102 protein-coding genes and 2 riboswitches (2 of these 104 running past the window's edge) are annotated in these 115,343 nt (G+C 61.2%); of the genes, 45 read left to right on the top strand and 57 right to left on the bottom strand.

Translation table 11 applies throughout. The annotated features are described in order from the left end of the window. Window positions 1-129 carry the beginning of a dimethylsulfone monooxygenase SfnG gene (gene sfnG / locus PSH59_RS11930; protein ID WP_305395145.1) on the bottom strand. Its footprint begins 957 nt before the window's first position, so the window shows 129 of its 1,086 coding nt (coding positions 1-129); the start codon lies at window positions 127-129; its stop codon lies beyond the left edge, outside the window. Window positions 130-395: 266 nt separating this feature from the next. On the opposite strand from sfnG, the gene PSH59_RS11925 reads away from it, so the two are divergent. Then, window positions 396-1,634 carry an acyl-CoA dehydrogenase family protein gene (locus PSH59_RS11925; protein ID WP_305395144.1) on the top strand — a complete coding sequence of 413 codons (1,239 nt, stop codon included), beginning with the start codon at window positions 396-398 and terminating at the stop codon, window positions 1,632-1,634. On the opposite strand, the gene PSH59_RS11920 is transcribed toward PSH59_RS11925, so the two are convergent. After that, window positions 1,631-2,416 carry a sulfite exporter TauE/SafE family protein gene (locus PSH59_RS11920; protein WP_248083761.1) on the bottom strand — a complete coding sequence of 262 codons (786 nt, stop codon included), beginning with the start codon at window positions 2,414-2,416 and terminating at the stop codon, window positions 1,631-1,633. The two genes, PSH59_RS11925 and PSH59_RS11920, sit on opposite strands and share 4 nt — an antisense overlap. Before the next feature lie 196 nt (window positions 2,417-2,612). Between PSH59_RS11920 and PSH59_RS11915 the strand changes: the two genes are divergently transcribed. The 3 genes from PSH59_RS11915 (at window position 2,613) to PSH59_RS11905 (ending at window position 4,414) form a co-directional block, all read left to right on the top strand. Beyond that, window positions 2,613-3,134 (top strand): DUF3455 domain-containing protein, encoded by a 522-nt coding sequence (locus tag PSH59_RS11915; protein WP_305395143.1) that lies wholly within the window; start codon window positions 2,613-2,615, stop codon window positions 3,132-3,134. A 90-nt stretch (window positions 3,135-3,224) separates the two neighbouring features. Then, a complete protein-coding gene (locus PSH59_RS11910) occupies window positions 3,225-3,743 on the top strand; it encodes a sigma-70 family RNA polymerase sigma factor (protein ID WP_370694421.1) in 519 nt (172 codons plus the stop codon). Then, window positions 3,740-4,414, top strand: coding sequence for an anti-sigma factor domain-containing protein (locus PSH59_RS11905; protein ID WP_248083758.1), 675 nt, complete (start codon window positions 3,740-3,742; stop codon window positions 4,412-4,414). Before PSH59_RS11910 ends, PSH59_RS11905 begins: the two co-directional genes overlap by 4 nt. Here PSH59_RS11905 and PSH59_RS11900 read toward each other — a convergent pair whose 3' ends face one another. Both PSH59_RS11900 and PSH59_RS11895 read right to left on the bottom strand, forming a co-directional pair. Next, window positions 4,415-5,716, bottom strand: a complete 1,302-nt coding sequence (locus tag PSH59_RS11900; protein ID WP_248083757.1) for an ATP-binding protein — start codon at window positions 5,714-5,716, stop codon at window positions 4,415-4,417. 3 nt (window positions 5,717-5,719) lie between these two features. Continuing rightward, window positions 5,720-6,421, bottom strand: a complete 702-nt coding sequence (locus PSH59_RS11895; protein WP_305395141.1) for a response regulator transcription factor — start codon at window positions 6,419-6,421, stop codon at window positions 5,720-5,722. 165 nt (window positions 6,422-6,586) lie between these two features. Here PSH59_RS11895 and PSH59_RS11890 point away from each other — a divergent pair, with 165 nt between their 5' ends. From PSH59_RS11890 to PSH59_RS11875, 4 genes are all read left to right on the top strand, one after another. Beyond that, window positions 6,587-7,741: an efflux RND transporter periplasmic adaptor subunit gene (locus tag PSH59_RS11890; RefSeq protein WP_305395140.1), complete on the top strand. Its 1,155-nt coding sequence runs from the start codon at window positions 6,587-6,589 to the stop codon at window positions 7,739-7,741. A gap of 6 nt (window positions 7,742-7,747) precedes the next feature. After that, window positions 7,748-10,837 (top strand): efflux RND transporter permease subunit, encoded by a 3,090-nt coding sequence (locus PSH59_RS11885; RefSeq protein ID WP_305395139.1) that lies wholly within the window; start codon window positions 7,748-7,750, stop codon window positions 10,835-10,837. Window positions 10,838-10,881: 44 nt separating this feature from the next. Next, entirely contained in the window at window positions 10,882-11,523 is a 642-nt protein-coding gene (locus tag PSH59_RS11880) for a DUF1345 domain-containing protein (RefSeq protein WP_305395138.1), read from the top strand. 291 nt (window positions 11,524-11,814) lie between these two features. Beyond that, a complete protein-coding gene (locus tag PSH59_RS11875; protein ID WP_305395137.1) occupies window positions 11,815-12,246 on the top strand; it encodes a hypothetical protein in 432 nt (143 codons plus the stop codon). A 69-nt stretch (window positions 12,247-12,315) separates the two neighbouring features. On the opposite strand, the gene PSH59_RS11870 is transcribed toward PSH59_RS11875, so the two are convergent. The 3 genes from PSH59_RS11870 to PSH59_RS11860 form a co-directional block, all read right to left on the bottom strand. Further along, window positions 12,316-14,580, bottom strand: coding sequence for an autotransporter outer membrane beta-barrel domain-containing protein (locus PSH59_RS11870; RefSeq protein ID WP_248083751.1), 2,265 nt, complete (start codon window positions 14,578-14,580; stop codon window positions 12,316-12,318). Window positions 14,581-14,812: 232 nt separating this feature from the next. After that, window positions 14,813-16,819, bottom strand: a complete 2,007-nt coding sequence (locus PSH59_RS11865) for a hypothetical protein (protein ID WP_305395136.1) — start codon at window positions 16,817-16,819, stop codon at window positions 14,813-14,815. Between the two features lie 118 nt (window positions 16,820-16,937). After that, window positions 16,938-18,920 (bottom strand): hypothetical protein, encoded by a 1,983-nt coding sequence (locus tag PSH59_RS11860; RefSeq protein ID WP_305395135.1) that lies wholly within the window; start codon window positions 18,918-18,920, stop codon window positions 16,938-16,940. A 234-nt stretch (window positions 18,921-19,154) separates the two neighbouring features. On the opposite strand from PSH59_RS11860, the gene PSH59_RS11855 reads away from it, so the two are divergent. The 5 genes from PSH59_RS11855 to PSH59_RS11835 are packed head-to-tail and all read left to right on the top strand — an operon-like array spanning window position 19,155 to window position 24,245. Continuing rightward, the gene (locus PSH59_RS11855; protein WP_305395134.1) at window positions 19,155-20,168 is read left to right on the top strand and encodes a LacI family DNA-binding transcriptional regulator; all 1,014 of its coding nucleotides are present in this window, start codon (window positions 19,155-19,157) and stop codon (window positions 20,166-20,168) included. Between the two features lie 42 nt (window positions 20,169-20,210). Next, entirely contained in the window at window positions 20,211-20,993 is a 783-nt protein-coding gene (locus PSH59_RS11850) for a sugar phosphate isomerase/epimerase (RefSeq protein WP_305395133.1), read from the top strand. Then, entirely contained in the window at window positions 20,986-21,927 is a 942-nt protein-coding gene (locus PSH59_RS11845) for a sugar kinase (RefSeq protein ID WP_305395132.1), read from the top strand. The genes PSH59_RS11850 and PSH59_RS11845 overlap by 8 nt, the downstream gene beginning before the upstream one ends. Before the next feature lie 45 nt (window positions 21,928-21,972). Next, on the top strand, window positions 21,973-23,271 hold the full coding sequence (locus PSH59_RS11840; protein WP_248083746.1) for an MFS transporter: 1,299 nt from the start codon (window positions 21,973-21,975) through the stop codon (window positions 23,269-23,271). Continuing rightward, window positions 23,268-24,245 carry an NAD(P)-dependent oxidoreductase gene (locus PSH59_RS11835; RefSeq protein ID WP_305395131.1) on the top strand — a complete coding sequence of 326 codons (978 nt, stop codon included), beginning with the start codon at window positions 23,268-23,270 and terminating at the stop codon, window positions 24,243-24,245. The genes PSH59_RS11840 and PSH59_RS11835 overlap by 4 nt, the downstream gene beginning before the upstream one ends. A 64-nt stretch (window positions 24,246-24,309) precedes the next feature. Here the strand turns inward: PSH59_RS11835 and PSH59_RS11830 are convergent, their stop codons facing one another. Beyond that, window positions 24,310-25,935, bottom strand: a complete 1,626-nt coding sequence (locus tag PSH59_RS11830) for a methyl-accepting chemotaxis protein (protein WP_305395130.1) — start codon at window positions 25,933-25,935, stop codon at window positions 24,310-24,312. Between the two features lie 233 nt (window positions 25,936-26,168). Between PSH59_RS11830 and PSH59_RS11825 the strand changes: the two genes are divergently transcribed. Beyond that, on the top strand, window positions 26,169-27,596 hold the full coding sequence (locus PSH59_RS11825) for a nucleobase:cation symporter-2 family protein (RefSeq protein ID WP_305395129.1): 1,428 nt from the start codon (window positions 26,169-26,171) through the stop codon (window positions 27,594-27,596). 12 nt (window positions 27,597-27,608) lie between these two features. Further along, a complete protein-coding gene (locus PSH59_RS11820; RefSeq protein WP_305395128.1) occupies window positions 27,609-28,070 on the top strand; it encodes an LEA type 2 family protein in 462 nt (153 codons plus the stop codon). A gap of 9 nt (window positions 28,071-28,079) precedes the next feature. Here PSH59_RS11820 and PSH59_RS11815 read toward each other — a convergent pair whose 3' ends face one another. Continuing rightward, window positions 28,080-29,006 carry a carbon-nitrogen hydrolase family protein gene (locus PSH59_RS11815; RefSeq protein ID WP_305395127.1) on the bottom strand — a complete coding sequence of 309 codons (927 nt, stop codon included), beginning with the start codon at window positions 29,004-29,006 and terminating at the stop codon, window positions 28,080-28,082. A gap of 91 nt (window positions 29,007-29,097) precedes the next feature. Here PSH59_RS11815 and PSH59_RS11810 point away from each other — a divergent pair, with 91 nt between their 5' ends. After that, window positions 29,098-30,018, top strand: a complete 921-nt coding sequence (locus PSH59_RS11810; protein ID WP_305395126.1) for a LysR family transcriptional regulator — start codon at window positions 29,098-29,100, stop codon at window positions 30,016-30,018. Here PSH59_RS11810 and PSH59_RS11805 read toward each other — a convergent pair. After that, window positions 29,990-30,244 (bottom strand): hypothetical protein, encoded by a 255-nt coding sequence (locus PSH59_RS11805; protein ID WP_003190904.1) that lies wholly within the window; start codon window positions 30,242-30,244, stop codon window positions 29,990-29,992. The genes PSH59_RS11810 and PSH59_RS11805 overlap by 29 nt on opposite strands. Window positions 30,245-30,408: 164 nt before the next feature. Here PSH59_RS11805 and PSH59_RS11800 point away from each other — a divergent pair, with 164 nt between their 5' ends. Then, window positions 30,409-30,729 (top strand): YqjD family protein, encoded by a 321-nt coding sequence (locus PSH59_RS11800; RefSeq protein ID WP_248083739.1) that lies wholly within the window; start codon window positions 30,409-30,411, stop codon window positions 30,727-30,729. A gap of 41 nt (window positions 30,730-30,770) precedes the next feature. Here PSH59_RS11800 and PSH59_RS11795 read toward each other — a convergent pair whose 3' ends face one another. Continuing rightward, entirely contained in the window at window positions 30,771-31,808 is a 1,038-nt protein-coding gene (locus PSH59_RS11795) for an Ldh family oxidoreductase (protein ID WP_305395125.1), read from the bottom strand. Between the two features lie 178 nt (window positions 31,809-31,986). Here PSH59_RS11795 and PSH59_RS11790 point away from each other — a divergent pair, with 178 nt between their 5' ends. Beyond that, window positions 31,987-37,131 carry a dermonecrotic toxin domain-containing protein gene (locus tag PSH59_RS11790; RefSeq protein ID WP_305395124.1) on the top strand — a complete coding sequence of 1,715 codons (5,145 nt, stop codon included), beginning with the start codon at window positions 31,987-31,989 and terminating at the stop codon, window positions 37,129-37,131. A gap of 21 nt (window positions 37,132-37,152) precedes the next feature. Here the strand turns inward: PSH59_RS11790 and PSH59_RS11785 are convergent, their stop codons facing one another. Beyond that, window positions 37,153-37,422, bottom strand: a complete 270-nt coding sequence (locus PSH59_RS11785; protein WP_248083736.1) for a PepSY domain-containing protein — start codon at window positions 37,420-37,422, stop codon at window positions 37,153-37,155. 154 nt (window positions 37,423-37,576) lie between these two features. On the opposite strand from PSH59_RS11785, the gene PSH59_RS11780 reads away from it, so the two are divergent. The 7 genes from PSH59_RS11780 to PSH59_RS11750 all read left to right on the top strand — a co-directional run bounded on the left by PSH59_RS11780 (window position 37,577) and on the right by PSH59_RS11750 (window position 43,623). After that, a complete protein-coding gene (locus PSH59_RS11780; protein ID WP_305395123.1) occupies window positions 37,577-38,572 on the top strand; it encodes a FecR family protein in 996 nt (331 codons plus the stop codon). 328 nt (window positions 38,573-38,900) lie between these two features. Then, complete coding sequence (locus PSH59_RS11775) at window positions 38,901-39,359, top strand: hypothetical protein (RefSeq protein ID WP_248083734.1); 459 nt, start codon at window positions 38,901-38,903, stop codon at window positions 39,357-39,359. Continuing rightward, window positions 39,356-39,904: an adhesin gene (locus PSH59_RS11770; protein WP_305395122.1), complete on the top strand. Its 549-nt coding sequence runs from the start codon at window positions 39,356-39,358 to the stop codon at window positions 39,902-39,904. Before PSH59_RS11775 ends, PSH59_RS11770 begins: the two co-directional genes overlap by 4 nt. A gap of 67 nt (window positions 39,905-39,971) precedes the next feature. Beyond that, the gene (locus tag PSH59_RS11765) at window positions 39,972-40,715 is read left to right on the top strand and encodes a hypothetical protein (protein WP_248083732.1); all 744 of its coding nucleotides are present in this window, start codon (window positions 39,972-39,974) and stop codon (window positions 40,713-40,715) included. Window positions 40,716-40,776: 61 nt separating this feature from the next. Next, complete coding sequence (locus PSH59_RS11760; protein WP_248083731.1) at window positions 40,777-41,457, top strand: C39 family peptidase; 681 nt, start codon at window positions 40,777-40,779, stop codon at window positions 41,455-41,457. Between the two features lie 38 nt (window positions 41,458-41,495). Then, entirely contained in the window at window positions 41,496-42,239 is a 744-nt protein-coding gene (locus tag PSH59_RS11755) for a hypothetical protein (protein WP_248083730.1), read from the top strand. Between the two features lie 49 nt (window positions 42,240-42,288). Next, the gene (locus PSH59_RS11750) at window positions 42,289-43,623 is read left to right on the top strand and encodes a hypothetical protein (RefSeq protein ID WP_305395121.1); all 1,335 of its coding nucleotides are present in this window, start codon (window positions 42,289-42,291) and stop codon (window positions 43,621-43,623) included. Between the two features lie 64 nt (window positions 43,624-43,687). Here PSH59_RS11750 and PSH59_RS11745 read toward each other — a convergent pair whose 3' ends face one another. After that, window positions 43,688-45,010, bottom strand: coding sequence for a sigma-54 dependent transcriptional regulator (locus PSH59_RS11745; RefSeq protein WP_248083728.1), 1,323 nt, complete (start codon window positions 45,008-45,010; stop codon window positions 43,688-43,690). A 344-nt stretch (window positions 45,011-45,354) separates the two neighbouring features. Between PSH59_RS11745 and PSH59_RS11740 the strand changes: the two genes are divergently transcribed. Continuing rightward, the gene (locus PSH59_RS11740; protein ID WP_248083727.1) at window positions 45,355-45,615 is read left to right on the top strand and encodes a hypothetical protein; all 261 of its coding nucleotides are present in this window, start codon (window positions 45,355-45,357) and stop codon (window positions 45,613-45,615) included. A gap of 56 nt (window positions 45,616-45,671) precedes the next feature. Here the strand turns inward: PSH59_RS11740 and PSH59_RS11735 are convergent, their stop codons facing one another. From PSH59_RS11735 to gnd, 3 genes are read right to left on the bottom strand one after another with little or no spacing between them, the layout of a single operon-like run. Next, window positions 45,672-46,505 (bottom strand): HAD family hydrolase, encoded by an 834-nt coding sequence (locus tag PSH59_RS11735; RefSeq protein WP_305395120.1) that lies wholly within the window; start codon window positions 46,503-46,505, stop codon window positions 45,672-45,674. Continuing rightward, on the bottom strand, window positions 46,502-48,025 hold the full coding sequence (gene zwf, locus PSH59_RS11730) for a glucose-6-phosphate dehydrogenase (protein WP_248083725.1): 1,524 nt from the start codon (window positions 48,023-48,025) through the stop codon (window positions 46,502-46,504). Before zwf ends, PSH59_RS11735 begins: the two co-directional genes overlap by 4 nt. Continuing rightward, window positions 48,022-49,005 (bottom strand): phosphogluconate dehydrogenase (NAD(+)-dependent, decarboxylating), encoded by a 984-nt coding sequence (gene gnd / locus PSH59_RS11725; protein ID WP_305395119.1) that lies wholly within the window; start codon window positions 49,003-49,005, stop codon window positions 48,022-48,024. The genes zwf and gnd overlap by 4 nt, the downstream gene beginning before the upstream one ends. Before the next feature lie 286 nt (window positions 49,006-49,291). Between gnd and PSH59_RS11720 the strand changes: the two genes are divergently transcribed. The 3 genes from PSH59_RS11720 to PSH59_RS11710 all read left to right on the top strand — a co-directional run bounded on the left by PSH59_RS11720 (window position 49,292) and on the right by PSH59_RS11710 (window position 51,790). Beyond that, the gene (locus PSH59_RS11720; protein ID WP_305395294.1) at window positions 49,292-49,456 is read left to right on the top strand and encodes a DUF6026 family protein; all 165 of its coding nucleotides are present in this window, start codon (window positions 49,292-49,294) and stop codon (window positions 49,454-49,456) included. Window positions 49,457-49,616: 160 nt separating this feature from the next. Further along, window positions 49,617-51,374 (top strand): phosphoethanolamine transferase CptA, encoded by a 1,758-nt coding sequence (locus PSH59_RS11715; RefSeq protein ID WP_248083723.1) that lies wholly within the window; start codon window positions 49,617-49,619, stop codon window positions 51,372-51,374. 206 nt (window positions 51,375-51,580) lie between these two features. Beyond that, window positions 51,581-51,790, top strand: coding sequence for a hypothetical protein (locus PSH59_RS11710; RefSeq protein WP_248083722.1), 210 nt, complete (start codon window positions 51,581-51,583; stop codon window positions 51,788-51,790). Between the two features lie 100 nt (window positions 51,791-51,890). On the opposite strand, the gene PSH59_RS11705 is transcribed toward PSH59_RS11710, so the two are convergent. The 12 genes from PSH59_RS11705 to PSH59_RS11650 all read right to left on the bottom strand — a co-directional run bounded on the left by PSH59_RS11705 (window position 51,891) and on the right by PSH59_RS11650 (window position 63,395). Continuing rightward, window positions 51,891-52,382, bottom strand: coding sequence for a GNAT family N-acetyltransferase (locus PSH59_RS11705; RefSeq protein ID WP_305395118.1), 492 nt, complete (start codon window positions 52,380-52,382; stop codon window positions 51,891-51,893). A 173-nt stretch (window positions 52,383-52,555) separates the two neighbouring features. Continuing rightward, entirely contained in the window at window positions 52,556-53,659 is a 1,104-nt protein-coding gene (zapE, locus tag PSH59_RS11700; protein ID WP_305395117.1) for a cell division protein ZapE, read from the bottom strand. A gap of 15 nt (window positions 53,660-53,674) precedes the next feature. After that, window positions 53,675-54,010, bottom strand: coding sequence for a nuclear transport factor 2 family protein (locus PSH59_RS11695; RefSeq protein ID WP_248083719.1), 336 nt, complete (start codon window positions 54,008-54,010; stop codon window positions 53,675-53,677). Window positions 54,011-54,060: 50 nt separating this feature from the next. Further along, window positions 54,061-54,777, bottom strand: coding sequence for a YafY family protein (locus PSH59_RS11690; RefSeq protein WP_248083718.1), 717 nt, complete (start codon window positions 54,775-54,777; stop codon window positions 54,061-54,063). Window positions 54,778-54,916: 139 nt separating this feature from the next. Further along, window positions 54,917-57,574, bottom strand: a complete 2,658-nt coding sequence (pepN, locus tag PSH59_RS11685; protein WP_305395116.1) for an aminopeptidase N — start codon at window positions 57,572-57,574, stop codon at window positions 54,917-54,919. Window positions 57,575-57,587: 13 nt separating this feature from the next. After that, window positions 57,588-58,418 carry a DUF2797 domain-containing protein gene (locus PSH59_RS11680; protein WP_248083716.1) on the bottom strand — a complete coding sequence of 277 codons (831 nt, stop codon included), beginning with the start codon at window positions 58,416-58,418 and terminating at the stop codon, window positions 57,588-57,590. Beyond that, a complete protein-coding gene (locus tag PSH59_RS11675) occupies window positions 58,415-58,675 on the bottom strand; it encodes a YeaC family protein (protein ID WP_017528545.1) in 261 nt (86 codons plus the stop codon). Before PSH59_RS11675 ends, PSH59_RS11680 begins: the two co-directional genes overlap by 4 nt. Before the next feature lie 62 nt (window positions 58,676-58,737). After that, window positions 58,738-59,661 carry a lipopolysaccharide assembly protein LapB gene (locus PSH59_RS11670; RefSeq protein ID WP_248083715.1) on the bottom strand — a complete coding sequence of 308 codons (924 nt, stop codon included), beginning with the start codon at window positions 59,659-59,661 and terminating at the stop codon, window positions 58,738-58,740. Continuing rightward, complete coding sequence (locus PSH59_RS11665) at window positions 59,661-60,146, bottom strand: hypothetical protein (RefSeq protein WP_248083714.1); 486 nt, start codon at window positions 60,144-60,146, stop codon at window positions 59,661-59,663. Before PSH59_RS11665 ends, PSH59_RS11670 begins: the two co-directional genes overlap by 1 nt. Further along, on the bottom strand, window positions 60,146-61,495 hold the full coding sequence (locus PSH59_RS11660; RefSeq protein WP_305395115.1) for an AAA family ATPase: 1,350 nt from the start codon (window positions 61,493-61,495) through the stop codon (window positions 60,146-60,148). The genes PSH59_RS11665 and PSH59_RS11660 overlap by 1 nt, the downstream gene beginning before the upstream one ends. Before the next feature lie 38 nt (window positions 61,496-61,533). After that, window positions 61,534-62,508: a metallophosphoesterase gene (locus PSH59_RS11655; RefSeq protein WP_305395293.1), complete on the bottom strand. Its 975-nt coding sequence runs from the start codon at window positions 62,506-62,508 to the stop codon at window positions 61,534-61,536. Continuing rightward, entirely contained in the window at window positions 62,505-63,395 is an 891-nt protein-coding gene (locus PSH59_RS11650; protein WP_200648892.1) for an NAD(+) kinase, read from the bottom strand. The genes PSH59_RS11655 and PSH59_RS11650 overlap by 4 nt, the downstream gene beginning before the upstream one ends. Window positions 63,396-63,541: 146 nt before the next feature. Between PSH59_RS11650 and PSH59_RS11645 the strand changes: the two genes are divergently transcribed. After that, window positions 63,542-64,489 (top strand): DUF1853 family protein, encoded by a 948-nt coding sequence (locus PSH59_RS11645; RefSeq protein WP_305395114.1) that lies wholly within the window; start codon window positions 63,542-63,544, stop codon window positions 64,487-64,489. Here the strand turns inward: PSH59_RS11645 and PSH59_RS11640 are convergent. The 18 genes from PSH59_RS11640 to cobW form a co-directional block, all read right to left on the bottom strand. Then, window positions 64,408-67,722, bottom strand: a complete 3,315-nt coding sequence (locus tag PSH59_RS11640; protein WP_305395113.1) for an ImcF-related family protein — start codon at window positions 67,720-67,722, stop codon at window positions 64,408-64,410. The two genes, PSH59_RS11645 and PSH59_RS11640, sit on opposite strands and share 82 nt — an antisense overlap. A gap of 94 nt (window positions 67,723-67,816) precedes the next feature. After that, window positions 67,817-68,950 (bottom strand): hypothetical protein, encoded by a 1,134-nt coding sequence (locus PSH59_RS11635; RefSeq protein WP_305395112.1) that lies wholly within the window; start codon window positions 68,948-68,950, stop codon window positions 67,817-67,819. Continuing rightward, window positions 68,947-69,204, bottom strand: a complete 258-nt coding sequence (locus PSH59_RS11630; RefSeq protein WP_305395111.1) for a PAAR domain-containing protein — start codon at window positions 69,202-69,204, stop codon at window positions 68,947-68,949. The genes PSH59_RS11635 and PSH59_RS11630 overlap by 4 nt, the downstream gene beginning before the upstream one ends. A 28-nt stretch (window positions 69,205-69,232) precedes the next feature. Beyond that, window positions 69,233-69,706: a DUF3304 domain-containing protein gene (locus tag PSH59_RS11625; protein ID WP_305395110.1), complete on the bottom strand. Its 474-nt coding sequence runs from the start codon at window positions 69,704-69,706 to the stop codon at window positions 69,233-69,235. A gap of 138 nt (window positions 69,707-69,844) precedes the next feature. Then, a complete protein-coding gene (locus PSH59_RS11620; RefSeq protein ID WP_305395109.1) occupies window positions 69,845-70,366 on the bottom strand; it encodes a DUF3304 domain-containing protein in 522 nt (173 codons plus the stop codon). A gap of 98 nt (window positions 70,367-70,464) precedes the next feature. Further along, the gene (locus PSH59_RS11615) at window positions 70,465-70,986 is read right to left on the bottom strand and encodes a DUF3304 domain-containing protein (RefSeq protein WP_370694420.1); all 522 of its coding nucleotides are present in this window, start codon (window positions 70,984-70,986) and stop codon (window positions 70,465-70,467) included. Window positions 70,987-71,076: 90 nt separating this feature from the next. Next, on the bottom strand, window positions 71,077-71,598 hold the full coding sequence (locus PSH59_RS11610; RefSeq protein ID WP_305395107.1) for a DUF3304 domain-containing protein: 522 nt from the start codon (window positions 71,596-71,598) through the stop codon (window positions 71,077-71,079). Between the two features lie 90 nt (window positions 71,599-71,688). Further along, window positions 71,689-72,210 carry a DUF3304 domain-containing protein gene (locus PSH59_RS11605; protein ID WP_305395106.1) on the bottom strand — a complete coding sequence of 174 codons (522 nt, stop codon included), beginning with the start codon at window positions 72,208-72,210 and terminating at the stop codon, window positions 71,689-71,691. 90 nt (window positions 72,211-72,300) lie between these two features. After that, entirely contained in the window at window positions 72,301-72,822 is a 522-nt protein-coding gene (locus tag PSH59_RS11600) for a DUF3304 domain-containing protein (RefSeq protein WP_305395105.1), read from the bottom strand. A 90-nt stretch (window positions 72,823-72,912) separates the two neighbouring features. Continuing rightward, window positions 72,913-73,434: a DUF3304 domain-containing protein gene (locus PSH59_RS11595; protein ID WP_305395104.1), complete on the bottom strand. Its 522-nt coding sequence runs from the start codon at window positions 73,432-73,434 to the stop codon at window positions 72,913-72,915. Window positions 73,435-73,471: 37 nt separating this feature from the next. Continuing rightward, complete coding sequence (locus PSH59_RS11590) at window positions 73,472-75,778, bottom strand: DUF2235 domain-containing protein (protein ID WP_305395103.1); 2,307 nt, start codon at window positions 75,776-75,778, stop codon at window positions 73,472-73,474. Further along, complete coding sequence (locus PSH59_RS11585) at window positions 75,766-76,296, bottom strand: DUF3304 domain-containing protein (protein WP_370694402.1); 531 nt, start codon at window positions 76,294-76,296, stop codon at window positions 75,766-75,768. Before PSH59_RS11585 ends, PSH59_RS11590 begins: the two co-directional genes overlap by 13 nt. Further along, the gene (locus PSH59_RS11580) at window positions 76,293-77,093 is read right to left on the bottom strand and encodes a DUF4123 domain-containing protein (protein ID WP_305395102.1); all 801 of its coding nucleotides are present in this window, start codon (window positions 77,091-77,093) and stop codon (window positions 76,293-76,295) included. The genes PSH59_RS11585 and PSH59_RS11580 overlap by 4 nt, the downstream gene beginning before the upstream one ends. Beyond that, the gene (locus tag PSH59_RS11575) at window positions 77,090-79,492 is read right to left on the bottom strand and encodes a type VI secretion system Vgr family protein (RefSeq protein WP_305395101.1); all 2,403 of its coding nucleotides are present in this window, start codon (window positions 79,490-79,492) and stop codon (window positions 77,090-77,092) included. The genes PSH59_RS11580 and PSH59_RS11575 overlap by 4 nt, the downstream gene beginning before the upstream one ends. A 77-nt stretch (window positions 79,493-79,569) precedes the next feature. Beyond that, window positions 79,570-80,205 carry a VWA domain-containing protein gene (locus tag PSH59_RS11570; RefSeq protein ID WP_305395100.1) on the bottom strand — a complete coding sequence of 212 codons (636 nt, stop codon included), beginning with the start codon at window positions 80,203-80,205 and terminating at the stop codon, window positions 79,570-79,572. A 53-nt stretch (window positions 80,206-80,258) separates the two neighbouring features. Next, a complete protein-coding gene (locus PSH59_RS11565; protein ID WP_305395099.1) occupies window positions 80,259-81,263 on the bottom strand; it encodes an ATP-binding protein in 1,005 nt (334 codons plus the stop codon). Between the two features lie 140 nt (window positions 81,264-81,403). After that, a complete protein-coding gene (gene cobN / locus PSH59_RS11560) occupies window positions 81,404-85,165 on the bottom strand; it encodes a cobaltochelatase subunit CobN (protein WP_305395098.1) in 3,762 nt (1,253 codons plus the stop codon). 3 nt (window positions 85,166-85,168) lie between these two features. Next, window positions 85,169-86,230: a cobalamin biosynthesis protein CobW gene (gene cobW / locus PSH59_RS11555; protein WP_305395097.1), complete on the bottom strand. Its 1,062-nt coding sequence runs from the start codon at window positions 86,228-86,230 to the stop codon at window positions 85,169-85,171. A 92-nt stretch (window positions 86,231-86,322) separates the two neighbouring features. After that, a riboswitch (cobalamin riboswitch) is annotated at window positions 86,323-86,523 on the bottom strand. Window positions 86,524-86,564: 41 nt separating this feature from the next. Further along, a riboswitch (cobalamin riboswitch) is annotated at window positions 86,565-86,782 on the top strand. A 96-nt stretch (window positions 86,783-86,878) separates the two neighbouring features. On the opposite strand from cobW, the gene PSH59_RS11550 reads away from it, so the two are divergent. From PSH59_RS11550 to cobM, 4 genes are all read left to right on the top strand, one after another. Further along, window positions 86,879-87,067 (top strand): CbtB-domain containing protein, encoded by a 189-nt coding sequence (locus PSH59_RS11550; RefSeq protein ID WP_248082527.1) that lies wholly within the window; start codon window positions 86,879-86,881, stop codon window positions 87,065-87,067. A gap of 11 nt (window positions 87,068-87,078) precedes the next feature. After that, a complete protein-coding gene (locus PSH59_RS11545) occupies window positions 87,079-87,783 on the top strand; it encodes a CbtA family protein (protein ID WP_305395096.1) in 705 nt (234 codons plus the stop codon). Continuing rightward, window positions 87,780-88,172: a cobalamin biosynthesis protein gene (locus PSH59_RS11540; protein ID WP_305395095.1), complete on the top strand. Its 393-nt coding sequence runs from the start codon at window positions 87,780-87,782 to the stop codon at window positions 88,170-88,172. Before PSH59_RS11545 ends, PSH59_RS11540 begins: the two co-directional genes overlap by 4 nt. Before the next feature lie 70 nt (window positions 88,173-88,242). Further along, window positions 88,243-88,989 carry a precorrin-4 C(11)-methyltransferase gene (gene cobM / locus PSH59_RS11535; RefSeq protein ID WP_248082533.1) on the top strand — a complete coding sequence of 249 codons (747 nt, stop codon included), beginning with the start codon at window positions 88,243-88,245 and terminating at the stop codon, window positions 88,987-88,989. A gap of 187 nt (window positions 88,990-89,176) precedes the next feature. Here cobM and nfuA read toward each other — a convergent pair whose 3' ends face one another. Beyond that, on the bottom strand, window positions 89,177-89,761 hold the full coding sequence (gene nfuA, locus PSH59_RS11530; protein ID WP_248082535.1) for a Fe-S biogenesis protein NfuA: 585 nt from the start codon (window positions 89,759-89,761) through the stop codon (window positions 89,177-89,179). A gap of 94 nt (window positions 89,762-89,855) precedes the next feature. Beyond that, window positions 89,856-92,147: a fatty acid cis/trans isomerase gene (locus PSH59_RS11525; protein ID WP_305395094.1), complete on the bottom strand. Its 2,292-nt coding sequence runs from the start codon at window positions 92,145-92,147 to the stop codon at window positions 89,856-89,858. Between the two features lie 166 nt (window positions 92,148-92,313). Here PSH59_RS11525 and metH point away from each other — a divergent pair, with 166 nt between their 5' ends. After that, window positions 92,314-96,024, top strand: coding sequence for a methionine synthase (gene metH, locus PSH59_RS11520; RefSeq protein ID WP_305395093.1), 3,711 nt, complete (start codon window positions 92,314-92,316; stop codon window positions 96,022-96,024). A gap of 52 nt (window positions 96,025-96,076) precedes the next feature. Further along, window positions 96,077-96,295 (top strand): DUF2970 domain-containing protein, encoded by a 219-nt coding sequence (locus PSH59_RS11515; protein WP_248082542.1) that lies wholly within the window; start codon window positions 96,077-96,079, stop codon window positions 96,293-96,295. Here the strand turns inward: PSH59_RS11515 and PSH59_RS11510 are convergent. After that, complete coding sequence (locus PSH59_RS11510; protein WP_305395092.1) at window positions 96,292-97,359, bottom strand: ABC transporter substrate-binding protein; 1,068 nt, start codon at window positions 97,357-97,359, stop codon at window positions 96,292-96,294. The two genes, PSH59_RS11515 and PSH59_RS11510, sit on opposite strands and share 4 nt — an antisense overlap. A 422-nt stretch (window positions 97,360-97,781) precedes the next feature. On the opposite strand from PSH59_RS11510, the gene PSH59_RS11505 reads away from it, so the two are divergent. Together PSH59_RS11505 and PSH59_RS11500 are read left to right on the top strand one after the other, a co-directional pair. Beyond that, window positions 97,782-99,440, top strand: coding sequence for a nitrite/sulfite reductase (locus tag PSH59_RS11505; RefSeq protein WP_248082545.1), 1,659 nt, complete (start codon window positions 97,782-97,784; stop codon window positions 99,438-99,440). After that, complete coding sequence (locus tag PSH59_RS11500; protein WP_248082547.1) at window positions 99,424-99,918, top strand: DUF934 domain-containing protein; 495 nt, start codon at window positions 99,424-99,426, stop codon at window positions 99,916-99,918. Before PSH59_RS11505 ends, PSH59_RS11500 begins: the two co-directional genes overlap by 17 nt. Before the next feature lie 40 nt (window positions 99,919-99,958). Here the strand turns inward: PSH59_RS11500 and PSH59_RS11495 are convergent, their stop codons facing one another. Next, entirely contained in the window at window positions 99,959-100,363 is a 405-nt protein-coding gene (locus PSH59_RS11495; RefSeq protein ID WP_305395091.1) for a MerR family transcriptional regulator, read from the bottom strand. Between the two features lie 71 nt (window positions 100,364-100,434). On the opposite strand from PSH59_RS11495, the gene PSH59_RS11490 reads away from it, so the two are divergent. Both PSH59_RS11490 and poxB read left to right on the top strand, forming a co-directional pair. Then, complete coding sequence (locus tag PSH59_RS11490) at window positions 100,435-101,667, top strand: NADH:flavin oxidoreductase/NADH oxidase family protein (protein WP_305395090.1); 1,233 nt, start codon at window positions 100,435-100,437, stop codon at window positions 101,665-101,667. Window positions 101,668-101,744: 77 nt separating this feature from the next. Continuing rightward, the gene (poxB, locus tag PSH59_RS11485; protein WP_305395089.1) at window positions 101,745-103,469 is read left to right on the top strand and encodes a ubiquinone-dependent pyruvate dehydrogenase; all 1,725 of its coding nucleotides are present in this window, start codon (window positions 101,745-101,747) and stop codon (window positions 103,467-103,469) included. A 52-nt stretch (window positions 103,470-103,521) separates the two neighbouring features. On the opposite strand, the gene PSH59_RS11480 is transcribed toward poxB, so the two are convergent. Further along, window positions 103,522-104,079 carry an NADPH-dependent FMN reductase gene (locus PSH59_RS11480; protein WP_248082554.1) on the bottom strand — a complete coding sequence of 186 codons (558 nt, stop codon included), beginning with the start codon at window positions 104,077-104,079 and terminating at the stop codon, window positions 103,522-103,524. A 228-nt stretch (window positions 104,080-104,307) separates the two neighbouring features. On the opposite strand from PSH59_RS11480, the gene PSH59_RS11475 reads away from it, so the two are divergent. Further along, window positions 104,308-104,544: a hypothetical protein gene (locus PSH59_RS11475; protein WP_016979714.1), complete on the top strand. Its 237-nt coding sequence runs from the start codon at window positions 104,308-104,310 to the stop codon at window positions 104,542-104,544. Window positions 104,545-104,605: 61 nt separating this feature from the next. Here PSH59_RS11475 and PSH59_RS11470 read toward each other — a convergent pair whose 3' ends face one another. After that, window positions 104,606-104,944, bottom strand: coding sequence for a hypothetical protein (locus PSH59_RS11470; RefSeq protein ID WP_248082556.1), 339 nt, complete (start codon window positions 104,942-104,944; stop codon window positions 104,606-104,608). Window positions 104,945-105,124: 180 nt separating this feature from the next. On the opposite strand from PSH59_RS11470, the gene PSH59_RS11465 reads away from it, so the two are divergent. Further along, window positions 105,125-106,018: a LysR substrate-binding domain-containing protein gene (locus tag PSH59_RS11465; RefSeq protein WP_305395088.1), complete on the top strand. Its 894-nt coding sequence runs from the start codon at window positions 105,125-105,127 to the stop codon at window positions 106,016-106,018. Here PSH59_RS11465 and PSH59_RS11460 read toward each other — a convergent pair. From PSH59_RS11460 to PSH59_RS11440, 5 genes are all read right to left on the bottom strand, one after another. Beyond that, a complete protein-coding gene (locus tag PSH59_RS11460; RefSeq protein ID WP_305395087.1) occupies window positions 106,015-106,596 on the bottom strand; it encodes a GNAT family N-acetyltransferase in 582 nt (193 codons plus the stop codon). The genes PSH59_RS11465 and PSH59_RS11460 overlap by 4 nt on opposite strands. Before the next feature lie 8 nt (window positions 106,597-106,604). Then, entirely contained in the window at window positions 106,605-108,860 is a 2,256-nt protein-coding gene (locus PSH59_RS11455) for an Orn/Lys/Arg decarboxylase N-terminal domain-containing protein (RefSeq protein ID WP_305395086.1), read from the bottom strand. A gap of 86 nt (window positions 108,861-108,946) precedes the next feature. Next, the gene (gene dnaQ, locus PSH59_RS11450) at window positions 108,947-109,687 is read right to left on the bottom strand and encodes a DNA polymerase III subunit epsilon (protein ID WP_248082832.1); all 741 of its coding nucleotides are present in this window, start codon (window positions 109,685-109,687) and stop codon (window positions 108,947-108,949) included. A gap of 82 nt (window positions 109,688-109,769) precedes the next feature. After that, the gene (gene rnhA / locus PSH59_RS11445) at window positions 109,770-110,222 is read right to left on the bottom strand and encodes a ribonuclease HI (protein ID WP_003173571.1); all 453 of its coding nucleotides are present in this window, start codon (window positions 110,220-110,222) and stop codon (window positions 109,770-109,772) included. 46 nt (window positions 110,223-110,268) lie between these two features. After that, window positions 110,269-111,027 carry a class I SAM-dependent methyltransferase gene (locus PSH59_RS11440; protein WP_305395085.1) on the bottom strand — a complete coding sequence of 253 codons (759 nt, stop codon included), beginning with the start codon at window positions 111,025-111,027 and terminating at the stop codon, window positions 110,269-110,271. Between the two features lie 65 nt (window positions 111,028-111,092). Here PSH59_RS11440 and gloB point away from each other — a divergent pair, with 65 nt between their 5' ends. The 3 genes from gloB to PSH59_RS11425 form a co-directional block, all read left to right on the top strand. Then, window positions 111,093-111,860, top strand: a complete 768-nt coding sequence (gloB, locus tag PSH59_RS11435) for a hydroxyacylglutathione hydrolase (protein WP_248082566.1) — start codon at window positions 111,093-111,095, stop codon at window positions 111,858-111,860. A 98-nt stretch (window positions 111,861-111,958) separates the two neighbouring features. Then, window positions 111,959-113,365, top strand: a complete 1,407-nt coding sequence (locus tag PSH59_RS11430; protein WP_248082575.1) for a lytic transglycosylase domain-containing protein — start codon at window positions 111,959-111,961, stop codon at window positions 113,363-113,365. Window positions 113,366-113,566: 201 nt separating this feature from the next. Beyond that, window positions 113,567-115,343 carry the 5' portion of an extracellular solute-binding protein gene (locus tag PSH59_RS11425; protein WP_248082577.1) on the top strand. The gene runs 53 nt beyond the window's last position, so 1,777 of the gene's 1,830 nt are visible here — the first part of the coding sequence; the start codon lies at window positions 113,567-113,569; its stop codon lies beyond the right edge, outside the window.

Raw genomic sequence — 115,343 nt, 5'->3', positions numbered from 1 at the left:
TTCGGCCAGTTGCGCCAGTTTGCGGTTGTAGTCGATGCCCCAGTGGGTGCGTTGCTCGATCTTGCTGACCACCAACCCACCGCTGACGTTGGGCACCCAATAGGCAAATTTCACGGCTTGCTGACTCATCGAACGCTACCTCATTCACAGGGATGTGAAACAGGCTTGAGCAGCAAGCGTGCCAGCCCCTGGCAAAGGCCCGTGCCACGGGGGTTGCGCCGCCGAAACCGACCGCGCCCGCGGTAATTGCAGCTGTCCTGGATCGCACCGGTTTGTTGGTTTGCTGTTGCCAGGGCAACAGTAAACGCGGTCGAAACCCCGTAAACATTGGCCGTCGCGCCCGGCACGGACTGTGCAATGCCCCTGATATTGACCACTGCCCAGGAACCTTGCCCATGACCGAACACCACGTCATCAACCCGCTGTCCCTCGGCGTCGATTACGCCACCTTGGCCGCACGTTTTCGGCCGATCTTCCAGCGCATCGCCGACGGCGCGGTGCAGCGCGAACACAGCCGCACCCTGCCCCACGAGCCGATCCAGTGGCTGAAGGAAGCGGGTTTCGGCGCCGTGCGCGTGCCGGTGGAGTACGGCGGCGGCGGCGCGTCCCTGCCGCAACTGTTTGAGCTGCTGATCGAACTGGCCGAAGCCGACTCCAACGTGCCACAGGCGCTGCGCGGGCATTTTGCGTTCGCCGAGGACCGCCTGAATGCACCGCCGAGCGCCGGCCGCGACCTGTGGTTCAAGCGCTTCGTCGAGGGCGATCTCGTTGGCTGTGCCTGGACCGAAATCGGCAATGTGGCCATCGGCGACGTGGTCACCCGGGTCACCCGCGACGGCGATCACTGGCGGCTCAACGGTGAAAAGTTCTACAGCACCGGCAGCATCTTTGCCGACTGGATCGACGTGTACGCCCAGCGCAGCGACACCGGCGGCGACGTGATCGCCGCCACCCGCGCGCGCCAGCCCGGCGTGGAGCACAGCGACGACTGGGACGGCTTTGGCCAGCGCACCACCGGCAGCGGCACCTCGCGCTTTACCGAGGCACGGGTGGAGGCGGACAACGTGATCGACTTTGCCAACCGTTTCAAATACCAGACCGCGTTCTACCAACTGGTGCTGCTGGCCAGCCTGGCCGGTATTGGCCGCGCAGCGTTGCGCGATGTGGCCCATCAGGTGCGCAACCGCCGGCGCATCTACAGCCACGGCAATGCGCCCCATGTGAGCCAGGATGCACAGGTGCAACAGGTGGTGGGCGAAGTCGCGGCGCTGGTATATGCCGCAGAGGCCAGCGCCTTGCGCGCGACGCTGCCGGCGCAGCGGGCCTACGTGGCGAGGTTTGGCGGGGACGCCGCCGTGGAGCGCGAGGCCAATGTGGCGGCCGAGATTGAATCGGCGACGGCGCAGGTGGTGGTGTCGGACTTGATCCAGCGCGCCACCAGCCAACTGTTCAATGCCCTGGGCGCCTCGGATGTGCGCCAGGGGAAGGCACTGGACAGGCACTGGCGTAACGCGCGTACCGTGTCCTCGCACAACCCCGTGATCTACAAGGCACGCATCGTCGGTGATTGGGTGATCAACGCGGCCGAGCCGCCCTTTGTGTGGCAGATCGGCAATGGTCCGGCCAAGGCCTAGAATGCCAGCTTGTAGCCGACGGCCATCAACATGATCGCCAGGCACGGACGCAACACGCCGTCCGGGATCTTGCCGGTCATGTGGCTGCCAACATAGATGCCCGGCAGTGAGCCGATCAGCAAAAAGCCCAAGAGGTGCCAGTCCATGTTGCCCATGCCGGCGTGTCCGAGACCCGCCACCAGGGTCAGGGGCACGGCATGGGCGATTTCGGTGCCCACCAACCGGCGCGTGGCCAGGAACGGATACAGGATAAACAACGCCACCGTGCCGAGGGCGCCGGCGCCGATGGAGGTCAGGGCGACCATGGTGCCGAGGATGGCGCCAGTGAGCACGGTCAGCGCATTGAGGTTGCGCGGGTTCATGTGGTAGCTGTCGCCGGCGTGGCGCTGGGCGAACGCCAACAGGGTTTTCTTGAACAGAATCGCCAGGGCGGTGAGCAGCAATACCACGCCCAGGGCCTGCTTGATCACCGCGTTCATGGCGCTGGGGTCGGTGTGCAGGCTGGCGAGGAACCACAGGGTCAGCAGCACCGCCGGTACGCTGCCCAGGGTCAGCCAGCCGGTGATGGTCCAGTCGATGTTCTTGTTCTTGCTGTGCACCAGCACGCCACCGGATTTGGTGATGGCCGCATACAACAAGTCAGTGCCCACGGCGGTCGCCGGGTTGATGCCGAACCACAGCAGGATCGGGGTCATCAACGAGCCCCCGCCCACACCGGTCATGCCCACGATAAATCCCACGATCAGGCCGGCAATTACGAAACCAACATTCCCCACATCCATTACAGCTACCCGCGGCCTTATAAATTTTCTGGCGGCAGGATAGCGATTTTTCTTATAACGACTTATACCAATATGATCTGACTTTAGATCTTTTTTGTTTGGGTCATCTTTTTTTTCCCCGCGCTGCATCCAATCGCGATCCTCCTGGGTAGTTCTTGCAGTCACCCTGCTGTTCTACTTGATGGAGAAGCACCTCATGAACGCTAAAGCCCTGCTCTGCCTGACTGCCCTGCTCGCCGCCGTCCCCACCGCTTTCGCCCAGGCCGATTTGCCCGACAGCATCAAAGTGCCGGACGGCCACAAGATCGCGCTGCAAACCACCGGTGTCGGTGAAATCACCTACGAGTGCCGCGACAAAGCCAACGCAGCAGGTCAGACCGAGTGGGCCTTCGTCGGCCCTAAGGCCGTGCTCAATGATCGCAGCGGCAAACAAGTCGGCACCTACTTCGGCCCGCCCGCCACCTGGCAAGCCACGGACGGTTCGACAATCACCGGCACCCAATTGGCCGTGGCGCCGTCGGGGGCGGGTAACCTGCCGTACCAGCTGGTCAAGGCCAACCCGGCCGAAGGCAAAGGCGCGATGAGCGGTGTGACTTATATCCAGCGCGTCGCGCTTAAAGGCGGTGTGGCGCCCGGCACGCAATGCAGCACCGCCAACAAGGGCCAGCAGGCAATGGTGAAGTACCAGGCCGACTACATTTTCTGGGCAGCCAACTGAGCGAAATCAGCTACGCTGCTGCGGTAGCGCCCCGGCCTTCGGGTCGGGGCATTGTTCTTGGACTGGCGGCGGAAAAACGTGCCTGACACCCTGTTTGATTACGAAGCCTGCCTGCTGGCCTGCGCCCGCGGCGAGCCACGCGCCCTGCGCCGCTTATATGAGCAGGACAGCAGCCACTTGCTCGGCGTGGCCATGCGTATTCTGCGAGACAAGGCTCAGGCCGAAGACGTGGTGCATGACGCGTTTATCAAGATCTGGCGCGGCGCCGGCAGCTTCGACCCGAGCCGAGGGTCGGCACGCGGTTGGGTGTTCAGCGTGACACGGCATCTGGCCTTGAATGTCGTACGCAACCACTCCCGCGAAGTGCCGCTGGGCGATGAACATGAGCAGGGTGTCGAGCCCACCGACAGTTTTGAGTTCACCGCACGCTCCGGGCAGATTCACACGTGCCTGGAGCAGCTCGACCCGACCCGTCGCACGTGCATCCTGCATGCCTATGTCGACGGCTATTCCCATAGCGAAATCGCTGCACGCCTGGGCACCCCGCTGGGGACCGTCAAGGCCTGGATCAAGCGTAGCCTCGCCGCGCTGCGGGAGTGCATGGCATGAGCAACCCACTGGACGAACTGGCCAGCGAATATGTGTTGGGCACATTGCCCGCGGAACAACGCGCCGAGATCGAACGACGCCTCAAGCACGACGTCGAGTTGCGTGCAGCGGTGGACGCCTGGGAACAGCGTCTGTTACCACTGACCGCCCTGGCCGAACCGGTGCCGCCGTCGGCCCATCTGTGGCAGCGCATCGAACGCCATCTAGGCACGGCCGACAGCGAGGTGCCTTGGTGGAACCTGCTGGCGCTGTGGCGCGGCCTGGCCGGCGCTGGCCTGCTGACCACGCTGGTGCTGGCGGCGCTGCTGCTGACCCGCCCGCCCAGTGCCGACCCGGCGTTTTTGGTGGTGCTGGTGGCCCCGCAGAGCCAGGCACCGGGCTGGGTGATCCAGGCCAGCAACGATCAACAGATTCAGTTGATTCCACTGGGTGTGATGGACGTGCCGGCCGACAAGGCCCTGCAATTCTGGACCAAGGGCGATGGCTGGCAAGGGCCGGTGTCCCTGGGGCTGGTCAAGCCTGGGCAACGCCTGTCGGTGCCACTGGACAAGTTGCCGCCGCTGGCGCCTGACCAACTGTTCGAACTGACTCTGGAAGACCCGCGCGGCTCGCCGACCGGCAAACCCACCGGGCCGATCCAAGCCATCGGTCGCGCGGTCAAGGTGCTCTGATCAGCCGACGTGCGGCAGCCACAGCCGAAAACGCGCGCCGCCCAAGGGCGATGCCTGGGCCGTCAACGTGCCGCCCTGGGCTTCCAGGGCGCGGCGGCTGATGGCCAAGCCCAGGCCAAACCCGCCGGTACTGCGGTCACGGCTGCGGTCAAGGCGGTAGAACGGTTCAAAGATGCGCTCGCGCTGGTCGGGCGGAATGCCGATGCCATCGTCATCCACCCAGATCTCACAGCCCTTGGGGCACACCTTGACCCCCACCTGGATGCGCGTGTCGCAATACCGCGTGGCATTGCGCAGCAGGTTCTGCAGGGCACGGGCGGTGAGGCGCGGGTCGAGGCTGAAGCGCTCCACGGCGCAGTCGAGCACTACGTCGATGACGATCTCGGGGTTTTCCAGCTCATCGTCGACGCTGCCCAGGACGCTGTCGATAAATTCGTCGAGCACCACCTCGACCCGCTCCGGCAACTGCGCCGGGTTTTGCAGGCGGCTGTAAGACAACAGCTCCAACACCAACTCATCCAACTCGCGGATATGCGCCACCAGGCTGTGCAGGCGCTCACGGCTGGCGGCGGGCAAGTCTTCGGACAGGGCCAGGGCCAGGCCGAAATCCAGGCGTGTCAGCGGCGTGCGCAATTCGTGGGAGACGGCATTGAGCAGGTCGCGCTGCTGGTTGAGCAAATGCTCGACGTCATCGGCCATGGTGTCGAACACCGCGGCCAGGCTACCGATATTGGAACTGGGTGGAATGTGCGTGCGCTCGGCCAGGTTGCCTTTGCCCAACTGCGCGGCGGTGCATTTCAGGCGCTCCAGGTCACGCCAGTGCGGGCGCAGCCAGAACAGCAGGCAGGCAAGCAACGCCGCGCCGACCAGCACGTTCATCGACCAGTACAGCAGGTTCATGTCCAACGGGTCCGGCGGAATGGTCAACTTGACCACGAACTGGTCGTTGATCGGCGAACTGACTTCCTCCATCCACCCCCACTCGCCCAGGCGAATCACCGGTTTGCCCTGGGCCAGCAGGCTGGCTTCTTCAGGGGTATAGCTGGCGTCCTGGCGCAGCAGCAATTGCACCTTGAGCGGCGCGAAATCGTGGCCCAGTTGCTCGGTGACCTGAGACCAGCGCTCCACCGGCGCGCGCAGGTACTGCTTGACGATCAGCTTCTGCTGGCCGCGGGATTGCTCGACGTTGTAGTCCAGGTAGCGGTGTTCGAACACCAGGATCACCAGCTTGGGAATCAGGTAGATCGCCGCGCTGTAGGTGACGATGGTGATCAGGTAGAGACGCAGCAGGACACGAAACATGGCTCAGCATTCCCACTCGGAACGGCTGAACAGGTAGCCCTTGCCCCATACGGTTTTGATCTTGCGCGCCTCGCCGGCATGGTCGTCGAACTTGCGGCGCAGCTTGGAGATGGCCACGTCCACCGAGCGGTCGGTGCCGTTGAACTCAATACCGCGCAGGCGTTGCAGGATCTGATCGCGACTGAGCACTTCACCGGCATGCCGGGCCAGTACCACCAGCAGGTTGTATTCGCCGCTGGACAGCTCCACCGACTGGTCGCGCCAGGTCACGGTGCGCTCCGACAGGTCAATGCACAGGTTGCCCATCAGGATCTGGTCGCTGGCCACCTGCGGTTCGGACAAACTGCTGCGGCGCAGCAAGGTGCGCACACGGGCGAGCAGCACACGGGGCTCGCAGGGTTTGGTCACGTAGTCGTCGGCGCCCATCTCCAGGCCCAACACCTGGTCGTGGCTGTCGTCACGGGCCGTCAACATCAGGATCGGCAGGCCCGCCGAATCGGCGCGCAGCAGGCGGCACACTTGCAGGCCGTCGAGGCCCGGCAGCATCAAGTCGAGGATCACCAGGTCCGGCGGGTTCAGACGCGCACGTTCCCGCACATGGTCGCCACGGCAGAGCACGCTGACGTGGTAGCCATTGCGCTCCAGGTAGCTGGCAATCAGCTCGGAGAGTGCGGCGTCGTCTTCCACCAGGAGAATGTTGGGCATTAAGGTGTTTCCAAATAGTACGGTTTCGCAGGATCGTGCAAGGATATACGCCCCCCGGCCAAGCGTGGGCCGCACCTTACACTTCTTCACACACCACCTACACAGCTTCACAGCACCACGGCGCAGGTGACCTTAGGATGCGCCAGTCACTATTGGGATAAGAGCATGTCGAAGAATCTGTTTGCGCCGTTTTGCCTGTTGGCCCTCACCCTGGCGCTGAGTGCGTGTGACAACTCAACGGCCCAGGCGCCGCAAATGCCACCGGCCAAGGTGCGCATCGAAACCCTGCAGGCCAAACCGTTGGCGATCACCAGCGAACTGAGCGGGCGCATCGCCGCCCCGCGTATCGCCGAAGTGCGCGCACGGGTGGCCGGCGTCGTGATGCAACGGGTATTCAAGGAAGGCCACGACGTGAAACAGGGCGACGTGCTGTTTCGCATCGACCCGGCGCCATTCAAGGCCGACCTGGACAGCGCCCAGGCCAACCTGAGCAAGGCCCAGGCCAATGCGTTTCAGGCACGCCTGCAGGAGCAGCGCTACAGCCAGTTGGTGGAAGGCAACGCCATCAGCGGCCAGGACTACGACAACGCGCGCGCCAACCTGCGTCAGACCAACGCCGAGGTCGCCGCCAATAAAGCCGCGGTCGAGCGCGCCAAATTGAACCTGGGCTACGCCACCGTCACCGCGCCGATTTCCGGGCGTATCGGCCGGGCGCTGGTGACCGAAGGTGCCCTGGTGGGCCAGAACGAGGCGACGCCGCTGGCGGTGATCCAGCAACTGGACCCGATTCACGCCGACCTGACCCAGTCAACCCGCGAGCTGAACGACCTGCGCCGCGCCTTCCGCGCCGGCAGCTTGAAGCAAGTCGGTCAGGACCAGGCCAAGGCCACCTTGATCCAGGACGATGGCAGCCTGTACCCGTTGCCGGGCAAATTGCTCTTCGCCGAGATCAGCGTCGACCCCGGCACCGGGCAAATCATTCTGCGCAGCGAATTCCCCAACCCGGACCTCGACCTGTTGCCCGGCAGCTTTGTACGGGTACGCCTGGAGCAAGCGGTGGACAAGCAAGGCATCAGCGTGCCGCAACGCGCGATCACCCGTGACAGCGCCGGCATCCCCATGGTGCTGCTGCTGGACGCCGAGCAGACCGTCAGCCTGCAACCGGTGGAGTTGGGTGCGGTGATCGACGATCGCTGGGTGGTCAGCCACGGCCTCAAGGCCGGCGATCGCATCGTCGTCGAAGGCCTGCAACATGCGCGCCCCGGTGAAAAAGTAGAAGTGGACGACAGCCCCGCCTCCGGCCAGCCAGTCAAGGAATAACCCGCCATGCCGCAGTTCTTTATTGACCGCCCGGTCTTCGCCTGGGTGGTCGCCCTGTTTATCCTGCTGGCCGGCGCACTGGCCATCCCGCAGTTGCCGGTGGCCCAGTACCCCAACGTGGCACCGCCGAAAGTGGAAATCTACGCGGTGTACCCTGGCGCGTCGGCCCAGACTTTGGACGAAAGCGTGGTCAGCCTGATCGAGCAGGAGCTTAACGGCGCCGATCACCTGCTGTATTTCGAATCCCAGAGCAGCCTCGGCTCGGCGACGATCACGGCGACCTTCCAGCCCGGCACCAACCCGGAAATGGCCCAGGTCGATGTGCAGAACCGGCTTAAGGCCGTGGAGCCACGCCTGCCCCAGGCGGTGACGCAGCAGGGCTTGCAGGTGGAGAAAGTCTCTGCCGGTTTCCTGCTGCTGGTGACGCTGACATCCAACGACGGCAAGCTCGATGACGTGGCGCTCAGCGATTACCTGGCGCGCAACGTGATGAACGAACTCAAGCGCCTGGACGGTGTGGGCAAGGCGCAGTTGTACGGCGCCGAACGCGCCATGCGCATCTGGATCGACCCGCAAAAACTGATCGGTTTCAACCTGACCCCGGCCGACGTCAACGCCGCGATCAGTGCACAAAACGCGCAGGTGTCGGCGGGCAGCATCGGTGATCTGCCGGGGACCAAGACCCAGGAGATCACCGCCGCAATCCTGGTCAAGGGGCAACTGTCGACCCCGGCGGAATTCGCTGACATCGTGCTCAAGGCCAACCCGGACGGCTCGACCGTGCGCATCGGCGACGTGGCGCGGGTGGAAATCGGCAGCCAGGAATACCAGTTCTCTACGCGCCTGAACGGCAAACCGTCCACCGCCGTCAGCGTGCAACTGGCGCCGGGCGCCAACGCGCTGAACACCGCGACACTGGTGCGGGCGAAGATGGACGAACTGTCGCGCTACTTCCCGGCCAATGTGGAATACAAGATCCCGTACGACACCTCGCCGTTCGTTAAGGTCTCGATCACCAAGGTGGTCTACACCTTGCTGGAGGCCATGGCACTGGTGTTTGCGGTGATGTTCCTGTTCCTGCAAAACGTGCGTTATACGTTGATCCCCACCCTGGTGGTGCCGATTGCGCTGATGGGCACCTTCGCCACCATGCTGGTGCTGGGTTTCTCGATCAACGTGCTGACCATGTTCGGCATGGTGCTGGCGATCGGCATCCTGGTGGACGATGCGATCGTCGTGGTGGAGAACGTCGAGCGGATCATGGCCACCGAGGGCCTTTCGCCCAAGGACGCGACCAAGAAAGCCATGGGCCAGATCACCGGCGCCATCGTTGGTATCACCCTGGTGCTGGTCGCGGTGTTCCTGCCGATGGCGTTCATGGCGGGCTCGGTGGGAGTGATTTACCAACAGTTCTCGCTGTCGATGGCCACCTCGATCCTGTTCTCGGCGTTCCTCGCCCTGACCTTGACCCCGGCCCTCTGCGCCACCTTGCTCAAGCCGATTACCGAGGGCGAGCACCATGCCAAGGGCGGCTTCTTTGGTTGGTTCAATAAACGCTTTGAGCAACTCACCGACCGCTACGAAGGTTGGGTGGCCTATGCGCTCAAGCGCAGCGGCCGGTATCTGCTGATCTACCTGGTGCTGTTGGTGGGCCTGGGGCTGATGTTCATGCGCCTGCCCGCCTCGTTCCTGCCGGTGGAAGACCAGGGCTACACCATCACCGATATTCAGTTGCCACCGGGCGCGAGCAAAAACCGCACGGTGCAGGTGGCCGAACAGATCGAGGCGCATAACGCCACTGAGCCGGGGGTGGGCGATACCACCATGATCATGGGGTTCAGCTTTTCCGGTTCCGGACAGAACGCGGCGCTGGCGTTCACCACGCTCAAGGATTGGTCGCAGCGCGGCAGCGACGATTCCGCCGCATCGATTGCCGACCGTGCCAACGCGGCGTTCAGTGAGTTGAAGGATGCGGTTGCCTATGCGGTGCTGCCACCGCCGGTGGATGGCCTGGGCACCTCCAGTGGCTTCGAGTTCCGCTTGCAGGACCGCGGTGGTGTCGGCCACGCCGCGTTGATGGCGGCGCGTACCGAATTGCTGGCGGCGGCCGAAAAAAGTCCGATCCTGGCCAATGTGCGCGAAAGCGCCCTGGCCGAAGCGCCGCAGGTGCAGCTTGAGGTGGACCGCAAGCAAGCCAACGCCCTCGGCGTGTCGTTCGCCGATGTGGGCAATGTGCTGTCTTCGGCGATTGGCTCGGCTTATGTCAACGACTTCCCCAATCAGGGCCGCATGCAGCGCGTGGTGGTGCAGGCCGAGGGCGACCAGCGCAGCCAGGTGGCGGATTTGATGAAGATCAACGTGCGCAACAACGCCGGCAAAATGGTGCCGCTGTCGGCCTTCGTCGAAGCCAAATGGACCCAGGGTCCGGCGCAGTTGACGCGCTATAACGGCTACCCGGCCATTGCCATCAGTGGTGAAGCGGCGCCGGGGCACAGTACCGGTGAGGCGATGCAAGAGATCCAACGCCTGGTCAGCCAGTTGCCGGCAGGCCTGGGCCAGGAATGGACCGGGCTGTCGCTGCAGGAACGCTTGTCCGGTGCTCAGGCCCCCGTGCTGCTGGGGCTGTCGCTGCTGATCGTGTTCCTGTGCCTGGCGGCGCTGTATGAAAGCTGGTCGATCCCAACGTCCGTGCTGCTGGTGGTGCCACTGGGCGTGCTCGGCGCGGTGCTGGCGGTGACCCTGCGCGGCATGCCCAACGATGTGTTCTTCAAGGTAGGCTTGATCACCATCATTGGTCTGTCGGCGAAGAACGCGATTCTGATCATCGAGTTCGCCAAGGACCTGTATGACCAGGGCGAAGACTTGGTCAGCGCCACCCTGAAAGCAGCGCGCCTGCGCCTGCGACCGATCATCATGACCTCGCTGGCGTTTATCCTTGGCGTGGTGCCGTTGGCGATTGCCACGGGCGCCAGCTCGGCGAGCCAGCAGGCGATCGGCACCGGCGTGATCGGCGGGATGATTACCGCAACCCTGGCGGTGGTGTTCGTGCCGGTGTTCTTTGTGGTGGTCATGAAGCTGGTGCGCAAGCGCCGGTAAAAAATGCGCTATGGTGCTCACCACATCCCCTGTCGTGAGCACCTATGGCCTTCCTCGCCCGCACCCACCCTCGCCTTTCGTGCGCCGCCATACTGGGCCTTGCCGTGGGTATTCTGGCGCCGGCCGATACGCTCATCAGCAAGGTCCTGATCGGCTGGAACGCCGGGGTCTGGACCTACCTGGCGCTGATGCTGTGGCTGACCAGCCACGCCCACGCCGATGATGTAAAGCGCATCGCCGACATCGAGGATGAGAACGCAGGCCTGGTGTTGTTCATGGTGTGCATCGCGGCGATTGCCAGCCTGGCGACCATTACCCTCAACCTGGCAGGCAGCAAAGACCTGGACAGCACCGCGCGTCTGCTGCATTACGGGTTTACTGTATTGACGGTGATCGGCTCATGGCTGCTGATCGGGGTGATTTTCAGCGTGCACTACGCCCGCCTGTTCTACACGTGGCAAGGCGACGAGCCTGCGCTGCGCTTCGCCGAAGGGTTACGCACCCCCAATTATTGGGACTTCCTGTACTTCTCGTTCACCATCGGTGTAGCGGTGCAAACGGCCGATGTCGGGGTGGCCACGCGCAGTTTGCGCAAGGTGGTGTTGGGGCAGTCATTGATCGGATTTCTGTTCAACACGGCGATCCTGGGTTTCTCGATTAATATCGCTGCGGGTCTGTTTAGCTGAGCGATCAAACGCAGACTCGGTAAAGCGTTATTAAAATTTCTTTTTTTGGGACTGTCACATTTAACGCCCAATGCCGAAGGGGGGCGTTGAGTGGCGTCGCGCCTTCACAATAGCTTTACGACGGCGATGATGCGTTACCCCGCAACCGATGCAAGACAAGACCATAAACCCACTTTTGTAAACTGTGACTTTTGACAGTTACATAAAAATTATTTTTGCGGCTTGATACCCGAAGGCAGAAGCAATCGCGCTTCTGGGCTTCGCATAAACATCATTGATGGAGAGGCGATCATGTCGGCACAAAGTACCCCGCAACGCAAAATCCCCAGTTCATATCCCGCCACAACAGGTGTGGTCGAAGGATCGGTAGGTGAACACACCTTTAAAACATCCGAAATCAATGTCATCCAGGACAACGGTGTTGTCATGGTTACCGCCATTCACCGGGACGATGACGGTAGTTCGGAAGAGATTTATATTCAGTTCCCGGATAACGTCAAACTCGACGAAGAACTGCGTCTTGAAAAATTTAAAAAGACAGTCATCGTCTGGGTTTCATTCAAGGGCATCAAGACACCGCGCGTCTTACCGTACGAGGTAGGTGCTCTGGTCGTGCAAAAAATCTCTTCTCACCCGCTGCAAATTAAGGGCTATGTCGTGACGGGCGATACCATCGTGGAAAAAGACCATGCGTTGAATATCAAATTTGATTTCAGTCTTTAGATACCGAGAACAGCACGCAATAAAAAGCCCTGGTCTTTCGACCAGGGCTTTTTATTGTGCCTTGTTTATTTAAAACGCATAACGCAGGCCCACGTTCACAGCCGCTTTCTGTTTGATTTTGTCGCTGGTGCTGGTCTCAACGTCGGCATGCATTTGCAGATCCTCGGTAAACTTCACCGCCACGCCTGCACCATACTTGCTGCGCGAGCCCGACAAGTCGTTGTTAAAGGCCTGATTGTTAATCAGAACCTTATTATTGTCGGCAAATTCGTGGACCATTGCCGCACGCAGGTAGGGCTTAATGAGCGTGCCATCGTCGAGCTGGAACTCATGCCCAATGGTCGCGCCGGCCTCGGCCGTCCTTGAGCGGGTACGCTCACCGTCCACTTGCAAGCCATTTTTCAGGCTGTACGTTCCACCCTGGACCACAATGGTCGACACACGACCGTACGGTTCAATATAGGAGCTCTCACCGATGTTGATATGACGGCCGAACTCAGCCGACAGACCACCGCCCACATTGCTGTAGTTGCCCTTGGTGGAGGTGTTATCGCTGAGCGTGGCCTTGACCTCATTGTGGAAACGGTTGGCTTTGGCGACCGCATCAAAGTAGAAACCGCTTTCGTCGTCCATCCAGGTTGCATAAGTGCCCAGGAAGTAACTCTTGACCGTACCGGACGAGCCGCGAACGGGGTTCACGTCGGAATTGCTGTGACCACCGAATACACCCACCTTCCACTGGCTATCGCCCAACGGCATGTCAGCACCGATCGAGAAACCTTGCAGGTTCTGCGTGTAGCCAGTCCCTGAACTCTGGGATACATCATATTTGCTGCCGAAACCACGGATCCACAGGCCTGTGCTCTTCGGGGAGTAGCGCAATTCGCCCATACGTGCGCGCAACGAACCCTCTTCAGCTGTCATGACCGTCACCGGGGTGTTGAACAGTGCTGTCACTACGCGAGCACTTCTGCTTATCACGCGGTTTTCGGTGTCCAGGAACCAGTCATTACCTTCCTTTTTCAGGCCATAGGCATAGGCCCCCGCGTCAACCGGACCGCCCTCAAGGGAAAAGACCGCATCACCGCCACCGGTGTGCACAACCTTGGTCTTGACCAATTCGGCACCGCTGGCCGACAACGCCAGGCTATGGCTACCCGTGGCTTCGCCGGTCACATTGATATAATCGGTCTTGCCATCGTTTGGGTGGAAATAAGTGTCCATGACAAAGGTGCCGTTGCCGGACAGCGTCGCGAGGTTCAACTGATAAAACTCATTTGGCGCGCCCATGGTCACGGTGCCGCCAGCCATGTTCAGCGCCCCCACCGAGCTGTCGCCGGTCATGTTCCAGTTGGACGCGTCGCCCACGTTCAAGCTGGAGACATTCTCCAATTTGCCCGACAGCTCGGCATTGTTCCGCAGGGTCAAATGAATCGTGCTCGTGGCGTCGGCAACCACATTACCCAGCAGATTTCGGCTGTTATCAACCGTCATCGTCGCCGAACCACCGCCGGAAACATTTAAAAGATTGCCGTCGCCGCCCTTCAACGTGGAGCCGTTAAGCACGTCTATCGATACCACAGGCGCACGCGCGCCCGCCCCCCTGACCACGATAGCCGAGCCGGCAGTGCCTTCAACCACCGATTGGTCCAACACCAACTTGCCATCTGTGGTGTCGCGGGGATCCCGGATGAACACCACCCCATTACCAGCACCGGTGATTGTACTTTGGCTGGCCGTCGCCGTGCCGCCTTGCAGACTTAGGCCGCTGGCGCCCGCCCCAGTCCCCGATACTTGCGTATTTTGTTTGAAGTTCAACTGGCTGCCGCTGGAAGCTTGCGCGCCGCCTCGAACACCACTAATGGTACTTGCCGTTACATCTACGGAAGAGCCGCGGGGGTCACCTGCAATACCAAGAGCCTGCAAACCTACGCTGCCAGTACTGGTGATCGTACTGTTATTAATTGAAGCCGAACTATTTTCCAAACGCACCGCAGCAAACGTGGTGTTGGTGGAAGATACGCTCGACGAGTTTATATTGACAATTGAACCTGCAACAGCACGGATATCATTCGTCGAACTGCCGGGGTTCATATTCAGCGTAGAGTCTGAAAGGTCTATCACTGTGGCCGATGCGCCATTCATGTCCAGCGTGGACAGACTGGAAAGTTGCCAGTCGGTTACGGGTGTAGTGGAATCGATAGCTCTTTGCTCACCCACTAACGGGACTGCCTGTGCTTGCCCTTGAACCGCAACAAACATGCAGAATGTAATGGTGGGAACCTTCATAATCGCACTCAATGGTTTGAGTTCGAACATATTCAGTGCCGACATGGGCAGTCACTCTCTCTAGCGCTTTGGAAAACGGTTCGGTTCGCGCCATATTTAACAAGGGCGGGCCCAACCTCAGGAGGTGCACAGAGTACGGAGCAACACTCCACTACTCTGTAGGATTAATCCTCTTTGTCCCGTATAAAAAACTTTGAACCGCGTATGAATTAAAAAACAATCATCAGCCCCTCCCCCTTACTACCGCCGGGGAAGGAACTGCTGATCGTTTGGTTTTTTATGGCCCTTCAGGTACCGGCGTCAGGTCACAGTAAGATTGCGACAACACTGAACGCGCATTGACGGTCACAGTGCCGCGTCCTATGACACCTCCGGCAAACATCGTGGAAACGGTAGCCACTGCCACGCCGAGTCGGGCAGTGATGATCAACGGACGGAACGGGATCGTGAAGGTGAAGCCAGTGAGCCTGATAGCCTCCGTTATCATCTGAGGGAACACATCCTGGTTTTCCTCCACCACGGGCCCCACGCGCGGCCGATATACCCTGACGGTCAAATTGAGCATTTGCCCCACTACCATCCGTGGGTCGCCGGCCACGAAGACCTGCGCAAAGTAATCCGGAGGCGTCGACTGTGGAAGTGGGCCCAGTGAGCTGCAGGTCAGCTGACCGGATTGGAGTCGCCGAAAAACCGGAGGCGGCAGTGCCTGCGTCACAGCGTTGATAACAGTGACCGCGGTAGAAGGCCCAAGATTCGGGTTGCTGGTTGTCAATGACTCCACGATGTAGCGGAAGTTCTGAACGGTGTTACCACCGGGCTCAATATCACTCCATGGGATGGTGAAGGTGAGATCTTCACCCGGAAGTTGGGTGCCGATCGTCTGAGGAGGCAAGATGGAGGTGCCATCAGGCCTCACAACAGTGACGGTTTGTCCGGGCATCGGTGGTGGGACTGTCCACAGCGGGATGATCACGGTGACAGGAAGACCGGCGTCAGACTCATTCAATGTATTCAGAACAGGCGTCGGCCCACCGCCCGTGAACTGCGCAGGTTTCAAATTGGGGTTGACGGTTCCTGGCTCTCCGGGGTTAACCGGCCCCGGCACACTCAAATCTACCTTGACAATTTTGGGGAGCGATTCGAAGGTTTGAGTGCCTTGAACGATTCGGTATAGCACCGTGGTCGGCTGCGGCCCTTCTTTAGTTCCGTATTCGGCCTTAATCAAATCGTTCAGGCCGCTTTTGAAGATCAGGGGGAATGTAGTAAAGGGTGCAGACAGCAAGCTGTAGGGCTGGGAACCCCATTTGATCTCAATTCGATCAATTGGCAGGTGGTTCAGATACGTTCTGACATGCGCTTCGATGCCGGCCACATAGTCTGCAATATTGAGCAAATCGTCGGTGCTGGGGCCAGGCCCAGGCACGGGCTCCGGCGCTGGCGCCAAGGGAAAGAAAATATCTTTTTGCTCTGGTGGGTCCGACAGCACCACTTGGCGAGTTTCGGAAAAGGAAGGGAGGCTGGGGTTGCCCGCTTTGTCGGTAATGACGTGGAACAGATTCATCACGCCACCCGTGGTGTACGCCGATGAGGGCAGTGAATACGGCGTACCCGGAGCGGCCTGCATTGGAACCGGATCGCCGATCTTGTACATGTCCTGCGGAAACAAATTGGGGCTCAGGTAAAATTGAATCATGTCGCCTGGCTGGTACTGACCGCTGGCGATCGTATAGCTGTTGGGGGGAACGATGACCTCGATCGTCGGGTTGGCGTCGAGAAAAGCCTTAGTAATGGGTGTCGGTACAGTCGCCGGGTAGGGTGCGACAGGCGGCTGCACGCTATTACCCAGGCCAGCGGCACGGTATGGACCAATTCTGTCCACGATAAACGGCGTGGCGATGGAGAATTCATCCAGGTCGCCCGCCACACCATCAAAGTCCAGATAGAGCGCATACCTGAGTTCAAAGCGACCGTGCACAAAACCGGCGGTATCGACAGGGGCGGGAATAGGTACCGCCAGCACAGTGTCCTCAGGAACGCCAGTTTGAAAGGGGGCTATCAGCACGCTCCAACCCGTGCTCGGCTGATTGAGGTCCCTTTGCTGAATTTCAATCCAGGTCAGTTCGTCTGAAAATCTGCCCGTGCGACACTCAAGGGTTATACCGATATCGGCGGTGGCGGATGAAATAATGCCCGTCTCATCCAAACGCTCTCTGATATCTGGCTTTGGCAGCGTGGGCACGCTGGCAAGCATAACGGCTGCTACTTTGTCTGAAATCTTGAGCATTTCATATTCTCCTTCGTCACTTGGTATGAACACAGCGCGCAACGGCCTGCCTGTGCAATGCACTACACGTCCTTTAGCTAAACTAATACTTCATAGAAAACTTAAGAATGGCTGAACTTTATTTCTCGCCTGGCCCAATACCGTTAGGCCCACAGTAATTACCCGTGGCGTGCTTACGATCGATAGGCACATAAGCGACCCTTGAAGCCCCGAGCAGGATGTTATTTCGGAACACACTGTAGCGTGCCGATCCTCCTGCATAGTCACTCAACGGTCTGATCAGCGTCTCATAGGGCTGCACCGTAAACTCATGAGTCGTCTGGTTTTCCGCCCATGTATACTCAAATGTTTCATTCGTTGCCGGCAACGGATTACGATCCGGGTAGTTGAGAAAACCCTGCCATGTCAAAATGACCACATCGCCCGGCATTAACACATTCGGAGCGGGGGCAACCAATACGCTTATACCAAGCCAAATGGGTGGCTGTGTGTAACATGTAAGGTACTTATTGGGGTGTTGTAATGACTGAGGAAAACTAGGCGCTGCATACTTGATCGGCGGTACAAGATTGATAAAAACGGTCTGATCGGGTGACAGCTGTTGGTTTACACCATTGTCCGTCCGATAATGAACTAGGGTACTGGCGCTGCTGTTACCGTCCTTGATGACCTGCCAATCGATGAGATTATCAAAGTCGACAACTTTGCCACCGACATCCCCGGCTTTGACGAGATAAGTCGCTACCGGATCCGTCCGGCTTGGCCAATAAAGTAATGCCCGTTCACCGGGCACGGGGTTGTCGAACAAGGTAAACGAGGCCCTCACAGGCTTGTCGGCATCGCGGCTATCCAAACGGTTTGGAATCGGGGAAACCGCGCCATGAATATTGACCAGCGCTAATAGACGATTTAACAGGATGGGTGCCTGAGGGTTCTCCTGGCCCGCAACGGTCATGTCCACAGTGACCTGTTTCAGCGGGGAGCGTACGCCGGGACCTACCGTATCCCCGGCCCGTAGAATGTAATAACGCACCGGTACATTAGTGATGCGACGCAGATTCGCGCCATTGGCGATCAATACACTCCACGGCACCGGCACTGAGAACGGCAGCGTGTCGACCGCCACCGCAGGGAGCTTGATCCCGTCCCACTCGACGACACATTGATCACCCGGCAGTCGGTGGGTGTAGCTACGCACCCTGACCGAGACAATAGTGCGCGCATCCTCGCGATTAACCAGCAGGTCGGCATTATAGGCAGGCACTTCAGGAATAGACAGATTGGCTGGCGCGGGATTGATGAGCAGTGTGGCACTGGCGACCAACGAGTACTGAGCAGACGTATTCCCTGCGCGATCACGTACCCGATAAAACAAATAAAGCACCGGGTTACCGGCAAACTTACGGATCTCCGACACTGGCACCTGCATAAGCATTGTGCCGGTGATGGCGTTAAACACTTGCTCGTGGTTGGCCGGGCGTGTCGGCAGGGTGTCACTGCCACTCAAATAAGTCACTACGGCATCAGCGGTTTTTCGATCCAGATAATCGCCAGGAACTTCGACCGCGAGTGTCGTATTACTCGTTAAATCAAACTCAGTAATCGGATCAATCAGAAATCTTGCGGCATTAAACAGCTGCCCTCCGCCGGGCGCCGTTCGATCAATAGTAATGGTGGTGATCCAAGACGTTTCGAACGCCTCACTGTCCTGCTCAAGATTGTTGATTCGATAAGAAAGATCAACCACCGCGTTATTTTGAAAGTACGACTGGGGAATATTTACCGTCAGGGGGAATTGATCGGCGGTAATAGGTCCACGCAACTCAATGGGCTCAAGTTCAAACGGCACACTTCCTTGAACATCCCAAATAAAGGTCACCCAGTCGCTCTCGCCTTCCCCCGGCAAAAACCTCCACGGGTCTTTTAACCGTACGGGCAAATCCTCAAATAGATAACGGGTCGGGATCAACCCATCGGGCAATGCGTTAACCAGCTCCGGTGCATCTAAGGTGGGGGTGGCAAACGCCTCGATAGACGCAACCTCGATCAAACTGTCGGCCTGGCTATTTATAGGAGTGGTATCCGCTGGAGTTGTGTCCATGTCGTTGTACACCGCGTCGGTAAGGGGTTATAGCAATTGATGTAAGACAGAGTGAATACCCAATAGCGCTCCACCGATACTGTCAAAGTTGACAGGTAACGCTGCCGTTCGTCGGGCGCACCCACCGAGCATTTCCACGTTTGCGCACAAAGGCACTTGACGTTTTTGGGTTGTTGCGGTTTCCTGAAACCGGTTTCACCGCTATACAACATCCAATAAGAAAGGCCTGCCACCGTGACTACTTTTTCCGCCGCCCAGCGCAGCCGCGTCACCATGCTCGATGTGGCCGAGCGCGCCGGCGTGTCCAAGGCCAGTGTGTCGCGCTTTATTGGCGATGACCGTGCCCTGCTCTCCGATGCCACGGCGCTGCGCATCGAGCAAGCCATCGAGGAACTCGGCTACCGCCCCAACCAGATGGCCCGCGGCCTCAAGCGTGGGCGCACCCGCCTGATCGGCATGCTGGTGGCCGATATCCGCAACCCCTATTCCATTGCCGTGATGCACGGCGTCGAAACCGCCTGCCGCCAGCATGGCTACAGCCTGGTGGTGTGCAATACCGACCGCGATGACGAGCAGGAACGCCAACACCTGGCGGCGCTGCGTTCGTACAACATCGAAGGGCTGATCGTGAACACCCTCGGCCATCACCTCGACAGGTTGCTGGAATTACAGCGCGAGATGCCCCTGGTGCTGGTGGACCGCAAAGTCGAGCCGCTGCACAGCGACCTGGTGGGGTTGGACAACCCTGCCGCCGTGCGCATGGCCGTGGAACACCTGGAACAGCAAGGCTACCGCGAGGTGTTGCTGGTGAGCGAAGCCACCGACGGCACCAGCTCACGCCTGGAGCGCCTGGCGAGCTTCAAGGCCGAAATTGCCGCGCGCCCCGGCTTGAGCGGCGCGGTGCTGGAACTGGACGACGCGCTGCACATTCACCTGCAAGCCTTTCTCGCAAAACCCGGCGCCAAGGCGTTGTTCTGCGCCAACGGCGTCGCTGCCCTGACCTGCACTCGCGCACTCAAGGCGTTGGGCGTTGACCTGTTTGCCGACGTCGGCCTGATCGCCCTGGATGACCTGGACTGGTATCCGCTGGTGGGTTCCGGCATCACCGCCCTCGCCCAGCCCACCGAAGCGATTGGCGCCAGCGCGTTCGACTGCCTGCTCAAGCGCCTGCGCGGCGACACTGCGCCGACGCGCACCCTGGATTTCCTGCCGGAGCTGATTGTTCGCGGCTCGACACAACCCACTTAAATTTTTTGCACAAAAATGAAACCGGTTTCAGAGGTAACAACAATGCATAAATACCCCGTCTCCATCAGCCTCTCCAGCTACGGCGCCGACCTGGTCCGCCGGCAGGGCCAATTGAGTTTCGTTGAGTTACTGGCCGCCGCCGGGGCGCAACGCATTGAATGGCGTGAAGAGTTGCTTACCGTCGAGAGGCCCACCGAGCTGTCAGCCGCCGCGGCCGCTCACGGCCTTGAAGCCGTGTTCTCATCGCCGCTGGAGCTGTGGGTCGCCGGCCGCGCTCAGCCGAATGCCGAGCTGGCTGCCACCCTGGATCGCGCCCACACCTTCGGTGCTCGTTGGCTGAAAGTCTCCCTGGGTTACTTCACCGATACCAATGACCTGGACAGCCTGCACGCCCTGCTCAACCGGCACCCGGTCGCGCTGCTGGTGGAAAACGACCAGACCCTGCACGGCGGACGTATCGAGCCGATGCAGCGCTTCTTCAGCGCAGTCGAACGCTTGGGCCTGCCGGTGAAGATGACCTTCGACATCGGCAACTGGCAGTGGCAGGACCAGTCCGCCCTCACCGCTGCACGCCTGCTGGGCCGGCACGTGGACTATCTGCATTGCAAAGCCGTGGCGCGCCGCGCGGACGGCAAACTGGTGGCGCTGCCGCCCGGCGCCACTGACCTGCAACTGTGGGAACAACTGCTCAAGCACATGACTCAAGGCATTACACGGGCCGTGGAATTTCCGCTGCAAGGCGATGACCTGACCGAGGTCACCGCGCAACAGGTCGCCAGCCTCGCCCTGCTTGGCCAACCCCGTGAGGAGAACGCCCATGTCTGATATCGATATCCTGTCGTTCGGCGAAACCATGGCGATGTTTGTCGCCGAGCAGGCCGGTGATCTGGCCCAGGTCACGCAGTTTCACAAACGCATCGCCGGGGCCGACAGCAATGTTGCCATCGGCCTGTCACGCCTGGGCTTCAACGTGGCATGGTTGAGCCGCGTCGGTGACGATTCCCTCGGGCGCTTTGTGGTCGACACCTTGCAGAAGGAAGGCTTGGATTGCCGGCATGTGGCGGTCGATCCCTTGCACCCCACCGGCTTTCAGTTCAAGTCCCGCGAAGACACCGGCGCCGATCCCCAGGTGGAGTACTTCCGCAAAGGCTCCGCCGCCAGCCACTTGTCCATCGCGGCCATCAGCCCGGCGCTGCTGCAGGCGCGCCATTTGCACGCCACGGGCATTCCGCCGGCGCTGTCCGAAGCCACCGGCGAACTGTCCCGCGAGCTGATGACGCAGATGCGCAAAGCCGGGCACAGCGTGTCGTTCGACCCCAATCTGCGCCCCTCGCTATGGGCCAGCCAGACGCAGATGGTCCGCGAGATCAACGCCCTCGCCGGCCTGGCCGACTGGGTACTGCCGGGCCTGGGCGAAGGCCGTTTGCTCACCGGTTTCGACGACCCGGCGGATATCGCCGCGTTTTACCTCGACCGGGGCGCCGAGGCGGTGGCCATCAAGCTCGGTCCCGACGGCGCTTACTTTCGCACCCACATGGACCAAGGCTTTGTCGACGCCGTACGCGTGGAACAGGTGGTGGACACCGTCGGTGCCGGCGACGGCTTTGCCGTGGGCATGATCAGCGCCCTGCTCGAAAATTCAGGCTTTCGCGAGGCCGTACAACGCGGCAATTGGATCGGCAGCCGCGCCGTGCAAAGCCGCGGCGATATGGAAGGCCTGCCGACTCGCGCCGAATTACCCGCCCGATCCGTTGCGTGACCCACACCCTGTTGCCACAACTACAACAAGCTCAGGAGCAAGCCCATGGACACCGTGAAATTCGCCACCCGCCGCTGGTGGTACATCATGCCCATCGTTTTTATCACTTACAGCCTGGCCTACCTGGACCGCGCCAACTACGGCTTCGCCGCCGCCTCCGGGATGGCCGAAGACTTGATGATCACCCCCGGCATGTCGTCATTGCTGGGGGCGCTGTTCTTCCTCGGTTACTTCTTCTTTCAAGTGCCGGGGGCGATCTATGCGCAAAAGCGCAGCGTCAAAAAACTGATTTTCGTCAGCCTTATCCTGTGGGGCAGCCTGGCCACCCTCACCGGCGTAGTCTCCAACGCCTACATGCTGATCGTCATTCGCTTCATGCTCGGCGTGGTCGAGGCCGCAGTGATGCCAGCGATGCTGGTGTACCTGTGCCACTGGTTCACCCGTGCCGAACGCTCACGGGCCAACACCTTTCTGATCCTCGGCAACCCGGTGACCATGCTGTGGATGTCGGTGGTCTCGGGCTATCTGGTGCAGCATTTCAGCTGGCGCTGGATGTTCATCATTGAAGGCTTGCCGGCGGTCTTGTGGGCGTTTATCTGGTGGCGCCTGGCCGATGAGCGTCCCAAGGACGCCAAATGGCTGAGCGACAGCGAAAAAAATGCCCTGGAAAGTGCCCTCGCCGCCGAACAGGTGGGCATCAAGGCAGTGAAGAACTACGGCGAAGCCTTCCGCTCGCCCAAGGTGATCATCCTGGCGTTGCAGTTTTTCTGCTGGAGCATCGGCGTGTACGGCTTTGTGCTGTGGCTGCCGTCGATCCTCAAGGCCGGTTTGCAAATGGACATGGTCGAAGCCGGCTGGCTGTCGGCGCTGCCTTACCTGGCGGCGGTGATCGGCATGCTGGCGGTGAGCTGGGGCTCGGACAAGCTGCAAAAGCGTAAACGCTTCGTGTGGCCGCCGCTGCTGATCGCCTCGATTGCGTTCTACGCCTCCTACGTCCTCGGCGCCGAACACTTCTGGTGGTCCTACACCCTGCTGGTAATTGCCGGCGCGTGCATGTATGCGCCTTATGGGCCGTTCTTTGCCATCGTCCCGGAAATCCTGCCGGCCAACGTCGCCGGTGGCGCCATGGCGCTGATCAACAGCATGGGCGCGCTCGGCTCGTTCGGCGGCTCGTACCTGGTGGGTTACCTCAATAGCAGCACCGGCTCGCCCGGCGCTTCGTACCTGTTGATGAGCGGTGCGTTGATGCTGTCGGTGGTGCTGACGATTTTCCTCAAGCCCGGCGCCAGTGACCGTGAACGCGCGCCCCTGGCGCCCCTTGAACTGAAGGTGAAAGCCCAATGAAAAAGTCTGTGATTTTATACAAAAAGCTCTCCGCGCCGCTGATGGCCCGGCTGCACGAACAGGCCGACGTCACCCTGATCGACGCGTTGGACGACAGCGGTCTGGCCGCGCTGCGCGACGCCCTGCCCACGGCCCATGGCCTGCTGGGCGCCAGTCTGCGCCTGGATGCCGAACTGCTCGACCTCGCCCCGCACCTGAAAGCCGTGGCCAGCGTGTCGGTGGGGGTCGACAACTACGATATTGATTACCTGACCCGGCGCGGCATCCTGCTGAGCAACACCCCCGACGTGCTCACTGAAACCACCGCCGACACTGGCTTTGCGTTGATCCTGGCCACCGCCCGACGCGTGGTCGAGCTGGCGGATATGGTGCGTGCCGGCCAGTGGAACAAGAACATCGGCCCGGCGCACTTCGGCAGCGATGTGCATGGCAAGACCCTGGGCATCATCGGCATGGGCCGTATCGGCGAAGCCCTGGCCCAGCGGGGGCATTTTGGCTTCGGTATGCCGGTGATCTACCACAGCCAGTCCCCCAAGCCCGCCGTGGAGCAGCGTTTTGGTGCGCAGTACCGCAGCTTGCCGGCGTTGCTCCAAGAGGCTGATTTTGTGTGCCTGACGTTGCCGCTCACGGCGCAAACCGAGCGACTGATCGGTGCTGAGCAGTTTGCACAGATGGGCGCCGAGACGATATTTATCAATATCTCGCGGGGCAAGGTGGTGGACGAAGCGGCGCTGATCGAGGCGTTGCAGCAGCGCACCATTCGTGCGGCAGGGTTGGATGTGTTCGAGCGCGAGCCGCTGCGTCATGACTCGCCGTTACTGCGTTTGAAAAACGTGGTGGCGACGCCGCATATCGGTTCGGCGACCCATGAAACGCGCGAAGCGATGGCCACGTGTGCGGTGGATAATCTGCTGGCCGCGCTGGCAGGCGAAAAACCCAAAAACCTGGTCAATCCATCCGCGTGGAAACCCTGAGCCCCTGTGGCAAGCGGGCTCGCCACAACAGGCCCGTTCGCCGCAGAGTGCGCGGTGCCCGTGGTTAAATCACGAAGCGCGCCACCATCCCATTCAGGTCCACCGCCAGGCGCGACAGTTCATGGCTGGCCGCGCTGGTCTGGTTGGCCCCCGCCGCCGACTGGGTGGCCAGGTCACGGATGTTGACGAGATTGCGGTCCACTTCCCGCGACACCTGAGCCTGCTCTTGCGACGCACTGGCGATCACCAGGTTGCGCTCGTTGATCAAGCTGATCGACTGGGTGATCTGCTCCAGCGCCACCCCGGCGGCGCGGGCCATTTCCAGCGTGTTTTGCGTACGCTGATTACTCTGCTGCATGGATTGCACGGCTTCACCGGTGCCGTTCTGGATGCCGGCGACCATTTTTTCGATCTCCTGAGTCGACTGCGCCGTGCGATGAGCCAGGGCCCGCACTTCGTCAGCCACCACCGCAAAACCGCGCCCGGCTTCGCCGGCACGGGCCGCTTCGATGGCGGCATTGAGCGCCAGCAAGTTGGTCTGCTCGGCAATCGCGCGGATCACGTCGAGCACCTTGCCGATGTCGCGGCCTTGGGTGGCCAGGCCTTCGATCATCACGGCGGTGTTTTGCACGTCAAGGGTCATGGTCTGGATCGCGCCGACGGTTTCCATCACCCGGTCGCGGCCCTCGCGCGCGGCACTGCTGGACTGCCCGGACGCTTCGGAAGTGGACACCGCGTTGCGGGCGACTTCTTCCACTGCTGCCGTCATCTCATTGACCGCGGTCGCGGCCTGATCGATTTCATTGTTCTGCTGCTGCAAGCCTTTGGAGGCTTCCTCGGTGACGGCGCTCAGCTCTTCAGCGGCAGACGCCAGTTGCGTGGCCGAGCCGGCGATGTGCTGGATGGTCTGGCGCAGGTTGGCTTGCATGGTGGCCAAGGCACCGAGCAGGCGCGCGGGCTCGTCTCTGCCTTCGTCTTCGATGGTTTTGCTGAGGTCGCCGGCGGCAATGGTCTCGGCTACGCCCAGCGCTTTGCGCAACGGCGTGACGATGCTGCGGGTCAGCAGCCAGGCCAGCATTACAGTGAGCAGCGCGGCGGCGAGCGACACCCCAATCACACCGGCGATAGCGCTGTCGTAACCCTGCCCGGCGTCAGCGTCCGCCGCCTTGGCGTCGGCTGCGTTGATCGCAATCAGCTTGTTCAACTGCTCTCCCATCTTGTCGGTGCCTTCCTTGACGCGGCTGTTGATAAGCGCACGCATCTCTTCAACCTTGCCTTGCCTGGAAAGGACGAGCATGTCGGCCTGGGCCTTCAAATAGTTTTCAAGCGTGGCACTGAAGGTATTGAACAGCGCCGACTCCTCCGGACCGAAGGGCAATGCCGCGTAAGCAGCCTGGGCGGTTTTGACCTTATCGGTCAGTACGCCGATGCGCGCTTCAGCTTCCTGCAGGGCGGCCGGCTCACGGTTGACCAGTACCCGAAATGACAGAATGCGCATGCGCAGCACGTTTTCGGTCATGGTCGCCAGATGCGTCACACTCGGCAACTGGTTGGCACTCATAGCCACCGACGCCTCGCGAATCAGCGTCATGCGGTTGACCGCAAACACTCCCAATACAACGACTAGAAACGCAATAAGCGCGAAACCCAGAGAGGCTCGAGGGGCGATATTCAGCTGGCGAAGGGACATAGACAGATTCTCGGAAGTAGTGTTTGCGCACATCCATGCGGCGAAACGATCGGCGTACGTCAACGCGCAGCGCAGACCCTGGCCACCCCTGTTGTTATTGATCGGTGGGCCTGTAACCGTTATCGGCTGGGTACCGGGTTTTACACAGGACATTCATAAATATTTTTTCACACTTCTGACCACTGGCCGTTTCTGGCATCCTGCGCCTCCATTTTCTGACCCGAGCCCATATTTTGTCTGACGCTCAAGCCCCCCGCCCGCGCTATAAATCCGACCTGATCTATGGCCTTGACGACCGCCCGCATTTCACCGCGGCGCTATTTGCCGCGCTGCAACATGTGCTGGCCAGTTTTGTCGGCATCATCACCCCCACCCTGATCGTTGGCGGCGTGCTTGGCCTGGAAAGCGAGGTGCCGTACCTGGTGAGCATGGCGCTGTTCGTGTCGGGGCTTGGCACCTTTGTGCAGGCGCGTAAGTTCGGTCCGATCGGTTCGGGCTTGCTGTGCCTGCAGGGCACCAGCTTTTCGTTTATCAGCGTGATCCTCAGCGCAGGCTTTATGGTCAAGGCCCGCGGCGGCGGCACCGATGAGATCCTCTCGACGATCTTTGGCATCTGTTTTTTCGCCGCTTTTATCGAGGTGGTGCTCAGCCAGTTCATCGGTAAGCTGCGCAAACTGATCACCCCCGTGGTGACCGGCACCATCATCACGCTGATGGGTTTGTCGCTGATCAAAGTGGCGGTCACCGACATGGCCGGTGGCTTTGGTGCCAGCGACCTCGGCGCGGCCGGTAATATGGGCCTGGCCGCGCTGGTGCTGCTGACCATTGTGGTGCTTAACCGATTCAACAACCCGTTCCTGCGCCTGGGCTCGATTGTGATCGGCCTGACCCTGGGCTTTGTGGTGGCCTGGTGGCTGGGCCGCGTGGACATGGCGGCCTTGCCCCAGGTGCCGTTGATCAGCGTGCCGGTGCCGTTCAAATATGGCTTCTCGTTCGACTGGGTGGCGTTTATTCCAGTGGCGGTGATCTTCCTGATTTCGCCCTTGGAAGCCGCCGGAGACCTGACCGCCAACTCGATGATTTCCCAGCAGCCGGTCAAGGGCCCGCTGTATATCAAGCGCATCAAGGCTGGCCTGCTGGCCGACGGCCTCAACTCGGCGATGGCGGCGACCTTCAACAGCCTGCCGATGGTGACGTTTGCCCAGAACAACGGCGTGATCCAGTTGACCGGCGTGGCCAGCCGCTACGTGGCGTACTTTATTGCCGGCCTGCTGGTGCTGCTGGGCCTGTTCCCGATGATCGGCGCGGTGCTGCAACTGATGCCCAAGCCGGTGCTGGGCGGTGCGACCCTGATTATGTTCGGCACCGTGGCGGTGGCCGGTATCAAGATCCTCGCCGAAGCCGGGCTGCATCGACGCAATGTGCTGATCGTGGCGATCTCCCTGGGCATGGGCCTGGGCGTCGCCGCCGTGCCGCAAGTGCTGCGCGAATTGCCTCAGGCGCTGCATAACATCTTCGAGTCGCCGATTACCGTGGGCGCGTTTTGTGCCATCGTGCTGAACATTTTCCTGCCCGAGGAGTTCATAGAGCTGGAGGAAGATGAATTTGATCCGGAGTCTTCTACCCTCAAAGTCATGCAGGACCCGGACGTCACGAAATAGGAGCACCTGTTAATGCGCAAGCTCATGGTTCTATCACTGTTGTTGCTGACCTTGAGCGCCTGCGCGCTGTTCCCCAACCGCGACCCGGTCACGGTCAACGTGGTGGGCATCGAGCCGCTGCAAAGCCAGGAGCTGGAAGTGCGCTTCGCGGTAAAACTGCGGGTGCAGAACCCCAACGAAACTGCGATCGATTACAACGGCGTGGCCCTGGACCTGGAGGTCAATGGCCGGCCGTTGGCGTCGGGGGTGAGCGACCAGGCCGGGAGCATTCCACGCTTTTCGGAGCGGGTGCTGATAGTGCCGGTAAGCGTTTCGGCATTCTCGGTGTTGCGCCAGACCCTGGGCCTGAGCCAGACCCAGAGCTTGAACAACTTGCCCTACGTGCTGCGCGGCAAGCTGGCGGGAGGTGTGTTCGGCACCCTGCGGTTTGTGGACCGCGGCACCCTGGATATGCCGAACGCTGCAACCTGGTAGTCACACTGCTCAGTCAGCGATAAACCGCACCCCGGGCTTTTCGCGTTCGTCCACCGTCAACTCAAACACATCCGGCCGGGCGTAATGCCCCACCACGTCATAGTCATACCGTGCGCGCACCAGGTCATCGGTATTGATCCGTGCGGTCAGCAGCCCTGCTTTACCCAGCAGCGGACCGGCAAGAATGTCGCCCATCGGACCGACGATCACACTGCCGCCGGCGATCAGTGGGCGGTCTGACGGCCAGTTGGCAATCTCCAGCCCCAACGCCTCAGGCGAGGCCTGCACCTGGCAGGCACTCACCACAAAGCAGCGCCCCTCATGGGCCACGTGGCGCATGCTCACCTGCCACATGTCGCGCTCATCCACCGTGGGCGCACACCACACCTCGACCCCTTTGGCGTACATCGCCGTGCGCAACAGCGGCATCATGTTTTCCCAGCACACGGCGCCGCCGATGCGCCCTACCGCCGCGTCGATCACCGGCAAGGTCGAGCCGTCGCCCTTGCCCCAAATCAGCCGTTCGGTGCCGGTGGGCATCAGCTTGCGGTGCTTGGCCACCAGGCCCCCGGTCGGTTCGATATACAACATGGTGCAGTACAAGGTGCTGCCGCTGCGCTCGATCACCCCCAGCACCAGGCTCGCGCCGGTGCGCGCCGACAGGCCGACGAGCGCCTCGGTCTCGGCACCCGGCACATCAATGGCATTGGCAAAGTAGCGGGCAAAGGCTTCGCGACCCTCGGGCAAGCGGTAGCCCAGTTGCGTGCCGAACCCTTCACCCTTGGGGTAGCCGCCGAGCAACGCCTCGGGCATGACCACCAGTTGCGCGCCACTGCGTTTGATCTCGTCCTCATAGCTCAGGATTTGTTCGAGGGTTTCAGCCTTGCCACTTGGCAGGGAGCCGATTTGCAAAGCAGCCACGGTAGACACAGGCATCAAGATCACTCCAAAAAGGGCGGGTTGCGCATTCTGCTGCCAGCCAGGATCATGAATAAAGCCCACCTCAGCACTGAATGATATGAGCCAAATGAATATCGCCCAGGTCGATCTGAACCTGCTCAAAACCTTCGAAGCCCTGCATGACGAGTCCAGCGCCTCCCGCGCTGCATTGCGCCTGGGCGTGACCCAATCGGCCATCAGCGCTGGCCTGCGGCGTTTGCGCCAGGTGTATGGCGACCCGTTATTCGTACGCACCGGCCGCGGCCTGGCGCCGACGCTGCGGGCCAATCAGTTGAAGCCGGTGATCAGTGAGGCGTTGGACCGCTGCCGCCAGAGCCTGGCGATGGTCAATCCGGAACACCCGCACTATCAGGGGCGCTCGGTGGTGGTGGGGCTGTCCGACGATTTTGAAATCGCCTACGGCCGTCGGTTGATGTGGGAGATCGCGCAACGTTTGCCGAAACTGCGCGTGATTTTCCGCCAGACCCACAGCCAGATCGTCGCAAGCGCCCTGCTCGAGCGCACGCTGGACCTGGCAATTACGGCCGGTGGCTTTGCCCAGAACCGCTTGAGTCGCCAGGTGTTGGCAGAAGGCGATTACCGCTGCCTGGTGGACCCGGCCACGCTTGCGCCTGAGCAGCACGGCATCAGCCTCGACGAATTTGTCGCCCGCGAGCACGTATTGGTGTCGTCCGGCGGTTTTATCGGGATTACCGATGAGGGGTTGGCGGCGCTGGGCCTGAGCCGCCAGGTATGCGCCTCGACCAGCCACTTTGCCGCGCTGCCGTTTCTGCTCAAGGGCAGCCAGGCGGTGGCGACCATTCCTGGGCATGCGGCGCAGGCCATCGCGGAGATGACGGGCCTGCGTGTACTGCCCTGCCCCCTGGCGCTGCCGCGCTACCCGGTGGAACTGGGTTGGCGCACCCAGGTGCAATTGGACCCGATGTTGCTCAAGGTACGCGAGGCGATCGTGGCGAGTTTTACTTCGCCGCTGCCATCAGCTTGTTGACTTCACTGCGCACCATATTGGAAAACTCCGGCGGCGACATGCCGTCGAGCTCGGCGCGGACCCATTCGGCCCATTTGCCCTTGCGCTTGGCACGCTCACCGAACAATCGCGCGGCTTCGCCCTTGGCTTTGCCCAGGTTGGTTTGCCACAGGTCGTACAGGCGGGACTTTTCATCTTCCAGCTCGGCGCGTTCGGCGAGGGTTTTGTTGGCGAGATTGAAGCTCATGTTGAATTACCTGCTGCACAAATAGGTGACATCTTACACGGTAGGTCGAAACTTCCAGATTCGGATTTAGCTCAAGACCACGCGCGCCTCAAAAAAAACGCAACTTTTGGCACGGCGCGATACTCCATTGTTCACTGTCACATTCACCCGCAAGGAGTCACACAATGGCCCGCAAAACCGCTGCTCAAGCTGCCGAAGACCAAATCAAGGATCAAGCCTTCAGCGAACTCACGGCGCTGATCGAAGAGTCGGACAAGCTGCTCAAGAGCAGCGCCTCACTGGTCGGCGAAGAAGGTGAAACCCTGCGCGAACAAGTGGCGATCAAGCTCAAGCAAGCCCTGGACTCGGTGTCCAACGTGCGCGAGCGCAGCAAGCCGGTGGTGGATGCCACCGAGACCTACATCGGTGGCCACCCGTGGCAGACCGTGGCCATCTCTGCAGGCTTCGGCCTGGTGGTTGGCCTGTTGCTGGGTCGCCGCAACTGACTGGCCGGGCTGCGCCGTTGGCGCAGCCCGTTTTCAATCGTTCAATCCGCCAGCAGCGCCTGCAATTGCGCCAAGTCGCGCGCCTCCAGTTCGATCCCCGCTTCCAACGATTTCGCCCGTGTGCGATGACGTCGATCCCCCGGCAAACGCCGTAACCCCGCCGCATGCATCTGCCGCACCAGTTCCTGGCTGCGCTCGGCGAAGTTTTGCCCGGCGGTTTTGCTCGGGTCAATCACGATTACCAACTGCCCGGTCCAGGGCGTGCGTGCGCCGGGATGATCGGCCCAGTTGAACTCGAAGGAGAAGTTGCCACCGGTCAACGCCGCCGCCAGCAACTCGACCATCATCGACAAGGCCGAGCCCTTGTGCCCGCCAAACGGCAGCAACGCGCCGCCTTCCAGCACGGCCTTAGGGTCCTGGGTGGGCTGCCCGAGGCTGTCAACACCCATGCCCGGCGGCAAACGCTCGCCTTTGCGCGCGGCAATTTGCACATCGCCGTGGGCAATGGCGCTGGTGGCCAGGTCGAACACAATCGGCGCGCCGTCGGCACGTGGCGCGGCGAAAGCGATGGGATTGGTGCCGAACAGCGGACGGTCGGCGCCATGGGGCACCACGCAGGTCATGCTGTTAACCACGCTCAGCGCCACCAGGCCTTCTTCGGCGAAGGGTTCGACATCGGGCCAGAGGGCGGCGAAATGGTGGGAATTGTGAATAGCCAGCAACGCAATACCGGCACTGCGAGTCTTATCGATCAGCAGCGAGCGCGCCGCCGCCAGCGCCGGCTGGGCGAAGCCGTTGGCGGCATCGACCCGCACGAAACCTGAGGCCACATCGGTGACCACCGGCACGGCCTTGCCGTCCACCCAGCCGCTGGCCAGGGTGCTGAGGTAGCCGGGGATGCGAAAGATGCCGTGGCTATGAGCGCCGTCGCGCTCGGCGCTGGCGCAGTTGTGCGCCAGAATCGCCGCCACCTCAGGCGAGGTGCCGTGCTTCACAAAGATGGCGTGGAGCAACCCTGTCAGGTCGCTGAAACCAATGAACGCTGTCGCACTGTCGACGATCGGGGACTGGGCAGACATCTGTAGCTCCGATTTTATAATTGGAAGAGACAACAACAATCCAGACCGCCGATTAAACAACGCCTGCGGTGCTTGCTGTCAACGACCGTTGTGAGTCTGGCCCAGTTATCTACCGCCAGCCGCCCAACGATGCCTCCTACCTTGGTGCCTCTACCCCGCCACCTCAATGGAGCGCGCCATGGCGAGCATCACCCCACCGTATTTTTTCGATGAGTTCCTGCACCCGCTCAAACGCAAGGAGCCCACCCCAAGAGAGCGCGCACTGGGGCTCACGCTCAAGGATCTCGAATGGCTGCACACCTTGTACTATGCCACCGACAGCGCCCGTCAGGACCGGGCCCTGCACGGGTACCCCATGCGGGTAGAACGCTTACTGGTCAACCCTGAGGGCAAACCCGCCGTGCCGCTGGCCGGCGCTTTCATGATGAGCCCAACGCCTGACGGCCAAAAGGCGGTGCTCTACACACCCGATGGCGGCCTGGAACTGTTCGACAGTCACGCCGCGCTGCTCAACGACGTGACGGAACGCCTGAAACAACCGGCCAAACGCAGCGACCTGCTGCACTGGGTGTCGATCATCGAGCGCGATGCGCTGTCCACAGCCGCGCCGCTGAGAGTCTCCACCGCCGCCATCCCCGGCGCGGTGATGGCGGACCAGGCGCAACTCATCGGCGCCGGCCAGCAGAAAAACGTGGCGGCGATGCTCAATGAGTTACGCAAGCTCCCCAGCCTGAACGGGATGCTTGACACCTTGCTGGCCATCATGGCCCGTTCCGACTTTCCAGGCCTGGACCCTCGCGACACGCAGGTGAATTACTTCACCGGTGCGCAGGTCGGCGATACCAGGCGCTGGGTGGCTTGCGAACCCTTGCGCGACGCGCTGCTCAGCTTCTATGTCAAGCATGCCTGGCCGGCAGGCCAAACCCACACGTTCACCAACCCGGCCTACGACACCGCGGGTCTGACCCAGGCGCAACGCGAACAAAACCTGCAACGCTGGAACAGCGTGGTTGAACAGACCAGCGGCATTCTGTCGAAACTGCTCAGTAGCCTGGTGCAGACCTACTGGAACGAAGACATGCAAAGCGGCCAGTCGCGCCTGCAATTTTTTGCCCAGGCCATGCGCGACAAGTTTCGCGCCGATCTGCTGTTCAAGCATCAGGACCGGGTCGTGACAGGCGATGAAAGCCAAAGCCTGCGAGCCGTGTTCCTGCCGGACCAGAACTCACGCAGCGCGTTGGCCGGCGCCCTGAGCGTCGAAAAAGTACGCGTCCAGGCACCGTTCCAGCACTACGTCGACCTGGCCAGTACCTTGATGATCGGCAATAGCCACGCCTACCTCTACACCCAATCCCGGGGTTTGCAGGTGCTCGAGGACTTTAAGGACCTCAACGATACCCTCCTGGCGATGCTCAAAACCGCCGGGCACGAAGACGAACTGCTCAACTGCCTCTCGCTGGAGGAGCGCGATGTATTGATAGGCATGGACGCGATACAGGTGACGGGGCAGCCGCTAAGCGGCGATATCTTCCAGGAAATGCTCGACGACATTGTCGCCAAGCAATTGGCCAACCTGGAACATGCGCTGGGGTTGTATCGGCGCAGCTCGGCCGGCATCGACCTGGCGGCGCTGCTCGACAGCGCCCTGGACGTGCGCGCGATGCTCGACAGTCGCCTGCTGGAGCACGAGACCGGCGGACGCTGGACCGTGCACCCAATAGCCAGCGGCGTCGGGCACCCCGCCACGGTGCAGGCGGAAAAAGCCAAGCTGCACGTGCAACGACTGCACACGGTGGAAGCGGCCCTCGCGCTGGAGCGCGGCACACACCCGCGCCTGCGTGGGCTGGTGGCGCATGCGCTGGATGCCGAACTGGCCAGAAGGCAATTGGCGCTTAAGGCCGATGAGGTCTATATCAACACCTACGCCAGCAAGGCCGAGGAACGCGAACAGCGCACACCGCAGACGTCCTTGAGCATGGTTGAGCACTTCATCGCCCGCCTGGCACGGCAAGCCGACGCACTGCTTGACGCGCCCCAGACCAAGTTCTACGGCCCGCGCAGTGAGGGCGCTGCGTTTGTGTTGCACAACCTGACCACCGAGACCTTTAACGCCGCAGTCGAGCAGGTGCTGGCCACGTTTGCGCAAAACACTCTGCGCAACCTGCCTCACGGGCTGCGTCACGATAACCAGACGCACCTGAGCCACGCTTTTTTGCAGGGTTTACGCGCAGAGATGGCGCTGAGGCGCCTGGACAAGAGCCTGCCTTCCCAGGCTGTCGCGCTGCTGGACAACGTGCTGCACGCCGACAGCATGACCCGACTGACCCGCCACGGCCTCGACGGTTTTATACCGGACGCATTCAGCCTGACCCTCACCCTCGGCGCGCAGCCCCTCCCCCAGCCGCTGGCCAATTGTTTTGTACTGACCGAACGCGGCGGCACAGACCCCAGCCATTCAGGCGCGGCGCTGCTGTGGACGCCCCGCCGGGGCTACGAAGCGTTCACCTCAATAGAGGCGTTGCGGGTGACACTGGCGCAACGCTTGCAAGACCCCTTGGCGCGACTGGCCCTGGTGGAGAACCTGGCGATCTCCAAACGGGTGCCCCATCAGCTTTATGCGCTTGGCCCGCTGCAACGTATCGACGAGCATCTGCTGCATGACCGCCAGCAGAGCTACAGCGAGTTCACCCGGGCCGAAATTGACCCTCTGTTCTCGATGGGACTGAGCGCCACGCGTTTTGAGGGCTGCATGGACCGCCTGATCCGTCGCGTCGCGCCTTCCAATGTGCCAAGGTCGATTGCCATCGCGCGTGCGCTAGTCAATCAGCAGGCGCTGCCCGCTTGGCTAGGCATGGCACCGCCCCAAGCGCAAATCCTGCACGCCGAGCTGCTCGAACAGTACCGCCTTAGCGCACCGGACGAGCGTGACTACCTGCACAGCATCACGCCGATACGCGCAGCCGTGGTCAGCGGCCTTTCGACCTTGCTCAATGCTCGCTTTCCCGGCGAGGTGATCAACCCGGACAACATCCTGATCCCCGGCCGTATCGACCTGGAGGGCAACACCCAAAGCCTGGCCGACTTCGCCCTTAGCCACCTGCCCGAGTTGCACGGCGACGCACTCCGACCACGCTCACGCACCACCCTCGCATTACCAGCGGCATTGGACGGCAACGCCATTGTTCAACTGGTTCGACAACTGGACCTGAGCAGCCTCTATCAACAGCAACTCACGGCCCGCCTCGCCGGCCAGAGCACCGATGCGCACGAACGCCGCCGCTTGTTCTGCCGACAATTGCCGTGGCAACTGCTGCAATACGCCCACCAACAACATCTCGAAGAACGGCTGTCCGCGTCAGCCTGGAGCTTTGTCAGGCAAGTCTTCGATATGCCCGACGCCCTGGCGCGCGCGGCCGTGCGCGGCACCCAGGCGATGATTCGCCCTCTGGAATTGGTCGCCACCCCCGGCGCAGCGCTGGCCAAGGCGCTGGGGTGCTACCTGATAGGTCCGACGGCTTCGGCTTCCGGGCCTCTTGTGCTGTTTGCGCCCTACAGCCCGCAACACCTGTTATGCGAATACGCCGATGAAAGTGCATTGCTCAATGAGTTCACCACGGCCGGCGCGCTGCAGGCGTGGGTATTGGGGCGACTGGCAGCACCGCAGCAGGCGACTTACCGCAACCTGCTCGGCCAGCACCGGCGTGCAGGCGCCTCGGAGATCCGCCTGGGCCGCTCGCCTATCTCGGGCAACCTGCTCAGCCAACTGTTTCAGGACAATCTCGGCATGCTGTCGCAGATGCTCACCTGCCAGTTTGAGCCTACGGGCGAGACGCAATGGGACGCCGTGACCCGCCTGTTCACCGAACACATCCCCAACAGTTTGCAGTTCATCGCCGGCAAACTCACCTATCCGCAAGTGGTGTGGCGCAGCTACAAGCTATTCCAGACCGCTGCCGAGGACTTGCAGCAACAACGCTGGCAACACGCCCTGAAGACCTTCGCCGGCGGTGTGGCTGAACTGGCCACGCTGCGCACCGAGCTGGACAGGCTACAGCCCCAGACTTCGCCACCGGAAGAACAGCCTTCCCTGGAACAATGGCTGCAAGCGCCGCCACCCGCTGCGCCGTCGCTGGAGGAGCTAACGTTGACCGCCCCGCAACGCACCCGACTGCAGGCGTTTGAATACCACGATGGTGCCTTGGAGAATCTACAGCACAGCGCACAGACCCACGTTTACCGGGACGCGACCACCCGCAGGTTCGTGCCAATGGCGGGCAAGGTGTACTCAGTCAGAAAAGCCGGGAACCATTGGCGCATGAGCCAGGGTGAGCAGCACGGCCCTTACGTGCAGCGCAATACTCAGGGCGAATGGGTGCTGGACCTGGACCGCCATCACCCGCGCTTCGGCAAAACCCTGAGTCGCTACGCCGGCAGGCGCAGTACCCGCGAGGCCGAACGGCAGGCGATGAATATCGAAGCGGTGGGCATGCGCGAAATAGCGGCGCTATCCAGCTGGAAAGCCCTGTGTATCGATGAAGCGCTCAACGTTGCGACGTATTACACCGTGACCTGCAAACGCAACCTGCTGCATTTTGCCGCGCAGCGCAGGCGCGACAGCCGACTTGGGCGGTTCTTCAGTGAATTGTTCGGTGTCGTGACGCTGACGCCCGAGCAAGTGCACCGTATCGAGCGGCGCGTCGACGAGGTGCTCAACGAATTGACCAACCACACCCTGATCGGGCCCGACTCCATGCGCTTTGTCTGCGGCACCCATCGCCAAAGTCCGCAAAACACCTTTGCCTTTATCCTGTCGGACGATGCAGCACAAAAGATCTACCTGCTCGACCGCTTCTTCGACCCGCACATGGACGTGTATCAGAACCGGCTGAACACGCCGTTCAACCTCTCGGCCCACGCACGGGCAACCGTGCTGATCCATGAGATAACCCATCTCAAATCCGCCACCGAGGATTTGGCGTATCTGGACAGCATGCGCCCGTTTGCAGACCTGATTAACGTCAATATAAGGGGTGCACGCATGATGAAAACCGACCTGGCTGACCTGCGTGAAAACGCGCTGTCGCTGTCGACGCCCGTGAGCCTGTTGTTCAAGACGTGGGACGCCTTTACCCAGGAGTGGGACGACTTCGCCAAACCGCTCAAGGATAAGGTGCTCAGTACCACCGGCACGCGCAACCTGGAGGACGCGCGTGCGGTGTTCATGAGCAACAGCGACAAGCGCATAGACACCATCCTGGCCAACGCCGATTCAGTGACCTACATGATCAGTCAATTGGGGCGAGAACTGGATGCGGGAGCCTGAACAGGCTCCCGGCGCGGCAAATCAGTCTTTCTGGTCACGCAGGACATTGCCGGAAGCACCGTCAATGCGCGCTTCGTAGACGGTGCCATCGGATTTACGGCCTTTGACTTCCCAGTAGCCGTTGTCGTCGGCTTCGGCCGCGTAGACTTCGATATAGCCGGCCTTGGTTTTGGCCACTTCAATGGCTTTTTCGATGGTGATCCAACCGGCACCCGGCTTGTCGGCCAAGGCAGCGCCGGCGCTGAGCAAAGCGGAGGTTGCACACAGGGCGACTAAGGTTTTCTTCAGCATATTCATTCTCCATTGTGGGAAATCACGAACGCTTGTTCCGAGTTTTTTAGGTGCAGGCAAACGAGAATAAGTTCCAATTGATATGCAATCGCCATGATGGCTGTTCTCGCCGTCCACCTGTGGGGGTTAGAATGCGCGAAATCAGGATGAGTTAATGAGCGAAAAGTCCCTTTCAGAAGCCGAATATGACGCCATCACCGACGCCGCAGCGCATTGGTGCATGCGCCTGCACGCTGGGGACTGCACGTCTGCCGAGCGCTTGGCTTTTGAGCAATGGCACGATTCGCACCCGCTGCACGCCTTTGAATACGCGGCCATGCTGGAAATCTGGGACGTCGCCGACCATCTGCCGCGCGATGAGCGCGATGCGGTTGTCGTGTCGTTCAAGCCGCGTAATCGGCTGCGCACCTACGCCGTCGCCGCGGCGATCTGCCTGGTGGCGTTGCCCCTGGCCGCCTTTACCGGCTGGGAAGCGGGCTGGCTGCCGGACAGCTATGAACGATTCGAAGCCACCAGCGGCTTGCGCCAAGTCACGTTGGGCGATGGCAGCCAGGTGGAACTCAACCTGGGCACCGAGCTGGTCTACAGCAACTACAAGGACCAGCGCCGGGTCACGCTGAAAAAAGGCGAAGCGTTTTTCAAGGTCAGCCATGACCGCACACACCCGTTCATCGTGCACGCCGGCGAAGGCCGTGTGCGGGTGACGGGCACGCAGTTCAACATATGGAAGTACGGCGATCAGGTGCGGGTGATGTTGCTCGAAGGCTCGGTGCAAATTGCCAGCGATCAAGCCCACGGCAGCGTGCCGCTGACCCCCGGCATGCAGGCCAGTTATCAACCCGGTGACACCACCCCGCGCGTCAAAGCGATCAATCCCGATGACACCGCGCTGGCCTGGCGCCAGGGCAAGTTGATCCTCGACAACCTGGCCCTGGCCGATGCGCTGCCGTTGATCAACCGTTACCTGAACAAGCCGGCGATGCTGGCGGACGCCAACACCGGGACCATTCGCATCGGCGGCATCTACAACATCACCGAGGTCAACAACCTCATTCCCTCTCTGCCCAAGGTTTTGCCGATCTACTTGACTCAGAACCAGGAAGGCAACCCGGTACTCAACGCCATCCCCCGCCAAACCCCAAAAGGCTGAGCCCTGGGCGCAGACATGGGCGTTCCTGCGCCTGCAGTGTCCATTTTTGAAACACCTTGCTGCTCTGAAGCGCCCGGCCGGCGCGGATTCACAGTTTTGTCATGCGCGCTGTTTCATCGTTGATACAGTCAGGTGAATCGTTTCGGATGTGGCCTGGGCATGCACGCCTCACTGGCAAGTGTCTCATCGGTGAAACACCGCTGGCGGCACTTTGCCCCCAATTTTCTACAACCAGTTGAATAATAAGAATAAATAAAAAGCGGCACGGCTTCTGCTCTATCCCTTACAGCGCTGTTTAGGGTCAGCGCGAAGACTAAGGAATGCCGCCGTGATCACACTCACTCAAGGTTCGATGAACGTACTGCTGATCAGCTGTGTACTCAGCGTCGGCGTCAGCGCTCCGAGCTTTGCCGATGACGGTGTGATTGTCACAGGCCGCAACGTACAAGCTCACATGTACGGCCGCGCCGCTTTCGGTAAAGACCCCTACCCCAGCACTGCCAACGTCAATCCCAGTCGCGACATCCAAGGTGTCACCGGCGAGCTGAGTGATCGGGACATCGGCGGTGTCAGCAGCGGATCGAGCATCGTACGGGCCATTTCGGCCAACACCAGCATGCCCGGCGTACATGCCACTCAAGGCAGCGTATCGACACTGGGAGCCGGAACGACAGCCGGTCACGGCAGCGGCAGCATGGGCAGCATGGGCGGGCAGATCAGCGATTCGATCGGACGCGGCATGGCGCCCCTGAACAATATCGGCAGCATGATGGGGGGCAAACAATGAACCGGTCCCTGCTCATCCTCGCCCTGCTGGCAGGCACGCCGGCCTTTGCCGACGACAGCGCCGTGATCACCAACAGTGGCACCCAGTTCGGCGGTGTGCTGTCGATCAACCAGGCAGCCGGCAACAGAAACCAAACATCCAACAGCCGTTCCATCGCCGTGGGTGGCCAGGCCACCAACCTCAACAGCCAGCGTATGGACGGCAACGTCGACCCGTCCCTGAACGCCAAGGCGGCGATCCAGGGCCACGCTTTTACCAGCGGCAACGGTGTACTGGGCATTAACCAGTCGGCCGGGGCCAATAACCAATCAATCAATGCCGTGCGGATCAGCATCAACCCTGGCCCGCAAAGCATCGATGACAGCGTCTTGTTGCAACAGAACACGACGCAGTTGACCGACTCAGGGCTCACCCCCACCACTGGCAGCCGCCTTGTCGTGACAAGCGACCAGGCCTTCACAGGCAGCCGAGGAGTGATTCAGGTGAACCAGAGTGCCGGGGTGGGGAACCGAGTGGCTAACACCCTTGGCATCACTATCAAGTAGACGCTTGGTAGTACGCGCTGGACCGTACCAACACTTAACCAACTAATTAGAAGCAAGGAGAAACACCATGAAACCTCAAATGGCTCTGAAACCACTGGTTTTCGCTCTCGCCGCACTCATGGCTGCCGCCGCTCAAGCCGGTAGCTGGCACCCAACGCCACAACCGAGCGGCACCATTGCGGCTGTAGTGACCGATGTACAAAACAGCGCGATCAACAAGTTCGACGACACCAACACCGAAAACAACGCCTCGGCCGATGGCTCGGTAAACGGCAACAGCGGTAACGTTGGCGTCAACACCCAGGCCGGCAGTGGCAACCAGGCAGATAACTCCGCCGCCATCTCCAGCGCCAAAGGCGATGCCGCCACCGTATTCGGTGTGGTCGACGTGAACCAGAACAGCGGCCTGAGCAGCTTCGTCAACAAAGGCACGCAAAACAACGCTTCGCTGGACAACTCGGTTAACGGTAACTCCGGCAACCTGGGTTACAACGGCCAGGCCGGTCAAGGCAACCAAGGCAAAAACAACCTGGCGATCGTGACTGCTGACGGCAAAAACATCGCTGCAGCCGCCAACACCGAGCAAAACTCCCTCGGCAACAGCTACCTCAACGCTGCGGCCACCAGCCACGGTTTTGGCTATGGCAGCAAAGCTCAATACGTGTCCAACAACTCCAGCCTCGACAACTCGGTTAACCGCAACTCCGGCAACGTGGGTGTGAACCTGCAATCGGGTTCGGGCAACCAAGGCAGCAACAGCCTGTCGATCGGTCAAGGTTGCACCGTCTGCGCCAGCGGCGTGCGCTTCTGATCCAACGGGGCCTTGGCGACAAGGCCCTTTTTTATTCCAGTGTCCAACAGGTCATTCGATCATGCGCCTCGTGACCCTCGCCCTCCTGATCTCACTCACCGGCCCTACGTGGGCAGGCACGATGGCGGTCTCCGCCATGCCTGGCGGTGCAGTGATTTTCAAGAAGGTCGAGAGCATCCGTGAGCGCCGGTTCGCCAACCTGGTGGAACAGAAAACCGATTTCAGCTGCGGTGCCGCGGCACTCGCCACCATCCTGCGTCAGGCCTATTGGCTGGACGTCGACGAAGATCACATCATCAAAGGCATGCTGGTCACCGCCGACCAGAACCTGGTACGCACCCAGGGTTTTTCCATGCTGGACATGAAGCGCTACCTCGAAAGCATCGGCATGCGTGCCCGGGGCTACAAAATCACGCCAGACACACTGGTGACCGTGAAGATCCCCGTGGTGGTCCTGCTGGAAATTCGTGGCTACAAGCACTTCGTGGTGCTGCAGCGCAGCGATAAAGACTGGGTCTATATCGGCGACCCGGTACTGGGCCACAAGCGCTATTCGCATGATGATTTCGTCAAGGGCTGGAATGGCATCGTCTTCGCTGTGTTGGGTGAAGGTTACGACAAGACCAATGTCTTGCTTGACCCACCTGCCCCGCTGACCGCCAAGAACCAGTTGAATGAGTTCAGGCCCGTAGGCGATGCCGAGCTGATGGATTTCGGTTTCATCCAGAGCGACTTCTTTTAAGAAGCGCAATAAGGGGCAGGACGCTCCAGGAGCAGAAGATGAACACTTCCCGTTGGCTGACGGTCATGTGTCTGGCAGCCTCAATGCCCGCTTATGCTTCATCGGCGTTCAAACCCATTGAGCTTAAGGATTCAGACATGGCTGAGCTGCGTGGCCGGTATGTCATGCCCGGACGCATTATCAGCTTCGGCATTGTCATGAGCAGCACCTGGACCAACGCCGTGGGCGACACCATCACCGGCAAGGCCAGCATGCAGGTCAACGCGTCGACGATCACCCCGCAATTCTATGTGCAGACCACTGGCGCGACCGGCAATGGCACTAACCCCAACACCGGCAGCGGCACGGTCACCGGTGGCGCCGGTTTGGGCAGCGGCCAGGGTGTAACGCAAAGCGTGCGCACCGCCGGCGATGGCAACACCGCCTACAACAATGTCGGGATCACCGTCGAGAACGGTTTTGCGCCCTCCAATATCGTGCAATCAGGCCAAGTACTGGTGGCCGGCGGCACCGTTACCGGGGACAGCGCAGCAGGCCGTGTGAGCGTATCGGCCAACAACGGCGGCGTGCAGATGGCGATCCAGGCCAACCATAACCAAGGCAACAGCCTGCAACAGATCGGGGGCGGGAATGTGCTGCAAGGCACTGTTTTGACGGGTAACACCAACTTCGTCAACAACATGACCCAACTCAACGTGGTAATGAACAATAACGGTTTGAATAACGGCGCATTGAACTGCAACTTGGATCAACTCAAAGGCCTACGCACCCTCGGTTATTGAACTACGCTGACCCTCGACACTTACGCATTAGAAAAGGACGGCTTATTTCATGCATCGATCGTTATCGCTACGTGCGGTGATCTGTTTAAGTACGCTCTTGCCCGCATCCGTTCTGTATGCCGCGCCAGATGCCGATATCGAAACCCTCAAGCGGGAACTCCTGGAGCTCAAACAGCGTTACGAGGTGCAGCAAAAAGCCCTGGCCGTATTGGAACAACGTGTGCGTCAGGTCGAAGACCAGCCGGCGACACCTGCGCCGAGGCGCCTGGCCAAATCCCCGGCGGACTTTCAGAAAGGCGGTGGCGCCACCGTTGCAGGCACCGGCGCGGCCGCGGCATCGGGCGGCGCGGCCGCGGCATCGGGCGGCGCGGGCGGCGCGGGCGGTGGCGGCAGCTCGTATGGTCAGTCCCTCAAGGACGATTCGGCTCCTGCGCAAAGTGTGAGCAACCTCTATAACGAAGCCAGCGGCTTTTTCGGCAATGGCAAGTTCAGCTTTGAAACCGGCGTGACCTACGCCCGTTACGACGCGCGCCAATTGACCCTCAACGGCTTTCTGGCGCTGGACTCGATTTTCCTCGGCAACATCAACCTGGACCGGATCAAGTCCGATAACTGGACCCTGGACCTCACCGGCCGCTACAACCTCGACAACCGCTGGCAGTTCGACGTGAACGTGCCGGTGGTCTATCGCGATTCCACCTACCAGTCGGCCGGCGCCGGCAACAATGGCACCGCGACGTCGGAACAGTCGGTCACCCGCGACCCGACCATTGGCGACGTCAACTTCGGCGTGGCCTACAAGTTCCTCGACGAAACCCCGACCCTGCCCGATGCCGTAGTCTCGGTGAGGGTCAAGGCGCCAACCGGCAAAGAACCCTTTGGTATCAAGCTGATCAATACCCCCGGCAACGACAACCTGTTCGTACCGGAGAGCCTGCCGACGGGTAATGGCGTGTGGTCGGTCACGCCGGGGATTTCCCTGGTCAAAACCTTCGACCCTGCGGTGTTGTTTGGTTCGCTGTCCTACACCCACAACTTTGAAGATTCATTCGATGACATCAGCAGTGACGTCAACCAGAAAGTCGGCGGCAAGGTCAGCCTTGGCGACAGCTTCCAGTTCGGCGTCGGCGTAGCCTTCGCGCTCAACGAGAAGATGAGCATGTCGTTCTCGGTGTCCGACCTGGTGCAACGCAAGAGCAGGCTCAAACCCAATGGCGGCGACTGGCAATCGGTGGTGTCCAGCGATGCCAACGCCGGCTACTTCAACGTGGGGATGACCATTGCGGCGTCGGATAACCTGACCATCGTGCCGAACCTGGCGATTGGCATGACCGACGATGCGCCGGACTTTACCTTCAGCCTCAAATTCCCTTACTACTTCTGACGTCCGCACAAGGAAAAGCCCCGTAACGATAAGGGTCGTTGCGGGGCTTTTCGGTTTACCCGCCCTAGCGGATCTGGTGTTTGTGCAGCAACCGGTAGAACGTGGGCCGGGAAATCCCCAGCACGCGGGCCGCGACACTTAAATTGTCGCTGTGCCGATTGAGCACATCGCACAGCGCCTGACGCTCGGCACGGTGCTTGTAGTCTTCCAGTGTAGACATCGCGGGTGAAATTGCCCGCTCGCCTTGCAGCCCCAGATCAACGGCCTCTATCTGCCGCCCTTCGGCGAGCACCAGGCCGCGGCGCACGCGGTTGGCCAGCTCGCGTACATTGCCTGGCCACGGGTGTTGACCCATGGCAACCAGCGCGTCCTCGCTGAAACTGCGGGGTCGGCGGCCGGTTTCCTGACTGTAGAAACGTGAAAAATGGTTGGCCAGCATCGCCACGTCGCCATGACGCTCGCGCAACGGTGCGGTGACCACTTGCAGCACATTGAGGCGGTAGTACAAGTCCTCGCGGAAACTGCCTTTGGCCACAGCCGCCTCGAGGTCAACGTGGGTGGCCGCCAGCACGCGCACGTCCACCGGAATAGGCTGGCTGCCGCCCACCCGTTCAACCTGCTTCTCCTGGAGAAAACGCAGCAGGTTGGCTTGCAGCTCCATCGGCAAATCGCCGATCTCATCAAGAAACAGCGTGCCGCCATGGGCCGCCTCGATGCGTCCGACCTTGCGTTGATGGGCACCGGTAAACGCCCCCTTTTCATGGCCGAACAGTTCGGATTGGATCAGGTGCTCAGGGATCGCTCCGCAGTTGATCGCCACAAAGGGCTTGGCGTGGCGTTGGGACTGACGGTGCAGGGTTTTGGCCACCAGCTCTTTGCCGGTGCCGCTGTCGCCACGGATCAACACGGGGGACTCGGTGGGGGCCAGCTTGGACAACAATTTGCGCAGCTCACGAATGGGTCGGCTCTCGCCCAGCAGTTCATGCCCTTCGTCCACGGGGGTGTGGCCTTTGGCACGCAACCGCGCCATGCCGAACGCGCGGCCCAGGGTGACTTGCACCCGCGCCACGTCGAACGGCAGGGTATGGAAATCAAAAAACCATTCGCAGACGAAGTCGCCGACGTTTTGCAGGCGCAGCACATCCTGGCTGAGCACGGCGATCCACTCGGTGCCGCTGCGGGCAATCAGTTCCTTGACCGCTTCGGGTCGCTCCAAGTGATACGGCTGCAAGCGCAGCAGGCCGATATCGCAGGAGCGATCGCCCACCGCGTCCAATGCGCAGCTGTCCACCGCCCAACCGGCCGTGCGTAAACCGGGCAATAGCCCATGGCAATCGTCGCAGGGGTCGACCACGAGCAAACGGCGTTGGACAGGAGCCACACCCATGACTATTCCTTGGCGTCAAAGATAAGTAAAACCATTTAGAAACAAAGGCTTGTAATGCCCGAAAGCAACACTAGCAAGTTATTGACGTTACCCTTGTACCGATTGGCTATAAGAGCGGGCAAAAAGCCATCTCTGCGCACTTGCAGCAATAAAGTGTCCGACCGTCAATACGTTCATTCAGCTTTCAAAACAGCCGCTTACATGATGTTAATCACGAAAAGTTAAAAAATGTTGCTCTAGCATGTGACCCGTACCCCGCCATCGTGCATCAGTACAAGTAACCCACCGCACGGTCAGCCCAACCGCCGGTATTCACTTGAATGGGCATTTAGAGAGAGACCCACATGAACGCCCCGCTCCGCATCAACGAAGCTCTTTTGATCGCAGACCGTGCTTTCCAGCCCTTTCAGTGCGTGGCCTGGCACGATGGCAACGGCGCCCTCAGCCTGAGCGTCATCGACCGCACAAATACCCGCATCGGCAGCAAATACCTGTCGTCGACCACTTACAGCGACCCGGCGCAATTGGAAGACTTGCTGTTGCAGGCGCGCGCCGAGCTCGATAAAGATGGCTACCAATTGCAATCGTGGGCAATGCCTAAGTAAGTCACCGCTAACTTGCGGTCACTGTAGAACGGTGATCGCAAGTTAGGCCGTAGAACTTAAAGCGTTGATCGGGGTGCAAGAATAAATCGTTCAATCGCCTGCGCAGCGCCATCTTCGACATTGCTGCCGGTGACCACGTTGGCCTGGCGCTTGACAACCTCTTCGGCCTGCCCCATGGCAATCGACAACCCGGCCACGTGAAACATCGCCGGGTCATTGCCGCCGTCACCGATCGCTGCGGTCTGCTCCAGCGGCACGCCAAGGTGAGCCGCCAGCGTTCTCAGCGCATCCCCCTTGTTGGCCAGCATGGCCGTCACATCCAGATAAACCGGTTGCGAACGCGACACCTGGGCCAGGCCTTGCACTTTGGGTTGCAAACGCGCTTCCAGTTCCACCAGCAATGGCGCGTTGAGACTGGCAGCGACGATCTTGTCGATACGATCCAGGTACGGCTCAAAACTCTCCACCACCACCGGACCATAGCCCAGGCCGGCCGCTTCGCGCGGCTCCATCGGGCCCGGCACGTCGCGGCGCAGCCAGTCTCCGTCGGCAAACACCCACACTTCCACCTCTGCTACGCCCGAAAACAACGCCAGCGCGACCAGCGCCGCCTCGGCCGGCAAATGGTGGGCAACCAGGATGCTGCCGTCCGGATTGATCAACGTGCCGCCATTGAAGCCTGCCACCGGGATATCAATGCCAAACGCTTCAACCATATGCAACATGGCTTTGGGCGGCCGGCCGCTGGCCAGGCTGAAGAACACGCCCATCTCGCGCAGCGCGCGAACCGTGTCGATCGTGCGCTGGCTCGGCAAGTGATCGGGGTGCAACAACGTGCCGTCCATGTCACTGAGTACAAATCGGATGGGATGGATCGGTGCGTCACTCATCCGAGGGAGTGCCACGTGCGGCCATCGCGAGCCAGCAATGCATCCGCCGCTGCCGGACCATCTTCACCGGCCTTGTACGCCTGGATTCCGTCGTCCTGCTTCCACGCATCCAGGAAGGGCTGCACCGCACGCCAGCCGTTCTCAATGTTGTCGGCGCGCTGGAACAAGGTCTGGTCCCCGGTCATGCAGTCGTAGATCAGGGTTTCGTACCCGGTCGACGGTTGCATTTCGAAGAAGTCCTTATAGGCGAACCCTAACTGGATATTGGCCATGTCCAGGGTCGGCCCGGGCTTTTTGGCCAACAGGTCGAACCACATGCCTTCATTGGGTTGAATCTGGATTTTCAGGTAGGTGGGCTTGACCTCATCGACCTCGGTGTCGCGAAACTGCGCATAGGGCGCCGGTTTGAAGCAGATCACGATTTCGGTGTCACGCACGCTCATGCGCTTGCCGGTGCGCAGGTAAAACGGCACGCCGACCCAGCGCCAGTTGTCGATCATCACCTTGAGCGCGACGAACGTCTCGGTGCTGCTGTCGGGCGCGACGTTGGCTTCTTCGCGGTAACCGGGCACCGGCTTGCCGCCGATCTCACCGCCGGTGTACTGACCGCGCACCGAGTTGGCCCGCGCATCTTCCAGCGACCAGGGACGCACCGCGCCAATCACCTTGGCTTTTTCCCCGCGTACCGCGTCGGCGCCAAACGCCGCCGGTGGTTCCATGGCCACCATCGCCAGCAACTGGAACAGGTGATTGGGCACCATGTCCCGCAGGGTGCCGGTTTTTTCGAAGAAATTGCCCCGGGTTTCCACGCCGACGGTTTCGGCGGCGGTGATTTGCACATGGTCGATGTAATGGTTGTTCCAGAACGCCTCGAACAGCACGTTGGAGAAACGGCTGATCAAGATGTTCTGCACCGTTTCCTTACCCAGGTAATGGTCGATGCGATAGATCTGCTTCTCGCTCATCACCTTGAGCAGGCAGGCGTTCAACGCTTCGGCGGTGGCAAGGTCCGAACCAAACGGCTTTTCGATCACCACGCGGCGGAAACTGTCATCGGTTTCGTTCAGCAGGCCGGCACTGCCCAGGCGCTGCACCACGTCACTGAAGAAGCGCGGCGCGGTGGCCAGGTAGAACACCGCATTGCCGGTGCCGCTGTCGGCGATCTTCTGACCGATGTCGGCATAGGTGCTGTCGTCAAGGAAGTCACCTTCGACGTAGCTGATCCCTTTGGCCAGTTGTGCCCACAACGCAGGATCAAGGGCGTTATCAGCGTTGCCCTTGACCTTGCTGGCGGCCTCGGTGCGGATAAAGTCCTCGAGCTTCTTGGCGAAGTCGGCATCGCTGATGGCATTGTGATCCACCCCGACAATACGCAGGCCATCGCCCAGCAAACCATCACGACTGAGGTTGTACAGCGCCGGCATGAGCAGGCGCTTGACCAGGTCGCCATGGGCGCCGAACAGAAACAAGGTAGTGGGCGGAGCAGGTTCGGCCTTGAGTTTCTTGCCGTTGGCGGTCATTTTTTGGAGGTCTCCACGTGACCGCCAAAGCCGAAGCGCATGGCAGACAGCATCTTGTCACCGTAGGTGCTCTGCTGGCGCGAGCGGAAACGCGCGAACAACGACGTGGACAACACCGGCACCGGCACCGCCTGTTCCATGGCGGCTTCGATGGTCCAGCGCCCTTCGCCGCTGTCCGCGACGGAACCGGAGTAGCCATCGAGTTTCGGGTCGGTGGCCAGGGCATCGGCGGTCAGGTCCAGCAGCCAGGACGACACCACGCTGCCGCGACGCCAGACTTCGGCGATGTCCGCCACGTTCAGGTCAAAACGCTGGTCTTGCGGCAGGTTGTCCGAGTTCTTGGTCTTGAGGATGTCAAAGCCTTCGGCAAACGCCTGCATCATGCCGTACTCGATGCCGTTATGGATCATCTTGACGAAGTGCCCGGCGCCCGCTGGGCCGGCGTGAATGTAGCCCTGTTCGGCACGTTTATCGGCGCTGGCGGAACGGTCCTTGGTGCGCGGAATATTGCCCAGCCCCGGCGCCAGGCTGGCGAAGATCGGGTCGAGGTGCTGCACGGTCTCGGTGTCGCCACCGATCATCATGCAATAACCACGTTCCAGGCCCCATACGCCGCCGGATGTGCCGACATCAACGTAGTGCAGGCCCTTTTCGGCCAACGCCTTGCCACGTCGAACGTCGTCCTTATAGTTGGTGTTGCCGCCGTCGATGATCACGTCACCGTCTTCCAGCAGCTCGCTCAGTTCATTGATGGTGTTTTCGGTCGGGTCGCCTGCTGGCAACATCACCCACACGGCGCGAGGCTTTTGCAGGCCGGCAACCAGTGCTTTCAAGTCGCCAACGCCGGTGGCGCCCTCCTCGCTCAACCCTTTGACAAACGCTTCGTTACGGTCGTAAACAACGGTGGAATGCCCATTGAGCATCAGGCGCCGTGCAATATTCCCGCCCATGCGGCCTAGTCCGATAATCCCCAGTTGCATGTGCTGATGCTCCTAACTACAAAAAAATGTGTGACATAGTTTATAGCGCAATGAGGCTAATGAGGGTTAGTCAGGGGCTGATCCGGGTAGTTTCATGACAAAAAAGTTGCCATCGTTTCACCATCACGGCAGCGAAAGTCACACGACCGTTAAAAATAAAAAAGTTCCATTGCTGTAAAAAAGAATTCAGAATTGCTTCCGACTGTTGCCGAGAACCTCGACTCAAGCGTTCTGGCACACCGCGACACACCGGCTATTTGCGAGGTAAGCAATGAGCACTGCACAGATGACCCGTCCGCCACAGACCCTCTACGTTTCTATCCGTCGCGATGAGTTGCGCCAGTTGAAAGACGAACGCGATCACCTGCAGCAGGAAGTCATGCGCCTGCGCGCTCATATCATCCAAGCCCAGTTGGACCAGCCTGCTGGTCTACAGCCAGCGCTCTGCTAAGCCTCGCCTTCACTTTGTAAGATTACGCCTACAAAAATCTCACAAAGTTTTCACACGCCATTCACGATACTCCCGCCCCCACGGGCCACCCGACATAAGGGTGGCCTACGTTGCGTGCAGCCTGCGCAACGACTGAAAAATCACCGGGTTGGAGCGCTGGATGGCGATGTTCGAACGCAGCACTAAGTCTGCGAAAGGCTTTGATTGGGCCGGTCTTGGCTGGCTATTCCTGTTTTTCTGGTACTTCTCGGGGATTACCCAGCTGCTGATCCAAATCAGCGGCACGTCCGGCTTCAGTGGTTTTCGCCAAGCGTTCTTCATGAGCGCCCTGTGGCTCGCCCCGCTGCTGATCTTCCCACGCCGGACACGCCTGCTTGCGGCGCTGATCGGTGTAGTGCTTTGGGCATGTTCCATGGCCAGCCTGGGTTACTTCTTCATTTACCAGCAGGAATTTTCCCAAAGCGTCATCTTCATCATGTTCGAGTCGAACATCTCCGAAGCTGGTGAATACGCCACCCAGTACTTCGCCTGGTGGATCGTGCTGGCCTTTATTGCCCACACCGCCGTGGCGATTTTCCTGTGGACCCGCGTGCGCCCGGTGTACCTGCCTCGCGGCCAGGCGCTGGTGGCGGCAACGGCAATTATCGTGGGCATCATCGGTTACCCGCTGGTCAAGCAAATCGCCCGCAGCGACACCATGGAAGACGCCCTCGACCGCTTTGAGTCGCGCATCGAACCCGCCGTGCCGTGGCAGATGATCGTCGCCTACCGCCGCTACACCGAGCAGTTGGACAACATGCAAGGCATGCTCGACAGCGCCAGCCAGATCGCGCCCCTGACAAACCTCAAGGACACCATGGCCGGGCAACCCTCGACCCTGGTGCTGGTGATCGGCGAGTCGACCAACCGCCAGCGCATGAGTCTCTATGGCTACCCGCGCAACACCACGCCCGAACTGGACAAGCTACGCGACCAACTGGCGGTGTTCGACAACGTCATCACCCCACGTCCCTACACCATCGAAGCGCTGCAACAGGTGCTGACGTTCGCCGATGAGGAGAACCCGGATCTGTACCTGAAAACGCCGTCGATTGTCAGCGTGATGAAGCAGGCCGGCTACAAAACCTACTGGATCACCAACCAGCAAACCATGACCAAGCGCAACACCATGCTCACGACCTTTTCCGAACAGGCCGACGAGCAGGTGTACCTCAACAACAACCGCAACCAGAACGCCCGCCAATATGACGGCGACGTGCTCGAACCGTTTGCCAAGGCCCTGGCCGATCCGGCTGAGCGCAAGTTCATCGTGGTGCACTTGCTCGGCACGCACATGAGCTACCAGTACCGCTACCCGCCGACCTTCGACACATTCACCGACCGCCAAGGCGTTCCGGCCGGCATCAGCGACGATCAGTTGCCCACCTACAACAGCTACGACAATGCCGTGCTGTACAACGACTTCGTGGTGTCGAGTCTGATCAAGGACTACGCCAAGACCGACCCCAACGGCTTCCTGCTGTACTTGTCCGACCACGGCGAAGACGTGTTCGACTCAGCCGGTCATGCCACGCTGGGGCGTAACGAAGGCAAGCCGACGGCGCCGATGTACACGATTCCCTTCATGGCCTACGCCTCGCCCAAATGGCGCGAAACCCACGACTGGAAATTTGCCGCCGACCTGCAACGCCCTTACAGCAGCTCGCAGTTGATTCACACCTGGGCCGATTTGGCCGGGCTGAGCTTCAATGAGCTGGACCGTAGTAAAAGCGTGGTGAGCGACAGTTTCCAGCCACGCCCCTTGCTGATCGGCAACCCGTACCTGCGCGAGCAAAAAGCGCTGATCGACTTCAGCCTGATCAAGCCGAAGAAGGCGAGCCCGACGGATGTGGTGCTGCAGGAAGTACCCGCTCCGTAACACAAAGCAAACAAGCGCTCTGATTTAAACCAGCGCGCTTTCCAACAGATATATACGCGTTAAAACCATGCGTGCATGGCTAGCAGAATAGTTAACCTCAAGTCATCTTGAGGTTAACTCCCACTTAATAAGATAGCCCCATAGTCGCGCCATGAATCTGATCATGGAGCGAGCGGATACCTATCACTCTAAATGGGAACACTGCCATGAAACTCTCCACCCTGATGCTTGCCAGCCTTATGACACTGGGCTCCGCCGCCGCGTTTGCAGAAGGCGGCGCAGAGCGCTCGAAGGCGTTTTATCAGGCATTCGCCTTCACTCAACAACAACTTCATGACAATGCAGAACAAACGGCTTCGGCCGACGGCAAGACATTCAAACGCGACATTAAGGGTCAGGAACAACCGGAAAGTTAATGAATGCTGAGTTAATCCGCTGTTCCCTCTGCCATTGCGCTCCCTTTGGCAGAGGTTTATCAAGGCGCCATTTAATGGCGCCTTTTTTATCGGCTATTTATTAAAGCAGCTTGCTCCAGGACAACATACGCCCGTACGCGGGATCGAACTTCGAATCATCAAAGCCAAACTTACGGTATGCCGACTGGGCGATGGCATTGCCCTCGAGCACTTCCAGGGTGATCTTGCAGCAGCCGCGCTGCCGGGCAATTTCCTCGACCTTGTGCAACATCTTCTGGCTCAGGCCCAGCCCGCGAAACTCGTTCATTACCACCACGTCGTGGACGTTGATCAGCGGCCGACAGGCGAACGTGGAGAACCCTTCAAAGCAATTCACCAGGCCCGCCGGCACGCCCCCGACAAACGCCAGCACACTGAAAGCATGGGGGCGCTTGGCCAGTTCGGCCGGCAGTTGCTCCAACAAATCAGCAGGAAGAGGATGGCCGCCACCCATCGGGTCTTCAGCGTAGTGGCTGAGCACGCAGCCAATGGCTTGAGCGTGCACGGGATTGGTGTAGCTGGCTTGCAGCACCAGGATATCTGGGGTTTCCATTGCCTTCCTCGATCACGACTGCACGGGAGTCGACTCCCTTTGAGGGGCATGATTGTAAGCGCCGGGAACACGCTGCACGAAGGGGATTAACGATAAATATGCGTGCGAAAACGCGAAGGTTAGACCGACAAGAACACGCCACTTGCCGGTTCCGGTGTTTTTTCGTACGGGTCTCAGCCGAAGCGCTGCAACTGCATTTCCTGCAAGCGACTCAGCGTCCGACGGAAAGGAAACGCCAGGTAGCCCTCGGTATAGAGGCGCTCCAGCGGCACTCGGGCTTCGATGAACAAGGGCACCTTGCGGTCGTAGCACTCATCCACCAGGGCAATGAAGCGACGTACGCTGTCATCGTGCACCGACAACTGCGGCAATTGGCGGTCACCCGCCGCCACACGCTCTACACCGTCTTCGGTGCCGCGTGCGATCCGACCCGGACGCTGTTGCGCGCTCAAGTCGGGCACTTCCCCCAGCAGGATTGCCTTGAACCGATCACACAGCAGCATAAAGTCCATCGCCGCCAACGGCTGCTCGCACAAGTCGGCATAGCGGCACCACAGCACGCTGTCGCTGGACTGCACGGCCGTGATACTACGATGCCCCACCACCACCGCGCCGCTGCTCACCCGCTGCCCTTGCGTCAGTTGCCGGAACACATCCGCCAGCGCATCGGGCTGGTTGACCCAATAGCGCTGCAGGCCCACGCCGGGATGCAAACGGTGATCCTCCCCGCCGTCCACCGCTACGACGTGCATATGCCGTTTGATCGCAGCGATTCCCGGCAAGAACCGTTCGCGATTGAAGCCATCGGCATACAACTGGTCCGGCGGCTGATTGGAGGTGCAGACCATCACCACTCCTTCCTCGAACATCACCTGAAACAGCCGACCCAGGATGATTGCGTCACCGATGTCATTGACGAACAATTCGTCAAAACACAGCACACGCACCTGCTGGCTCAGCTCGCGCGCCAGGGCTTGCAAAGGGTCCGGGGTGCCGGTGAGCTGGAACAAGCGCTGGTGCACCCAACCCATAAAGTGATGAAAGTGTTGGCGCCGCGCGGGCACCCGCAGGCTTTGGTAGAACTGGTCCATCAACCAGGTTTTACCGCGCCCCACCGGGCCCCACAGGTATACGCCGGTGATCGGCGTGCGACCTTGGTGCAGCGCTTCATGACAGGTTTGCAGGGCATCCACCGCCCGACGCTGGGCGTCGTCGGCGACGAATCCCAGCGTGGCGATGGCGTGTTGATAAGCAGTGAGGGGCGAGTCGAAAGTCATGCCCGCGAGTATGACCTACAGCGAGATATCCAGCCGTGAAATCTTGCCCTGCGCGTTCAGGCGAAAGGTATAGCGCAGTTGCAGCGGGCTGCCGGGAAAATTCCCGGACACCACATTGCTGACCAGCACTTTGCCGGTGCGATGCTGCACGTTGAGCACTTCGACGCGCGGTTGATAACGTCGCGTCGTGTCTTCCATCCAGCGTGCAATGGCGGCGGTGCCGACTTGATGCTGGCCTTCATCGAACACATTGGCATCGTCGGCAAAACACTGGTCGACGACCGAAGTGTCGCGGGTATTGGTTGCCGCGATATAGGCCGCAATGGCGGGAGCCAATTCAGGCAGGGACATGGCACAGCTCCTTGTGGGGGTTGATGGCGCCATGCTAAGCCACGGGTGTGTCAGTTTTTGTCAGGAGTGAATGGCGCGGAGTCGTTCTGCTCCATCAACTTGCGCCAGGCGCGCAGCCAGTCGCTGCGCCGCCCCGGATAGCGTTCGCCGTGGGCGTGCGCACTCGCCACCCGATCGGTGCGGAACGTACGATACGCGCCGCGCAATTCGCACCAGGCCACGATCACCCGCACCTCATTGAGAAAGCCCAGCGCCAGGGGCCAGATCAAGCGCTGGCTCTGGGTCTGGCTGGCATCGGCGTAATCAATGTGCAATTTGGCCTGGTGACGTATGGCGTCACGAAACACATTGAGCGGCACACGGTTTTCCGGGTAGCCGAAGCCCGGCGGGCCGGGTAACAACGTCGGGTTGCGCAAGGCTTCCTGGGCGGCCGGGTCGAGCACATCGGCAATCTTGGCCAACGCATTGGCCGCGGCGCGGCTCAGCACCTCATCGCCGCGCTGATCCACATAGCGCAAGCCCAACACAACGGCTTCGGTTTCCTCTGCGTTGAGCATTAACGGCGGCAGAAACAGACCGTTGCGCAACACGTACCCTACCCCGGCCTCACCGAAGATCGGCGCCCCCAGGGCGGTCAACTCGGCGATATCGCGGTACAGCGTGCGCTCGGACACCTCCAGTTGCGCCGCCAGCACAGCAGCGGTTACCGGACGTTTCTTGCCCCGCAGGGCCTGCAACAACGTCAGCAGACGAGTGGTACGCGACACTTGGATCCCACCTTAAAAGGAGAAAGTGGCGCAGCTTAACAGAGGCTCCTGTCAGGATATGGCAGCAGCGAGAAAGACCGGTCCAGGGGATATTCAGGGCAAAAAAAACGGCCTGAACAGGCCGTTTTTATCGTTGCGTTTAAGCGAGGCTCTTACTGACCACCTCGAACACATCACTCGACAGCTCGCCGGACGCGCGAATGCGCTCCAGCTCGGCCTTCATCAAGGCCTGGCGCGCGCTGTCGTATTTGCGCCAGCGCGTCAGCGGCGCCAATTGCCGGGAAGCGATCTGCGGGTTGAAGCCGTTCAACTGGATCACCAGGTCCGCGAGGAAGCGATACCCCGAACCATCGGCCGCGTGGAAGTTGATCAGGTTCTGCCCGGCAAATGCGCCGATCAGCGCCCGCACCTTGTTCGGGTTCTTGAGGTTGAACGCCGGGTGCTGCATCAGTGCCTGCACCCGCGCCAGCCCGCCCGGCAAGGTGCTGGCGGCCTGTACGCTGAACCACTGGTCCATGACCAGTGGGTTGTCCTTGAAGTTTTCGGCGAACACCGCCAATACCTCAGCCTTTTGCGCTTCAAACGGCGAGTTCACCAGCACCGCCAGCGCGGTCAGGCGTTCGGTCATGTTGTCGCTGGTGTCGAACTGATCCAGGGTCGCGGCCAACACTTCGGGTTTACCGCTCAGCATCAGGTACGACAGCGCGATGTTCTGCAACGCACGCCGGGCAAAGTGCTCGGCTGCGGCGACATACGGCGTGTTCCTGGACAGTTCACGATTGGCCTGATAACGCAGCCACAGGCCTTCAAACAGGTTGTCGGCCAGCTGCTGACGCGCAAACTCACGGGCGGCGTGGATGGCATCGACGTCCGCCACTTCGCTGATTTCCGCCAGGTACGCTTCACCGGGCAACGAGAGCATTTCGGCGACCATGGCCGGATCCAGGCGCTCATCGCTCAACACCGTACGCAAGGCGTCGATCAGGCGCTGGTCGAGCTTGAGCGGTTGGCCAGCCTGATACTGGCCGATCAGTTCCTGCAATACCTGCACCGACAGTTGCTGACCGGCATCCCAGCGGTTGAAGCCGTCGCTGTCATGCTGCATCAGGAACATCAGTTGATCGCGGTTGTACGGGAAGCTCAGTTTCACCGGCGCCGAGAAACCACGCAGCAGCGAAGGCAACGGCTGTTCAGCGATGTCGACGAAGGTGAAGGTCTGTTCAGCTTCGGTCACCGAAATGACCCTGGAAGTACCGACCGCCGCCGCTTCGCCAGCCAGGCGCAAGGCAATCTCCCCGCCCTTGCCGTCCAGCAGCCCCAGCTCCACCGGAATCACAAACGGCAGTTTTTCCACCTTGTCCGGGGTGGCCGGGCAGCTTTGGCGGAAGGTCAGGCTGTAGGTCCTGGCCGCAGCGTCGTAGGACTCGCTCACCGCCAGACGCGGCGTACCGGCCTGGCTGTACCAGCGTTTGAACTGGCTGAGGTCGGCGCCGTTGGCGTCTTCCATGGCCTTGATGAAGTCGTCGCAGGTCACGGCCTGGCCGTCGTGGCGTTCGAAGTACAAGTCGCTGCCTTTACGGAAGCCTTCGGCACCGAGCAAGGTGTGGATCATGCCGACCACTTCCGAGCCCTTTTCGTACACGGTCAGGGTGTAGAAGTTGGAGATTTCGATAAAGCTGTCCGGGCGCACGGCGTGGGCCATGGGGCCGGCGTCTTCGGCGAACTGGTGGGTACGCAGGTACGCCACGTCCTGGATACGCTTGACCGTGGCCGAGTTCATGTCGGCGGAGAAGCCCGAGTCACGGAACACCGTGAAGCCTTCCTTGAGCGACAGTTGGAACCAGTCGCGGCAGGTCACGCGGTTGCCCGACCAGTTGTGGAAGTATTCGTGGGCGACGATGGCCTCGACCCGCTGGTGCGCGGCGTCGGTGGCGGTTTCGGCGCGGGCCAGCACGGCGCTGGAGTTGAAGATGTTGAGGCCCTTGTTCTCCATGGCGCCCATGTTGAAGTCGTTGACCGCCACGATCATGAAGATGTCGAGGTCGTACTCGCGGCCGTAGGTCTCTTCGTCCCAGCGCATGGATTTTTTCAGGCTGGTCATGGCGTGCTGGCACTTGTCGATGTTTTCCGGCTCGACGTAGATGCGCAGCGCCACGGTGCGGTTGGTCATGGAGGTGAAGGTGTCTTCAACGCACCACAAATCACCTGCCACCAGAGCGAACAGGTAGGCCGGTTTCTTGAACGGGTCTTCCCAGGTCGCCCAGTGGCGGCCGTCTTCGCCGGGGCCGCTGGCAATCGGGTTGCCATTGGACAGCAGCACCGGGTAGCTGTGTTGTTCAGCGATTACCGTGGTGGTGAACGTGCTCATCACGTCCGGGCGGTCGAGGTAATAGGTGATTTTGCGGAAACCCTCGGCCTCGCACTGGGTACAGAACATGCCGCCGGACTTGTACAGGCCTTCCAGGGCGGTGTTGGTTTCCGGGTGGATCTTGACCGTGGTGTCGAGGGTGAAGGTCTCACTCTGCGGGTGCACGGTCAGGTGGCTGTCGGTCAGTTGGTAGTCGTCGGCTGTGAGGGCCTGGTCCGCCAGGTTGACGCTCAACAGCTCCAACTGCTGGCCATCCAGCACCAGGGGCGGCAAGCCGGCGCCACGCTCAGGGTTGCGGCGCATCACCAGCTGCGCGTGAACCAGGCTGTGGTCCTCGAACAACTCGAAGGTCAGGTGCGTCTCGTCGATCAGGTAGTCCGGCGCCTGATAGTCCTTCAGGTAAATCATCTTCGGTTGTTCGGTGCGCATGGGTGGCATCCTTCTACTGATGCACGGCGAGCTGGTAGGCCGTGTACTTACGAATATTGATAACGCCGGTGTCGAAGATCAGGTATTGGCCCTTGATCCCCAGCAGCGTGCCTTCGGCAATCGGGTTCTTGTCCAGGTTGAAGCTGACGATCTTGGCCGGATACTGCTCCACCGGGTAGCGAATCTCAATCGGCTCGAGGTCGCTCACCGGTTGGATGGCCTGCAGGCCAAAGCGTTCCTGCAAACTCAGCAGGCCGTCTGCGCAGCTGGCGAACAGTTCATCGCGTACCTGCTTGAGGTCCACCGATTGTGCGTCGCCCTTGAGCAGCGCACGCCAGTTGGTTTTGTCGGCCACTTGGCTGCGGAACAGGTCTTCGACGAAGCCGGACTGTTGGCGCGTGGCGACGCGCATGATCGGCAGCGCCTGGCTTGCGCCCTGGTCCAGCCAGCGCGTCGGCAACTGCGTGGCGCGGGTGATGCCGACCTTGATGCCCGACGAGTTGGCCAGGTACACCACATGGTCGGTCATGCAGAACTGCTCGCCCCAGCCGGGATCACGGCAGGTGCCGGCGTCATAATGGCAACGCTCGGGGCTCATGATGCACAGGTCACACTGGGCCAGCTTGGTCATGCACGGGTAGCAGTAACCCTGGCTGAAGCTGGTCTTGGTTTTGCGGCCGCAATGGCTGCAATGGATGGCACCGAGATACTCCAGGCGCACATGGGTGCCGATCAACGGGTTGACCGGCACCTCGGTATCGCCCAGACGAAACGCGTATTGAACGGTCGGCTCACCGAGTTGCGCCGACATTTTGCTGACTGCACCGCGACCGATCTCAATCAATGGATCGCATCCGACTTGAACAGGATGTTCGGCACGGTGGTCGATTTGGACTGGCATTCCTGCGGGCCCATGTAGCCGGTGCGCTGGTCTTCCGGCAGGTTCTGGATTTCCCAGGCGATCACCGCTTGCAGCGACAGTTCGCGCTGCTCGGCGGTGAGCTTGCGGCCATCGGACCACTTGCCGATTTCCACGGCGAGCTTGAGACTCTCGTAGATGTCCGGGGTGATGTTTTCGATCATTTCAGCAAAAGACGACATGTGAACAACCTCTTATAACGGTCGCTGGTTCAGCGAGAGCATGGGTGACGGGACCTGGCTCGTCAAAAGTCCTTGGAGAGCTTGACCTGGACAAGCTCCTTGTCGAGCAGGCGCCGGAAGATCTGCGGCGCGGCAAACGTATAGGCGGCAAAGGCCAGCCACAGCCAATTGATCATCTCGGCGATCTGCGGGTAACCCTGGGCCGTGAGCGTGATCACTGCTACACGGTAGACCACGAACATCAACAGCAGCAGTACCACCGCTCCGGTGGCACTGCGCTCGTTCATCCAGCTATTGAAGCGCCACCAGGTCCCGAGGAACACATTGCTGCGCGCCTTGACGGCGGTGAGCAGGTGCAGCGCGGCGACGTTGCTGGCGTTTTCCTGCAAGGCCCAGATCGCATGGTCGCGGGCACCGTTGATGTCGCCTTCGCGCAACAACAGGTGGCCGAGCACTACCACGGCGCCGGCATTGGCCGGGTCGGCCTGCAAGGCCTGGCGGGCGAACTGATGCGCCTGGTCCCAGTGGCCGCTGGCGCGATGGAACTGCGCCATGGCGACCAGGTTTGCCGGATCATCCGGGCCCAGTTGCAAGGCTTTTTCCAACGGTTCGCGGCTCTGCGCCAGACGACCGGTCAATTGGTACAGATCGGCCAGGCAGCGATAGTTGACGGGGTTGAGGGGTTCCATGTCCAGCAACTGGCTCACGTGGTCCTGGGCCAGTTTGAACTTGCGCTGGGCGATGGCCACCTGCGCGGCTGCATAGTGCGCCAGCGGCAGTTGCGCGTCAGCGGCAAGGGCCAGTTGCACTTCGCGCCTGGCGGCGTGCACCCGGCGCATGTTCATCAAGCAGATCGCCAGCAAGGCATGGGCCTCGGCAGAATGCGGATCGCTGGCGAGCAATTGGCGCAATGCATCGATCGCGCCATCGTTATGGTCAGCTTGCAGGCGCTGGTAAGCCAGGTGCAGCAGGTAGTCGGTATTCATCAGCTCACCACCAGATACCACAGGGTGTACGGCAGCCATTTGACGACCATGCCTTTAAGCACAAAGCCACCAATCAACGCCAAGGGAAAGCCAAAGCGGCTCAGTTCGCCGCCGTAGTACTGGTAAATCTCGATGGTCGCGTTCTGCTGCATGTACAACAGGTAGCCAATGGTCAGTTTCCACACCACCAGCACCAACAAGGCGTATTGGATTTGCGCCTGGGTCTGCAGGTAACCCGCGCCCACCAGTTGCAGCAACCCAAAGCCGATCACGATGCTGCCTACCAACGCCACGCCGGCCAGTATCCACTCACGCACCCGGGTCGGGCTGCCAACGGCAATCGAGTTGAACACGAACCACGGCAAGCCCAGCCAGGCACCGCCGAGCATCAGGCCGAGCAGCGGCCAGAATGGCGAGACCGCAAACTTGGCCAAAGCGCCCGGACGCGGTTCATCTTCGATGCGATACCCACCGTACTGCGCCATCAGCGACCCTTCCCGTGCTTGTCGAGGAACGCCAGCACTTCGTCGTACTGGTTGCCTTCATTGGCGTAGCGCGCGTAATTGCGCGCCGTGGTCAGCCATTCCAGGGTGGTGGCGCGCACTTCTTTCAAGGCCTGCTTGAAATGCCGGTCGCAAATGGATTGCTCGGCGCCACTGTCGATCGAGGCTTCGATGGCTTCATCGGCGGCGGTTTCCACCAGCTCGCTGAGGTCGGCACCGGAGAACCCCGAGGTGTTCTTGGCGAGGAAGGCAAAGTCGATATCGTCGGCCATGGGGCGGCCTTTCATCATCGACTTGAGCATGCTTTCGCGCGCCGTGCGATCCGGTGGCGGCACGAACAGCACGCGGTCAAAGCGACCGGGGCGACGGAACGCCGAATCCACCGACCACGGCACGTTGGTCGCGGCGAGGATCAACACGCCATGGTTGTCATTGGTGAAGCCGTCCATCTCGGAGAGGAACTGGCTGACCAGCTTGGAGGAAGTCGACTCGCGGGTATTGGCGCGCTTGCCACCGAGGGCCTCGACTTCGTCAAAAAACATCACCGCCGGCGCCTGGGCCCGCGCCTGTTCGAACAGTGCGTGCAACTTGCGCTCGGACTCGCCGATGTACATGTCCAGTACGTCGGAAATCGCGATATTGAAAAACGTCGCCTTGCACTCCCCGGCCGTTGCGCGGGCCAGCATTGTCTTGCCGCAGCCTGGCGGGCCGTACAGCAGCACACCGCCGCCGACTTTCTTGCGAAAGCGCTGGAACAGACCGGGTTTCTGGTACGGCAGGATGATTTTTTTGTGGATGGTCTTTTTCAGCTCATCCAGGCCGCCGATGTCGTCGAAGGTCAGGGTTTCGTTCTCCGGCACCAGCAGGCGGACCACTTCGCTTTTGTCGGTGTCGTCGTTGGAGATCACCCGCAGGCGAGGACGCCCTTCGGCCCCCGGAAAGTCCACCACAGACACATTCAACTGGCGCCACAGCGCCATGTCTTCGAGTGCCGGGTTGGCGTCCACCGCGGCGCGGTATTCCACCTGGGCCTCTTTGAGACGTTCCAGCGCCGCCAGGGTGCGGGCCCGCAGCAGGCGCGCGGCGGGGTCTTGACCTTCGATCAAGGGCAATGCGCGCTCAGCCTGCCCGTCGGCCAGCAACAGTCGAGCCGCCGCTGATTTCAATGCCTGGGCGTCGGCCAGTTGTTCGAAGCCTGGGGGCAGCAACTTGAGTCCGCGCGCATGCTCGCCCCGCTCAAGGCAGGCGCCGAGCAGTACGGTCAGCAGCGCGACGTTACCGGGAGCGGCAGACAGCGCGGCTTCCAGTTGGTCGAACGTCGAATCATCCATGGAGGTTCCTCAAAAGTGCATAGGCAACACGCAGGGGCTCACTTGAGCACCTCCGGCCGCTCGACATCGACCCACACGAATTTACGCGGGTCGAGGCGGGTTTCCTGGTCCAGTCGATACGCCACCAGCTTGCCATACAGCACGGCGCTGTAGTCCAGGCAGGCTAGGTTCGGGCGGATCGGCGCCGGTTTGCCGCTGCGCCAGTAGTGGCCGACGAACAGCAACGGTTCGTCGACGCCATAGCGCAGCAGGGAATTTTTTTGCGTCGGTGACAACGGTGTGCGCGCCACCGGTTCGGGCAGCGCGTCGGGTTGAAACACAATATCGCCGTAGGTTTTCGGGTCGTCTTCCCAGAACTTGGTGCGAAAGAACGAACGCGTCAGGCCATCGCCCCCGGTCAGCGTGAGGCCATCGGGCAGGCGCATATCGGTGCCGCGCAGCAGGCGGTCGAAGGCATTGCAGGCAAAGCTGCCCGGCACGGCGGCGGCTTGCAGGAAGTGCTGGTCGATGCAGCCATCCGGGAAGGTCGCGCGCAGGGGTGCGATAAAGCCGTCGTCCCAGCACGCGTGCACCACGCGAAAACGCCCGGCATCGACGAACAGCGGCATGTCGTAGAACCAGGCCAGAAAATCGTGCCAGTCGGCCGGGTGGTGTTCGAACTGCGTGAGGGTCTCGTGGATCAACCGCTCATGCCGTGGGGTGTGCTCACGCACGAACTGCCGGCCGCTGCCCGGCGGTGCCGGCGTGGCCCAGCCCAGCGCGTTGAACTCATGGTTACCCATGATGCACAGGGCCTGTCCGGCCTCGGCCATGTCGTGGACGATATGCAATGCCTCGCGGATGCGCGGACCACGGTCGATGATATCGCCGAGGAACACCGCCATGCGCGAGGGGTGGCGCCAGGTGCCGCCCTGTTTGTGGTAACCCATCTGGTCGAGCAAATGCTCGAGGGTGTGGGCGCAACCGTGCACGTCACCAATCAGGTCGTAGCTACGCGCGGGATCGAGCATCAGTCGCCTCCACCCCCCAAGCGGCTGCCCCAGCCCAACTTGGTGCGGCACACTTCATAGTAGTTATGGTCCAGCGGGTGGATCAGCCGCAGCTTCTGCGCCTTTTTGCTCACGGTGATGGTGTCACCGGGCGCGCAGGTGAAATGGTTCTGCCCATCGCAGGAGACTTGTGGGTAGATTTGCATGTCTTTGGACACCACGATTTTCAGCTCACTGTTGCCATCGACCACAATGGGCCGGCTGGACAACATATGGGGATACATCGGCACAATCACAATGGCATCGAGCTTGGGGTGCATGATCGGCCCGCCGGCCGACAGCGCGTAGGCGGTGGAACCGGTGGGCGTGGCGACGATCAGGCCGTCGGCCTTCTGGCTGCACACGAACTGGCCGTCGATGTACAGCTCGAACTCGATCATGCGCGTGGATTTGCCGGGGTGCAGCACCACATCGTTAAGCGCATCGCCCTGGCCGATAGCTTCGCCGTGGCGACGCACTTCGGCTTGCAGCAGGAAGCGGTTTTCCACCAGGTAATGACCGTCGAGCACCTTGGCCACTTCGATTTCCAACTCATCGGGGCGGATATCCGTGAGAAACCCCAGGCTCCCCCGGTTGATCCCCAGCACCGGCACGTTATGCCGCGCCAGCGCCCGCGCGGCGCCGAGCAGGCTGCCGTCGCCCCCGACCACGATCACCATGTCGCACACCTCGCCGAGCATCTTGCGCGATGAGGTTTGCAGGCCGTGGCCAGGGAGAATTTCGGCGATGGTGTCTTCGAGGATCACATGCAGGTGGCGTTCCAGCAGGAATTTTTTCAGCCGGCGGACGGTGTCCAACACCTGGGTACTGCCCAGGCGACCGATAATGCCGATATTGCGAAATTGCTCCATGGGGCTCCTGCGGGATGTGGGGTGTGGCAAAAAAGAAACGATTATGGGCGAAAGGCCGCGTCAGGCAAAATCCTTTGTCATCGCCAAGCCCCGATGACAACGGTTCTCAGACACCTGCTCACAGCTTAAAAGGCTATGCTCGGACCATGATCGTATTCCCCGACCTGCAGACCTTACCCCGTCAATTACGACACCCCGAGGTGCGCGACCTTGCGTGGGTGATACTCGCCCCGCCGATGCTCGCACACACCCCGTGGCCCCAGCGTCACCCGCTGGCCGGCAGCGACTGGGTGCAGGCGCCCGAGCGGCTCGAACACTGGTTGCGGCAATTGGACCAGGACAGCCATGCCCTTCAGCACTGGCTCAGCCTGTCCCGCACCCGGCGCCTGGGCCTGTACTACGAGCGCCTGTGGCAGTTCGCGGTGCAACACGCACCGGGCGTGGAGCTGCTGGCCGCCAACCTGCCGATCCGCCGCGCCGGGCACACCCTGGGCGAACTCGACATGCTGCTGCGCGACCGCGATGGCGTGCACCACCTGGAACTGGCGATCAAACTCTATCTGGGCCCTCAAGCAGGCGATGGCCAGGACACCGCGCAGTGGCTGGGCCCCGGCTGCCATGACCGGCTGGACCGCAAACTTGCGCACCTGGCCCAGCATCAACTGCCGATTTCGGCGCGCTCCGAGAGCCGCGAAGCACTGGCAACGCTGGGGGTCGAGCACTTCGACGCGCATTTATGGCTGGGCGGCTATTTGCTCTATCCCTGGCCGGGGCTGGCAGAATCACCTCGCGGCGCCCATCCGCAGCATTTGCGCGGACGCTGGTTGCACCAGCGCGACTGGCCGGAGTTTGTCGGCGCCGGCCAGCCCGGTCGCTGGCAGCCCCTGCCCCGGCATGCGTGGCTGGCGCCGGCGCATTACCCGGCCGACGAGGTGTGGAGCGAAGCTCAGATGCGGCACTGGCTGGCCGGCCTGGACCCGATGGCACCGGCGCAGTTGTTGGTGCGCATGGTTCAGAACGGTGAGGGCTGGGAAGAAGCCGAGCGCTTGTTTCTGGTGGCCGATCTTTGGCCCAATGTTCCGGGCAATGCCTGACCCCGCCACTCTGGGGCGGTGTTCTCACTGAGAAATATCTGCTGAGGCAACTTGAACCCCCTTAATTTGAGCAGCGCCAGCGGCCCCGCATCCAACTCAGTGCGCAGGTGCCAGATCAGGTTCAGGCCATCGGGCGCCTTGAGTACCATGCGGTAGCGACTGTCAGCATCGTCCAGCGGCGTGACCCGGGCTTTCTCCAGCAAGCGAATCAGGCCCCAGGTGCCGGGGTAATCGCCGAATAACCGCTCGCCGGCCAGCACGCTGGTCCAGCTCAGGCTGACGCCGGGATAGTCACTACGCCCCGGCCAGTTGAAGCGCTGCCAGCTCTCCTTCTGATTGAAGTACTGGTGTTTGTCGCCGTTGAGGATGAAGGTGGTTTGCACCACATCGCGTACCGGTTTGCCCTGCAGTTCAAAACTCAGCCCCATACCGCCATCGGTGTAGAGCACGTCAGCCAAATCACTGAGCTGGTTAATGGCAGTCAGAAATTGCGGGTTGAAGCGCAGCCCTTGGCTGTGGCGCGGGTCTGCCACCCAGCGGCTGCCCTCCTTGCGCAACACGCCACTCAGTTGTCGTTGCAAAAACTGCTCGATGCGGCCGGAGTCTGCGCGGATCATCTGGCCCAGCATCGGCAAGGACGCATCGCTGGCAGTGGCGGTGAACGGGTAGCGGCTGGCGAAAGCATCATCCCAATGGCTGACGATCGAGCGTTGCCACTGGCTGTTGATGCCTGCCGCAGACGGTTGCAAAACGCGTTGCCAGGCGTGTTCCAGGGGTTGCACGAACAACGTTTGCGCCGCCCCGCCCCACTCCGCCCCCAGGCTGGCGGCCATCAGGCTGCCGTAGGCTTGGGTGTCGGTCAGGTCGATGCTGCGGCCTTGAAACACGGTTTGCGCCAGTGCCTGGGTCATTTCCAGCGGATCGGGCGCCGTGCTGACTTGCTGCAACTTCAAGCGCACCCGCGTCACGCGAGTGAGGAAAGATTGGAGGCTGAGGCCATCGGCGCCGCTCTTGCCCTCCGGGCCTTTGCCCAGCAGCGCCAGCAAGGGACCAAAAGTGGCGTCCAAGGGGCTGCCGGGCAGGTGGGCCAGTTGGTCGATCAATGGCGCGTTGTCCTGCCCGATCAGCTGTTGCGCGGACTTCACAAGCGAGTCGGCCAACGCTTCGGTGCGGGTACCCGCCTGAGCGTGATAGGCCACCGTGTTCATCAACGCAATCAGTGGGGATTGGCGCACATCACTCATCAGCGTCAGTTGGTCAATCACGTCGGCGAGGCTGCCGGCCTGCTGCCAGCGCAGGCTGTTGAGCAGTTCCAGCCAGGCACTGGCGTAGTCCTGGAAATAGCGTTCGGTGAGCCGCTCGCGGAGCTGGTCCGGGCTCAAGCGGGTGTCGATGTCGCTGGGCTTGTCGCTGAGCACCCAGTCGATTTCCTCGCGGCGGGCCGCGGCGATCACGTCGATGGCCTGACGCACCTGACCCTCCCAGGCCTGGCGGGTGAAGACGCCCGGCACGCTGGCATCGGTGGAGAACAGGGCCAGGGCATCGGTGTCACCCACCAATTGGTGGAGGCCCAGATCGGCGTAGTGATTGGCGGCGTCGTCGAGCAGTTGTTGGTACAGGCTGGCTTCGGCATTGCGTCGGCCCAACTGGCCGAGCAGCACCTGGCGGACCTGTGCCACCAGCCTGGGATCGGTCTCGATGCGCCATGCAGGGTTTGCGCTCAGGTGTTCGCCGTAGAACTGCCACAGGTTGGGCGCCAGGATTTGCCAAAGCCCGGGAGATATACCTGCGCGCGAGGGCTCAACGTCACTCAGGGTCTTGACCAGGAGACCGGCATCGGCTTTTTCCGGGCGCGCCATCATCAGGTAAGCCTTGAGCTGGGCGTAGGCCTCTTGGGCACGTTCGGCACGCTCGGGGCTGTCCGGCGCCAGCTTGACCAGCGCGTTGAGCTGCTGGCGCAGCGTGGCGGCGGCCGGGTCGCGGATCAGGCGGTTGTTGGCCTCGACATAACGTGGCCACAACGTTTCGAGCAGTGCCTGATTTTGGCTCAAGCCGAAGCGTTGATACCACGGAGCGCCGCCCTGGACGCGATCGTCCAGGCGTGCCAGTTCGCGGACCAGTTCGTTGAGGGCACTCAATTGTTCGTCGCCAGTGCCCGGTTGCTGCAATGTCGCCAGTGCGGTTTGGACCTGCTTGATCAGCACACCATTACTCGCGAACGACAATAACAACCCCGCCCCCCACAGCATGGCCAGGCCCAGCGTAAGCGCGTAAACGACGCGCGGAACACCCCAGCCGAACCTGTGACTGCGCACACGATCGCCCAGCACGCCCTGCCAAACCGGGGTCACCACCCAATGGTTTTCCGTTTCATGGGGAGAACGCTGCACCGGCTGACTGAACCACACACCTCGTAACGGCACACCACAGGCAAACTGGCCGGTCAATGCCGAAAGCGTATGCCGCCAACGCGCAATGCCCTCCTCCTGCAAATCGCGGGAAAGGCGTAGCAGGAAGTCATGGCTCATCACCGCGTTCATCTGCGCCAGCCCTTCACGCCGCAAAGGCTCCAGCAGCCGCGTCAAAGCGGTTTCCAGCTGCGCCGGCGTGAAGCGCGCTGACAACAGGCACCCCACCGGCTGCGACTTGCGGGGGGCCTGGGACCATGGACTGTCGCAGATTTGCCAGAGGTAGAGCGGCAATTGCCAGTTCAGGTGGCGGGCCAGGCCTTGCAATTGCCGCACGCCTTTGCCCATCGCAGCGTCATCGGCGGCCTGGGTTTTGTTCAGTGCCCAGACGACGCCGTCCAGCGCTCGCCAGCGGCTGAGGCCGGTCCATTGGTTTTCGAGTGGCTGATCCAGACTCGCTTGGGCACTGCCACCCCAGAGCAGTACGGTGCCTTGTGCTTCCAGCCAGTGTTGTTCGGCCAACGCGGGGGCGATCGCTTGAATTTCGGCGGGCTCGCCGATGACTAAAAGCAGGCGGACTCTGGAGCGCCAGAAGAAGCCGTAGCATTCGCGCAAATACTCAATCAACTCTGCCTGATATTTGCATCCATCGGGTTCGGCGGCGGGCGGTACCGTTAACGACCGAGCCCCCACGACCAACCTGCGTATCCCCTTCTGGATAATCTGCCATGAGACCAGCGCCATGCCGAAAAACACTGCCCATAGCAGAATGCCCCTTAACACGAGATCGCGTATCACGGCCCGACTGGGAAGTTCGGGCTCCATGAATAACCACCAGATCGCGGCGCCCGCTGCCACCAGTACCGCCAGGATCACAGCCAGTAATAGAGCTGTTTTGCCCCTGGATATTGTCGGAGATTCAATTTGTTGAGTCATCGGGTTCCATAACTCCAAGGGCCAGGGTGTGATGGGGGTCGTTTGCCAACCAGGCGCAAGGCACCTGATGCGCTTCGGCATACCAGGCCGCCAGGGTTTGCGCGACCATGGCCTGTAGACGATTCAAAGTGCCGAAGTTGGCGTCTTGCACATGCTGCTTGCAGTTCCAGCCAATGGCCGGCAGGTCAGCCACATCCGGCTGGGCGAACGACACGCACAGCGCAGCAGGCGTCGTCAGGTCACTCTGTTGCAAGGCTCGCTCAGCGACCGTGGTGAGCTGCTCGGTGTCGACCGAAAACCATTCACCTCGCGTAAAGCGCACGCCGCCCTGGGGGCCGAACAACCAGAGCAGCGCCGCTTCCCCGGCCGGCGAATGGCTTTCCTGCTCTGCCGGCGAGGATTGGCAACCGGCACACAGAATACGGGCCGTCGTCGCTGCGCCCTGCAATTGATCAATCACCGAATCGAGGCTACGAATGCCCTCCCACGTCTCGGGCAGTTCGGGTAGTTGAACCTGTGGCGTGCACAGCGCGACTTGATGGGCGAATGCTTGCCAGGCCGCCTGCGAGCCCTGCCAGTAACAACGCAGCGGCTGAACGACGGCGTTTTCACCACGTTGTTCGTGCCACTGTTGAGCGAGCAAAATCGCCAAGTTGTGTTCGCGTTCTGCAACGTCACTTCCAAACACCTGACAAAGGTGCAGCGTTCGCCCTTGGGGTGTTTCCTGCGGCACCGGCGGCAGATGGTCTGAGCTGAACAGTCTCAGGCCGTTTTCTGCGCTCGTGCAGGCCGCGGATACCAGCACGGATTCGACCAATGCGATGGTCTGCCGATGGTCCTGCCACCACGCCTGGCGCACCTGTTCGACTGCCTCGTGATAGCTCTGCGCGTTATGCCGATTGAAGCGAAAAAATAAAACGCGCAACAACAGCGCGAGCACCCAGATCAGGAACACACCGGCCACACTGCCGATCGCCAATCGCGCTTCAATCATCGGTCGCAATGCCACGCTGATGCTGCCCGAAAAAACCAGCAAGGCCACGCCACTCGCCAGCCAGCGCGAATACAGGGGTGCTTGTACCAGCGGATAGGGGCCAAACTCAGGAGCGGGAATCAAAACGCCACCTCCGTGTCGGGCATTGAGCTGACCAGCGTGCACCCGCACTTGCATCGGTGGCCATGCAAGGCCGCCGGACGGCCGTCAATGTGCAGCAAGTCGCTGCCTTCGGCGACCTCGGTTCGACCGTGCAGGTTACAGCGCACGGCATCACCCAGGCAGGCTATGGGGCTCCCATCACACTCGTAATGCCCCTCCAGCACTTCGCCGCCATATTCCCGCAGTGTGTCGCCTTGACGGATAACCGATTTCATCACCATACCTCCCAATATTGGCCGTGCATTACTTCGAGCATGACTGAGGCTCCGGCAACTGCAGCGGGGTTTTGATCGGGCATTCGGGGCTGCCGTAGGCGTAGCAGGAGGTGGTGACCTGGATGTCATCGCAAGGCAGAAAGTGAACAGTGAGGCCGCAGACTTTTTGGCCGGTGTAGTCGGGAACTGGGACTATTTTGGTGAGTTGGCGTTTTTGGGCATCGATTTTGTCCAGCCACGCGTCGTACTTAACCTCATCAGCGAAACCGGGAAACCCCTTCGAACTACCCACCCCAGTCTCCCAATCAACACGCACCGTCATCCCCGCCTGCCAACGCGCCGGGGCGACGTAACAGCAACCGCCCCCACCGCCCTGATACGGGCCAATGATGTCGATACCTGAACGACCCTCGACACTGAATCGGTTGATCGCCCAGTGGGTGTGGTTGATCGCCTCAAGCGTGCCGGCCTGGGCGCTTTGTACCCAAGCGGCTCCAGCCATACAGCAGAGCCAACCCACCCACACGTTGCATGAAAGAGAGGTGTGCATCGGTTTAATTCCTGGAGTGCTGCATCGCAGAACAGAATCAGATCTGTACATTGCTCACCTCGCGGAGCCTGGATCGGCATACCTCCCGCATTACTTCGAGCATGACTGAGGCTCCGGCAACTGCAGCGGGGTTTTGATCGGGTATTCAGGGCTGCCGTAGGCGTAGCAGGAGGTGGTGACCTGGATGTCATCGCAGGGCAGAAAGTGAACGGTGAGGCCGCAGACTTTTTGGCCGGTGTAGTCGGGGATTGGGACTGTTCTGGTGAGTTGGCGTTTTTGGGCTCTAACTTTCTTCGACCAAGCCTCGTATTTGCCTTCATCTGCAAACCCTGGAAATCCATCTGGATAGGCCACCCCAGTCTCCCAATCAACACGCACCGTCATACCCGGCTGCCAACGTGCCGGGGCGACGTAACAGCAGCCACCACCACCGCCCTGATACGGACCGATGATGTCGATACCTGAACGACCCTCGACACTGAATCGGTTGATCGCCCAATGGGTGTGGTTGATCGCCTCAAGCGTGCCGGCCTGGGCGCTTTGTACCCAGGCGGCCCCAGCCAGACAGCAGAGCCAACCCACCCACACATTGCGTGAAAGAGAGGTATACATCGGTTTAATTCCGGGAGTGCTGCATCGCGGAGCAGAATCAAATCTGTGCATTGCTCACCTCGTTGAGGCTGGAGTAGTTCATCGGCATACCTCCCGCATTACTTCGAACATGATTGAGGCTCCGGCAACTGCAGCGGCGTTTTGATCGGGTATTCGGGGCTGCCGTAGGCGTAGCAGGAGGTGGTGACCTGGATGTCATCGCAAGGCAGAAAGTGAACGGTGAGGCCGCAGACTTTTTGGTTGGTGTAGTCGGGGATGGGAACGTCTTTGCTGTGCTTTCGCGTGAGCCCATCATTTTTTTTAACCCAAGCCAGATACTTGGGTCTATCGGCAAACCCAGGAAAATCATCTGGATAGGCCACTCCAGTCTCCCAATCAACACGCACCGTCATCCCCAACTGCCAACGCGCCGGGGCGACATAACAGCAGCCGCCTCCGCCACCCTGATACGGGCCGATGATGTCGATACCTGAACGACCCTCGACACTGAATCGGTTGATCGCCCAGTGGGTGTGGTTGATCGCCTCAAGCGTGCCGGCCTGGGCGCTTTGTACCCAGGCGGCTCCAGCCAGACAGCAGAGCCAACTCACCCACACATTGCGTGAAAGAGAGGTATACATCGGTTTAATTCCTTGAGCGCTGCATCGCGGAACAGAATCAGATCTGTGCATTGCTCACCTCGCGGAGCCTGGATCGGCATACCTCCCGCATTACTTCGAACATGATTGAGGCTCCGGCAACTGCAGCGCGGTTTTGATCGGGTATTCGGGGCTACCGTAGGCGTAGCAGGAGGTGGTGACTTGGATGTCATCGCAAGGCAGGAAGTGAACGGTGAGGCCGCAGACTTTTTGGCCGGTGTAGTCGGGGACTGGGACTATTTTGGTGAGTTGGCGTTTTTGGGCATCGATCCCATCCAGCCAAGCATCGTACTTGACCTCATCAGCGAAACCGGGAAACCCCTTCGAACTACCCACTCCAGTCTCCCAATCAACACGCACCGTCATCCCCGGCTGCCAACGCGCCGGGGCGATATAACAGCAACCGCCTCCGCCGCCCTGATACGGGCCAATGATGTCGATACCTGAGCGACCATCGACACTGAATCGGTTGATCGCCCAATGGGTGTGGTTGATCGCCTCAAGCGTACCGGCCTGGGCGCTTTGTACCTCGGCGGCCCCAGCCAGACAGCAGAGAAAACCCACCCACACATTGCGTGAAAGAGAGGTGTGCATCGGTTTAATTCCGGGAGTGCTGCATCGCGGAACAGAATCAGATCTGTGCATTGCTCACCTCGCCGAGCCTGGATCGGCATACCTCCCGCATTACTTCGAACATGACTGAGGCTCCGGCAACTGCAGCGGCGTTTTGATCGGGTATTCAGGGCTGCCGTAGGCGTAGCAGGAGGTGGTGACCTGGATGTCATCGCAAGGCAGGAAGTGAACGGTGAGGCCGCAGACTTTTTGGCCGGTGTAGTCGGGAACTGGGACTATTTTGGTGAGTTGGCGTTTTTGGACCTCCATCTTGGCAAGCCAAGCAAGGTATTTGGGGCGATCAGCAAATCCCGGAAAGCCTTTTGAACCTGCCACTCCTGTTTCCCAATCCACACGCACCGTGAGGCCAGACTTCCAGCGCGATGGTGCGACATAACAGCAGCCACCTCCGCCGCCCTGATACGGACCAATGATGTCGATACCTGAACGACCCTCGACACTGAATCGGTTGATCGCCCAGTGGGTGTGGTTGATCGCCTCAAGCGTGCCGGCCTGGGCGCTTTGTACCCAGGCGGCCCCAGCCAGACAGCAGAGCCAACCCACCCATACGTTGCATGAAAGAGAGGTGTACATCGGTTTAATTCCGGAAGCGCTGCATCGCGGAGCAGAATCAGATCTGTACATTGCTCACCTCGCGGAGCCTGGATCGGCATACCTCCCGCATTACTTCGAACATGATTGAGGCTCCGGCAACTGCAGCGGCGTTTTGATCGGGTATTCAGGACTGCCGTAGGCGTAGCAGGAGGTGGTGACCTGGATGTCATCGCAGGGCAGAAAGTGAACGGTGAGGCCGCAGACTTTTTGGCCGGTGTAGTCGGGGACTGGGACTATTTTGGTGAGTTGGCGTTTTTGGGCTTTAATTTTCTTTTCCCAAGCTAAAAACTTCGGCCAATCACCTATGCCCGGAAAATCTTCTGAACTACCCGCCCCAGTCTCCCAATCAACACGCACCGTCATACCCGGCTGCCAACGCGCCGGGGCGACATAACAGCAACCGCCTCCGCCGCCCTGATACGGGCCAATGATGTCGATACCTGAGCGACCCTCGACACTGAATCGGTTGATCGCCCAGTGGGTGTGGTTGATCGCCTCAAGCGTGCCGGCCGGGGCGCTTTGTACCCAAGCGGCCCCAGCCAGACAGCAGAGAAAACCCACCCACGCATTGCATGAAAGAGAGATGTGCATCGGTTTAATTCCTGGAGTGCTGCATCTCGAAGCAGAATCAGATCTGTGCATTGCTCACCTCGCCGAGCCTGGACAGGCATACCTCCCGCATTACTTCGAGCATGACTGAGGCTCCGGCAACTGCAGCGGCGTTTTGATCGGGTATTCGGGGCTGCCGTAGGCGTAGCAGGAGGTGGTGACCTGGATGTCATCGCAGGGCAGAAAGTGAACGGTGAGGCCGCAGACTTTTTGGTTGGTGTAGTCGGGAACTGGGACTGTTTTGGTGAGTTGGCGTTTTTGGGCATCGATTTTGTCTAGCCACGCGTCGTACTTAACCTCATCACTAAGGCCAGGATTGTCATAGGAGTAAGCCACCCCAGTCTCCCAATCAACACGCACAGTCATGCCCGGCTGCCAACGTGCCGGGGCGACGTAACAGCAACCGCCTCCGCCGCCCTGATACGGGCCGATGATGTCGATACCTGAACGACCCTCGACACTGAATCGGTTGATCGCCCAATGGGTGTGGTTGATCGCCTCAAGCGTGCCGGCCGGGGCGCTTTGTACCCAAGCGGCCCCAGCCAGACAGCAAAGAAAACCCACCCACACATTGCATGAAAGAGAGGTGTACATCGGTTTAATTCCTTGAGCGCTGCATCGCGAAACAGAATCAGATCTGTACATTGCTCACCTCGCCGAGCCTGGCGTAATAGGCCGCCCAGTGCGCATCGATGGCCTTGTGAGCCTCAGCCAAACGGTGGGCTTCCATGACCGGGGGTGAAGTTGCAATGACCGCATTCGAGGCAGGTAACGCTGTGATGTCGGCGAGCATCGTCGCTTGGGTTTCGGGATTGAGCGCGAGCTCTCTTCTGCTGGCTTCACCGAAGAACACCATGCGCTCACGGAAATAGCTGCCCATCGGCTCACGGCCCAATGAATAAAGAAACCAGGCGCGGGAGTCGTGGACCTGGTCATCAAACAGCGCACGCAACAGCTCCACCGGTTCATTGGGGTTGGCGGTTTTGTGTACGCGACCATAGGCGTCGGCAGTCAGCCGATTGCGGTAACCAGCGGGCGGCGCAAACAGTTGGTCGACCCTGGCCTGCCCTGCCGCTTTCATTTGCCGGCACTCAACGCGGGCGTCGGCGGTGATGATGCGCAGCACCACCAAGGGCGGCGTGTTCGCCGGTAACACTCGACTCAGGCTGGAGGCCAGGTGATCGGGGTCGCGGTAGGCTGCACCAAACTCCTCGGCGGCCTCGCGCAATTGGGTTTGCCCCATGTCGGCATCGAAGTCCTTGACCCCGGGTTCCAGTGGCCTTTTCGGCGTGCGGCCTTCGCGCTCGATAGCGAGTTGCTGGCGACGGCGTTTTTCGACGGCAGCCTGATTTTGATTGCGTTGGGTCCTGGCTTTTTCACGAGCCACCGTATCGGCTTCAGTATCGCTTGCCTGGAGGTAGAACGGAGTCTGTTTGAGGCTGGCAAGAGCGTAGCGATTGATGCGCCAGGCGGTGATCCAGCCTAACTGGGTCCGTGCGGCCTGTTCCAAGGTGGCGGTGGACGTGAGGGGCTGGTAGCGTTCTATTTGTTCTGTGGGTAGAGGTTGATTGACCGGCGGTAGACCCAAGGTTAGCTGGCGCCAGGCGTTGAAGCGCTCGACTAAAATAGGCGCAGTAATAAATTCTAAAACGACTTCGGGGGCCATTGCCCGCCATGGCTCATGGCCTAGTCCGATTGGTAACATTTTTTTTGGAACCTTTAACGGTGCGCCATGTGCAAAAGCATCCGCATACAAATCATTCAAGGATATTTGCGACAACAACAAATGATCGCTTTCGCCGTTAGCCTTCCCCTGATCCCCCGGCGGATACCCTCCCCCCAAATCCGAATGCACCCCTGGATAAATCACCTCCACACTATTCACCGGGTAAGCACCACTCTCGCGCCGTATCGACTCCAGCGGAAAACACAGTCGCTGCTCAAACGCCGCCGTCAGGTGCAGGCAGCGCTTGACCAGCCCACCACCGGGCAGTTCCTGATTGCCATCGGCCCAGCTCATATGCCCATCCGCCCCCGGCAGGATGTCGGCGATGCCCACCGAGGCCACGGTGTCCAACAACCCCAGGTATTCCACGCTCAGGGGTAGTTCCAGATCACCCAGCTTCAAGTTCGGGCGGTAACGCATCAATGTATTCAGCCAACTGACAAACGCCCGCGCTGCCGCTGCCCCCCTGGAAAAACCGTAGACATACACCTTCAGACCCAACAGTTTTGAAGAGCCCGGATTCGGTTGCGCCAAGGCCAGGCGCAACGGCTGTTCGATCAACGTGAGTTGCTTGTTGAACACCGTCGCCCGGTTGGCCTGGCCCTTGATGGATTCCAGCCCTGGCAACGTGCCCATGGCCTGGACCGCTGCCCTCAGGCTCATGTTGTCCTGTCGCGGCAGGCCCAGCGTGCGCCGCAGGGCATCGATCAGCATCAGCAGGGCCCAATTGATCCGCTCTTCGCCAAACCAGGCCCCGGCCAGCCCGGCAGTGGTGTAGTTGAGGTCGCCCACCTCCGCAAACGGTGTGCCGACGCCAGGCATGTAGTACTTGAAGTACTGGCCGTTGCCGGTGCCTGGCGCGTCGGTCAACCGCTGGGCTCTGTCGTTGTGCCCGGTCCCACCGGCATGACCCGCTCCGACGGTGGCCCGAAACAGCCGGGCGATGTTCGTCGGATGCACTGTCGCAGATTCGTACAGGTCGTTGTTCAGGTTATTGCCGGTACCGTCGAAGAACAGGCTGACGTGCAAGGTCTTGCAGCACGGTGGCGTTACCCGGCGACCGGCGGCCAGACACAGTGCATCGTGATAACCCCGCTCCTGCTCGCACTGGCGCAGGATATTTTGCTGAACCTGCCCAACCCGACGGGGCAGACGCCCCTCCAGAGGAAACGGTGGCGGGTAGCAGACACTGGCATGTTTCATTTCGGACATGACTGAGGCTCCGGCAACTGCAGAGGGGTTTTGATCGGGTATTCGGGACTGCCGTAGGCGTAGCAGGAGGTGGTGACCTGGATGTCATCGCAGGGCAGGAAGTGAACGGTGAGGCCGCAGACTTTCTGGCCTGTGTAGTCGGGAACAGGGACTATTTTGGTGAGTTGGCGTTTTTGGGAGTCGATCTTTTCGATCCACGCATAGTATTTTTCCCGATCCGCGAAGCCTGGAAATCCAGCTGAACTACCCGCCCCACTCTCCCAATCAACACGCACCGTCATCCCCGGCCGCCAACGCGCCGGGGCGACATAACAGCAGCCGCCCCCACCGCCCTGATACGGACCAATGATGTCGATGCCTGAGCGGCCATCGACACTGAATCGGTTGATCGCCCAGTGGGTGTGATTGATCGCCTCGAGCGTGCTGGCCAAACCGTTTTGCGCACACAAAGCGCCCGCCAAAGCACCGAGCATGGCAAGGCGAGGTCTGCCGTCCCTGGATCTGTACATACCGTTCATGTCCTGTCTTCGCTGGGGTGTGGCGCGCAAAGGGTGCGCAACCTGTCGAGGGTGTGGGCTTGACGCTCGGGCGCCAGCAACAACCCCACATGGGTGGCGTCGAGCATGGCGGCGTAGCACGCTTGAAAGTGCTGCTCGGCGCTCCACTCAGGCGGCAGTGCATCGGCCAGGCTCACCATGGCTGTCGTGGCGTCACTGGCGCAGCACAGCGTTTCCAGTTGTTTATCGCTGAGTTCAATCGGTGCAAGGTCCTCCGGCAGCTCCAGCGCATCGACCCTCCCCTTGAGCTGCCTGGGAATGCCGTCGCGATCCAGCCAACTCCAGAACACAGCAGGACACAGCAACCGGTGTTGCTGCTCGGGTTCAAGTACATGGCTGAACAGCAACGGGAAAACACGCGGGTCGTAGTAACGCAGCAAGCCCAGGTGCCCACCATTGCGCACTTCCAGGCATTGCCCCAGGTGTTCGGCCAATTCCTGGAAAGGCCAGAAGGAGGCCAGCACCAGCAGCTGGGAGCGCCCCTTCAGCGCTTGCGCCAGCCCGAGAAGCCACTGGCGTTGCAGGGGTTGCGCCAGGTCGACACGCACCAGCAACGGCGCCAGCTCGCTGGCGGCGGCCTCAGGCAAGCCGGTAAATAACGAGTGCCAAGGCAGTGCAGGCTCCACGCCAAGTACGCTGGGCAATAAAGGAGACTCGCTGCCGGCCTGATCGATGATGATATCCAGGCAGGTGACGGACACTTCTGCGCAGGAGACTTCCAGCAGTTCTATCCAGGTATCGCAAGGAGCCGCACTCATGCTTGCACCTCCCTGGGAACGAAGCCTTGTCCGGTGGCCTGCGCCTTCCTCAGGCATTCCTTGCAAACCGAGCCGGGCAACTCCGGCAACGGAAATTGCTCACTGGTCCCCGGATTCAAACGATGTTTGCCCTTGAGACTGAGCAAACCCGGGCCATGAATATGGATATCGCCTTGCGGCGTAAGCCGGATATAGGCACCTCCACAGCCCAGGGTGATGCCATTTTTGGCCGTCAGTTGCAGATGGCCCTGTACCGACTGTTGAGTGATGTCCTGTTGGGCAATCAGCTTCATCACGTCGCCGTGGGATTCGATCTCCAGGGGGCCCTTGCCGGAAACCAGGCGCATGCCTTCTTGCTGGGCCAATAGGGAGATGGCTTCGTTTGCATGGACCGACAGGCGCTGGGCGGCGGCCAGGTTGATCTCATCGCTGCTTTGCACGTACAGCGACTTGCCGCTTTTGAGCAGCATACTGGCCGGTGTCACCGCACCAATGCCCTCGGGCGCACTGAGCAGCATGGCCGAGGCGCTGAGGTCCTTGGCACTGTCCTGAAACTGCTGCAAACCCTCGATTGCCGGCTGATGACTATGGTGAGCCTGGGCGATTTCCTGCCAGTCGGCGATTTGCTGCTTTGCATCTGCCACCTCCCCTGAGGCAGGTGCCATGGCCAGCATGTTATCCGAAGCCATCGCCTGCTCATCGGCACTGATAAACAAACCCTTGCCACCACGAATCGCTCCCCAACCATCGGTGCGCAGCTCGAAACCTTCACCACGCTTTTCGCGTCCGGCATCCACCAGATGCCCAAGATTGAGCTGGCTCTTGCCACTGTGCTCGGTACTCAGCTTCACGTGCTCCTGCCCGCGCGTGTCATCCATGCGCAGTTTGTTATTGGCCGGCGTGCGCAGCACATTGCGTTTGTAGTTGCGCAGGGTGACGTGATCGGGGTGCTCACTGTCGTGCAGGGCATGGGCGATGTAGGGGCGGTCCGGGTCGCCCTGTTCGAAGGCCACCGCCACTTCGGTGCCGGCCAGCAGCGGTAAATGCAGGCCGTGGGTGTCGCCGGCGTAGGGCCGCGCCAGGCGTAGCCACACGCTTTCTTCACCGGCCTTCCAGCTATCGCGATCGAACAGAAAATGGACCTTGTAGCGGCCTTCGAGGTCGATGTGGCCGTAGGGGTCATTGGCCTCCGGGCTGCTGACACGGGCCGGTACAGTCCCGGCGATTTGCGGCTTTTGCTCCACTTGCGGACGAAAGCACACGGTCTCCGAATAGGGCATGCCGGTAAAACTGGCGACGAAACTGCGGTCGCGGGCGGCTTTGGTTTTAAGGCCCGTGATCACAACGCGAGGGCTAAACGCCTGGGGGGCGCCGCCGGTGATGGTGAGCACCTGGCCCGGCGCCAGGGTGGCGCTGCTGCTCACGCCGCTGAGTTGCGTCTGCTCATTGAGGTAGCGTTCGTGGCTCAGGCGTGCGTAGAAATAGCCGCATCCACCTTGCAGGTCTTCGTGCTGATCGATTGGGTCACCCAGGGCCGTGTAGGGTTCGGCGTAGTGGTAGGCCTCGCCGTAGGTGGTGGTCGCGCCACGGGTCTGGTCGACCTCGGCGCTCAGGTAAGCGTTGGCATGCCGGTGGTGGTAAGTGCGCACATGCACCTGCTGCTCCACCACCTGATGGTTGGACTGCAGCGCCCATACCCCATCCTCGCCGCTGCTGCCCAGCCCGGATTGCGGGCGATACGGCAGCTTGATGTCGAATTCATAGAAGATTTGACTGTCGCAAAACTCGACGACGTCGATGCGCAGGCGCTCGTCGCTGGTGAAGCGGTACCAGATGCCGACATCAGCGAGCAGGCGAGCGATGAATTTCAGGTCACTTTCACCGTATTGCATGACCTGTTCACGCTTGGGGTGTTCGCATGCCAATCTGAAGAAAAAGTCCTGGCCTTCCAGGTCGTGACGACCGCGCAGAATGCTCTCGACGATTTCAGGCACCGACTGATGCTGGTAGATACGGAACTGCCGGCCACGGTCGAGCAGGGCCAGACGTGGCTGCAAGGTAATCTCGTAGACAGCCTGGTCGTTGGACCCGGACAGGCGTTTGAAGCCCGTGACCACGCCATACAGCGTACGCAGCGGTTTGATGGGCGGCGGGTTCAGGCTAAACAGCGGCAGCGTTCGGGGCGCGGCGTGCAGACTGAAACTGGCGTCCTGGCCGAGCAGGCTGTCGGCGGCCAGGTCACGTTCGGTGCTGGTGAACTCCACCCGATAAAGGAACGGCTGACTCAGGTGCTCCTGGCCGTCGAAGGCCAGGACATCGAGCTGGGCCGCCAGGTTGCGGACCCACAAAATGTGGCGGGTATGGTCGAAAAAAACGCTTGGTGAAACGCTGGAAGCCATGTCTCCAATCCCTGAGCTGCGAAAGCCCAAAGAGTAAAGATTGGTTATCGGTGATTAATGTCGGAAGATTCGACTTTTTAAGGAGGACGCTTCCCGATCTCGCCCTGGCCCTGGAAGCTGTCGATATGCCGATAGTCCAACTGCAACCCAACCGCCAGCGCTTGCGCCCGCCCCAACCGGATCGGGCCCCGCTCGATATCCACCAGCACCCCCGCACAGTCCAGCGCCGGCAAGCCGTTGATGTGCTTGAGTCGCCCGTCGGTAATGACCAGCACCTTCTGTTGCTCGGCCGGAAAACGCTTTCGCCGCGCCGCCAGCCACTGCTGCGCCTGGGTCAAGGCCGCCAGCAAGGGCGTCCCGCCACCCGCCCCCAACTGCGCCAGCCAACCCGTCAAGCCTTTCGCCGCCTTGAGCCCTTGCACCTGCCAGGCGGGCGATTGGCCGCTGGCGGTCAACAGCGCCATGCGCGCCCGTTGCCGATAAGCGTCGTCAAACAGCTGGGCCAGCAGGCCCTTGGCATCGGTCAGGGCACGATGTCGTCGCGTGGACGCGGAGGCGTCGACAATCACCAGCCATAACTGATGCTCCGAACGACTGCGCAGGTGAAACCGCAGATCCTCGCGGCAGCGCGGCCGCCCTCCAAGCAGGGTGCCCGGCCAATTGATCGAACCCTGTTGTACGCTGCGAGCCTTGCCTTGCCTGCCTCTGTCCAATCGCCCCGCCTGGGGCCGGGCATCCGCCGCCGCGTCGGGTCGGGGACGAATGCCTAGGGCTTTTTTGGCCAGGTGGGCACCTCGCGGCGCGCCCCTGTAGGCAGGGGCGGCGCGGGCATGTCGCCCCACTGGCCCTGGCCGGGTGAGGTGTCGGAGGGTTGCGGTTGCGGGCGCTGGCCCTGATCCGGCGGGCTGGCCGGTGGCGACGAATCCTGGCGACGATGACGCAACGCAAATTCGGCCACGGCTTCGATGTCTTCCTCCGCGATTTCATCCGCGCCACGCCACGCCGCATGGGCTCTGGCCCCGCGCAGCCAGACGAGGTCGGCCCGCAGCCCGTCGACGCCGGCGGCAAAGCAGCGCTCGGTGATCTGCGCCAGCGCCCGGTCATCCAGGGCAATCCGCTCGAGCCGCGCCCGCGCCGCCGTGCAGCGCTCACGCAACGCGGTTTGTGCGGCTGCCCACTGCGCGCAGAACGCTTGCGGATCGCTGTCGAAATCCAGGCGTCGGCGGATGATCTGCCCGCGCTCGGCCGGCAAGGTTTGCCCACTCAGGGCCACATTAAAACCGAAGCGGTCGAGCAACTGCGGGCGTAACTCGCCCTCCTCCGGGTTCATCGTGCCGATCAGCACAAAACGCGCTGAATGCCGATGGGAGATACCGTCCCGCTCAATCAGGTTGGTGCCACTGGCGGCCACGTCGAGCAACAGGTCCACCAAGTGATCGGCGAGCAAATTGACCTCGTCGACGTACAGCACGCCGCCATCGGCCTTGGCCAGTACCCCAGGCGAAAACTGCGCGCGGCCTTCACTCAGCGCCGCGTCCAGATCAAGGGTGCCGACCAGGCGCTCTTCGGTGGCGCCCAAGGGCAGCGTGACAAACTGCCCGCTGGCCAACAGGTCGGCCAGGCCACGGGCCAGGGTGGACTTGGCCATGCCGCGCGGACCTTCGATCAGCACGCCGCCGATCTTTGGGTCGATGGCGGTCAGGCACAGCGCCAGTTTCAACGCGTCGGCGCCGACCACGGCGGACAGCGGGAAGTGGGGAATATCAGTCATCCGAGCTCTCTTTAATTCTGCAATACAGGCAAACATCCTGGATGAGTGGGCCTTGTGTCATGAGCACACCTTTTGTACGTAACAGGCCTGAAGCAGGCACCCGGCCCGTTTTTGTGGTGAGCGGGCCCGGCATCGCCGTCTCAACTGTCTTCTTCTATATCCAGCAACAGGTTTTCCAGCGCCTCGCGGTACGCCCCCGGCTCCTGCCATTGGCCACGCTGCTGGGCTTCCAGCATGCGTTCAGTCATGTCCCGCAACGCGGCGGGGTTGTGCTGTTGCACAAAGGCCCGAGTGTCCGGGTCGAGCAGGTAAGCGTCGGTGAGCAAGGCGTATTGATGATCGTCGATCAAGCCGGTGGTGGCGTCGAAGGCGAACAGGTTGTCCACGGTTGCGGCCATTTCGAACGCGCCTTTGTAACCGTGGCGCTTCACCCCGTCGATCCACTTGGGGTTGGCGGCGCGGGAGCGGATTACCCGGTTGAGCTCTTCCTTCAAGGTGCGAACCTTTGGTAAGTCCGGCTGGCTATGGTCGCCATGGTAGCTGGCCGCCTTGTCACCGCTGAGGGTTTCCACGGCGGCAAGCATGCCGCCCTGGAATTGGTAGTAGTCGTTGGAATCGAGCAGGTCATGCTCGCGGTTGTCCTGGTTGTGCAATACGGCCTGCACCTGGCTCAAGCGCCTGGCGAATTGGCCACGGGCGGCGGTGCCTTCATCGGAACCGCCATAGGCGTAGCCGCCCCAGTTCAGGTAGACCTGCGCCAAGTCCTCACGGCTTTGCCACAGGCGCCCGTCAATTGCGCCTTGCACGCCGGCGCCATAGGCACCGGGCTTGGCGCCGAAGATGCGCCAACCGGCCTGTTTCGCGGCGGTGTCGACATCCACGCCGGAGGCGAGCAAGGCCAGGCGCTCACTGCGCACCTTGGCTGCCAACGGGTTCATATCGTCCGGCTCGTCCAGCGCCGCCACCGCCTGCACCGCCGCGTCGAACAAACGGATCAGGTTGGCGAATGCATCGCGGAAAAACCCGGACACACGCAAGGTCACGTCGACGCGCGGGCGGTCCAGCAGGCTGATGGGCAGGATCTCAAAGTCATCCACGCGCTGGCTGCCCGTGGCCCACACCGGACGCACGCCCATCAACGCCATGGCCTGGGCGATGTCATCGCCGCCGGTACGCATGGTCGCGGTGCCCCATACCGACAGGCCGAGTTGACGCAAGTGGTCACCATGATCCTGCAGATGCCGCTCCAGAATCAGGTTCGCCGACTGGAAGCCGATGCGCCAGGCCGTGGTGGTGGGCAGGTTGCGCACGTCCACGCTGAAAAAGTTGCGCCCCGTGGGCAGCACATCCAGACGCCCACGGCTCGGCGCGCCGCTGGGCCCTGCCGGCACGAAGCGGCCGCCCAGGGCGTCGAGCAAACCGCGCATTTCCGCCGGGCCGCAGGCATCCAGGCGCGGCGCCACCACGATGCGCAGGCTTTCGATCACCGCCTTCACGTCTTCCCAGCCGGGCTCTTCCAGCTGTTCCAGAGGGCCTTCCAGCGCCTGCTCGATCAACCGTGCCGCATACAACTCCAAGCGCTCTCGGGTGTCCCCGGCCGTGCGCCACAGTTGCGCATCGATACTCTGCAACACCGCCGGACGCGGCCCTGACCAGGGCTCGGCCAGGGCGCAGTCGAGCGGATCGAACCCCAGCGCGAACGCTTTGGCCAGCACCCGCAGCAGGCTCGATTGCGGACCACGGCCGTCGCCACGCGGGATGCGCAGCAAGGCCAGCAAGGTATCGATGCGCAGGCGGCCGGCGGGCGACTCGCCAAAGATATGCAAGCCGTCGCGGATCTGCGATTCCTTCAGGTCGCACAGGTAGGTGTCCAGGCGCGGCAGCCAGATCGCCGCGTCGGCGTCGCCGTCCAGCTCCAGCTCCTTGTCGATACGGGTTTCGCGCACCAGCTTGAGAATGTCTTTTTGCAGCTCACGGGCGCGGCGCGGGTCGAGCAGTTGTGCCTCGTAATACTCGTCCGCCAACAGCTCCAAGTCCCGCAGCGGCCCGTAGGTTTCGGCGCGGGTCAGCGGCGGCATCAGGTGATCGATGATCACCGCCTGGGTACGCCGCTTGGCCTGGGCGCCCTCGCCCGGGTCGTTGACGATAAACGGGTAGATATTCGGCAGCGGGCCCAACAGCGCGTCGGGCCAGCAGTTTTCCGACAGCCCCACGCCTTTGCCCGGCAGCCATTCGAGGTTGCCATGCTTGCCGACGTGGATCACGCCGTGGGCGCCGTAGGTGTGGCGCAACCAGAAATAGAACGCCAGGTAGCCGTGGGGCGGCACCAGGTCCGGGTCGTGGTACACCGCGCTGGCGTCCACTTGATAACCGCGCGCCGGCTGGATGCCGACGAACGTCAGGCCCAGGCGCAGGCCGGCGATCATCATGCGGCCGTCACGGCACATCGGGTCGTTGTGGGGCGTCCCCCAGCGTTCCAGCACGGCCTGGCGATTGGCCTCGGGCAAGCGCTGGAACATCGCCTCATAGTCGTCCAGGCCCAGGCTTTGGTGGCAGGGGCGCAGGTCGAGGCTGTCGAGGTCGTTGGTGACGCCGCCGAGCAGCTCATGGATCAGGGCCGTGCCGCTGTCCGGTAACGCGTGCGGCAGCGGATACCCTTCGGCTTGCAGGGCCCGCAGGATATTCAGCGCCGCCGCCGGGGTGTCCAGGCCCACCCCATTGCCGATGCGGCCATCGCGGGTCGGGTAGTTGGCCAGCACCAGCGCGATGCGTTTATCCGCGTTCGGCACCCGCGCCAGCTCGACCCAGCGCCGTGCCAGCTCGGCGACAAAATCCATGCGCTCGGGCGCGGCGCGGTAGCACACCACATCCGACTGGCTGCGCTCGCTGCGCCAGGCCAGGTCCTTGAAGCTGATCGGCCGACTGATGATGCGCCCGTCAAGCTCCGGCAAGGCAATGTGCATCGCCAGGTCGCGCGGGCCCAGGCCCTGTTCGCTGGCCTGCCAGCCGGGCTGGTTGTCTTGGGCGCAAATGGCCTGGATCACCGGGATATTGCGGCGAAACGGACGCAAATGCGGGGCTTCCGGGCTGGACTGGGCAAACCCGGTGGTGTTGAGGATCACCGCCGCGCCGACCTCGTCCAGCAGGTCCTCGACCACCGTCAGGCAGCCGGGCTCTTTAAGGCTGGCCACCGCGATCGGCAACGGGTTGAGGCCCGCGGCCTGCAAACGTTGGCAGAATACGTCAATAAAAGCGGTATTGGCCGCCTGCAAGTGGGAACGGTAGAACAACACCGCCGCCACGGGATGATCGGCCTGCCACTCCCTCTGCCAGTCATTGAGACGGGCATTGGCGCAATGGGGGTGATAAATCGCGGTGCGCGGCAGCGTTTGCGGCTCGGCCCACGGGTATTCGCGCCCCAGATAACCACTGGCCAGGCAGCGGTAAAAATCCAGCGCGTTGGCCAGGCCGCCCTGGCGCAGGAAGCGCCAGAGACGGTCGCGTTGCTCGGCGTTGACCGTGCTCAGGCCGCTGAGCTCCGGGTCTGGACGGTCATCCCCCGGCACCAGGATCAGCGTGACGCCGCGCTCGGCCAGCTCGACCAAACGCTCGATGCCGTAGCGCCAGTAGCCAATGCCGCCGTGCAGGGAGATCAGGATGACTTTGGCGTGGCACAGTACTTCGTCGACGTACAGGTCGACCGAGGCATGGTTCTGCACCTGCATCGGGTTGGCCAGGCGCAGGCTGGGATAATCCTCAGGCAACTGCTGCGCCGCTTCGGCCAGCAGCGCCAGGCTGGAATCGCCGCTGCACAGGATCACCAGCTCGGCGGGGGTTTGGCCAAGGTCGGCAATATTGTCGTCCGCGACGAAACCGCCGGGCTGGGTCCTGAGCAGGTGCATGGTTTAAACGCTGAGCGCGGCGCGCAACTGCGCTTCAAGGCTGGCGGCGTCGAGCGCCTGGCCGATCAGCACCAGGCGTGTGACGCGCGCTTCGTCGGCGCCCCAGGCACGGTCGAAGTGCTTGTCGAAACGCGTGCCCACGCCCTGGATCAGCAGGCGCATCGGTTTGTTCGGGATCGCGGCAAACCCTTTGATGCGCAGGATGCCGTGCTGCACCACCAACTGGTTCAGGGCGTTGAGCAGCAGCGCTTCGTCGGCCTGGGGCAGGTCAATGGAGATGGAGTCGAACGCATCGTGGTCGTGATCGTCTTCACCGTCGTGGTGATGATCGTGATGGCTGTGGCGACCGTCGATGTGCTCTTCGGAGCCGGCACCCAGGCCGATCAACACGTCCAGCGGCAGGCGACCGCTGCTGGCTTCGATGACTTTTACTGCCGGCGGCAGCTCTTCGGCGACTTCCAGGCGCACACGGGCCAGGTCTTCGGGGCCGATCAGGTCGGCCTTGTTGAGGATCACCAGGTCGGCACTGGCCAGTTGGTCGGCGAACAGCTCGTGCAGCGGCGATTCATGATCCAGGTTCGGGTCCAGTTTGCGCTGGGCGTCGACTTGATCAGGGAACGCGGCGAAGGTGCCGGCGGCCACGGCCGGGCTGTCGACCACGGTGATCACCGCATCAACCGTGCAGGCGCTGCGGATTTCCGGCCACTGGAAGGCTTGCACCAGGGGTTTTGGCAGCGCCAGGCCCGAAGTTTCGATAAGAATATGGTCGAGGTCGCCGCGACGGGCGACCAGCTCACGCATCACCGGGAAGAACTCTTCCTGCACGGTGCAGCACAGGCAGCCGTTGGCCAACTCGTAGACGCGGCCATTGGCTTCTTCTTCGGTGCAACCGATGGAGCACTGCTTGAGGATGTCGCCGTCGATACCCAACTCGCCGAATTCGTTGACGATCACGGCGATGCGACGGCCCTGGGCATTGTCGAGCATGTGGCGCAGCAACGTGGTTTTGCCCGAACCGAGAAAGCCGGTGACGATGGTGACGGGAAGTTTGGCCAGTGTTTTCATCGGATGCCCTTTGGGGCGGGCATACGGGACGATAGGCCCTGCGGCGCGGCGCAGAAGCGGATTTCGTCACCGGATCACCCCGCCCGGTTGAAGTAGAAAATCGGTTACGAGGCAGGTCTCCTGGCTTCGGGCTTGCGGGTCACATGACCGGCGCCGACTGCGCCTTCCCGCCGGTTCAGGCAGTGGCGTGGCAGTCGGAAAACCCTTCACAGTTGCGGGGGCAGCCGCGGCTTGAACCGCGTTCCCTTCTTAGCTTCGGCCTGGGCCGAAGAACCTCGAAGGTGCAAGGCTACAGGGGCTCGGCCCATTTGACTACCGCCGTTCTGCATGCTTTCCTACACGCCTTGTTTCGGGTGCCCTTCACAGGGTGAAACGGGAAACCGGTGCGTCATACACCTATGACCAGTCCGGTGCTGCCCCCGCAACGGTAAGCGAGCGAAGCGTCAAATCCACTGTGCATCAGCATGGGAAGGAGACGCTTGATCAGGCCCCACTCCTTCTCAGGAGCGCCCCTCGCAAGCCCGGAGACCGGCCCGAAAAATTCAGATAACAAACCCGCGGTGGGCGGGCGCTGTTCAGAACCCTGCGTGCCTGGCTCGCGGGGTTTTCATGCGCTCGTTTCACCCTGACACCTGATAGGGACGCGCCATGTCGATCATCAGCAGCACCTCGCACACCGCCAGCCAGACCACCACGCTCAGTCAACGCCTGACCGCCGCCATCGGCGCGTCGATCCTCGGCGCGTGCCTGGTGTATTTCGCCGGTTTCTCGCATATCGAGGCGGTGCACAACGCCGCCCACGATACCCGCCACAGCGCCGCGTTCCCGTGCCATTGAGAGCTGACGACATGATCAAGCGTATTGCGCAAACCGCAGGGTTCAGCGGCCTGCTGGCCGCCCTGCTGCTGACCCTGCTGCAAAGCTTCTGGGTCGCCCCGCTGATTCTGCAGGCGGAAACCTTTGAACACGCCCCGGCAGCCGCCGAAGTGGCGCATGATCACGGCGCAGGGGCTGCGGCCCACAGCCACGACGCCGAAGCCTGGGAGCCGCAAGACGGCTGGCAGCGCGTGCTGTCCACCACCGGCGGCAATCTGGTGGTAGCGGTGGGTTTCGCGCTGATGCTGGCCGGTCTCTACACCTTGCGCACGCCAACCCGCACCGCTCAAGGCCTGCTGTGGGGCCTGGCCGGGTATGCGACCTTCGTGCTGGCGCCGACCCTGGGCCTGCCGCCTGAACTGCCGGGCACCGCCGCCGCCGACCTGGCACTGCGCCAGAGTTGGTGGATCGGCACAGCCGCCTCGACCGCAGCCGGCATTGCGCTGATCGTGTTCGGCCGCAATTGGCTGCTCAAAGTGCTCGGCGCGGCCATTCTCGCCGTGCCCCATGTGATTGGAGCGCCGCAACCGGAAGTGCATTCGATGCTGGCCCCAGAGGCTCTCGAAGCCCAATTCAAGATCGCGTCGCAGTTGACCAACGTGGTGTTCTGGCTCGCCCTGGGCCTGATCAGTGCCTGGCTGTTCCGCCGCAACCGCAACGACCAATACTCGGCATGACCTATGTGGTCGGCCTGGGTTGCCAGCGGGGTTGTGACGTGCACACCCTGCTGGCACTGTTTGACAGCGCCCTCGCCGAGGGCGGGATCGAGCGCCACTGCATCAGCGCGCTGGCCAGCATCGATCGCAAACAGGATGAGCCAGGGCTGCTGGCATTGGCTCAACGGCTGGGCCTGCCCTTGCACTGCTTCAGCGCCGAGCAATTGGCTGCTTATGAGGGCCGGCTTAGCCACAAGTCTGCCGTCGCGTTCGCCCATACCGGCTGTTACGGGATCGCCGAAAGCGCCGCTCTGGCCTTGGCCGAACAGCGCGGCGGCGCCCCTGCCCGACTGCTGATTACCCGCAAAAAAACCACGCAGGTCACCTTCGCGCTGGCCTGCGCCGATTAGAATCCCCAGAATCGCGCTTTCCGATCATGAGCAACATTCATGCTCGCCCGCTTTTTCACAGGAATTGTCCATGACCGTCTACTTCATCGGTGCCGGCCCCGGCGACCCGGAATTGATCACCGTCAAAGGCCAGCGCCTGATCCGCAGTTGCCCGGTGATCATTTATGCCGGCTCATTGGTGCCCGCCGCCGTCCTGGAGGGGCACCAGGCGCAGCAGGTGGTCAACAGTGCCGAACTGCACCTGGCGCAGATCATCGACCTGATCAAAGCCGCCCATGCCAACGGCCAGGACGTGGCGCGCGTGCATTCCGGCGACCCCAGCCTGTATGGCGCGATCGGCGAGCAGATCCGCCATTTGCGCGAGCTGGGCATCCCGTTCCAGATCATCCCCGGCGTCACCGCAGTGGCCGCCTGCGCGGCGTTGCTTGAGGCCGAACTGACCCTGCCGGACATCGCCCAAAGCGTGATATTGACCCGCTACGCCGACAAAACCAGCATGCCCGCCGGCGAGGACTTCGCCAGCCTGGCCCGTCACGGCACGACCATGGCGATTCATTTGGGGGTCAACCATCTGCAGAAGATCGTCGCCGAGTTGCTGCCGCACTATGGCGCCGATTGCCCGATCGCCGTGGTGCATCGGGCTACCTGGCCGGATCAGGACCTGGCGATGGGGACACTCGCTGATATCGCCGAGAAAGTGGCGGCCAAGGGGTTTCGGCGCACGGCGTTGATTGTGGTGGGTCGGGTGCTGTCAGGTGACGGTTTCAGTGAGTCGTCGCTGTATCGCGCCGGGCACGCGCACCTTTATCGATCTTGATAAACCACGCGATGTTAATCCGATAGCTCGTTGATATTTATACATAAACTATAAAAATCGTTTCGCCATGCGCGCACGCGAAAAAATTAATCCGATTTATCAAGAAAACCATTTAAACCGCTGATTCATAAGCAAAAAAAACGGCGCTCACGGGGCGCCGTTTTTTTGCTCGCAGTGAACGCCTTACTCAGTAGTAGGCGTTTTCTTTCTGCGTATGGTCAGTCACATCGCGCACGCCTTTAAGCTCGGGAATACGCTCGAGCAAGGTACGCTCGATGCCTTCACGCAGGGTCACGTCCGCCTGGCCGCAGCCCTGGCAGCCGCCGCCGAACTTCAAGACCGCAATGCCGTCATCGACCACATCGATCAGGCTGACCTGACCGCCGTGGCTGGCAAGCCCAGGGTTGATCTCGGTTTGCAGGTAGTAGTTGATGCGCTCGTTGACCGGGCTGTCGGCGTTGACGTTCGGCACCTTGGCGTTGGGCGCCTTGATGGTCAACTGGCCACCCATACGGTCGGTGGCGTAGTCGACGACCGCGTCGTCCAGGAACGCTTCGCTGAAGCTGTCGATATACGCGGTGAAGCTTTTGAGCCCCAGGGCGGTGTCTTCAGGCTTCTCTTCACCGGGCTTGCAGTAGGCAATGCAGGTCTCGGCGTATTGGGTGCCGGGCTGGGTGATGAAGACGCGGATGCCGATTCCTGGGGTGTTCTGCTTGGACAGCAGGTCAGCCAGGTAATCGTGGGCGGCGTCGGTAATGGTTATGGCAGTCATGGAAACTCCTCACAGGCTTGCCGGCAGTTTACGCCAAAATATTACGCAGGTACAAAGTCCGAGTATTTTTGTCGGAAAAGCACCGACCTGCCTGTCAGAGGTTTTCATAGCGATTCATGTCCAGCACACCCTCTTCGACCGGCGTGGTCTCGCGGACGTACCGCGACAAGTCGTGAAAATACTGCCAGAACAGCGGATGACTGCGGCGCACGCCCCAGCGATCAACAATGGCTTCGAACTGGTTGGTGTCCCTGGCCTGCTCCATCTGCGAGACAAATGCCGGCACGTCGTGGACTGGCACATTGAACAGGAAGTTCGGGTAGCTGCTGAGCACGCCTGGGTAGAGGGTCAGGGTGTCCAGGCCTGGCTGATAGCGATACGCCTCACCCAGCAGGAACGCCACGTTACTGTGGGCGCGGTTGCGCAGCAGGCTATAGATCTCACGCTTGCCCCCGGCCGTTTCGATGCGCAGCATCGTTGCTTCGGGCAATTGCTCGATCACCTTGAGCCCCGCCGCCGGGCGCGCGGTCAGGCGACTGAGGGCCTGCTCCGCATCCCGCAATGCCGGGTCAATGCCGTCACGTGAGCAATAGGCCCCCGCGCAGCGGTTGATCGGGTCCGGGCTGGCATTCAGATCGCCGTAACGGCTGAGCAACTGGGTGGCAAAGTCACGCTTGGGGTCTTTTTCGTCCAGGTGCAGGCCGCTGGGTTTGTCGTTATCAATCGCTTCGTAGTCCATCCATAGCTTGATCTTGCCGCTGTTCTGGTACCAATCATCCATAAAGGCGTCGCGGCTATCGGCGGGCATCAGCCGGAGGAAGTTCTGCTCGGCGCCGTTGCGGATCAGGTCGAAATACAGACGAGTCTGGGCCTGGTGCGACACATTGCCGAACACGTCGAAATTCACCGCCAATTGGTAATAGGTGCGCTCCAGCAGCGGGAAATCGAACAGCCACAGCGTCTGCGGTATCTCGCCGATCAGGCCCTTGTTCACCGAAGCACTGTCGAAGTGGCGGAAGATGCTCAGCAAGGCGTTGTCATTGCCCGCCCACAGGGTGGACCAACCGGGTGGCGGCAGGTCGGCGTAGCTGTCGCGGCGCAAGGCCTCGTATTCATTGCGCTTGTCGCGGTATTTGAGCCACAGGCTCAGCACACTGCCGACGTCATCAATCTGCCCCGGCATCGCCAGTAACGGCGTCGTCTGGCCGCGATACCGCGCATCGGTGATGTACAAATCGTGGTCCGGGTCCTGGAACAGGGTCCAGAAGTTATCGCGGATCACGTCCGTGGCGATCTGCCCACGGCACACCGGCCCACGAATAAAGGTGCGCACGAAATATTCGGCATTATCGAGCATGAACTGGTAACGCGCCTTGGCGGGGATAGCCTCGAACGTTTCGAACGGGTTGGCGCGATGGCCCGGCCCGTAACCCGGCAAGGCGTTGACCTGCCAGTTATCGGCGTAGAACAACGCCTTGATGCGTGCCATTTTCTGGGTACTGAACGGGTAAGTGATGTGGGTTTTGTGCACGATCACGCCCTGCACCGGCCATAGGCGGTAGTACACGCGGGTGCCGGGGTCATCGTTCGGCCGGCGCGTATTGATCAGGTCGATCGGCTGACCGCTCGGCGTACGCGAGCGCACCCACTGAAAGAAATGCCCCGGTTCGCCGCCCTCAAAGTAGATATGCGCCAGAAACAAATGCTCGTACAGCCAGCGCGCCACCAGGCTTTCACGGGCGCCGGGCTGGTTGAACAGGTTTTCCCATTGCTGCACTTGCAAGGCTTCACCGGCGCTCGGCACCAGGCCCTGCTCGTCAATCGATGCGCCGGCAGCCAGCCAGCGCTGCAGGGTCTGGTATTGCTGATCCGTCAGGCCGGTGACCGCCAGCGGCATGCCTTCCCTGGGATGGGCGCCGGCGTAGGCGTTGAACTCGCCGGGCATGGCGCACGTATTGTCGCGATTGAGGCCCAATACAATCTCGTCGGGCAGCTTGGCGTTGGGCTGCAACGGCGTGTTATGACCCAATTCGAGCATGCGCGCCATCAGCGCTGCCTGGCTGCCCTGGGCATCGAGCACTGAGTAAAAACCCTTCTGTTGCCAGGCCTGTTTGCCGAAGGCGTCATAAAACAGTCGAGTGGTCGGCGTCGCCTGGCTGCGTTCCCCGTCATACACCAGCGCTTTGCTCGCGCCGCGTGACGCGCCCTCGGCACTGCCCAGGTTGAGCTGGCAGGCGGAGTCGTAGCACGCGTGGCAGGCCACACACTTTTCGGTGAAGATCGGTTGAATGTCGCGGGTGTAGGAGATCGCCGGGGCGGCGTCCTGGGCCCATGCAACGCAGGTGAGCAGCGACAGGACGGCCGTGGTGGTGAGGCGAAGTGACATGTGGCCGGTCCCGATTCAATGCGTGCGCTGAAAAATTGGCGATGATTCTACCGGGCCAGCCCTCCTCGCAACATGAGTGATATTCATGCAAAAGCTGCGCATGCCGCAAATCGGCACAGGTTTGTTATGATCCACGCCCTCCGTAATGCCTGACCAGAGTAGTCCCATGTCCGATCGTAGCGCTCGTCTGCACGCCCTTCACCACGCCCTCAAGGAACGTATCCTGATCCTCGACGGCGGCATGGGCACGATGATCCAGAGCTATAAGCTGGAGGAACAGGACTACCGTGGCAAACGCTTCGCCGATTGGCCGAGCGACGTCAAAGGCAACAACGACTTGCTGGTGCTGACCCGCCCCGACGTGATCGGTGGGATCGAGAAGGCTTACCTGGATGCCGGTGCCGATATCCTTGAAACCAACACCTTCAACGCCACGCGCATCTCCATGGCCGACTACGGCATGGAAGAACTGGCCTACGAGCTGAACGTCGAAGGCGCACGCCTGGCGCGCAGAATCGCCGATGCCAAGACCGCCGAGAACCCGGACAAGCCACGCTTCGTCGCCGGCGTGCTCGGCCCGACCAGCCGCACCTGCTCGCTGTCACCGGACGTGAACAACCCCGGCTACCGCAACGTCACGTTCGATGAACTGGTGGAGAACTACACCGAGGCCACCAAAGGCCTGATCGAAGGCGGCGCCGACCTGATCCTGATCGAAACCATCTTCGACACCCTCAACGCCAAGGCCGCGATCTTTGCCGTGCAGGGTGTATTCGAAGAATTGGGCATCGAACTGCCGATCATGATCTCCGGCACCATCACCGACGCGTCCGGCCGCACCCTCTCGGGCCAGACCACCGAAGCGTTCTGGAACTCCGTGGCCCACGCCAAGCCGATCTCGGTGGGCCTGAACTGCGCCCTGGGCGCCAGCGAGCTGCGCCCGTACCTGGAAGAGCTGTCCAACAAAGCCAACACCCATGTGTCTGCGCACCCTAATGCCGGCCTGCCCAACGAATTCGGCGAATACGACGAGCTGCCCTCGGAAACCGCAAACGTCATCGAAGAGTTCGCCCAAAGTGGCTTCCTCAATATCGTCGGCGGCTGCTGCGGCACCACCCCAGGCCACATCGAAGCGATCGCCAAGGCCGTGGCCGGTTATGCGCCGCGCCCGATCCCGGACATCCCCAAGGCCTGCCGCCTCTCGGGCCTGGAGCCGTTCACCATCGACCGCAGCTCGCTGTTCGTCAACGTCGGCGAACGCACCAACATCACCGGCTCGGCCAAGTTCGCGCGCCTGATCCGCGAGGACAACTACACCGAAGCCCTGGAAGTCGCCCTGCAGCAGGTGGAAGCCGGCGCCCAGGTGATCGACATCAACATGGACGAGGGCATGCTCGACTCGAAGAAGGCCATGGTGACCTTCCTCAATCTGATTGCCGGCGAGCCGGACATCTCCCGCGTGCCGATCATGATCGACTCCTCCAAGTGGGAAGTCATCGAGGCAGGCCTCAAGTGCATCCAGGGCAAAGGCATCGTCAACTCCATCAGCATGAAGGAAGGCGTCGAGCAGTTCATTCACCACGCCAAGCTGTGCAAGCGCTACGGCGCGGCGGTGGTGGTGATGGCGTTCGACGAAGCCGGCCAGGCCGACACCGAAGCGCGCAAGAAAGAGATCTGCAAACGCTCCTACGACATCCTGGTGAATGAGGTGGGCTTCCCGCCGGAAGACATCATCTTCGACCCGAACATTTTTGCGGTCGCCACCGGTATCGAAGAGCACAACAACTACGCCGTCGACTTTATCAACGCCTGCGCTTATATCCGCGACGAACTGCCCTACGCACTGACCTCCGGCGGCGTGTCCAACGTGTCGTTCTCGTTCCGTGGCAACAACCCGGTGCGTGAGGCGATCCACTCGGTGTTCCTGCTGTATGCGATCCGCGCGGGCCTGACCATGGGTATCGTCAACGCCGGCCAGCTGGAGATCTACGACCAGATCCCGGCCGAGCTGCGCGACGCGGTGGAAGACGTGGTGCTCAACCGCACCCCGGACGGCACCGACGCCCTGCTCGCCATCGCCGACAAGTACAAGGGCGACGGCAGCGTCAAGGAAGCCGAAACTGAAGAATGGCGTGGCTGGCCGGTGAACAAGCGCCTGGAACACGCGCTGGTCAAAGGCATCACCACGCACATTGTCGAAGACACCGAGGAATCCCGGCAGTCGTTCGCGCGCCCGATCGAAGTGATCGAAGGGCCGCTGATGTCCGGTATGAATATCGTCGGCGACCTGTTCGGCGCCGGCAAAATGTTCCTGCCCCAGGTGGTGAAGTCCGCCCGTGTCATGAAGCAGGCCGTGGCCCACTTGATCCCGTTCATCGAGCTGGAAAAAGGCGACAAGCCGGAAGCCAAGGGCAAGATCCTGATGGCCACGGTCAAGGGCGACGTGCACGACATCGGCAAGAACATTGTCGGCGTGGTGCTCGGTTGCAACGGCTATGACATCGTCGACCTGGGCGTGATGGTGCCGGCGGAAAAAATTCTGCAGGTGGCCAGGGAGCAGAAGTGCGACATCATCGGCCTGTCCGGTCTGATCACACCGTCCCTGGACGAGATGGTGCACGTGGCCCGCGAGATGCAGCGCCAAGACTTCCACCTGCCACTGATGATCGGCGGCGCAACCACCTCCAAGGCGCACACGGCGGTAAAGATCGAGCCCAAGTACAGCAACGACGCAGTGATCTACGTCACCGACGCCTCGCGCGCAGTCGGCGTGGCCACCCAGTTGTTGTCAAAAGAGCTGAAGGCCGGTTTCGTCGAGAAAACCCGCCTGGAGTACGTGGATGTGCGTGAGCGCACGGCCAACCGCAGCGCGCGCACTGAACGCCTGAGCTACGCGGCGGCCGTCGCCAAGAAACCGCAGTTTGACTGGGCCAGCTACACCCCGGTGGTGCCAACCTTTACCGGTGCCAAGGTGCTGGACAACATCGACCTCAAGGTGCTGGCCGAGTACATCGACTGGACGCCGTTCTTTATTTCCTGGGACCTGGCCGGCAAGTTCCCGCGCATCCTCACCGATGAAGTGGTTGGCGAAGCCGCCACCGCGCTGTACGCCGATGCCAGGGAAATGCTCAGGAAGCTGATCGACGAAAAACTCATCAGCGCCCGTGCCGTGTTCGGTTTCTGGCCGGCCAACCAGGTGAACGACGATGACCTGGAAGTCTACGCTGACGACGGCAAGCCGCTGACCACCCTGCATCACCTGCGCCAACAGATCATCAAGACCGATGGCAAGCCGAACTTCTCCCTGGCCGACTTCGTCGCGCCCAAGGACAGCGGCGTCACCGACTACGTGGGTGGGTTTATCACCACGGCCGGCATCGGTGCCGAAGAAGTGGCCAAGGCCTATCAGGACGCGGGCGACGACTACAACTCGATCATGGTCAAGGCACTGGCCGACCGCCTGGCTGAAGCCTGCGCCGAATGGCTGCACCAGCAAGTGCGTAAAGACTACTGGGGTTATGCCAAGGACGAGCAGCTGGATAACGAGGCGCTGATCAAGGAACAGTACAGCGGCATCCGCCCTGCCCCCGGCTACCCCGCGTGCCCGGACCACACCGAGAAAGCCCAGTTGTTCCAACTGCTCGACCCACAAGCACGCGAAATGCAAGCCGGCCGCAGCGGCGTGTTCCTGACCGAGCACTACGCGATGTTCCCGGCGGCGGCGGTCAGCGGCTGGTACTTTGCCCACCCCCAGGCGCAGTACTTTGCCGTGGGCAAGGTCGATAAGGACCAAGTGGTCAGCTACACCGCGCGCAAAGGCCAGGACCTGGCCGTGACCGAGCGCTGGTTGGCGCCGAATCTGGGCTACGACAACTAAGCTCGGCGCGATTGTCTATGCTGTCCCTCACACACCGGGTGTCGAGGGACCTATGGACGATCCAGCCAACAACAAGCCACCGAGTTTCTGGCAGATGCTGCACAGCGTGGTGGCCGCCGCCTTTGGCGTGCAAAGCGGCAAGAACCGCGCCCGCGACTTCACCCACGGCAAGCCCAGTCACTTTGTGATCCTGGGCGTCCTGTTCACGCTGGTATTTGCCTTGACGCTGTTCGGCATCGTCAAGCTGGTGCTGCACCTGGCCGGCGTCTAGCGCAGCAGCAGACTTAGGCTGAAGGGATAACGGTAGGATGCCGGCTTGCCTTGGGCGGACAACGCGCGAAAGTTCACCGCTGGGGGCGGCCCCAGTAAGCGACGCGCCTGGGATGGATTGATCAACTGGAATAACGCCCGCGGGCGGTCGCGCCCACCGTGGGCGCCGATATCCAGACCCTTGGCATCATCATGGATCAGCACCATGGCCCACCCACCCACGGTAAAATGCCCGGTGACCAGGCTCGACAAGCGCCCATCCAGGCGCGCCTCAAGGATCTCGGGCGAGCTGTTAACGGCGCTGAACAGCGTGTCCTTGCCCGGTGTTCGGCCGCTGTCCTGAAGCGCCTGCATGGCGCCCAGTGCCATCTGATCATTGGCCGACCACACCAGCGCAGTGTGCGGATAGCGCTTGAACAGCAGGGTTGCCTGCTCCAAAGCGCGCGCACGGCTCCACTCCCCGTAGACCAACTGACGCAGGCGCACCTCGGGATGCTCGGCCAGGGCTCGGCGCATGCCTTGCTCACGCAGTTGCGCGACCGGGGTGGTCTTGATACCGGAAAACGCCAGCAGATCAAGGGTGTCGCCCGGCGCAACGGGGCCGTGCTGACGCAACATATCAATGAGCATCAGGTAGCCGGCCTGTTCATCATCGGCGACCAGCGCGCCGATCACATCGATGCCGCTGCGGGCGCCCAGCACCTGCGTCTGGTCAGGGGTCAGCGCGCTGTTCACCAACAGCAGCCTGACCCCGCTGCCCTGGGCCATGCGCAGGATCTGCGGCGCTACGTATTGCTCATTGGCCACCACCAGGTAATCGGGACGCTGGCGGCCTTGCAGCGCCTCGCGCGCCTGTATCAGGGTGTTTTGACTGTCGCGCTCGGAATAACGCACACGCAGGTCAAGGCCGAGGTCCCTGGCGGCGGCCTGCATGAACTGCGTATAGCTGACCCAGAAGGTTTCCGTCGACATGCCGGGATTGAGAAAGAGCACCGAGGTCGCATGGGCAATGGCGCCATACGTCATCCCCAGTGCACACACGCACGTCAGCAAGACCTTCAGCATGGTTGTTTGAGCCTTGAAAATTGGCCGCCATGATAATGGCAGTCAGACAACCAATCGAGGCTCAATCAAAGTCCTTTATTGATGGCTGACCCAGAACACGGCTGTGCCGACCACCAGGATAATCAAAAACAGAATGGCCCAGGCGTCCACGGTACTGTCGGGTTTACGGGCTTTTGTCGGATTGCTCATCGCATCGCCTCTTGTCGGTTTTATAGGTGATTGCACAAAGACACGAGCACAGTAAAGTCCAGGATTGCCCGCATGACAAATGTGGTTACTCCGATAACCGTTCTCATTAGTCATTTTGGTTATTTGCATATACTCAAACATCACTTTTGCGCATAAACGCAAACTGGTATCGTGCGCCGGCTCCGTTGGGAGTGCGCGGCCGTGCGCGCAGATTTGCCGAGAACAGGACCTATATGTACGTATACGACGAATACGATCAGCGCATCATCGAGGACCGCGTCAAGCAGTTCCGTGATCAGACCCGACGCTACTTAGCAGGTGAACTGAGCGAAGAAGAGTTCCGCCCTCTGCGCCTGCAAAATGGCCTGTATGTTCAGCGCTTTGCGCCGATGCTGCGGGTGGCAGTGCCTTATGGCCAACTGACTTCGCGCCAGACGCGCATGATGGCCAAGATTGCCCGCGACTTCGACAAAGGCTATGCCCACATCAGTACGCGCCAGAACGTGCAGTTCAACTGGCCAGCCCTGGAAGATGTGCCGGACATTCTGGCTGAATTGGCCACCGTGCAAATGCACGCCATTCAGACCAGCGGTAACTGCCTGCGCAACGTGACCACCGACCAATTCGCCGGCGTCGCTGCCGACGAACTGATCGACCCACGCCCCTGGTGCGAAATCATCCGTCAATGGACCACCTTCCACCCGGAATTCGCCTACCTGCCGCGCAAGTTCAAGATCGCCGTCAATGGCTCGACCTCGGACCGTGCAGCGATCGAAGTGCACGACATCGGCCTGGAGCCGGTGTACAACGCCGCCGGCGAACTGGGCTTTCGTGTACTGGTCGGCGGCGGCCTGGGCCGTACACCGGTGGTGGGCGCGTTTATCAACGAGTTCCTGCCGTGGCAGGACCTGTTGAGCTACCTTGACGCCATCCTGCGGGTCTACAACCGCTATGGCCGTCGTGACAACAAGTACAAGGCCCGGATCAAGATCCTGGTAAAAGCACTGACCCCCGAGGTGTTCGCCCAGAAAGTCGACGCCGAAATGGAACACCTGCGTGGCGGCCAGACCACCCTGACCGAAGCCGAAGTGCATCGCGTGGCCAAGCACTTCGTCGATCCCGAGTACAAGGCCCTGAGCAATCAGGACGCGGAACTGGCGGCACTCGACGCGCAGCACCCAGGCTTCGCCCGCTGGCGCACCCGCAATACCCTGGCGCACAAAAAGCCGGGCTATGTGGCTGTGACCCTGTCGCTCAAGCCCACCGGTGTTGCCCCTGGCGATATCACCGACAAGCAACTGGACGCCGTCGCCGACCTGGCCGAGCGCTACAGCTTCGGTCAACTGCGCACGTCCCACGAGCAGAACATCATTCTCGCGGACGTGGAGCAGAACCAACTGTTCACCTTGTGGGGCGAGCTGCGCGAAGGTGGTTTCGCCACGCCGAACATCGGCCTGCTGACCGACATCATCTGCTGCCCGGGTGGCGACTTCTGCTCCCTGGCCAACGCCAAGTCGATCCCTATTGCCGAATCGATCCAACGCCGTTTCGACGACCTGGACTACCTGTTCGATATCGGCGAGCTGGACCTGAACATTTCCGGTTGCATGAACGCCTGTGGTCACCACCACGTCGGCCACATCGGCATTCTGGGCGTGGACAAGAAAGGCGAAGAATTCTACCAAGTGTCCCTGGGTGGCAGCGCCAGCCGCGATGCGAGCCTGGGCAAGATCCTCGGCCCGTCCTTCGCCCAGGAAGCCATGCCGGAGGTGATCGGCAAACTGATCGATGTGTACATCGAACAGCGCACCGAAGATGAGCGTTTCATCGACACCTATCAGCGCATCGGCATTGACCTGTTCAAGGAGCGCGTCTATGCAGCGAATCATTAAGAACAACGAAATCGTCGACGAAACCTGGCACCTGCTGCCCAAGGACGCGAGCTTCGATGGCATCTCCAATTGCGACGACCTGATCGTGCCGCTGGCGCTGTGGCGCGAACACGCCCACGCCCTCAAGGCCCGGGATGGCGGCCTGGGTGTGTGGCTCGACGCGGATGAAGAAGCTGAAGAAATTGGCGAAGACGTGGCGCACTTCCAGGTCATCGCTCTGAACTTCCCGGCCTTCACCGACGGGCGCAACTACTCCAACGCACGCCTGCTGCGTGACCGCTACGGCTACAAAGGCGAGTTGCGCGCCATTGGTGACGTGCTGCGCGACCAGTTGTTCTATCTGCATCGCTGTGGGTTCGATGCCTTTGCCTTGCGCGCCGACAAAGATCCGTATGAAGCACTCGAAAGCCTCAAGGACTTCTCGGTGACGTACCAGGCGGCAACGGACGAACCGCTGCCGCTGTTCCGTCGTCGCTAAGCCCCGGCGTCTGAAAAAGCCCTGGCATGCCAGGGCTTTTTTACGCCTGGATTTTAATCGAAGCCAACACCTGCTTCTGTCCCGCGGAGCACGGCACGCCTTCAGGCTGCGCCCGCACCGCGTCAATCACGCTCAATAACTGCGCCTTGTTATGGGCCAGTTGTGCCTGCATCGCTTCGATCTGCGCCACCTTACGCTCCAGCGCGGCGATCAGCTCTTCGCGTTTGTGCTCGCCTGGCGCCGGCATCAACGCCTTGAGCTCCTGCAGGCTGAACCCCGCCTGTTGCGCGCTTTGAATCAATTGCAGGATCTGCAAGGCCTCAGGTGCGTAACGCCGATAGCCGTTGGGCATACGCTCGACCTGGTTGATCAGCCCTTGGGCCTCATAAAAGCGGATACGCGACGCCGCCAACCCGCTCTGTTTTGCCAGCTCACCAATATTCATCGCCATTCCCGCTTGACATTAAAGTTAACTTTAAGCCTAGCCTGAGGCCTCCCCCGCTCAGGAGTCAATCCATGTCACCTTTTGAAGCCCTGCAACTGCCCAATGGCCAAGTCATCGCCAATCGCATCGCCAAGGCGGCGATGGAAGAAAACATGGCGGACCTTGATCAGGCGCCTTCCCGTGCGCTCAAGCAGTTGTACAGGACGTGGGCCGAAGGTGAACCCGGCCTGCTGATCACCGGAAACGTGATGATCGACCGCCGCGCCATGACCGGCCCCGGCGGCGTAGTCCTGGAAGACGAACAGCACTTGGAGAGCTTTCGTGAATGGGCCGATGTGGCCCGAGGCAAAGGCGTGCACTTCTGGATGCAGCTCAGCCATCCGGGACGCCAGACCATGGCCAACCTGGGTCAGCAAGCAGTGGCGCCCTCGGCCGTTGCCCTGGACCTGGGCGGATTTTCCAAGATGTTCGCCAAGCCCAAGGCCATGCGCGAAGACGATATCCAGGAGGTGATCCAGCGCTTCGCCACCGGTGCGCGCCTGGCCGAGAAGTCGGGCTTCACCGGTGTACAAATCCACGGTGCCCATGGCTATCTGCTCAGCCAGTTTCTGTCACCCCTGAGCAACAGGCGCACCGACCGCTGGGGCGGCCCCCTGGAAAACCGCGCACGCCTCTTGCTGGAGGTCATCCGCGCCGTGCGCGCCAGCGTCAGCCCGTCGTTTTGCGTATCGGTCAAACTCAATTCGGCGGATTTCCAGCGCGGCGGTTTTGATGAAACCGACTCGCAGGCGGTGGTCGAAATGCTCAACGCGCTGCCCATCGACCTGCTGGAGTTGTCCGGCGGCAGCTACGAAGCCCCGGCCATGCAAGGCGAAGCGCGGGACGGCCGCACCCTGGCCCGCGAGGCGTACTTCCTGGCATTTGCCGCGCAAATGGCCAGCATCGCCACCCTGCCCGTAATGGTCACCGGCGGCATACGCCGTCTGCCGGTCGTGCAGCAGGTTCTCGACAGCGGCATCGCCATGGCGGGCATTGCCACGGCCTTGACCCTGGAACCGCAATTGATCAAACACTGGCGCGCCGGGCGCGACCTCAACCCGCAGTTGGCACCCATTGACTGGAAGCGCAAACCGTTGGCCTCACTCGCCACCCTTGCTGTGGTGCGTGACCAGATGCGTCGCCTCAGCCGTGGCCGCCTGCCCAACGCCAAGACCGCTCCCTGGCTGGCGCTGGTGCGTGACCAATGGTTCATCGCACGACGCACCCGGCAATACCGTGCGGCCATGACGCAATCTTCACATTAAAGACGGAGCATTCGCCGTGATCGAACTGTCCCCTACTGATCAGCAGTTTTTAACATCACTGACGATTGGAGTGCTTCATGGCGAAAATCAACCTGGCTCAACAACTGGCGACCACCCTTGAACAGGCGGGCATCAAGCGCATCTGGGGCTTGACCGGCGACAGCCTCAATGGCCTCACCGACGCGTTGCGCAGCATGGACAGCATCGAGTGGATGCATGTGCGCCACGAAGAAGTCGCCGCCTTCGCCGCCGGAGCCGAAGCGGCCGCCACTGGCGAGCTGACGGTGTGCGCCGGCAGTTGCGGGCCGGGCAACCTGCACCTGATCAATGGCTTGTTCGACTGCCATCGCAACCATGTGCCGGTACTGGCAATTGCCGCGCAGATTCCGTCCTCGGAGATCGGCCTCAACTACTTCCAGGAAACCCACCCCCAGGAACTGTTCAAGGAATGCAGCCACTTTATCGAGCTGGTGACCAACCCCGAACAAATGCCTCAGGTGCTGCACCGCGCCATGCGCTCGGCGATCCTCAATCGCGGCGTGGCGGTGGTGGTGATTCCAGGGGACGTGTCGCTGCTGGAAGTTGAAAAAACGCTCAAGCCCTGGCCGGCCCTGCACGCGCCGCGCACGCTACCGGCGCAAGCCGATCTTGAGCTGTTGAGCGAAATCCTCAAGAGCAGCGAGAAAGTCACCCTGCTGTGCGGCAGCGGTTGCGCCGGTGCCCACGCGCAGGTGGTGGCCCTGGCCGATGCGCTCGGCGCGCCCGTGGTGCACGCGCTGCGCGGCAAGGAACATGTGGAATGGGACAACCCGTTCGACGTGGGCATGACCGGCCTGATCGGCTTCAGCTCCGGCTACCACGCCATGCTCGATTGCGACACGCTGATCATGCTCGGTACCGACTTCCCCTATCGTCAGTTTTACCCCACCGACGCCAAGATCATCCAGGTTGACCGCAACCCGCAGGCGCTGGGGCGTCGCGCCACGCTGGACCTGGGCATCGCCGCCGACGTGAGCGAAACCATCGACGCCCTGCTGCCGCGCCTGACGCGCAAGACCGACCGCAGCTTCCTGGAGACCTCACTCAAGCACTACGAAAAAGCCCGCCAAGGCCTCGATGATCTGGCGCAGCCCTCCAAAGCCAACCGGCCGATCCATCCACAGTATGTGGCGCGCTTGCTCAGTGAGCTGGCGGACGAGGATGCGATCTTTACCGCCGATGTCGGCTCGCCCACGGTGTGGGCCGCGCGTTACTTGAAGATGAACGGCAAACGCCGCCTGATCGGTTCGTTCAACCATGGTTCCATGGCCAACGCCATGCCCCAGGCCATCGGCGCGCAAGCGGCGTTCCCGGGACGGCAGGTGATCTCCATGTCGGGCGACGGCGGTTTTGCGATGTTGATGGGCGACTTCATCTCTCTGGCACAGCTGAAACTGCCAGTAAAAGTCATTGTGTTCGATAACTCATCCCTGGGCTTCGTGGCCATGGAAATGAAGGCCGCAGGTTACCTGGATGCCGGCACCGAGCTGAAAAACCCGGACTTCGCGGCCATGTCCAATGCCATGGGCATCCTCGGTATTCGGGTGGAGCAATCCGAAGACCTCGAACCGGCGTTGCGCCGTGCCCTGGCCCATGACGGGCCGGTGCTGGTGGACGTGGTGACCGCCACCCAGGAACTGGTGATGCCGCCGAGCATCAAGCTGGAACAGGCCAAGGGGTTCAGCCTGTACATGCTCAAGGCGGTAATGAGCGGGCGCGGTGATGAGGTGATCGAACTGGCGCGTACGAACTGGCTGCGTTGATCTGAAAAACCGTGGGAGCACCTCCGCTCCCACGGTCTGGCATAGGCGAGGGTCAGCCCTTGTGTTTTTCCACCCACTGCCCGTAGGCATCGATGAACGCCTGCAAAAACGGCCTGGTCTTTTCCGACAGCTTGCCGGACTCATCAAACACGTTACCCGCGCCGCCCAGGTACGCTTCCGGTTGCTGCATGCACCACACATCCAAGAACACCAGGGACTGGCGCAAGTGGTGGTTGGCACCAAAGCCGCCAATGGCACCCGGCGACACGCTGATGATCGCGCCCGGCTTGGCGCTCCAGGCACTTTGCCCGTAAGGGCGCGAACCCACGTCGATCGCATTCTTCAGCGGCGCCGGTACCGAGCGGTTGTATTCCGGGGTCACGAACAGCACTGCGTCGGATGAACTCACCTGCTGACGGAAAGTACTGTAGGCTGCCGGCGGTGAAGCGCCGTCGATGTCTTCGTTATAGAGCGGCAGATCGCCAATTTCGACAATGTTCAATTTCAGGTTGGCGGGGGCCAGTTCGGCCAATGCCAGCGCGACTTTGCGGTTGATCGACTCTTTTCTCAAGCTGCCAACCAGGACGGCAATCGTGTAGACCTTGCTCATTGAGGTTTTCCCGACGTCTGATTAAAGGAGCTGTTAGTTATAGAGGCTTCGCGGCAGGTTCACCAGCAGGTTTTGAGATTCCTCCCGGCATTTATCCCGCGCTTCAATGCGTAGGAAGCGTCTCAAAAAACCAACGAATAGTATTTTTTTTGCGTAGGCAAACTACCTCTCTTTATGACGGTCTACACAACGGTATATCGAGTGTTTATCTCCAGAGGTTCTAAACAGATGGCAGCAGTACTTGTCGGACAGTTCCATGCCAGAGACGCGGAAGGTCGCGTGTATTCAGTGCATGAGTTCCAGGAATCCAACCCGGCGCAAGGCGACCTGGCTGGCTCGGCGCCCACCACTACCTACAAGCTGGCCATTGGCGACCGTGTAGAAAAACTGGAAGGCGATGAATTCAAACTGATTCAATCCGGGACGATTCTGGTCCGCGAATCGCAAACGACCCTCGCCTCATAAGATCGCGCCCCAATGACCTGCTCAGTCCTGGCCATTGACGGCATCGACTGGGCTGGCGTGATCAAGGGCTGCGGATCTCCGTGACTTCGATCCCCTGCTCACCCCGCTTGAGCGTGACCATCAAGCGCCCCCGCTCGCCGTCCACGGCGTACATCGAGCGCGTGTACCCCGATGTGTTGTACGCGGGATACGCCTCCACCTGTCTGACCAAGGTAATACCCAGCACCGCCCCCACCTGTTCGCCTACCTGTTCCTGGGAACGGATAAAGGCTTCAAGTGCCAGGTTTTCCGGATTGGTTTCGTCAGGGTTGCTCAACAGATAAGCAGCCGCACAGCCGACGGTCACCAAGACCGCAAGTTGCTTGGCCGTTACCCCGAATAAGTGCGAGGGAATCGGCATATGGATCAGACCTGTTTTTGTTGTATGTGCCGGTAAACGGCATTGGTCGCTAATGATCAGACGAGCCATTCTAGTGAGGTCGTGGCCGAACGCCAGCGACAGAGGCGACCCACACAGTCTTTTTTGCGCACAATCGCCTGCGCCATTGAATCCCCCACGCGCTGCACATAGACTCCGGCGATGCGTTTACGTCATATCGAAGTGATTCAGGCCATCTTGCAGACCGGACACCTCGGCACGGCCGCCGAATGGTTGCAACTCCCCGTGGGCGATGTGGACACGGCGCTCAAAGAGGCCGAGTTGCAACTGGGCTTTATGCTGTTCGCCAGTGTGCGCGGGCGCTTGCAGCCGACCCGGGAAACACTGGCGTTGCAGGCCGAAATCGCCGGTGTGTATGAAGCGCTGGAGCCCGTGCAGCGCCTGGCCAGCCGCCTTAAACACCATCACGCCCCCACGTTACGCGCGCTGTGCACCCCGCCGCTGGCCAATCAGTTGCTGCCGCAAAGCATTGCGGTGCTGCGCCGGCGCTTCCAGGACACCCCGTGCAACCTGTCAAGCCAGCCGACCCGGGACATCGTCAGGAGCCTGTTGCTGCATGAGGCCGACGTGGGCCTGAGTCTGCATGATCCGGAGCACCCGCAAATCCTCGGCAGCGTGCTGGCTCAGGGCAAACTGCAAGTGCTCGCCCCCCACGGCTGGCTCAAACCCAGGCAAAAGTACATTGCGCTGCAAGACCTGGCCGGGCAGTCGATGATCGGGCTGGAGGGCCATGACCCGCTGAGTCGCCTGCTGGATGCCAAACTGCAGGCCTTGCGCCCGCTGCCGGTGGTGCAGACGCGGGTGCAGACCTACCAGATGATGCGCAGCATGGTGGAAGCGGGAGAAGGCCTGGCGATTGTCGACCCGTTCACCGCGTGCGGCGCACGCGAGGCCGGGCTGGACGCCTGCCCGGTGTCGCCGCCGATCATGGTCAGCCTGTATGCGCTGACGCTCAGGGATGGCGCGACCTCACCCGCCTTGAATGCGTTGCTGGAGATTGTCACGCAGAAGGCTGAAAGCCTGTTGCTGGGTTAAGCCTTGTTGACGTCGCTCTTGAACAGCCGGTACCAGAAGATCGCCACTTCGCGGGTCTGCGGGTCGATGCCGCGATAGCGCAGGTGGTCGATCCCGCCCATCACGTAACCGCAACGCTCGTATAAACGGCACGCCCCAAGGTTATTGTTCTGGGTTTCGAGCATCATGCCCGGCAGGTTTTTCTTGCGGCTCCAGAACTGCGCTACATCGAGTAACGCCTTGGCCACACCGTGGCGCCGCGCGGGCAACGCCACGGCCAACTCATCCACATGGGCAAACCCGTTCCAGTTGGTGCTGACCACCACGTGCCCCACCGGGCGGTCGTCCAGGTAGGCCATGAAAATCGCACTGTCTGGCGCATCACGAAAGCTGGCGAACTCCTCCGGGTCAATCCCATAGCACTTGCGGTACGGCACGATGTGCTCCACCGGCCACTGGTCGACGCGCGCGCCCATCTGCGGCACACCATAGGCGCTGACCTCAAAACTGAAGTCATTGCCCCACACGTAGGCATCAAAACCTTCGTCGGCGACCCTCACACTGAGCCCTGGATACTTCGGGTTCATTACAGCTTGCATAAACTTCCTTAAGCCTTGATGCAATCAACGGTGTAACAACGACCACTGCCGTCATCTTCGTGTTGTAAGCCGTGAACATCGGCGACAAAACCGGGGAAACTGCTGTCGAACGTGCGGGCAAATGCCAGGTAGTCGATGATCGATCGCGTCGACTCGGTGAAGCGTTCACCCGGCATGATCAACGGAATGCCCGGCGGATAGGGCACCAGCATCACCGCTGCGATGCGCCCAGGCAACGCATCAATCGACACGGCCTCCACCTCGCACCTGACCATCTGATCGTAGGCATCGGCCGGTTTCATCGCAATCTCCGGCAACACTGTGTACATCCGTTTAAGGTGCTTGGCGGTGGCGTTGCTACGGTAACAGCTATGCAGTTGATCGCACAGGTCGCGCAGCCCCAGACCCTGATAGCGCGACGGCCCTTGGGCGAACACTGAGGGTAGACAACTGGCCAGGCTGACATTCGCGTCGTAGCTGCGCTTGAACTCCAGCAGCTCGGTGAGCAAGGTGCTCCATTTGCCTTTGGTGATGCCCATGGAAAACAACACCAGAAAGGAATACAACCCGGTCTTTTCCACCACCAGCCCGCGCTCCCAGAGGAATTTACTGACCACCGCAGCGGGAATCCCGCAATCGCTCAAGGCCCCGCCGGCGTTGAGACCGGGCATCACCAAGGTGACTTTGATCGGGTCGAGCAATACATAGTCTTCGGCCACATCCCCAAAGCCATGCCAGTCATCCTGTGGTTGCAGCAGCCAGTCCGCTGTGACAACACGGTCGATGCCGGCCACCGAGGGCGGCTGCCAGATGGAGAACCACCAGTCCTCAGCGGCGATATGCTGGCGCAGATTGGCCAGCGCACGGCGAAAACTCAGGGCTTCGTCGAACATTTCCTGCAGCAACGAACGCCCGGCCGGGCCTTCCATCATGGCCGAGGCCACGTCCAGCGAGGCAATGATGCTGTATTGCGGCGACGTGGAGATGTGCATCATGAACGCTTCGTTGAAACGATCGCGGTCCAGTTGGCGCGCGCCACCGTCCTGCACATGGATCATCGAGGCCTGGCTGAACGCAGCCAGCAGCTTATGGGTGGAGTGGGTGGTGAACACCAGCGGGCTGTCCGGGGTACGCGAGGTGCCCATGCCGTAGCGCCCTGCGAAGAACTCATGAAACGCCGCGTAGGCGTACCAGGCTTCGTCAAAGTGCAGCACCTCGACGCTGTTGCCCAATTGCTGCTTGATCAACTCGGCGTTGTAGCACAGGCCGTCGTAGGTGGAATTGGTGACCACGGCCAGTTTGACTTTCGGCGCACGGCCACGGGTCAGCGGGCTCGCCTCGATCTTGGCGCGGATCGAGTCGGGGCTGAATTCGCTCAGGGGAATCGGGCCGATAATCCCCAGTTCATTGCGCTCCGGGCACAGGTACAACGGGATCGCGCCGGTCATGATGATCGAGTGCAACACCGACTTGTGGCAGTTTCGGTCCACCAGTACCAGGTCGTCGCGGCCGACCATCGAATGCCAGACAATCTTGTTGGCGGTGGAGGTGCCATTGATCACGAAGAACGTGTGATCGGCGCCAAAATTAAGCGCGGCACGCGCTTCGGCCGCGGCCAAGGGCCCGGTGTGGTCCAGCAACGAGCCCAGTTCGGGCACCGATACGGATAAATCCGAACGCAGGGTATTTTCCCCAAAGAACTGATGAAACGCCTGCCCCACCGGGCTTTTGCGATAAGCCACCCCTCCGCCATGGCCGGGGGTGTGCCAGGAATAATTGGAATCGGCGGTGTGCTGCACCAGGGCCTTGAAGAACGGCGGCAACAGGCCGTCCAGGTAAGTGCGAGCGGCCCGCGCCACTTGCCGGGCCAGAAACGGTACGGTGTCTTCAAACAAGTAGAGAATGCCGCGCAGCTGGTTGAGTTCGCTCATGGCATCGGCCGGGGCGTTTTCCAGGGTGACTTGCTCGCCCAAGGCAAAGATCGGCAGGTTGGGCGCCCTCACCCGCGCCAGACGGATCAGTTCGACCATGTTTTGCAGCAGATGGGTATTTTCGCCGGCGCCTTCGGCGGCGATCAGCATGCAGGCCAGGCCGTGATGGGTGGACGCGACCAGCCGGCCCTCGGCGTAGTCCACCGCGCAGAAGATACTGAAGCCCTCCTGCTCCAACTCCCGCGCGATGCCTCGAACCCGGTCGCCAGCGACGGTGTCAGCCTTGATGTCGCGGTGCACGATAAGGACAGGGAACTTCAGGTCTTTATACATGAGGGCGTCTAGTCCTGAGGGCTATGCACTCAAGGGTAGAAGCTGGGAGCAGATGTGGCGAATGAAGATTTTGCCACCCCCCGAAATTACTGTTGGGTCAATTGCGTCCACAGCGCCGGCGCACCGGCCGACTTGGCAATGGCTTCCAGGCGCTGCGCATGCTCGAGCATGTCCTGCTCGCTGGCACGGATGATGGTGGTGGGTCTGCGATCAGCCGGCAGGCGGCGGATTTCCGAAGGGCGATTGCCGGAGCCTTCTGCCGAACCACTGCCGTCGGACGCGTTGCCGGCCAGGGACAGACTGGTTTGCCCGCCGGTCATGGTCAGATAAACGTCGGCGAGAATCTCCGAGTCGAGCAAGGCGCCGTGCAGCTCACGGCCGGAGTTGTCGACGCCATAGCGTTTGCACAACGCATCGAGGCTGTTGCGTTGGCCCGGGTGGCGCTCACGGGCCATCATCAAGGTGTCGAGGATCGAGCAGTGCCGGGAAATGTCGGCGCGGTCGGTCTGCCCCATCAGGGCAAATTCGTTGTTGATGAAGCCGACGTCGAACGCCGCGTTATGGATGATCAGTTGGGCGCCATTGATGAATTCGAAGAACTCATCGGCCACTTCGGCAAAACGCGGCTTGCCCTTGAGGAATTCGTCGGTGATGCCGTGGACGCCAATCGCGCCCTCGTCACTGTCGCGGTCCGGTTGCAGGTAGACGTGGAAGTGACGTCCGGTGAGACGCCGACCCATGAGCTCGACACAGCCGATTTCAATGATCCGGTGACCGTCGGTCACTGGCATGCCGGTGGTTTCGGTATCAAGTACAACAGATCGGATGGCCATCAGGGTTCAGCTCTCAACGGGGTGGTGTGCAGTGCGGTAGGCGTCAAAGGGCGCGATGTTAACACGTCGGTCGGGATCAGCTCTGCTTGTAGCCCCGCACTTCGTCCACGCCACGGTTGGCAAGCTGGTCGGCGCGTTCGTTGCCGGGGTGGCCGATGTGACCGCGCACCCATTTCCAGGTGATGTCATGCCGATTGCATTGCTCATCGAGCAACTGCCAGAGGTCGGCATTCTTGACCGGTTCCTTGGCCGCGGTTTTCCACCCGCGCTTCTTCCAGTTGACCATCCACTCGTTGATGCCCTTCATCACGTATTGCGAGTCGGTCACCAGCAGCACATTGCAGCGACGCTTGAGCTCTTCCAGGCCGCGAATGGCCCCCATCAGCTCCATGCGGTTGTTGGTGGTATTGGCTTCGCCGCCCCACAGTTCCTTCTCGACACCCTTGCACACCAGCAAGGCGCCCCAGCCGCCAGGGCCAGGGTTGCCCTTGCAGGCGCCATCGGTGAAGAGTTCAACGCTATCGGTCATCGGTTACATCCATCAAAACAGGCGGGTCTGAAATCAAAAAGAGGTGTTACGGTCCGCTTTGCTTGCGGTTGACCTTGGCCATCGGCATCGGCACCAGCTTGCCCATGGGTTGGCGCACTGCCTGGCGCACCGGTCGCAGCCCGACCACGATCTTGCGCGCCACCAATAAATAGAAGCCACCTCCGGACAACTGCCAGGCGCCTGCGCGGCGTTCCCAGCCGGCCAGGCGGCCCTGCCACTTGGCCGAGGCAAGCGGCGGACGATAGCACCCGAAGCGGCGTTTCTCCAGCGCGAAGCCCAGCAGGTTCAGCCAGTCCGCCACCCGCGACGGCGAGATGCAGCGCGCCTGACCCAGGCCATCATGGGCAAACACATGGCGCAGGCCCCAACTGCTCCAGGGGTTGATACCAACAATCAGCAGATGGCCACCCGGCCGCACGCTGCTCGCCGCTTCGCGCAGCAAACCGTGGGGTGACAGGCAGAAATCCAGGCCATGCTGCAACACCACTACGTCGGCGGCGTGCTCGCTCAATGGCCAGGCCTGTTCCTCGCAGACGATCTCCACACCCGGCAACGGCGCGCCGAGGCGCACATTGCGTTGCACCTGCGGTGCGGACGGCGGCGTCTGTGCGGAGGGGCCGTAATGCACCAGGTAACCGCCGAAGAAACGCCCCAGCTCGTCTTCGAGCATGCGTCTTTCTTCGTCCAGCAGAAATTGCCCGACAGGCCCGGACAACCATTCGCGGGCCGCGCCGATCAAGGCCAGCCATTCAGGATCGGCCTGGGCGAACGCTTTATCAGTCATTGCATTCTCCAACTCGCCTAGACGTTCTAAGATGCACCAATGTGTTCAGCTTGGCGAATCGAAGAATGATACAGATCAGTGCCCTGCCCGCCTTCACCGATAACTACATCTGGTTGTTACAGGATGCGCAGACCCGGCGCGTCGCCGTGGTCGACCCTGGCGACGCCGCGCCAGTACTGGACTGGCTCGAACAGCACCCGCAGTGGACCTTGAGCGACATCCTGATCACCCATCACCACCACGACCACGTGGGCGGCGTCGACCAACTGAAAACCGTGACAGGTGCCAAAGTGTATGGCCCTGCCAGCGAAAAAATCCCGGCACGGGACGTCGCCCTGCACGACAACGACCGTATTACTGTGCTGGGCTGGGACTTCGACGTTTATAGCGTGCCCGGCCATACCCTGGGCCATATCGCCTTTTATCACCAGGGTGTGTTGTTCTGCGGCGACACCCTGTTCGCCGCCGGCTGCGGCCGCCTGTTCGAGGGCACACCGGAGCAGATGCACAGCTCGCTGACACGTCTGGCCGCACTGCCCGCCGAGACGCTGGTGTACTGCACCCACGAGTACACACAAAGTAACCTCAAGTTTGCCCAGGCGGTGGAACCGCATAACGCCGATATCGCCGAACGGGTGGAAAACGTCCGCCAGTTGCGGGCTCGCGGCGAGATGACCCTGCCCTCCAACCTGGCCTTGGAGCTGCGCACCAACCCCTTTTTGCGTACCACCGAAACATCTGTTAAACAAAAAGCGGACGAACGGAATGGACGCGACAATCGGGCTGGGGCCGAGGTGTTTGCTAGCTTGAGGGCATGGAAAGATAAGTTCTAAGACGACGCGATCTGATACGTAATTTCTGAATGGTTGACCGGAACCAAAGCGCTTTCTAGAATCGCCCGACATTTTTGCCCGGAACTTACTTCCAGCCAATGTCGTCATCTATTCGTAAATCCAACCATTCAGACGCATTGACCCGCCTGGCTCAAGCTGTGGCGGTGGCTGTCTCCGCAACGCTGGCGGGCTGCCAATCAACAAATTTCGCCGCACAATCCACCGTGCAACCCAAACCCAATCTTGCCGCCAAGATCAAGCAAAAACCCATTTGGCTCTCAGAGAAGCCCACCCCCGAAGTGCCCCAGGATGTCTGGGAGCGCATGCGTCGGGGCTTTCAATTGCAGGACGACGTAGGCGTCAACCCGCGCATCGAGCAACAGCGCCTGTGGTTCGCCAGCAACCCGTCCTTTCTGGAGAATGCCGGTGAACGCGGCAGCCTCTACATTCATTACATCGTCGAACGCCTTGAAGAACGCAACATGCCCCTGGAGCTGGCGCTGCTGCCGGTGATCGAAAGTGCCTACAACCCAATGGCCTATTCGCGCAGCGATGCAGTCGGGCTGTGGCAGTTCATCCCCTCCACCGGCCGCTACTTCAACCTGCGCCAGACCCGTGCCTACGACGGCCGCCGCGACATCACCGCCTCCACCACCGCCGCCCTGGACTACCTGACCCGCCTGCACGATATGTTCAACGGCGACTGGCTGCTGGCGCTGGCCGCCTACAATGCCGGCGAAGGCACAGTGAGCCGGGCCATCGAGCGCAACGAAAAGCTCGGCCTGCCCACCGACTACTGGAACCTCCCCCTGCCCCAGGAAACCAAGGACTACGTGCCCAAGTTCCTGGCGCTGTCCCAGGTGGTGCTGGCCCCCGAGGCCTACGGCGTCAACCTGAACCCGATTGCCAACACACCGTACTTCGAAGTGGTGGAAGTCAAGCAAAGCATGGACCTGTCCCGGGTCGCCGCGCTGGCTGAAATCGACGAAGACGAGCTGTTCCAGCTCAACCCGGCGCTCAAGCAACGTACCACCCTGGATGGCCCGCAGCATCTGCTGGTGCCGAGTTCCAAGGCACAATTGCTCACCAGCACCCTCTCGACAATGAAGCCTGAAGAGCTGCTGGCGATGCGCCCGAAAAAACAGGTCTTCGACGAAGTCGAGACCGCACGGGTGGCCGGCCGTACCCGCACCTACAAGGTGCGCAGCGGCGATAACCTGACGCTGATCGCCAAGGCCAACAAGGTCGATGTGCATGACCTGCAACGCTGGAACCAGCTCAACGGCCAGGCCCTCAAGGTCGGCCAGACCCTGGTGATGCAGGACACCCGCCGCGCGGTAGCCAGCAGCAAGAAGCCGGTGCAGTACAAGGTCAAGAAAGGCGATTCGCTGTACATCGTCGCCAAGCGCTTCAATGTCGAGATGCAACATCTCAAGCGCTGGAATCCGCGCACCGGCCAGGCATTGAAGCCTGGGCAGATGCTCGTAGTGTCCGGACCGCGCTGATCGGCAAAATCGTGCAAGCCCGCGAGCGGTGGTGGCGAGCGTGCTGAGGTCAGCAGGCTTGCCCCGCGCCGGGCAAGCCCGCTCACCCCGCAGGCGAACAAACCCGTAATTTACTGCCGTTTTCAAGATGCTTTTTCCAACCGGAACAAGCTGTTACTGTACCGACCATAAAGCCCAAGCCGCCTGGATCGGATCTCTGACTTGAAGCGTCCCCTCCTTCTACTAATAAGTCTGGTCTTGAGCTTTTCCGCTAACGCGACGATAACCGAGAGCCACGGTTATACGCAGTTCGGCGTGCTCAAGTACCCGGCCAAATTCACCCACTTCGACTGGGTAAACCCTGCAGCGCCGAAAGGCGGAACATTGCGGGTTATGGCATTTGGCACCTTCGATACCCTGAACCCTTATACCTTCAAGGGTTCGAGCCCGGTTTCCACCCCCAATTTCCTGCAATACGGCGTCAATGAGCTCAATGAGCCGCTCATGGTCGGCACTGGCCAGTACGCGCCCTCCGGTGATGAGCCGACCTCCAGCTACGGGCTGATCGCCCAATCGGTGGAATACAGCGAAGATCGCAGTTGGGTGGTATTCAATCTGCGACCGCAGGCGCGGTTTCACGACGGCAAGCCGATCACCGCCTATGACGTGGCATTTTCCTACCGCACCCTGCTGACCGAAGGCCATCCGCAGTACCGCACCAACTTGCAGGAAGTGGCGCGGGTGGATGTGCTCAATCGCCACCGTATCCGCTTCGTCTTCAAGCGCGCCGGCAACCCGTTGCTGATCCTGCGCCTGGGCGAACTGCCCGTGTTACCCCAGCACTATTGGAAAAACCGCGATTTCAAGGCCACCACCTTCGAACCGCCGCTGGGCAGCGGGCCCTACCGCATCAGCAAGGTCACCCCTGGGCGCCAATTGGTGTTCGAGCGCGTCAAGGATTACTGGGGCAAGGACCTGCCGGTCAACCAGGGCTTCTATAACTACAACAAGGTCGAGGTGGAGTTCTACCGCGACAGCGACGTAGCGTTTGAAGCCTTCAAGGCCGGTGAATTCGACATCTACATCGAGCACCAGGCCAAGAACTGGGCCAATGGCTACAACTTCCCGGCGATAAACCGTGGCGAGGTGATCAAGGCACAGATTGCCCACCAGATTCCGACGCAGAGCCAGGGCCTGTTCATGAACACCCGGCGGCCGGCCTTCAGCCAAACAAAGGTGCGCGAAGCACTGGGGCTGATGTTCGACTTCGAGTGGACCAACCGCACCCTGTTCAGCAACGCCTACAAACGCACCTTGAGCTACTACCCCAACAGCGAGTTCGCCGCGACCGGCGTACCGGTGGGCCGTGAGTGGCTGATGCTCTCGCCGTACCGCGAGCAGTTGCCGGCCAACCTGTTCACCCAGGCATTCAGCCTGCCCCAGACCGACGGTCGCGGCATCCCCCGCGCGACCATGCGCCGCGCGCTGGCCCTGCTGGGTGAAGCCGGCTGGACACTCTCCGGGCAGCGCTTGCTCAACAAAGACGGCCAGCCGCTGCGCTTCGAAATATTGCTGGTCAACCCGAACTTGGAGCGCATCCTGCAGCCCTATGTCGAGAACCTGATCAGCATCGGCATCGACGCACGCTTGCGCACCGTCGACCGTGCTCAGTACAAGCAGCGCCTGGATCAGTTCGACTTCGACATGATCCTGATCACCCTCAACCAGACCTTGAGCCCCGGCCTTGAACAGTGGCAGTACTTCCACTCCAGCCAGGCCGCGATCAAGGGCAGTAAAAACTACGCAGGCATCGCCAACCCCATCGTCGATCACCTGCTCGAGCAACTGCTCGCGGCCCAGACCCGCGAAGAACAGCTGGCTGCCGGCCGCGCACTGGACCGGGTGCTGCTGTGGCAGCACTACAGCATTCCCAACTGGTACCTCAACTATCATCGCTTGGCGTACCGCAACCGGTTCGCCTTTGTCACCACGCCGCCCT

Source organism: Pseudomonas sp. FP2309 (assembly GCF_030687575.1).
In the GTDB taxonomy this organism is placed as follows: domain Bacteria; phylum Pseudomonadota; class Gammaproteobacteria; order Pseudomonadales; family Pseudomonadaceae; genus Aquipseudomonas.
Note: the sequence above shows the minus strand (reverse complement) of the source record. Positions and strands in the feature narration are given on the sequence as shown.

Coding starts and splice junctions, on each gene's coding strand:
- PSH59_RS11465 (WP_305395088.1), top strand. CDS start 105,125: ATGCGTTTACGTCATATCGAAGTGATTCAGGCCATCTTGCAGACCGGA.
- PSH59_RS11900 (WP_248083757.1), bottom strand. CDS start 5,716: ATGTTTCGTGTCCTGCTGCGTCTCTACCTGATCACCATCGTCACCTAC.
- cobW (WP_305395097.1), bottom strand. CDS start 86,230: ATGAAAACACTGGCCAAACTTCCCGTCACCATCGTCACCGGCTTTCTC.
- PSH59_RS11495 (WP_305395091.1), bottom strand. CDS start 100,363: ATGAATATTGGTGAGCTGGCAAAACAGAGCGGGTTGGCGGCGTCGCGT.
- PSH59_RS11490 (WP_305395090.1), top strand. CDS start 100,435: ATGTCACCTTTTGAAGCCCTGCAACTGCCCAATGGCCAAGTCATCGCC.
- zapE (WP_305395117.1), bottom strand. CDS start 53,659: ATGACTTTCGACTCGCCCCTCACTGCTTATCAACACGCCATCGCCACG.
- PSH59_RS11840 (WP_248083746.1), top strand. CDS start 21,973: ATGGACACCGTGAAATTCGCCACCCGCCGCTGGTGGTACATCATGCCC.
- PSH59_RS11880 (WP_305395138.1), top strand. CDS start 10,882: ATGGCCTTCCTCGCCCGCACCCACCCTCGCCTTTCGTGCGCCGCCATA.
- PSH59_RS11605 (WP_305395106.1), bottom strand. CDS start 72,210: ATGTACACCTCTCTTTCATGCAACGTATGGGTGGGTTGGCTCTGCTGT.
- zwf (WP_248083725.1), bottom strand. CDS start 48,025: ATGACCGCCAACGGCAAGAAACTCAAGGCCGAACCTGCTCCGCCCACT.
- PSH59_RS11765 (WP_248083732.1), top strand. CDS start 39,972: ATGAAACCTCAAATGGCTCTGAAACCACTGGTTTTCGCTCTCGCCGCA.
- PSH59_RS11800 (WP_248083739.1), top strand. CDS start 30,409: ATGGCCCGCAAAACCGCTGCTCAAGCTGCCGAAGACCAAATCAAGGAT.
- PSH59_RS11750 (WP_305395121.1), top strand. CDS start 42,289: ATGCATCGATCGTTATCGCTACGTGCGGTGATCTGTTTAAGTACGCTC.
- rnhA (WP_003173571.1), bottom strand. CDS start 110,222: ATGACCGATAGCGTTGAACTCTTCACCGATGGCGCCTGCAAGGGCAAC.
- PSH59_RS11550 (WP_248082527.1), top strand. CDS start 86,879: ATGTCGATCATCAGCAGCACCTCGCACACCGCCAGCCAGACCACCACG.
- PSH59_RS11745 (WP_248083728.1), bottom strand. CDS start 45,010: ATGGGTGTGGCTCCTGTCCAACGCCGTTTGCTCGTGGTCGACCCCTGC.
- PSH59_RS11790 (WP_305395124.1), top strand. CDS start 31,987: ATGGCGAGCATCACCCCACCGTATTTTTTCGATGAGTTCCTGCACCCG.
- PSH59_RS11710 (WP_248083722.1), top strand. CDS start 51,581: ATGAAACTCTCCACCCTGATGCTTGCCAGCCTTATGACACTGGGCTCC.
- PSH59_RS11585 (WP_370694402.1), bottom strand. CDS start 76,296: ATGAACGGTATGTACAGATCCAGGGACGGCAGACCTCGCCTTGCCATG.
- PSH59_RS11480 (WP_248082554.1), bottom strand. CDS start 104,079: ATGAGCAAGGTCTACACGATTGCCGTCCTGGTTGGCAGCTTGAGAAAA.
- metH (WP_305395093.1), top strand. CDS start 92,314: ATGTCCGATCGTAGCGCTCGTCTGCACGCCCTTCACCACGCCCTCAAG.
- PSH59_RS11665 (WP_248083714.1), bottom strand. CDS start 60,146: ATGGCGCAGTACGGTGGGTATCGCATCGAAGATGAACCGCGTCCGGGC.
- PSH59_RS11615 (WP_370694420.1), bottom strand. CDS start 70,986: ATGTATACCTCTCTTTCACGCAATGTGTGGGTGAGTTGGCTCTGCTGT.
- PSH59_RS11650 (WP_200648892.1), bottom strand. CDS start 63,395: ATGGAGCAATTTCGCAATATCGGCATTATCGGTCGCCTGGGCAGTACC.
- PSH59_RS11715 (WP_248083723.1), top strand. CDS start 49,617: ATGGCGATGTTCGAACGCAGCACTAAGTCTGCGAAAGGCTTTGATTGG.
- PSH59_RS11805 (WP_003190904.1), bottom strand. CDS start 30,244: ATGAGCTTCAATCTCGCCAACAAAACCCTCGCCGAACGCGCCGAGCTG.
- PSH59_RS11740 (WP_248083727.1), top strand. CDS start 45,355: ATGAACGCCCCGCTCCGCATCAACGAAGCTCTTTTGATCGCAGACCGT.
- PSH59_RS11830 (WP_305395130.1), bottom strand. CDS start 25,935: ATGTCCCTTCGCCAGCTGAATATCGCCCCTCGAGCCTCTCTGGGTTTC.
- PSH59_RS11810 (WP_305395126.1), top strand. CDS start 29,098: ATGAATATCGCCCAGGTCGATCTGAACCTGCTCAAAACCTTCGAAGCC.
- PSH59_RS11735 (WP_305395120.1), bottom strand. CDS start 46,505: ATGAGTGACGCACCGATCCATCCCATCCGATTTGTACTCAGTGACATG.
- PSH59_RS11645 (WP_305395114.1), top strand. CDS start 63,542: ATGATCGTATTCCCCGACCTGCAGACCTTACCCCGTCAATTACGACAC.
- PSH59_RS11430 (WP_248082575.1), top strand. CDS start 111,959: ATGTCGTCATCTATTCGTAAATCCAACCATTCAGACGCATTGACCCGC.
- PSH59_RS11760 (WP_248083731.1), top strand. CDS start 40,777: ATGCGCCTCGTGACCCTCGCCCTCCTGATCTCACTCACCGGCCCTACG.
- PSH59_RS11525 (WP_305395094.1), bottom strand. CDS start 92,147: ATGTCACTTCGCCTCACCACCACGGCCGTCCTGTCGCTGCTCACCTGC.
- PSH59_RS11835 (WP_305395131.1), top strand. CDS start 23,268: ATGAAAAAGTCTGTGATTTTATACAAAAAGCTCTCCGCGCCGCTGATG.
- PSH59_RS11780 (WP_305395123.1), top strand. CDS start 37,577: ATGAGCGAAAAGTCCCTTTCAGAAGCCGAATATGACGCCATCACCGAC.
- PSH59_RS11630 (WP_305395111.1), bottom strand. CDS start 69,204: ATGAAATCGGTTATCCGTCAAGGCGACACACTGCGGGAATATGGCGGC.
- gnd (WP_305395119.1), bottom strand. CDS start 49,005: ATGCAACTGGGGATTATCGGACTAGGCCGCATGGGCGGGAATATTGCA.
- PSH59_RS11675 (WP_017528545.1), bottom strand. CDS start 58,675: ATGTCGTCTTTTGCTGAAATGATCGAAAACATCACCCCGGACATCTAC.
- gloB (WP_248082566.1), top strand. CDS start 111,093: ATGATACAGATCAGTGCCCTGCCCGCCTTCACCGATAACTACATCTGG.
- PSH59_RS11720 (WP_305395294.1), top strand. CDS start 49,292: ATGACCCGTCCGCCACAGACCCTCTACGTTTCTATCCGTCGCGATGAG.
- PSH59_RS11860 (WP_305395135.1), bottom strand. CDS start 18,920: ATGGACACAACTCCAGCGGATACCACTCCTATAAATAGCCAGGCCGAC.
- poxB (WP_305395089.1), top strand. CDS start 101,745: ATGGCGAAAATCAACCTGGCTCAACAACTGGCGACCACCCTTGAACAG.
- pepN (WP_305395116.1), bottom strand. CDS start 57,574: ATGCGCACCGAACAACCGAAGATGATTTACCTGAAGGACTATCAGGCG.
- PSH59_RS11470 (WP_248082556.1), bottom strand. CDS start 104,944: ATGCCGATTCCCTCGCACTTATTCGGGGTAACGGCCAAGCAACTTGCG.
- PSH59_RS11580 (WP_305395102.1), bottom strand. CDS start 77,093: ATGAGTGCGGCTCCTTGCGATACCTGGATAGAACTGCTGGAAGTCTCC.
- PSH59_RS11595 (WP_305395104.1), bottom strand. CDS start 73,434: ATGTACACCTCTCTTTCATGCAATGTGTGGGTGGGTTTTCTTTGCTGT.
- PSH59_RS11500 (WP_248082547.1), top strand. CDS start 99,424: ATGCAGCGAATCATTAAGAACAACGAAATCGTCGACGAAACCTGGCAC.
- PSH59_RS11865 (WP_305395136.1), bottom strand. CDS start 16,819: ATGCTCAAGATTTCAGACAAAGTAGCAGCCGTTATGCTTGCCAGCGTG.
- PSH59_RS11895 (WP_305395141.1), bottom strand. CDS start 6,421: ATGCCCAACATTCTCCTGGTGGAAGACGACGCCGCACTCTCCGAGCTG.
- cobM (WP_248082533.1), top strand. CDS start 88,243: ATGACCGTCTACTTCATCGGTGCCGGCCCCGGCGACCCGGAATTGATC.
- PSH59_RS11705 (WP_305395118.1), bottom strand. CDS start 52,382: ATGGAAACCCCAGATATCCTGGTGCTGCAAGCCAGCTACACCAATCCC.
- PSH59_RS11625 (WP_305395110.1), bottom strand. CDS start 69,706: ATGGCTGGAGCCGCTTGGGTACAAAGCGCCCAGGCCGGCACGCTTGAG.
- PSH59_RS11620 (WP_305395109.1), bottom strand. CDS start 70,366: ATGTATACCTCTCTTTCACGCAATGTGTGGGTGGGTTGGCTCTGCTGT.
- PSH59_RS11505 (WP_248082545.1), top strand. CDS start 97,782: ATGTACGTATACGACGAATACGATCAGCGCATCATCGAGGACCGCGTC.
- PSH59_RS11440 (WP_305395085.1), bottom strand. CDS start 111,027: ATGACTGATAAAGCGTTCGCCCAGGCCGATCCTGAATGGCTGGCCTTG.
- PSH59_RS11890 (WP_305395140.1), top strand. CDS start 6,587: ATGTCGAAGAATCTGTTTGCGCCGTTTTGCCTGTTGGCCCTCACCCTG.
- PSH59_RS11850 (WP_305395133.1), top strand. CDS start 20,211: ATGCATAAATACCCCGTCTCCATCAGCCTCTCCAGCTACGGCGCCGAC.
- PSH59_RS11915 (WP_305395143.1), top strand. CDS start 2,613: ATGAACGCTAAAGCCCTGCTCTGCCTGACTGCCCTGCTCGCCGCCGTC.
- PSH59_RS11770 (WP_305395122.1), top strand. CDS start 39,356: ATGAACCGGTCCCTGCTCATCCTCGCCCTGCTGGCAGGCACGCCGGCC.
- PSH59_RS11600 (WP_305395105.1), bottom strand. CDS start 72,822: ATGCACATCTCTCTTTCATGCAATGCGTGGGTGGGTTTTCTCTGCTGT.
- PSH59_RS11920 (WP_248083761.1), bottom strand. CDS start 2,416: ATGGATGTGGGGAATGTTGGTTTCGTAATTGCCGGCCTGATCGTGGGA.
- PSH59_RS11475 (WP_016979714.1), top strand. CDS start 104,308: ATGGCAGCAGTACTTGTCGGACAGTTCCATGCCAGAGACGCGGAAGGT.
- PSH59_RS11695 (WP_248083719.1), bottom strand. CDS start 54,010: ATGTCCCTGCCTGAATTGGCTCCCGCCATTGCGGCCTATATCGCGGCA.
- PSH59_RS11905 (WP_248083758.1), top strand. CDS start 3,740: ATGAGCAACCCACTGGACGAACTGGCCAGCGAATATGTGTTGGGCACA.
- PSH59_RS11875 (WP_305395137.1), top strand. CDS start 11,815: ATGTCGGCACAAAGTACCCCGCAACGCAAAATCCCCAGTTCATATCCC.
- PSH59_RS11545 (WP_305395096.1), top strand. CDS start 87,079: ATGATCAAGCGTATTGCGCAAACCGCAGGGTTCAGCGGCCTGCTGGCC.
- PSH59_RS11660 (WP_305395115.1), bottom strand. CDS start 61,495: ATGGATGATTCGACGTTCGACCAACTGGAAGCCGCGCTGTCTGCCGCT.
- PSH59_RS11795 (WP_305395125.1), bottom strand. CDS start 31,808: ATGTCTGCCCAGTCCCCGATCGTCGACAGTGCGACAGCGTTCATTGGT.
- PSH59_RS11610 (WP_305395107.1), bottom strand. CDS start 71,598: ATGCACACCTCTCTTTCACGCAATGTGTGGGTGGGTTTTCTCTGCTGT.
- PSH59_RS11885 (WP_305395139.1), top strand. CDS start 7,748: ATGCCGCAGTTCTTTATTGACCGCCCGGTCTTCGCCTGGGTGGTCGCC.
- cobN (WP_305395098.1), bottom strand. CDS start 85,165: ATGCACCTGCTCAGGACCCAGCCCGGCGGTTTCGTCGCGGACGACAAT.
- PSH59_RS11845 (WP_305395132.1), top strand. CDS start 20,986: ATGTCTGATATCGATATCCTGTCGTTCGGCGAAACCATGGCGATGTTT.
- PSH59_RS11870 (WP_248083751.1), bottom strand. CDS start 14,580: ATGTCGGCACTGAATATGTTCGAACTCAAACCATTGAGTGCGATTATG.
- PSH59_RS11565 (WP_305395099.1), bottom strand. CDS start 81,263: ATGACTGATATTCCCCACTTCCCGCTGTCCGCCGTGGTCGGCGCCGAC.
- PSH59_RS11515 (WP_248082542.1), top strand. CDS start 96,077: ATGGACGATCCAGCCAACAACAAGCCACCGAGTTTCTGGCAGATGCTG.
- PSH59_RS11455 (WP_305395086.1), bottom strand. CDS start 108,860: ATGTATAAAGACCTGAAGTTCCCTGTCCTTATCGTGCACCGCGACATC.
- PSH59_RS11785 (WP_248083736.1), bottom strand. CDS start 37,422: ATGCTGAAGAAAACCTTAGTCGCCCTGTGTGCAACCTCCGCTTTGCTC.
- PSH59_RS11925 (WP_305395144.1), top strand. CDS start 396: ATGACCGAACACCACGTCATCAACCCGCTGTCCCTCGGCGTCGATTAC.
- PSH59_RS11670 (WP_248083715.1), bottom strand. CDS start 59,661: ATGAATACCGACTACCTGCTGCACCTGGCTTACCAGCGCCTGCAAGCT.
- PSH59_RS11575 (WP_305395101.1), bottom strand. CDS start 79,492: ATGGCTTCCAGCGTTTCACCAAGCGTTTTTTTCGACCATACCCGCCAC.
- PSH59_RS11815 (WP_305395127.1), bottom strand. CDS start 29,006: ATGCCTGTGTCTACCGTGGCTGCTTTGCAAATCGGCTCCCTGCCAAGT.
- PSH59_RS11640 (WP_305395113.1), bottom strand. CDS start 67,722: ATGGAGCCCGAACTTCCCAGTCGGGCCGTGATACGCGATCTCGTGTTA.
- PSH59_RS11590 (WP_305395103.1), bottom strand. CDS start 75,778: ATGTCCGAAATGAAACATGCCAGTGTCTGCTACCCGCCACCGTTTCCT.
- PSH59_RS11755 (WP_248083730.1), top strand. CDS start 41,496: ATGAACACTTCCCGTTGGCTGACGGTCATGTGTCTGGCAGCCTCAATG.
- PSH59_RS11510 (WP_305395092.1), bottom strand. CDS start 97,359: ATGCTGAAGGTCTTGCTGACGTGCGTGTGTGCACTGGGGATGACGTAT.
- nfuA (WP_248082535.1), bottom strand. CDS start 89,761: ATGACTGCCATAACCATTACCGACGCCGCCCACGATTACCTGGCTGAC.
- PSH59_RS11540 (WP_305395095.1), top strand. CDS start 87,780: ATGACCTATGTGGTCGGCCTGGGTTGCCAGCGGGGTTGTGACGTGCAC.
- PSH59_RS11460 (WP_305395087.1), bottom strand. CDS start 106,596: ATGCAAGCTGTAATGAACCCGAAGTATCCAGGGCTCAGTGTGAGGGTC.
- PSH59_RS11820 (WP_305395128.1), top strand. CDS start 27,609: ATGCGCAAGCTCATGGTTCTATCACTGTTGTTGCTGACCTTGAGCGCC.